Source organism: Geoalkalibacter subterraneus (genome assembly GCF_000827125.1).
GTDB lineage: Bacteria > Desulfobacterota > Desulfuromonadia > Desulfuromonadales > Geoalkalibacteraceae > Geoalkalibacter_A > Geoalkalibacter_A subterraneus.
On record NZ_CP010311.1, the window covers coordinates 2,970,197 to 3,085,539 of the forward strand.

At 58.1% G+C, this 115,343-nt stretch carries 104 protein-coding genes, 4 tRNA genes and 2 pseudogenes (2 of these 110 running past the window's edge); 28 read left to right on the forward strand and 82 right to left on the reverse strand.

Going from position 1 to position 115,343, the window contains the following annotated elements:
* The 4 genes from GSUB_RS13840 to GSUB_RS13855 form a co-directional block, all read right to left on the reverse strand.
* Positions 1-732 carry the 5' portion of a Na(+)-translocating NADH-quinone reductase subunit C gene (locus GSUB_RS13840; RefSeq protein WP_040201334.1) on the reverse strand. The gene continues 48 nt to the left of window position 1, outside the view, so only the first 732 of its 780 coding nucleotides appear in the window; it begins with the start codon at positions 730-732; its stop codon lies beyond the left edge, outside the window.
* Positions 722-1,888 (reverse strand): NADH:ubiquinone reductase (Na(+)-transporting) subunit B, encoded by a 1,167-nt coding sequence (locus tag GSUB_RS13845; protein WP_052464940.1) that lies wholly within the window; start codon positions 1,886-1,888, stop codon positions 722-724. Before GSUB_RS13845 ends, GSUB_RS13840 begins: the two co-directional genes overlap by 11 nt.
* On the reverse strand, positions 1,888-3,231 hold the full coding sequence (locus GSUB_RS13850; RefSeq protein WP_040201335.1) for a Na(+)-translocating NADH-quinone reductase subunit A: 1,344 nt from the start codon (positions 3,229-3,231) through the stop codon (positions 1,888-1,890). Before GSUB_RS13850 ends, GSUB_RS13845 begins: the two co-directional genes overlap by 1 nt.
* Positions 3,232-3,303: 72 nt before the next feature.
* Positions 3,304-3,762, reverse strand: a complete 459-nt coding sequence (locus GSUB_RS13855; RefSeq protein ID WP_040201336.1) for a ferritin family protein — start codon at positions 3,760-3,762, stop codon at positions 3,304-3,306.
* A 269-nt stretch (positions 3,763-4,031) separates the two neighbouring features.
* Here GSUB_RS13855 and cobC point away from each other — a divergent pair, with 269 nt between their 5' ends.
* Entirely contained in the window at positions 4,032-4,634 is a 603-nt protein-coding gene (gene cobC / locus GSUB_RS13860) for an alpha-ribazole phosphatase (RefSeq protein ID WP_040201338.1), read from the forward strand.
* Between the two features lie 54 nt (positions 4,635-4,688).
* On the forward strand, positions 4,689-5,072 hold the full coding sequence (locus GSUB_RS13865; RefSeq protein WP_040201340.1) for a sirohydrochlorin chelatase: 384 nt from the start codon (positions 4,689-4,691) through the stop codon (positions 5,070-5,072).
* 33 nt (positions 5,073-5,105) lie between these two features.
* On the opposite strand, the gene rnhA is transcribed toward GSUB_RS13865, so the two are convergent.
* The 8 genes from rnhA to GSUB_RS13905 form a co-directional block, all read right to left on the reverse strand.
* The gene (gene rnhA / locus GSUB_RS13870) at positions 5,106-5,558 is read right to left on the reverse strand and encodes a ribonuclease HI (protein ID WP_040201341.1); all 453 of its coding nucleotides are present in this window, start codon (positions 5,556-5,558) and stop codon (positions 5,106-5,108) included.
* Positions 5,559-5,657: 99 nt separating this feature from the next.
* Positions 5,658-5,735, reverse strand: a tRNA-Glu gene (locus GSUB_RS13875).
* 109 nt (positions 5,736-5,844) lie between these two features.
* Positions 5,845-5,922: transfer RNA gene (locus tag GSUB_RS13880), tRNA-Glu, on the reverse strand.
* 5 nt (positions 5,923-5,927) lie between these two features.
* Positions 5,928-6,003 (reverse strand) — tRNA-Lys (locus GSUB_RS13885).
* A 106-nt stretch (positions 6,004-6,109) separates the two neighbouring features.
* The gene (locus GSUB_RS13890) at positions 6,110-7,405 is read right to left on the reverse strand and encodes an adenylosuccinate synthase (protein ID WP_040201342.1); all 1,296 of its coding nucleotides are present in this window, start codon (positions 7,403-7,405) and stop codon (positions 6,110-6,112) included.
* Positions 7,406-7,423: 18 nt separating this feature from the next.
* Positions 7,424-8,719 carry an ATP phosphoribosyltransferase regulatory subunit gene (gene hisZ / locus GSUB_RS13895; protein ID WP_040201343.1) on the reverse strand — a complete coding sequence of 432 codons (1,296 nt, stop codon included), beginning with the start codon at positions 8,717-8,719 and terminating at the stop codon, positions 7,424-7,426.
* Between the two features lie 117 nt (positions 8,720-8,836).
* A complete protein-coding gene (serA, locus tag GSUB_RS13900; RefSeq protein ID WP_040201344.1) occupies positions 8,837-10,441 on the reverse strand; it encodes a phosphoglycerate dehydrogenase in 1,605 nt (534 codons plus the stop codon).
* A gap of 593 nt (positions 10,442-11,034) precedes the next feature.
* Complete coding sequence (locus GSUB_RS13905; RefSeq protein ID WP_040201345.1) at positions 11,035-12,540, reverse strand: leucyl aminopeptidase; 1,506 nt, start codon at positions 12,538-12,540, stop codon at positions 11,035-11,037.
* A gap of 292 nt (positions 12,541-12,832) precedes the next feature.
* On the opposite strand from GSUB_RS13905, the gene GSUB_RS13910 reads away from it, so the two are divergent.
* The 3 genes from GSUB_RS13910 (at position 12,833) to GSUB_RS13920 (ending at position 16,456) form a co-directional block, all read left to right on the forward strand.
* The gene (locus GSUB_RS13910; protein ID WP_040201346.1) at positions 12,833-13,690 is read left to right on the forward strand and encodes an MSCRAMM family protein; all 858 of its coding nucleotides are present in this window, start codon (positions 12,833-12,835) and stop codon (positions 13,688-13,690) included.
* A 211-nt stretch (positions 13,691-13,901) separates the two neighbouring features.
* Positions 13,902-14,762: an HDOD domain-containing protein gene (locus tag GSUB_RS13915; RefSeq protein WP_052464941.1), complete on the forward strand. Its 861-nt coding sequence runs from the start codon at positions 13,902-13,904 to the stop codon at positions 14,760-14,762.
* 161 nt (positions 14,763-14,923) lie between these two features.
* Complete coding sequence (locus GSUB_RS13920; RefSeq protein WP_040201347.1) at positions 14,924-16,456, forward strand: flagellar assembly protein A; 1,533 nt, start codon at positions 14,924-14,926, stop codon at positions 16,454-16,456.
* A 35-nt stretch (positions 16,457-16,491) separates the two neighbouring features.
* Here the strand turns inward: GSUB_RS13920 and GSUB_RS13925 are convergent, their stop codons facing one another.
* Positions 16,492-16,869, reverse strand: a complete 378-nt coding sequence (locus tag GSUB_RS13925; RefSeq protein ID WP_052464942.1) for an Hpt domain-containing protein — start codon at positions 16,867-16,869, stop codon at positions 16,492-16,494.
* A gap of 33 nt (positions 16,870-16,902) precedes the next feature.
* Entirely contained in the window at positions 16,903-19,026 is a 2,124-nt protein-coding gene (locus GSUB_RS13930) for a putative bifunctional diguanylate cyclase/phosphodiesterase (RefSeq protein WP_052464943.1), read from the reverse strand.
* Between the two features lie 250 nt (positions 19,027-19,276).
* Between GSUB_RS13930 and GSUB_RS13935 the strand changes: the two genes are divergently transcribed.
* Positions 19,277-20,260, forward strand: a complete 984-nt coding sequence (locus GSUB_RS13935) for a hypothetical protein (RefSeq protein WP_040201348.1) — start codon at positions 19,277-19,279, stop codon at positions 20,258-20,260.
* Positions 20,261-20,287: 27 nt separating this feature from the next.
* On the opposite strand, the gene mnmH is transcribed toward GSUB_RS13935, so the two are convergent.
* Complete coding sequence (gene mnmH, locus GSUB_RS13940; protein WP_052464944.1) at positions 20,288-21,349, reverse strand: tRNA 2-selenouridine(34) synthase MnmH; 1,062 nt, start codon at positions 21,347-21,349, stop codon at positions 20,288-20,290.
* A gap of 151 nt (positions 21,350-21,500) precedes the next feature.
* Between mnmH and GSUB_RS13945 the strand changes: the two genes are divergently transcribed.
* A tRNA-Met gene (locus tag GSUB_RS13945) sits at positions 21,501-21,577 on the forward strand.
* Between the two features lie 191 nt (positions 21,578-21,768).
* Here the strand turns inward: GSUB_RS13945 and GSUB_RS13950 are convergent.
* The 8 genes from GSUB_RS13950 to GSUB_RS19150 all read right to left on the reverse strand — a co-directional run bounded on the left by GSUB_RS13950 (position 21,769) and on the right by GSUB_RS19150 (position 32,319).
* Positions 21,769-23,877 carry a sensor domain-containing protein gene (locus GSUB_RS13950; RefSeq protein WP_052464945.1) on the reverse strand — a complete coding sequence of 703 codons (2,109 nt, stop codon included), beginning with the start codon at positions 23,875-23,877 and terminating at the stop codon, positions 21,769-21,771.
* 251 nt (positions 23,878-24,128) lie between these two features.
* Complete coding sequence (locus GSUB_RS13955) at positions 24,129-24,974, reverse strand: DUF169 domain-containing protein (protein ID WP_040201349.1); 846 nt, start codon at positions 24,972-24,974, stop codon at positions 24,129-24,131.
* Positions 24,975-25,017: 43 nt separating this feature from the next.
* Positions 25,018-25,395, reverse strand: a complete 378-nt coding sequence (locus GSUB_RS13960; RefSeq protein ID WP_040201350.1) for a hypothetical protein — start codon at positions 25,393-25,395, stop codon at positions 25,018-25,020.
* Between the two features lie 264 nt (positions 25,396-25,659).
* Positions 25,660-27,090, reverse strand: coding sequence for a sigma-54-dependent transcriptional regulator (locus GSUB_RS13965; RefSeq protein WP_040201351.1), 1,431 nt, complete (start codon positions 27,088-27,090; stop codon positions 25,660-25,662).
* Positions 27,080-29,530 (reverse strand): PAS domain S-box protein, encoded by a 2,451-nt coding sequence (locus tag GSUB_RS18170; protein ID WP_052464946.1) that lies wholly within the window; start codon positions 29,528-29,530, stop codon positions 27,080-27,082. The genes GSUB_RS13965 and GSUB_RS18170 overlap by 11 nt, the downstream gene beginning before the upstream one ends.
* 26 nt (positions 29,531-29,556) lie before the next feature.
* On the reverse strand, positions 29,557-30,138 hold the full coding sequence (gene cobO / locus GSUB_RS13975) for a cob(I)yrinic acid a,c-diamide adenosyltransferase (RefSeq protein WP_052464947.1): 582 nt from the start codon (positions 30,136-30,138) through the stop codon (positions 29,557-29,559).
* Positions 30,139-30,227: 89 nt separating this feature from the next.
* Positions 30,228-31,589 carry a radical SAM protein gene (locus tag GSUB_RS13980; protein ID WP_040201352.1) on the reverse strand — a complete coding sequence of 454 codons (1,362 nt, stop codon included), beginning with the start codon at positions 31,587-31,589 and terminating at the stop codon, positions 30,228-30,230.
* A gap of 205 nt (positions 31,590-31,794) precedes the next feature.
* Positions 31,795-32,319, reverse strand: a complete 525-nt coding sequence (locus GSUB_RS19150) for an energy transducer TonB (RefSeq protein ID WP_158414096.1) — start codon at positions 32,317-32,319, stop codon at positions 31,795-31,797.
* Positions 32,320-32,391: 72 nt separating this feature from the next.
* On the opposite strand from GSUB_RS19150, the gene GSUB_RS19420 reads away from it, so the two are divergent.
* Complete coding sequence (locus GSUB_RS19420) at positions 32,392-32,577, forward strand: hypothetical protein (RefSeq protein WP_052464949.1); 186 nt, start codon at positions 32,392-32,394, stop codon at positions 32,575-32,577.
* Positions 32,578-32,609: 32 nt separating this feature from the next.
* Here GSUB_RS19420 and GSUB_RS13990 read toward each other — a convergent pair whose 3' ends face one another.
* On the reverse strand, positions 32,610-33,170 hold the full coding sequence (locus GSUB_RS13990; RefSeq protein ID WP_040201353.1) for an ANTAR domain-containing response regulator: 561 nt from the start codon (positions 33,168-33,170) through the stop codon (positions 32,610-32,612).
* Positions 33,171-33,207: 37 nt separating this feature from the next.
* On the reverse strand, positions 33,208-33,549 hold the full coding sequence (locus tag GSUB_RS13995) for a hypothetical protein (RefSeq protein ID WP_040201354.1): 342 nt from the start codon (positions 33,547-33,549) through the stop codon (positions 33,208-33,210).
* 370 nt (positions 33,550-33,919) lie between these two features.
* Here GSUB_RS13995 and GSUB_RS14000 point away from each other — a divergent pair, with 370 nt between their 5' ends.
* From GSUB_RS14000 to GSUB_RS14010, 3 genes are read left to right on the forward strand one after another with little or no spacing between them, the layout of a single operon-like run.
* Entirely contained in the window at positions 33,920-35,347 is a 1,428-nt protein-coding gene (locus GSUB_RS14000) for an efflux transporter outer membrane subunit (RefSeq protein WP_040201355.1), read from the forward strand.
* Complete coding sequence (locus GSUB_RS14005; RefSeq protein WP_084212076.1) at positions 35,307-36,512, forward strand: efflux RND transporter periplasmic adaptor subunit; 1,206 nt, start codon at positions 35,307-35,309, stop codon at positions 36,510-36,512. Before GSUB_RS14000 ends, GSUB_RS14005 begins: the two co-directional genes overlap by 41 nt.
* Positions 36,509-39,700 carry an efflux RND transporter permease subunit gene (locus GSUB_RS14010; protein WP_052464951.1) on the forward strand — a complete coding sequence of 1,064 codons (3,192 nt, stop codon included), beginning with the start codon at positions 36,509-36,511 and terminating at the stop codon, positions 39,698-39,700. The genes GSUB_RS14005 and GSUB_RS14010 overlap by 4 nt, the downstream gene beginning before the upstream one ends.
* 30 nt (positions 39,701-39,730) lie before the next feature.
* Here GSUB_RS14010 and GSUB_RS14015 read toward each other — a convergent pair whose 3' ends face one another.
* Positions 39,731-40,198, reverse strand: coding sequence for an FKBP-type peptidyl-prolyl cis-trans isomerase (locus GSUB_RS14015; RefSeq protein ID WP_040201356.1), 468 nt, complete (start codon positions 40,196-40,198; stop codon positions 39,731-39,733).
* A gap of 241 nt (positions 40,199-40,439) precedes the next feature.
* Between GSUB_RS14015 and ttcA the strand changes: the two genes are divergently transcribed.
* A complete protein-coding gene (gene ttcA / locus GSUB_RS14020) occupies positions 40,440-41,201 on the forward strand; it encodes a tRNA 2-thiocytidine(32) synthetase TtcA (RefSeq protein WP_040201357.1) in 762 nt (253 codons plus the stop codon).
* Positions 41,202-41,306: 105 nt separating this feature from the next.
* Entirely contained in the window at positions 41,307-42,122 is an 816-nt protein-coding gene (locus tag GSUB_RS14025; RefSeq protein ID WP_052464952.1) for a PP2C family protein-serine/threonine phosphatase, read from the forward strand.
* 44 nt (positions 42,123-42,166) lie between these two features.
* Here the strand turns inward: GSUB_RS14025 and GSUB_RS14030 are convergent, their stop codons facing one another.
* From GSUB_RS14030 to GSUB_RS14150, 24 genes are all read right to left on the reverse strand, one after another.
* Entirely contained in the window at positions 42,167-42,442 is a 276-nt protein-coding gene (locus GSUB_RS14030; RefSeq protein ID WP_040202605.1) for a thioredoxin family protein, read from the reverse strand.
* Positions 42,443-42,584: 142 nt separating this feature from the next.
* Complete coding sequence (locus GSUB_RS14035; protein WP_040201358.1) at positions 42,585-43,436, reverse strand: response regulator; 852 nt, start codon at positions 43,434-43,436, stop codon at positions 42,585-42,587.
* Positions 43,437-43,597: 161 nt separating this feature from the next.
* On the reverse strand, positions 43,598-46,234 hold the full coding sequence (clpB, locus tag GSUB_RS14040; RefSeq protein ID WP_040201359.1) for an ATP-dependent chaperone ClpB: 2,637 nt from the start codon (positions 46,232-46,234) through the stop codon (positions 43,598-43,600).
* 193 nt (positions 46,235-46,427) lie between these two features.
* Positions 46,428-47,918 carry a sigma-54 interaction domain-containing protein gene (locus tag GSUB_RS14045; protein ID WP_040201360.1) on the reverse strand — a complete coding sequence of 497 codons (1,491 nt, stop codon included), beginning with the start codon at positions 47,916-47,918 and terminating at the stop codon, positions 46,428-46,430.
* 210 nt (positions 47,919-48,128) lie between these two features.
* Entirely contained in the window at positions 48,129-48,410 is a 282-nt protein-coding gene (locus GSUB_RS14050; RefSeq protein WP_040201361.1) for a hypothetical protein, read from the reverse strand.
* A gap of 190 nt (positions 48,411-48,600) precedes the next feature.
* Entirely contained in the window at positions 48,601-49,581 is a 981-nt protein-coding gene (locus GSUB_RS14055; RefSeq protein ID WP_040201362.1) for a lytic murein transglycosylase, read from the reverse strand.
* Between the two features lie 128 nt (positions 49,582-49,709).
* Positions 49,710-51,785 carry a DUF4388 domain-containing protein gene (locus GSUB_RS19160; RefSeq protein ID WP_144402035.1) on the reverse strand — a complete coding sequence of 692 codons (2,076 nt, stop codon included), beginning with the start codon at positions 51,783-51,785 and terminating at the stop codon, positions 49,710-49,712.
* Between the two features lie 177 nt (positions 51,786-51,962).
* Positions 51,963-52,628 carry a phosphate signaling complex protein PhoU gene (gene phoU, locus GSUB_RS14065; RefSeq protein WP_040201363.1) on the reverse strand — a complete coding sequence of 222 codons (666 nt, stop codon included), beginning with the start codon at positions 52,626-52,628 and terminating at the stop codon, positions 51,963-51,965.
* Positions 52,629-52,669: 41 nt separating this feature from the next.
* Positions 52,670-53,449 carry a phosphate ABC transporter ATP-binding protein PstB gene (gene pstB, locus GSUB_RS14070; RefSeq protein WP_040201364.1) on the reverse strand — a complete coding sequence of 260 codons (780 nt, stop codon included), beginning with the start codon at positions 53,447-53,449 and terminating at the stop codon, positions 52,670-52,672.
* A 58-nt stretch (positions 53,450-53,507) separates the two neighbouring features.
* A complete protein-coding gene (pstA, locus tag GSUB_RS14075; protein ID WP_040202609.1) occupies positions 53,508-55,106 on the reverse strand; it encodes a phosphate ABC transporter permease PstA in 1,599 nt (532 codons plus the stop codon).
* Positions 55,107-55,148: 42 nt separating this feature from the next.
* A complete protein-coding gene (locus GSUB_RS14080) occupies positions 55,149-57,377 on the reverse strand; it encodes an ABC transporter permease subunit (protein WP_040201365.1) in 2,229 nt (742 codons plus the stop codon).
* Positions 57,378-57,559: 182 nt separating this feature from the next.
* Positions 57,560-58,558 (reverse strand): PstS family phosphate ABC transporter substrate-binding protein, encoded by a 999-nt coding sequence (locus tag GSUB_RS14085; protein WP_084212082.1) that lies wholly within the window; start codon positions 58,556-58,558, stop codon positions 57,560-57,562.
* 144 nt (positions 58,559-58,702) lie between these two features.
* Positions 58,703-60,505 (reverse strand): two-component system histidine kinase PnpS, encoded by a 1,803-nt coding sequence (gene pnpS, locus GSUB_RS14090; protein WP_052464955.1) that lies wholly within the window; start codon positions 60,503-60,505, stop codon positions 58,703-58,705.
* The gene (locus GSUB_RS14095; protein ID WP_040201366.1) at positions 60,502-61,206 is read right to left on the reverse strand and encodes a response regulator; all 705 of its coding nucleotides are present in this window, start codon (positions 61,204-61,206) and stop codon (positions 60,502-60,504) included. The genes pnpS and GSUB_RS14095 overlap by 4 nt, the downstream gene beginning before the upstream one ends.
* 152 nt (positions 61,207-61,358) lie before the next feature.
* A complete protein-coding gene (locus GSUB_RS14100) occupies positions 61,359-61,640 on the reverse strand; it encodes an SDR family oxidoreductase (RefSeq protein ID WP_040201367.1) in 282 nt (93 codons plus the stop codon).
* 185 nt (positions 61,641-61,825) lie between these two features.
* A complete protein-coding gene (locus GSUB_RS19165; RefSeq protein ID WP_052464956.1) occupies positions 61,826-64,258 on the reverse strand; it encodes a methyl-accepting chemotaxis protein in 2,433 nt (810 codons plus the stop codon).
* 71 nt (positions 64,259-64,329) lie between these two features.
* Entirely contained in the window at positions 64,330-65,922 is a 1,593-nt protein-coding gene (locus tag GSUB_RS18195) for a methyl-accepting chemotaxis protein (RefSeq protein ID WP_052464957.1), read from the reverse strand.
* 123 nt (positions 65,923-66,045) lie between these two features.
* A complete protein-coding gene (locus GSUB_RS19795) occupies positions 66,046-68,163 on the reverse strand; it encodes a methyl-accepting chemotaxis protein (RefSeq protein WP_052464958.1) in 2,118 nt (705 codons plus the stop codon).
* Between the two features lie 299 nt (positions 68,164-68,462).
* Positions 68,463-69,647, reverse strand: a complete 1,185-nt coding sequence (nrfD, locus tag GSUB_RS14125; protein ID WP_040201368.1) for an NrfD/PsrC family molybdoenzyme membrane anchor subunit — start codon at positions 69,645-69,647, stop codon at positions 68,463-68,465.
* Entirely contained in the window at positions 69,637-70,566 is a 930-nt protein-coding gene (gene hybA, locus GSUB_RS14130; RefSeq protein ID WP_040201369.1) for a hydrogenase 2 operon protein HybA, read from the reverse strand. Before hybA ends, nrfD begins: the two co-directional genes overlap by 11 nt.
* 3 nt (positions 70,567-70,569) lie before the next feature.
* A complete protein-coding gene (locus GSUB_RS14135) occupies positions 70,570-71,670 on the reverse strand; it encodes a hydrogenase small subunit (RefSeq protein ID WP_084212098.1) in 1,101 nt (366 codons plus the stop codon).
* 22 nt (positions 71,671-71,692) lie between these two features.
* Positions 71,693-72,178, reverse strand: coding sequence for a HyaD/HybD family hydrogenase maturation endopeptidase (locus GSUB_RS14140; protein ID WP_052464960.1), 486 nt, complete (start codon positions 72,176-72,178; stop codon positions 71,693-71,695).
* Positions 72,175-73,734, reverse strand: coding sequence for a nickel-dependent hydrogenase large subunit (locus tag GSUB_RS14145; protein WP_040201370.1), 1,560 nt, complete (start codon positions 73,732-73,734; stop codon positions 72,175-72,177). Before GSUB_RS14145 ends, GSUB_RS14140 begins: the two co-directional genes overlap by 4 nt.
* Positions 73,735-74,048: 314 nt before the next feature.
* Complete coding sequence (locus tag GSUB_RS14150) at positions 74,049-75,413, reverse strand: sigma-54-dependent transcriptional regulator (RefSeq protein WP_040201371.1); 1,365 nt, start codon at positions 75,411-75,413, stop codon at positions 74,049-74,051.
* A 237-nt stretch (positions 75,414-75,650) separates the two neighbouring features.
* On the opposite strand from GSUB_RS14150, the gene hypA reads away from it, so the two are divergent.
* The 8 genes from hypA to GSUB_RS14190 all read left to right on the forward strand — a co-directional run bounded on the left by hypA (position 75,651) and on the right by GSUB_RS14190 (position 82,314).
* On the forward strand, positions 75,651-75,992 hold the full coding sequence (gene hypA, locus GSUB_RS14155; RefSeq protein ID WP_040201372.1) for a hydrogenase maturation nickel metallochaperone HypA: 342 nt from the start codon (positions 75,651-75,653) through the stop codon (positions 75,990-75,992).
* A gap of 2 nt (positions 75,993-75,994) precedes the next feature.
* Positions 75,995-76,741: a hydrogenase nickel incorporation protein HypB gene (gene hypB, locus GSUB_RS14160; protein ID WP_040201373.1), complete on the forward strand. Its 747-nt coding sequence runs from the start codon at positions 75,995-75,997 to the stop codon at positions 76,739-76,741.
* A 122-nt stretch (positions 76,742-76,863) separates the two neighbouring features.
* The gene (locus GSUB_RS14165) at positions 76,864-77,097 is read left to right on the forward strand and encodes a HypC/HybG/HupF family hydrogenase formation chaperone (RefSeq protein WP_040201374.1); all 234 of its coding nucleotides are present in this window, start codon (positions 76,864-76,866) and stop codon (positions 77,095-77,097) included.
* Positions 77,094-78,185: a hydrogenase formation protein HypD gene (hypD, locus tag GSUB_RS14170; protein WP_040201375.1), complete on the forward strand. Its 1,092-nt coding sequence runs from the start codon at positions 77,094-77,096 to the stop codon at positions 78,183-78,185. The genes GSUB_RS14165 and hypD overlap by 4 nt, the downstream gene beginning before the upstream one ends.
* 154 nt (positions 78,186-78,339) lie before the next feature.
* Positions 78,340-79,353 (forward strand): hydrogenase expression/formation protein HypE, encoded by a 1,014-nt coding sequence (gene hypE, locus GSUB_RS14175; protein ID WP_040201376.1) that lies wholly within the window; start codon positions 78,340-78,342, stop codon positions 79,351-79,353.
* Positions 79,354-79,566: 213 nt separating this feature from the next.
* Positions 79,567-80,940: an MBL fold metallo-hydrolase gene (locus GSUB_RS14180; RefSeq protein ID WP_200890147.1), complete on the forward strand. Its 1,374-nt coding sequence runs from the start codon at positions 79,567-79,569 to the stop codon at positions 80,938-80,940.
* 174 nt (positions 80,941-81,114) lie between these two features.
* Positions 81,115-81,741, forward strand: a complete 627-nt coding sequence (locus tag GSUB_RS14185; RefSeq protein WP_084212100.1) for a YeeE/YedE thiosulfate transporter family protein — start codon at positions 81,115-81,117, stop codon at positions 81,739-81,741.
* Positions 81,742-81,756: 15 nt separating this feature from the next.
* Positions 81,757-82,314, forward strand: a complete 558-nt coding sequence (locus tag GSUB_RS14190; RefSeq protein WP_040201378.1) for a DUF6691 family protein — start codon at positions 81,757-81,759, stop codon at positions 82,312-82,314.
* A gap of 45 nt (positions 82,315-82,359) precedes the next feature.
* Here the strand turns inward: GSUB_RS14190 and GSUB_RS14195 are convergent, their stop codons facing one another.
* From GSUB_RS14195 to GSUB_RS14235, 9 genes are all read right to left on the reverse strand, one after another.
* Positions 82,360-83,361 (reverse strand): arsenic resistance protein, encoded by a 1,002-nt coding sequence (locus tag GSUB_RS14195; RefSeq protein ID WP_040201379.1) that lies wholly within the window; start codon positions 83,359-83,361, stop codon positions 82,360-82,362.
* Positions 83,362-83,577: 216 nt separating this feature from the next.
* Entirely contained in the window at positions 83,578-83,814 is a 237-nt protein-coding gene (locus GSUB_RS14200) for a DUF5320 domain-containing protein (protein ID WP_084212102.1), read from the reverse strand.
* 61 nt (positions 83,815-83,875) lie between these two features.
* Positions 83,876-84,772 carry an ATP-binding protein gene (locus GSUB_RS14205; RefSeq protein WP_040201381.1) on the reverse strand — a complete coding sequence of 299 codons (897 nt, stop codon included), beginning with the start codon at positions 84,770-84,772 and terminating at the stop codon, positions 83,876-83,878.
* Positions 84,769-85,635, reverse strand: a complete 867-nt coding sequence (locus GSUB_RS14210) for a P-loop NTPase (protein WP_040201382.1) — start codon at positions 85,633-85,635, stop codon at positions 84,769-84,771. The genes GSUB_RS14205 and GSUB_RS14210 overlap by 4 nt, the downstream gene beginning before the upstream one ends.
* Positions 85,636-85,667: 32 nt before the next feature.
* Positions 85,668-86,045, reverse strand: coding sequence for a NifB/NifX family molybdenum-iron cluster-binding protein (locus GSUB_RS14215; RefSeq protein ID WP_040201383.1), 378 nt, complete (start codon positions 86,043-86,045; stop codon positions 85,668-85,670).
* A 62-nt stretch (positions 86,046-86,107) separates the two neighbouring features.
* Positions 86,108-86,443 (reverse strand): NifB/NifX family molybdenum-iron cluster-binding protein, encoded by a 336-nt coding sequence (locus tag GSUB_RS14220; RefSeq protein ID WP_040201384.1) that lies wholly within the window; start codon positions 86,441-86,443, stop codon positions 86,108-86,110.
* The gene (locus tag GSUB_RS14225) at positions 86,440-86,874 is read right to left on the reverse strand and encodes a NifB/NifX family molybdenum-iron cluster-binding protein (protein WP_040201385.1); all 435 of its coding nucleotides are present in this window, start codon (positions 86,872-86,874) and stop codon (positions 86,440-86,442) included. Before GSUB_RS14225 ends, GSUB_RS14220 begins: the two co-directional genes overlap by 4 nt.
* A gap of 182 nt (positions 86,875-87,056) precedes the next feature.
* A complete protein-coding gene (locus GSUB_RS14230; protein ID WP_040201386.1) occupies positions 87,057-87,458 on the reverse strand; it encodes an iron-sulfur cluster assembly scaffold protein in 402 nt (133 codons plus the stop codon).
* Between the two features lie 274 nt (positions 87,459-87,732).
* Positions 87,733-89,073 (reverse strand): sigma-54 interaction domain-containing protein, encoded by a 1,341-nt coding sequence (locus GSUB_RS14235; RefSeq protein WP_052465087.1) that lies wholly within the window; start codon positions 89,071-89,073, stop codon positions 87,733-87,735.
* A gap of 238 nt (positions 89,074-89,311) precedes the next feature.
* Between GSUB_RS14235 and GSUB_RS14240 the strand changes: the two genes are divergently transcribed.
* Together GSUB_RS14240 and GSUB_RS14245 are read left to right on the forward strand one after the other, a co-directional pair.
* Positions 89,312-91,660 (forward strand): hypothetical protein, encoded by a 2,349-nt coding sequence (locus GSUB_RS14240; RefSeq protein ID WP_040201387.1) that lies wholly within the window; start codon positions 89,312-89,314, stop codon positions 91,658-91,660.
* Positions 91,661-91,773: 113 nt separating this feature from the next.
* Positions 91,774-92,475: a hypothetical protein gene (locus GSUB_RS14245; RefSeq protein WP_040201388.1), complete on the forward strand. Its 702-nt coding sequence runs from the start codon at positions 91,774-91,776 to the stop codon at positions 92,473-92,475.
* 166 nt (positions 92,476-92,641) lie between these two features.
* Here GSUB_RS14245 and GSUB_RS14250 read toward each other — a convergent pair.
* The 22 genes and pseudogenes from GSUB_RS14250 to GSUB_RS18225 form a co-directional block, all read right to left on the reverse strand.
* A pseudogene (locus tag GSUB_RS14250) lies at positions 92,642-93,136 on the reverse strand (DUF3373 family protein); the annotation flags it as partial.
* A 67-nt stretch (positions 93,137-93,203) separates the two neighbouring features.
* A complete protein-coding gene (locus GSUB_RS14255) occupies positions 93,204-94,481 on the reverse strand; it encodes a Ni/Fe hydrogenase subunit alpha (RefSeq protein WP_040201390.1) in 1,278 nt (425 codons plus the stop codon).
* Between the two features lie 95 nt (positions 94,482-94,576).
* Entirely contained in the window at positions 94,577-95,311 is a 735-nt protein-coding gene (locus tag GSUB_RS14260; RefSeq protein WP_040201391.1) for an NADH-quinone oxidoreductase subunit B family protein, read from the reverse strand.
* On the reverse strand, positions 95,308-97,203 hold the full coding sequence (locus GSUB_RS18205) for a 4Fe-4S dicluster domain-containing protein (protein WP_052464961.1): 1,896 nt from the start codon (positions 97,201-97,203) through the stop codon (positions 95,308-95,310). The genes GSUB_RS14260 and GSUB_RS18205 overlap by 4 nt, the downstream gene beginning before the upstream one ends.
* Positions 97,204-97,332: 129 nt before the next feature.
* Entirely contained in the window at positions 97,333-98,400 is a 1,068-nt protein-coding gene (locus GSUB_RS14270; protein WP_040202630.1) for a protein-glutamate methylesterase/protein-glutamine glutaminase, read from the reverse strand.
* Between the two features lie 55 nt (positions 98,401-98,455).
* Complete coding sequence (locus GSUB_RS14275; protein ID WP_040201392.1) at positions 98,456-98,854, reverse strand: response regulator; 399 nt, start codon at positions 98,852-98,854, stop codon at positions 98,456-98,458.
* 18 nt (positions 98,855-98,872) lie between these two features.
* On the reverse strand, positions 98,873-99,703 hold the full coding sequence (locus tag GSUB_RS14280) for a response regulator (RefSeq protein WP_040201393.1): 831 nt from the start codon (positions 99,701-99,703) through the stop codon (positions 98,873-98,875).
* Positions 99,704-99,801: 98 nt separating this feature from the next.
* Complete coding sequence (locus GSUB_RS18755; protein WP_084212114.1) at positions 99,802-100,158, reverse strand: CheR family methyltransferase; 357 nt, start codon at positions 100,156-100,158, stop codon at positions 99,802-99,804.
* Positions 100,159-100,265: 107 nt separating this feature from the next.
* Positions 100,266-100,466 (reverse strand): annotated as a pseudogene (locus GSUB_RS19800) (chemotaxis protein CheW); the annotation flags it as partial.
* Positions 100,381-100,818, reverse strand: coding sequence for an Hpt domain-containing protein (locus tag GSUB_RS18220; RefSeq protein ID WP_052464964.1), 438 nt, complete (start codon positions 100,816-100,818; stop codon positions 100,381-100,383). The gene GSUB_RS18220 and the pseudogene GSUB_RS19800, both read right to left, overlap by 86 nt.
* A 41-nt stretch (positions 100,819-100,859) precedes the next feature.
* Entirely contained in the window at positions 100,860-101,183 is a 324-nt protein-coding gene (locus GSUB_RS14295; RefSeq protein ID WP_040201394.1) for a hypothetical protein, read from the reverse strand.
* Between the two features lie 268 nt (positions 101,184-101,451).
* Positions 101,452-101,799, reverse strand: a complete 348-nt coding sequence (locus GSUB_RS14300; protein ID WP_040201395.1) for a sensor histidine kinase — start codon at positions 101,797-101,799, stop codon at positions 101,452-101,454.
* A gap of 161 nt (positions 101,800-101,960) precedes the next feature.
* Complete coding sequence (locus GSUB_RS14305; RefSeq protein ID WP_040201396.1) at positions 101,961-102,629, reverse strand: cytochrome b/b6 domain-containing protein; 669 nt, start codon at positions 102,627-102,629, stop codon at positions 101,961-101,963.
* A 4-nt stretch (positions 102,630-102,633) separates the two neighbouring features.
* Complete coding sequence (locus tag GSUB_RS14310; RefSeq protein ID WP_144402036.1) at positions 102,634-103,599, reverse strand: multiheme c-type cytochrome; 966 nt, start codon at positions 103,597-103,599, stop codon at positions 102,634-102,636.
* 124 nt (positions 103,600-103,723) lie between these two features.
* Complete coding sequence (locus GSUB_RS14315) at positions 103,724-103,960, reverse strand: hypothetical protein (protein ID WP_040201397.1); 237 nt, start codon at positions 103,958-103,960, stop codon at positions 103,724-103,726.
* A 156-nt stretch (positions 103,961-104,116) separates the two neighbouring features.
* Positions 104,117-104,359: a hypothetical protein gene (locus GSUB_RS14320; RefSeq protein ID WP_318025923.1), complete on the reverse strand. Its 243-nt coding sequence runs from the start codon at positions 104,357-104,359 to the stop codon at positions 104,117-104,119.
* A 28-nt stretch (positions 104,360-104,387) separates the two neighbouring features.
* Positions 104,388-104,798 carry a response regulator gene (locus GSUB_RS14325; protein ID WP_052464965.1) on the reverse strand — a complete coding sequence of 137 codons (411 nt, stop codon included), beginning with the start codon at positions 104,796-104,798 and terminating at the stop codon, positions 104,388-104,390.
* A gap of 49 nt (positions 104,799-104,847) precedes the next feature.
* Positions 104,848-105,078, reverse strand: a complete 231-nt coding sequence (locus GSUB_RS14330; RefSeq protein ID WP_052464966.1) for a hypothetical protein — start codon at positions 105,076-105,078, stop codon at positions 104,848-104,850.
* Positions 105,079-105,421: 343 nt separating this feature from the next.
* A complete protein-coding gene (locus tag GSUB_RS14335; protein WP_235269841.1) occupies positions 105,422-105,706 on the reverse strand; it encodes a hypothetical protein in 285 nt (94 codons plus the stop codon).
* A gap of 268 nt (positions 105,707-105,974) precedes the next feature.
* Complete coding sequence (locus GSUB_RS14340; protein ID WP_052464355.1) at positions 105,975-107,504, reverse strand: transposase family protein; 1,530 nt, start codon at positions 107,502-107,504, stop codon at positions 105,975-105,977.
* Positions 107,505-107,522: 18 nt separating this feature from the next.
* On the reverse strand, positions 107,523-108,407 hold the full coding sequence (locus GSUB_RS14345) for a Druantia anti-phage system protein DruA (protein WP_052464357.1): 885 nt from the start codon (positions 108,405-108,407) through the stop codon (positions 107,523-107,525).
* Between the two features lie 156 nt (positions 108,408-108,563).
* Entirely contained in the window at positions 108,564-110,333 is a 1,770-nt protein-coding gene (locus GSUB_RS18225; RefSeq protein ID WP_052464967.1) for a diguanylate cyclase domain-containing protein, read from the reverse strand.
* A 316-nt stretch (positions 110,334-110,649) separates the two neighbouring features.
* Between GSUB_RS18225 and GSUB_RS14355 the strand changes: the two genes are divergently transcribed.
* The 5 genes from GSUB_RS14355 (at position 110,650) to GSUB_RS14375 (ending at position 114,813) form a co-directional block, all read left to right on the forward strand.
* A complete protein-coding gene (locus GSUB_RS14355; protein WP_040201399.1) occupies positions 110,650-111,126 on the forward strand; it encodes a GspH/FimT family pseudopilin in 477 nt (158 codons plus the stop codon).
* A gap of 35 nt (positions 111,127-111,161) precedes the next feature.
* Positions 111,162-111,815, forward strand: coding sequence for a PilW family protein (locus tag GSUB_RS14360; protein ID WP_158414097.1), 654 nt, complete (start codon positions 111,162-111,164; stop codon positions 111,813-111,815).
* 3 nt (positions 111,816-111,818) lie between these two features.
* Positions 111,819-112,244: a type IV pilus modification PilV family protein gene (locus GSUB_RS18230; protein ID WP_052464968.1), complete on the forward strand. Its 426-nt coding sequence runs from the start codon at positions 111,819-111,821 to the stop codon at positions 112,242-112,244.
* Positions 112,245-112,253: 9 nt separating this feature from the next.
* A complete protein-coding gene (locus tag GSUB_RS14370; RefSeq protein WP_040201402.1) occupies positions 112,254-112,751 on the forward strand; it encodes a pilus assembly PilX family protein in 498 nt (165 codons plus the stop codon).
* Between the two features lie 226 nt (positions 112,752-112,977).
* Entirely contained in the window at positions 112,978-114,813 is a 1,836-nt protein-coding gene (locus tag GSUB_RS14375) for a pilus assembly protein (RefSeq protein WP_040201403.1), read from the forward strand.
* A gap of 94 nt (positions 114,814-114,907) precedes the next feature.
* On the opposite strand, the gene GSUB_RS18235 is transcribed toward GSUB_RS14375, so the two are convergent.
* On the reverse strand, positions 114,908-115,343 hold the 3' end of the coding sequence (locus GSUB_RS18235) for a sensor histidine kinase (protein WP_052464969.1). 1,667 nt of this gene lie beyond the right edge of the window; only the last 436 of its 2,103 coding nucleotides appear in the window; its start codon lies beyond the right edge, outside the window; it ends in the stop codon at positions 114,908-114,910.

Sequence of the window (115,343 nt, forward strand, 5' to 3'; positions counted from 1 at the left end):
ACCGTCTTCGCCCAACCAGTAGCGCAGCAGGTTGGTCACCCCGCGGGATGTGGCCGTCGCCCCCGACAGGCCATCCACCTGATACCGCGCCCTGGGGTTGTCAGGATCAACGCTCCCCTTGATGACCTCGATGCGGGGAACCCCTTCCTCATCCGCAACCTTCTTCCCTTCCCATTTGGCCAGCCACTGGGGGTTGTCCACCTCCCCGCCGAGCCCCGGTGTCTCGCCGTGCTCATAAAAACCGAAACCCGAGACGGTGCGAAGATCGGATTCAAGAGCGATATAACCGTAAAGAGTTGACCACAGTCCCTTGCCGTGGACCGGCAGCACAACCTGTGAAAACCGGTCACCGTCGCGTATAAGGTAGACGGGAGCGTAGCGGGCACGCCGCTTGATATCGGCCAGATCCTTATCGGGAGAAATCGTATGCCCCAGCTCGGAGTCGGAAGCCGCCCGATACTGGTCGAAACCTTCCACATCGACCGCATCGGTATAGCTCCCGTCAGCCAGCTTTACCATGCGCGGCACGACTTTTTCCTCCCACAACTGGGCCACATCGGCATCCCTGGTCATCAGGTCCGCAATGGCCAGCACTTCGCGGTATTGAGAGAGGCGCGCGTCCCGCTCTTTTTTTGCCCGCAGCCCGGCTGCTGTGCCGGACACCAGCAGCGAGCAGACAAAGCAGACCAGAAAGGCAACAAGAAAAGTACGTGCGACGGAATCATTGGCCATGAAGAGAAACCCTCTTGCGGATATGAGCCTTGAGCACAAAACGATCGATAACGGGAGCAAACACATTGCCGAACAAAATGGCCAGCATGGTCCCTTCAGGAAAAGCCGGGTTGACCACCCGCACCAGGATCAGCATAACCCCGATCAGCAAGCCGTAAAACCACTTGCCCGTATCAGTCAATGTCGAGGAAACAGGGTCGGTCGCCATGAATACCAGTCCGAAAGCGAAGCTCCCCAACACCAGGTGCCAGATAAACGGCATGGCGAACATAGGGTTGGTACTGCTGCCGATCCCCTGCAACAGGATAGTCGTGCCCAGCGCACCGATCAGCACTGCCAGCATGGTGCGCCATGAAGCCACTCCGGCAACCAGCAGAATCAATGCCCCGACCAGGCAGGCGGCAAGGGAGGTCTCCCCCATGGAACCGGGGATGGTGCCAAGAAACGCCTGCAGCCAATCGACATTGTCACGGACCGCGGCCATCCCTCCCTCGGCAGCCAGCGCCAGAGGGGTCGCTGTGCTGACACCGTCCACCGGAACATAGACGCTGCCGGAGAACTGCCCGGGGTAGGCAAAAAACAGGAAGGCGTAGCCCGCCAGGGTTGGGTTGAGAAAATTACGGCCGGTCCCGCCGAAGATCTCTTTGCCGAGCACGATGCCGAAGCTGACCCCCAGCGCCACCTGCCACAGGGGGATCGAAGGCGGCAGGATCAGAGCCGTCAGCAGAGCCGTCACCCCCCATCCTTCGTTCATCTGCAGGCCGCGAACCACGGCGAAAAGCGCCTCCCAGAACAGCGCGCACACCGCACTGATCAGCAACACCGGTACAAAGTGCAGAGCGCCGAGCAGCAGATTGTCTCCAACATAGGCCGGATCGTGCCCGACTCCCAATAGCCGGAATACCGATTCGTGCCAGCTGAAGAGCTCCTCCATGCCTTCGCGCTGCATGGCGAGATGCATCTGGTACCCGGTATTCCACATCGCCATGAAAACGCAGGGCAGCAACGCGATGATGACGGTGAGCATGATGCGACGCAGGCTCATAGCGTCGCGTACGGCAACACTGCCGCTTGTATTTTGCGGGTTTTCCCGCCACAGAGAGCGGAACATGATTTTCACCGGCGCCATCCGGTCTTTATGTTGAGGGGTCTGCATCAGCCTTCCTTTTCGATTTGATCAAGCATCTCCCGCAGCATGGGGCCGAAGTCGTTTTTCCCCGGGCAGGCGAAGGTGCAGGTTGCCAGGTCCTCCTCGTCGAGCTCCAGGCAGCCGAGCGCCAGCGCCTCCTCCATGTCACCCACCTCCAATGCCCGCAATAAATAGGTGATCGGCAGATCAAGGGGGAACACCTGCTCATAGGTCCCTATGGGGTAGATCGCCCGGCGCGCCCCGCCCCGGGCAGTCGTCAATCGGCGAGGACGCTGACGGTCAAAAGCACCTTTAAACAGGCAGCGAAGAGAGAAATCGTTCCCCCCCGGACGCAGCCATCCGAGAGCGGAGCCCGGTACGCCTTCCTCCAATGCCGTGATCTGGTTGTGGTAGCGACCGAGAAATGCCAGGGGGCCTCGTGCGGCACGACCATCCAGCACAGAACCTGACAGAACGCGCAGATGCGGGCCTTCAAGTTCGTCGCGAATGAGTTCATCGATGGACGCCCCGATGCGGGTTCTGATCAATCGGGGGCGCTGAACGCCGGGACCGCCCAAAGAAAGAACCCGTTCCGTCGGAATTCGCCCCTGAGTAAATAGGTGACCAACGGCACACACGTCCTGGTAACCCAGGTGCCATACCGCATGCTGCAGCCCTACCGGAGAAAGATAATGAATATGGGTACCGGGCAGTCCAGCCGGATGAGGTCCGGCGAAGGTGACGCGCTGCCCCGCAGAGCAGTCCGGCAGCTTCGCATCGGGCGCGGCACAGAGATAAAGAGGACCGTCGGTCAATGTGGAAAGGACTTTGACGCCGTTATTGAAATCCCCGGCACGCTCCGAGATGGCCACACAGGGGTCGGGTGCCAGAGGATGAGTGTCCATGGCTGTGATAAAGACCGCCTGCGGCGTTTCGCCAGGATTGGGAATGCGGCCAAAGGGGCGGCGGCGCAGCGCGGTCCACAACCCGGACGCCAGCAGGGTTTCGACAACCAGGTCGCGCTCCAGATTAGCAAGATGACTCTCGGGATGGAGGGCAAAAGACTCTTCATCATTGCCGTCGAGTTCGACCTCAACCGACAGAAATACCCGCTTTTCGCCACGGTTTATCGCCCTGATCCGTCCACTGCCAGGGCTGGTATAGACGACGCGCGGATTTTTCTTGTCGCTGAAAAGGACCTGGCCCAGCCGGACCCGGTCCCCCTCTGAAACTTCCATGGTCGGGCGCATGCCGGGGTAATCCGGTCCGACCAGCGCCACCCGGCCGACCTCGGGAGCATCTTCCACCTCCATGCGGGGCGCCCCGGCCAGAGGCAGATCAAGGCCTTTGTTAATAGTAAAAAAATTCATCAGATCACTTCAGGTGTCAGAGGTTGGTCATCGTGCCGAAAACGTACCGTTTAAACCCGCAGGAGCAGCCTGTCATAAATCAAGCAACCCGGCTGCCGCTCTCATCAGCTTCTGCTTCTCCTCCATCTCACGCAGCAGCAGGCTGTTGAACATGTCCTTGACTTCAGGTGATACCGCCTGCGTACTCATATCCTGATAGAGTTCAAGCAGCTTGGAATCAAGGGTCAGGGCCAGGTCGAGAACGTCGTCGAAGTCGTAATCGCGATCGAGGTCAACCTCCTTGAGAGGCGCAAAAATATCTTCGTCGTGGGTGTACTTGAACCAGCTCGACAAGACCTGCGGACGACTTTCGTCACGATATTCACGAATGCTGAGCGCCACCCGGTCTTCATGGCGCGCCATATAGTCGAGCAGCATCTTCACCCGGGGCGACGAGACTCTTTCGGTCAATGCGCGATACAATTCAGCGGTTTTGCGGTGAAAAAGGCCGACATGTTCCAGCACGTCGACAGTCTGCTCGAAACGCATCATCATTCCTCCATGGCCCCGAAAACACTGCCGGGGGGAAAGGTCGGGTTGCCTTGGATCGTTGCTGACATCTTACGGATTACAAGTATAACGGGCAAGTCGCACCTGTCCATAAGGTTGTAAAAATCCACAACGGACGAGCCTGAAACCAAACAGGCCAACCTGAACCACCCTGAACGTCCTTCGTTGACAGCCCCTCACCCCTCTGCTAAAAAAATTCGACATCCTTGGAAAAATTTTCCGCAACCCGTTATTTCCCAGCAAGGTTTTTCATGGGCTCTCGTACCCGCATCTACCTGATCCGCCACGGTCAGGTCGAAGGATTTGACAACAGGCGCTACAATGGCCAATCCGATGTTGCCCTCACCGCCGTCGGCCGCCGCCAGTCCCGGCAGATTACGGAGAGACTGGCCGCGCAGTCACTGACGGCGATTTACAGCAGCGACCTGTCGCGCTGTGCGTTTGCTGCACGCTGCCTCGGCGAACGCCACGGACTTGAGCCGCAGTTTCTCGCCAGCATGCGTGAACTCCATATCGGGGAATGGGAAGGACGTACCTGGCAGGAACTACAGGAAAAGCACCCCGATCAATGGCAGGCGCGTCTGGACGACCTGGTCAATTACCGGGTGCCCGGCGGGGAAAGCCTGCAAGAGATGGCACAGCGTGTACGGCCAACGGTTCAAACTCTCATCGCACGCCACCGCGATGCCGAAATCGCCCTGGTCGGTCACGGCGGCGTCAACCGCGTGATCCTCCTCGACGCCATCGGCGCACCGCTGGACCGCATGTTCGCCATCGAGCAGGATTACGCCTGCCTGAATATCATCGACTATTTCGATGACGGTCGCACGACCGTAAGACTGCTCAACGGTTGAGGAACGGCGGCCTCATACGACACGCCCACCACCGTCCCCGGGGAGACTCCTGCAATGAAAACGGCCCTTCTGCTCATCGGCCACGGCTCACGCATTGACGGCGCCAACGCCACCCTGCATGCTATCGCCGAAATGATCCGCAATCTCGCTGAATTCGACCTGGTCGAAGTCTCCTTCCTGAGTCGGGATACTGCCGAAATTCAGGAGAAAATCGACGCCTGCGTGCAGCAGGGGGCGCAATGCATTCTGCTTTATCCCTATTTTCTTTCGGCCGGCACTCACGTCCTGAACGATCTGCCATCCTTACTGGACGACGCCGCCCGCCGTCACCCTGATGTCAAGCTGACATTGGCAGAGCCCCTGGGGGCGCACCCCAAGCTGGCTGAGATTGTCTGTGAACGGGCGCGGGAAAAAATGGTCAAGGCAGGATGGATCTGAAATCGAGAAATCGGTAAGAAGAGAGGGAAAAAATCAGAGCCCGCGGGCTTTCTGGATGGCTTCACGGGCCAGTTCGTCACAGCGCTCGTTTTCAGGGTGGCCGGTGTGGCCGCGCACCCAGTGCCATTCGACCTCATGGCGACGGCTCAACTCCAGCAGGCGCTCCCACAGATCGCGGTTGGCGACATCCTTTTTCTGGCTGTTTTTCCAGCCGCGACGCACCCAGCCGTCAATCCACTCAGTGATCCCTTTTTTGACATATTGTGAATCAGTCGTCAGGCGCACCCGGCAGGGACGACGCAGGGCCTCAAGCCCGGCGATGGCACCGAGAAGCTCCATGCGGTTGTTGGTCGTCTGCGCTTCATAGCCGGACAGCTCGCGCACGTGGCCATCGTAGCGCAGCAGTGTCCCCCAGCCGCCGGGTCCTGGGTTGCCGGAACAGGCGCCGTCTGAGAAAATTTCAACGACCTTTTTACTTGAGGACATGATGCGAGCTTCCCTTGAGTGTCCTTGCCCGGCCATAAAAAAACAGGCAGAAAAAGTTCAGCCCCGCCGCGTTGCCGACGGCGGGGCCAACTCTTCATTTGGCGTCCCCAGGGGGATTCGAACCCCCGTCGCCGGCGTGAAAGGCCGGTGTCCTGGGCCGGGCTAGACGATAGGGACTTAAAAGATGTAAACAGCTGCCAAGGCTGCCGCTGGGATGACTCAAATTTCTTCGGTTTGCCAAAGTGTAAACAACCCCACTGCCGAAAGGCAGTGGGGTTGTCTTTTCTGGCGTCCCCAGGGGGATTCGAACCCCCGTCGCCGGCGTGAAAGGCCGGTGTCCTGGGCCGGGCTAGACGATAGGGACTTAAATGGTGAGCCGCGAAGGACTCGAACCTTCGACCATCTGATTAAAAGTCAGATGCTCTACCAACTGAGCTAGCGGCTCGCAACGGAGACCTGTTATATATTAACCGACGAAGAGGAGTCAACCCCTTTTTTGGTTTTCCTGCGATTTTTTATGTCGCTTTTTTAGAGCAACAACCAGAGGGCCATCACTCTCCCTGGAAGGGATTTTTGACCTGGATGGTCTGGTCGCGGCGAGGCCCCACCGATACCAGAACGACCGGACAGCCGGCAAGCTCCTCGATCTTGCGCAGATAGGCCTGAGCCTGCGGGGGCAATTCCTCCCAGCGCGTCACGTCGCAGATATCGGTGCACCATCCGTCGATCTCTTCATAAACAGGGCGGCACTGATTGATCACATCGAGATCATGGGGGTAGTCGGTCAGCAGGTCCTGGTGGTACTGATAACCGGTACAGACTTTGATCGATTCCAGGTCGTTGAGAACATCCATCTTGGTGATGGCCAGACCTGTCATGCCGTTGATGCGCACAGCTTCACGCAGAGCCACGGCGTCGAGCCACCCGGTGCGGCGCGGCCGGCCTGTGGTGGAACCAAATTCCTGCCCGGCCTGGCGCAGTCGATCGCCCATTTCGTCGTCAAGCTCCGAAGGAAAGGGCCCCTCTCCGACACGGGTCACATAGGCTTTGGAAATGCCGATCACCTCATGGATCAAGCGCGGCCCGATGCCGGCGCCGGTGCAGGCCCCGCCGGCGACAGTGGAGGAGCTGGTGACATAGGGGTAGGTGCCGTGGTCGATATCGAGCAGGCTGCCCTGTGCGCCTTCGAACAGCACGCTCTTGCCTTCTTCGATGGTGCGGTTAAGGAGTACCGAGGCACTGCCCAGGTATTGCTTGAGGCGCTCGGCATAGCCGCCGTACTCGGAGATGATCTCCTGCTCGTCAAGGGGAGCCTGGCCGAGGTATTTCTCCAGCAGGAAATTCTTTTCCGGCAGGAATTCTCGCACCTTGCGAGCGAACACCTCGGGCTGCACCAAATCGGCAAAACGAATGCCGCGCCGACCGATTTTGTCTTCATAGGTCGGGCCGATGCCGCGTCCGGTCGTGCCGATTTTGCGCCCGGCGCCGCTTTCGCGCGCCTTGTCGATGGCCACGTGGTAGGGCATGATGATATGCGTGTTGCCGTCGACCACCAGCTGAGAATCATCCTTGAGATAACCGCGCTTTTTCAGGTTTTCGATCTCCTGCAGAAAGACGCGCGGATCGAGCACCACGCCGTTGGCGATCACGCAGCGCTTGCCTTCGTGCAGAATGCCGGACGGAATCAGATGCAGAATCGTCTTCTCCTCGCCCACCACGAGGGTGTGCCCGGCGTTGTTGCCGCCCTGATAACGGACCACCTCATCGGCATATTCCGTGTAGATATCGACAACTTTTCCCTTGCCTTCGTCACCCCACTGGGCGCCGACAATCACAACATTGGCCATAAAAATAACCTCTCTCTTTTATGCAGTCAGAGAACTGAAATCACCCGCAAGCAGCGCATCCAGTCCGACTTTCCGGGTCGTGCCATCGGTGACACCGATGACCGTCACACCCTCCCCTGCCGGGCCAAGGGTCATGACATAGCGATAATTCATTTTTCCTGCGTACTGCAGACTTTCTTCCAGGTTGCGTGGATACATATCGCGGGCGGCTGCAAATCCTGCCTGCCGCAGAGCGCGTGCAAGGCGCTGCGCCACCATCTTGTCGGCTCCCGATTGGACGATGAGCACATCGATGGCGCCGGCACTGCGGGGGGCCAGAGTCCCATCGAGGGCAAACAGAAGGTTGAGCAGGTTGAAGGAGAAGCCGGTGGCCGGCGCCGGATAACCATAATGGGCCGTCAGGTTGTCGTAACGCCCTCCATTGCACACGGCGCGTCCCAGTCCGGGCAGAAAACCCTGAAAGGTAATGCCGGTATGATATTCATGGCCGCGAATTTCGCCCAGATCCAGCGTTACATGATCCTGAACCCCGTAGACATCGAGGAAGTCGAGTACACGGGACAGGTTGTCGAGAGCGCGGCGTGAACGCTCATTGCGCACGACTGAGGCGGCCTTCTCCAGCACATCGCGCCCCCCGAACAAACGCGGCAAAGCAAGGACTTCTTCGCGGGCCGCGTCGGAGATATCGGCATCGAAAAGCAATGCACGCAGACCGGAGTTGTCCTTGTGCGCAATCGCCGTCGCCACTTCACGCGACAGAGGGCCCTCCAGGGCGAGATTGTCCATGACGCCCCGGAAAAACTCCACCTGGCCGATATCGACGGTAAATTCCTTAGCTCCCACCGCCTGCAGCCCTTCAACCGCCATGGCGATCATTTCCGCATCCGCCTCGGGGCTGTCAAGGCCCACCAGCTCGACGCCGGCCTGCAGAATTTCGCGGTCCTTGCCGGCCTGCTGCTCGGCGTGGCGCAGGACGCGGCCGCTGTACGACAGACGCAGCGGTAGCGGCATTTCCCGCATGCGGGTCGCAACGATGCGCGCCACCTGGGGTGTCATATCCGGCGGGATCGCCAGCATCTGGTCGCCCTGCCGGTCTTCAAAACGAAAGGTCTTCTCGCGCAGATCGGCGCCGAGAGCCTTCTCCAGTACGGACAGGAACTCCAGCGAGGGCGTGATGACCGGCCGGAACCCCCAACGGGCAAAAACGTCTTTGAGCGTCTGCGTCAAAAACTCAATTTTGGCGGCCTTGGCCGGGAGAAAATCCTTGACCCCCTTGGGGAGCATGGTCTCGGGGGCGACGGTAGGCAACTTCATGACCTGTTCGGGTCCTTTCGGGGAAAAGAGGTCTCACCTCTGAGATGTGATGGCGTCGCAAAAACCTGGCAACTGCTTTGTTGCTGCAATTGCTCTCCTTACCTCAGCGTACTTTGGTCACTCCGATTCGTCAGCAGGAAGACTGACCTGCACAGCCGACAGAAAGCAATCGTGCGCACGCAGTCGCTCCAGCACGGTTTCGGGAATGGGGCTGTCCACGGTAATGAGCGACACAGCCTCTCCGCCCGGTCTGGTGCGTCGTGAAAGATTCAACCGCGCGATGTTGATGTCGGCCTCAGCCAGCATCTGTCCGAGAAAACCGATCACTCCGGGACGGTCACTATTGTGAACGACCAGAAGGTGCCCCGACGGAACCGCTTCAAGCTGGTAATCATCGATACGCACGATCCGCATGTCCGATTTATTGAACAACGCACCCGCCACGCTGCCGCACCGACTTTCCGATTCCACCGTCAGCCGGATGAGGTTGGAGTATCCCTCCGCCGACTGGTTGCGCACTTCCACCACCGGCAGGCCACGGTCGCGCACAAGGTGCGGAGCATTGACATAGTTGACCGTCTTGCCGAGCCGCGGCGCCATCAACCCTTTGAGCAGGGCCATCGTCATGGGCGCAGTCGGAAAATCGGTTACATCGCCGGCATATTCCACGGTCACCTTGTTGATCCCCTTGGAAAACAACTGGGACATAAAAGCCCCCAGCCGCTCCGCGAGATTGAGATAAGGGCGGATCAGCGGCAACAGCTCCGCACTGACGGACGGCACGTTGAGAGCATTGACGATGATCCCCCTGGTGAGAAAATCGACGACCTGATGGGCCACCTGAACGGCAATATTGATCTGGGCGTCGAGCGACAGGGAGCGAATATGAGGGGAGCAGACGACGCGGTCCATGCGTACCAGAGGATTGCTGTCGGCGGGCGGCTCTTTGGCAAAGACATCGAGCGCGGCACCGGCAACACGGCCGTCTTCTACGGCGCGGGCCAGGGCGGCCTCATCAATCAATCCTCCCTGTGCGCAGTTGATGATCCGGCAACCGGGGCGAACCCGTGTCAGGGCCTCCTCGTCAATCAACTGAAAAGTTTCGGAATTGAGCGGCACATGCAGCGTCAGAAAATCGCTGCGGGCCAGCAGGGTCTCAAAATCAACCTGCTCCCCGCCAAGCTGCCCAACCACATCTCCCGCCAGATAGGGGTCATAAACCAGCACGCGCATTTTAAGAGCTGCGGCCCGCTCTATAACCAGCCTGCCGATCTTGCCGGCGCCAATCACGCCCAGCGTTTTGCCGGAGATCTCCACACCGGTCAATCCATCCGCGGCCCAGCGTCCACCCTTCACTGCCCGGTCGGCAGCAGGGATATTTCGCGCCAGCGTCATGAGCATGGCGATCGCGTGCTCAGCCGAGGTGGTCGCGCTGCCGAAAGGGGTATTCATCACAACCACCCCTTTACGGTTAGCTGCCGCAAGATCGATATTCTCGACACCGATGCCGGCGCGACCGACGACCCGCAGCTTCGGGGCGGCGGCAAACAAATCCTCATCGACCTGAGTTCCGGCGCGCACCACCAGAGCCTCGGCGTCCGCCAACTGCTTCAGCAGTTCGCTGCGCTCGGCACCCGGCAGATAGACCACTTCGATCCCCGCAGTTTCCTCAAAAATTCGCAGACCTTCAGCGGAAAGCCTGTCGGTTACAAGAACCTTCATTATCCTGTTCGCCACCCTTTTGAAATTGTCTAAAACCCTTTTAAATCGGGCTTAAACCAAGTCTCGTACACTAGCAACAGGCAGCATCGTTGTCAAGAACAAAGCCCGTGACAACAAGGACTTCCGACACCGCAAAAAAGCCCCGCCATTGCAGAGTGACGGGGCTCTTGATGCATATATTTGAAGAGGATACCCCCGGGAAACCGAATGGCCGGCAAATCTCTCCCATGTCACATCAGTAGGTCCATTGAGACAGAAAATCCCCGACACACCAGGGTGCGCTGTGAATTAGAACCAAAGGCTCGCTTAAAAAATATCAGGTGTGCGATCGAGTCCCGCCCGATTCACGGCCTGCGGAGGCGGACATTCGAGCCATGCAGCGGGGACAGATCGTGGAAGTATCAATCTCGCTGCGATCCCCCCTGACCTGCACCCCAATGCCTGCTTTGGCCCCTTGAAACCGACCGCACCATGCGCAATATCGAAGCAAATGGCTTCTCCCGTCGATTGGAGTTGAATCCCGTGCTGTTGTGCACCGGCAACCGGCCCCAAAATTATTGCTTTTATTTCTAAAAGGTTATCAGAATATACGACTAGTGCAATTCACATTCTCCGCGCAGATAAGCCATCAGCAGGCGCACCCCAAAGCCGGTGGCACCTTTGGAAGCCAGGGGACTGCCTGAATCCTCCCAGGCCGTGCCGGCAATGTCGACATGGGCCCAGCTCTGCCCCTCGGCAAATTTCTGCAGGAAGGCCGCCGCCGTTATGGTGCCGGCAGGGCGGCCGCCGATGTTTTTAAGATCGGCAATCTCACTTTTGAGCTGCGCCGCGTACTCCTCCCACAGGGGCATCTCCCAGACTTTTTCTCCGCTGGCCTGGCCTGCGGCCTGCAGGCGTTGAACCAACGGCGCGTCACTGCCGAGCACCGCCGCCGCATGATGCCCCAACGCGATAACACAGGCGCCGGTCAATGTTGCAAGGTCAATCATCGTCCGTGGCTGATAACGGGCGCAGTAGGTCAGGGCATCGGCCAGGATCAGCCGTCCCTCGGCATCAGTATTGACCACCTCGATGGTCCGGCCGGACAGGGAAGTCAGCACGTCCCCGGGGCGCATGGCTGTTCCTGAAGGCATGTTTTCCACCGCAGGGATGACCCCAACCAGGTTGACCGGCAGCTGAGCGGAGGCGGCCGCTTCAAAGGTGCCGAGAACCGCTGCGGCCCCGGCCATATCCATCTTCATTTCATCCATTTTTTCCGCCGGTTTGAGAGAAATGCCGCCGGCATCGAACATGACCCCTTTACCGATCAGCGCCACCGGCTTTTCGTCCTCGGCCCCGCCGCGATATTCGAGCACAATGAGGCAGGGCTCGCGGCTGCTGCCACGCGCAACTCCCAGCAGAGCGCCAAATCCCTGCCGAGACAGCTCCTCCTCACCGATCACCTCGCAGGTCAACCGGGAATGATGTGTCAGGGCAGCGGCCCGCTCGGCCAGGTACAGGGGAGACTTGACATTGCCGGGCTCATTGACCAGATCACGCGCCAGAAAAACACCCCGGCAGACCGCCTGGGCGAGCTGCGCACCCTGCTCCACCGCCTGGTGATCAGCGCTGTTTTCCACCTGGCAAGCCAGCCGCGCCAGGCCAGGAGGCAGCTTGTCTCGTTTTTCCGTCCGATAACGATCGAAGCGGTAGCCTGCCAGCATCACACCTTCGACCACAGCCTGAGTACGCCTGGCAACAGGCTCGTTCTGCGGCCCGAGAATAAACATATCGGTGGCAAGTCGCGACACCCGGCGACCGAGAAGCTCCCGGGTCGCTACCGCAGCCGCCTCACGCAGGCGGTCAAGTGTACAGTCGGAGGACTTGCCCAACCCGATCAGAAAAAGATGGAGAGCCTTGAGCCCGTCCGGCCGGAGTTGCAATGTCTGCCTGAACTCACCGGCAAACTCGCCGCTGGTGCGCGCACTCTCCAAGGGCCTGCCGACGCGGGCCAGTAGGTCCTGCTGCCCGGCATCGTCCCAGCGGTCTTCGAACACCCCCACGACCAACGCCGGCATGTCGCTATTAAAAATTGATCCCTTCTCAACTGATAGATCCATAAGGTTTCGCCGTCCCTTTCTATTCCAGAAATGTTAACGCCGTATTGCAAACACGGCCATGAGAATACATCCTATCAACGACAGGAACAATCAATCGGCTTTGCCCCCCCGACCGCATACATCAAGAGCAAACCTTTTGCTGATGTTATACCAACCGGTTTCGATTTTAAAGTCACGGATCTTCACTCCAGTCGTGGTCCAACTTTGACATTCAGGCAGCAGCAAGTAAAATCCTCTCATAGCCGCCCACATAATAAGACAAAATACAAATCCTTTTCGCTTGGAGTCGGATATGAAGATCGCGCATTTTTGCCGTTCAGCTCTCCGTCTGCTCATCGTTGCCCTCGTGGCCGGCTGTGCATGGCATACGCCACAGCAAACAGGGGATGTCACTGAATATCTGACGCAGGACGGAAAAACAGGCCTGACCGGGCATGTCTACGTCAGCGATACATCCAATCCTCTCGCGGGCGCCTACGTCAATGTTTATCCCGACACCCTCTCGAATCTACTCGGACCTTCTCAATTCATCTCCAGCCCTACCGACGAACAGGGGCGTTATACCATCGAAAATGTGCCGCCGGGAACCTATTACATCGTCGCCCGCAAGCGCCAAAGCGGCCACCCGACCGGCCCTCTGGCCCCTGGAGATTACTACTCGCAGAACGAGCGCATTACCGCCGAGGTGAGGGCGGGCAAGCTGGCCCGCGTGGATATCCCCGTGGTCCCCATGAAAGCTCCCATGTTTTTCAAAAAAGCGGTCACTGATCAACGTTCGGATACCGGCATATGCGGAAGGCTGGTCGACCCGCAGGGGCAACCGGTGCCCGGCAGCTTCGCTATTGCATATCTGGATGATGATCTCAAGCGGGCCCCTGATTTCGCCTCCACTCTCACCGATCAGCAGGGGCGCTTCGTGCTGTACCTGCCTGATGGCGGCGAATACTATCTGGCCGGTCGTGTTCATGCCTGGGATATGCCGCGCCCCGGCGAGCCTTACGGCATTTACGGCAGCACAGAACCTGAACCGCTGAAAGTGGAAAAAGGATCGTTCATTGAAGAAGTGGAGATTTTAATGACGCCGTTTTCCGGGGAATACAAGCCCGGCAAAAGCCGTCGCCCTGCGATCGGCTCAGGGCAGGAAAAGTAGATTATTACAAATCCGACAGCCTCCTGAGGGGCCCTGAATATCTACCGTAAGGATTGTTGGTTGCCGACCTGATCATTGCTATTGCAGCAAAACCAGAACAATTTCATTGAAACGGCCACATAACTAACGTTAAGATGGCGAAGATTCATTCATCCGGTTGGCAAAAAAGCCATTGCAATGTTTTTTTCAACTACGGACCGCTACCTGCCGCATGTATAACGATTATCAGACCATTGTAGAGCACCTCGGGGATCTCCCCCCGATGCCGGCGGTCGCCATCAAGGTGCTCGAACTGCTGAAGAACCCCTATTGCTCGGCCAAGCTGCTCGCCAAAGCCATTTCCCATGACGCAGCCGTGTCCGGACGCATCCTGCGCATCGCCAACTCCCCCATGTACGGTCGCCAGAAACGGGTCACGACCCTTGAGGGCGCCATCGTCGTTCTGGGGGAAAACACGTTGAGAACGCTGGTTCTTGAGACCAGCCTGCGCGGCATCAACAAAAGCTTCGGGCGACTGGAACGCATGCTGTGGGAGGACTCCATCGGCTGTGCAATCGGCGCACGCATCATCGCCCGGCGCCTCGATATCGGCGACCCGGAAGAGTTGTTCATCGCCGGCCTGTTCCGTCATATCGGCAAAGTCGTCATGAGCAACCACGACAAGGACGCCTACCAGCATGTTCTGGATACCGCAAAAACCGCGGGGGAGGGATTGATCGACATTGAGCGGGCCTTCTTCGCCTTTTCCCATGAGATGGTCGGCGCCGCGGTCCTCGACAACTGGAACCTTCCAGCGCCGATGATTCAAAGCGCTCTTCATCATCACGACCTGACCCTTGCGGAATCGGTGGATCCGGACCTGGAAGAACAGGTTGCCGTGATCAACCTGGCCGGACTTTTATGCCGCAGCCTGGGGATCGGCCAGGAAAGCCCCGACGAACAGATTGACATTGAGGACTCGCCGGGCGCCCGAGCCCTTGAACTCGACGAAGACCAGATCGATGATATCCGCCACGATCTGGAGAACCTGTTCGCCAGAGAACGTGACTTTTTCCTGGTCGCCACCCGCTGATTCGGCCTGAAAAGCGGCACCCTCCCGCCAACACGTCCCCACCTAAATCCCCCATCCGTTTAGATTCAGACCGAAAAATCAGGTTGACTTCCCCTTTCAAGATAGGTAATATTTAATAAACTCATTCCCAGAAAAACAAGCATTGGAAAAAAGAGGGCTTCATGAGCGAGAAACAGACCGAGCAGGGGCAGGAAAAAAAACCGGACAACGTTTTACTGGAAGAAGATAACGAGCGGCACAGCCTCGTCCTTGAAGTCGTCAAAAACGCCATGGAATGCCGCCTTTCCGTCACCCCGAAAAGCAAATCCGGACAGCTCGAAAAAGACGAAGTCATCGACCTGCTTGCCGACCAGGGAGTGACCCAGGGGTTGGTGGACAACCAGATCCGGGCAATGTGCCGTGACCTGTCCAAAGGCAAGACGGCCAACAGTTTCCTGGTGGCCGAAGGCAAGGAACCGAAACCCGGGCCGGACGGCTACCTGGAACTGTTCGTCAAGGCTGCCGCCGAGACCCCCGATTACCATGAAGACGAAGAAGGCAATATCGATTTTCGCACTCTGAATTTTTTCACCAACGTCTTTCCGGAGCAGGAGATCGGCGTTATCCGCCCGCCCGAGTACGGCGACGAAGGTTATACGGTCACTGGTGAGCCCCTGCCCCCCCTTCTCGGCAAGCCGTTGAAGCTGACGGTTGGATCAGGCGCGCGGCTTAAGGAAGACGGCAAAACGGTTATTTCGGAAATTGAAGGGCGCGTCCTCTACGACGGCAAGACGGTTTCGGTCACAGAGGAGTACGTCGTGCCGGGAGATGTGGACCTTTCGGTGGGCAACATCGATTTTCGCGGATTCGTCGAAGTGCGCGGCGACGTGCTGGACGACTTTGACATTCACTCCGGCAAGGGGATTCTGGTCAAGGGCAACGTGGGGATCTGCGAGATCTCCTCCGCCGGGGACATTGCCCTCGGCGGCATGGCGGGGCAGGGGCGCGGGCGCATCGTATGTGGCGGCAACCTGGTGACCACCTACCTCAACGACGTCACCGTCGAGTGCGAGGGCGATGTTTTCGTCAAGAACGAAGTCCGCAATGCCCGTATTTACGCCTCGGGGATCGTCAGCCTGCCCAACGGCAACATCTTCGGCGGCGAAACCTACGGCCTCGGCGGCATCGAAGTCAAAAACGCCGGCGCGGCCAGCGGCATCAAAACCCGCCTCTACGCCGGGATCGACTACACCCAGATCAAGCTGGCCCAGCAGCGTGACGAGGCTCAGCTTGAATTTGTCGAAATTAACGACCAGCTCGCCATCCTGAGCCAACTGCTCAAACAGAACAAGATGCTGAGCGCGGACGACAAGAAGAAGGTTATCGAGCTGTCTGCGCGCATAAATGAGATCAACCAGCTTAAGGAAGAGCTTGAGGAAAAAATCGCGCGGGCCCGCGTCCTCGCCAAGAAGAAGGCCAACGGCAAAATCAATATCAAAGGACGAATCGGCGAAGGGGTCATTCTACACATCGGGGACACAACTGAAGAGATCAAGATCGAGCGCCAGAGCGCCGTTTCCATTATTGAAAACCGCAAAGCCCAGGGATTCCACTTCCTGAGCCTGACCCCTCTTTCCACCTCGGCGGAAGAACTCGAAAAAGAGATCGAAGAAGACGCAGAGGACGACGATGTGCCCGCCGAGTGGGGGCAGTAGCCGGCGTCTCGACGCCTCATCGCCGTTTCGCGGGGTTACAGTAATTGCCGGTCACGCAGAAACGTCTGCAATTCATTCCACTGCTTCTCCAGTGAAACAATGCACGCCCGCGCCTTCTCTGAGTCCTCGTTGCGCGCGGCGGCCTCAACCTCAAGGGCGGTCTTCTTCAGGTCCGTCGCTCCGACCACCGCCACCGATCCCTTGATCGTATGCGCCACCACTGAAGTTTTTTTCAGATCGCCGCTATCCAAGGCCGCCCGCATCTCGCCGATGCGCCCGGGCAGATCCTCCGCCAGCAGTACCAGACACTCCTGCAGAAGTTCCTGATCACCCTCCAGCGCCTTAAGTGTTTCATTCAGGTCGATCAAAGCCTGTACCTGTACTTTCCGGCGACTTATTTCGCCTGTGTTCATTTACCCCTTTTGTGGGCGGCCACCGCGGCCTGTTCAGTGAAACATCCCCCCTGCGGTGTCACGCCCGCGGCTGCGCAGATGCGGGAGCAGCTCGATCGCCGGCAGGGGATGCTCCCAGTAAAAGCCCTGCACTTCGTCGCAATGGCGTGACAGCAGAAAATCCACCTGTTCCTGCTCTTCAACTCCTTCCGCCACAACCTGAATGCCAAGACTGTGCGCCATGGCAATCATGGCCTCAATAATCGCCGACTGCCCGAAGGGACAGTCGAAATCAGCAAGAAATGAGCGGTCGATTTTTATCTGGTCGATCGGGAATGAGCGCAGGTGGTTGAGACTGGAATAACCGGTGCCGAAATCGTCGAGAGAAAGCATGACGCCCCTCACCTTGAGATCGGTCAATGTCATGATGGCCATCTCTGTTTTTTCCATCACTGTGCTTTCCGTCATCTCGAGCATCAGGCGGTTGGGAGGCAATCCCGTTTGCGCAAGCATTCGGTCGAGAGAGTCGACGAAGCCGGGGCTGTGGAAAACCCGGGCGGAGATATTCACGGACAAGCGCAGATGATCATAGCCCGCCTCGTGCCACACTTTCATCTGCCGGCAGGCTGTGTGCAGCACCCATTCACTCAGAGGCACGAGCATCCCCGTCTCCTCGGCCAACGGGATAAATCTGTCCGGGGCGACCTCGCCGAGAACCGGACTGTACCAGCGCAACAGCGCCTCCACGCCGACAATCTCTCCGCTGCGAAGCAGCATCTGCGGCTGGTAATGCAGGCTCATCTCGCCGCGCGCCCAGGCCTCGCGCAGATGTTGTTCCAAGGTCAGTTTGGCCTGAATGCGACGGTTCATCTCCGCCGAGAAGAAACGGTAGGTGCGGCGCCCGTCCGCCTTGGCCTGATACATGGCTGCATCGGCATGGCGCAGCAGGCTTTCAATGGAGGTGCCGTCAGCAGGATAGCGGGCAATGCCGATGCTGGTGCCGGTATGGATATCATTTCCGGCCAGCGAAAAAGGCTCATCGAAACTGGCGATAATCTTTTTGGCGACCGTTTCGACCTGTGCGGTCCCATGGGCGGGGTGCAGAATGACGACGAACTCATCTCCTCCCAGGCGCGCTACCGTATCGGCCTGCCGCACGCAGCCGCGCAACCTGCGGCCGACCGCAGCCAGCAGAGCATCACCCCCTTCATGCCCGAGGGTATCGTTGACATCCTTGAAGCGATCGAGATCGAGAAACAGCAGAGCCAGCTGCTGGGATTCGCGCTCACTCTGGGCAATGGCCTGTTCGAGCCGTTCGAGAAACATGCGCCGGTTGGGCAATTCGGTCAGCGGGTCGAAATAAGCCAGCCTGCGGACCTGTTCCAGTGCTTCGCTGCGCTCGGTTCGCGCACGCAGAGCCTCCAGCCCGAAAGCCAGTTGTCTCGCCAGCTCAACCAGAAGCTCGACCTCTTCGGCATCGAAGACTCTGCGCTCATCTGAATAAATCCCCAGCACTCCCAGGCAACGCTCATCGACAATCAGCGGCAGGGAGATACACGAAAGAAGTCCTTCGGCCAGGGCATCTGCACGCAGGCGCGAAAAAATCGGACTGCTGGCGATATCCTGGCAGACTACCGGCCTGCGCTCCCGCACTGCGCGACCGCTCGGCCCCTGGCCATAAGGGTTGTCGCCATAGGACATGGAGTGATTCGTGAGAAAAAGCGCCTCTTTGCCGAAAAAGGCCGCAGGCTGGATGCTGCACGCTTCGTCGGCTGCGACCAGTCCGACCCACGCCAGGCGAAATCGCCCCTGTTCGACAATCAGGCGGCAGACCTCGGTGAGAAGCGCCGCTTCACTGCCGGCCTGCAACAGGGCATGATTGCATGACGCCTGCACCCGATAGGCGCGGGTGATGTGGTCGAGGGTTTCCCGGGAGCGGGTCAGTTCCTGATTGCGCGCCAGCAGTTCCTCGCGCTGCTGATGCATCTCCGCCATCAGGCTTTCCAGATGCCTCTCGAGTTGAAGATGACGCTGATGCTGTCGCTCCATCCGTTCCAATTCAGCCTCAAGGGCACGAACCCGCTCACGCAGGCACGACTCTCCATCGGAGCCATCAATGCTTTGCGCTGCCGGCTGCCGCCGGTTTTTGTCGGACGAATCGACTGTTTTTTGCGACATGCAAATCCTGCCCCGTCAGAGTGTCGGCCCCTTTGTTCATTCAAGGGCCTGAAGGCTGTCCCCACATTTTACCGTATTTTTCAAAATATGCAGGAGCAGTGGCGCTCAGGCTTCTGCATATTTTGAAAAAAAACCGATAAAAACCTTTTTGTCCACCCGCGACTTCCTGCTAAGATCAGATGCCTTCATTCATGGGGCACCCCAATAAAAAGGCATCCGCCAACCTCAGACTCAAGGCAGATTCCTGCATATGCGCGCGCGATTTACGTACCTGTTGATTGCTGTTTCGCTGGCACTCACTGGCGGTTTGACGGAGGCCTCCGGTGCCCTTTCCAGCGACGAAATGGCCGCGGGCTCCGATCTGCCTTACATCTCCGTTCCGAAAAACGGGTTGGAGCAGACATCGCCGCTACCACCGCTTATCTTTCGGACCAAAACGTCCCCGCCGGAGCCGGCCACGGCCGTAAGACGCTACCGGGATTTGGGCGTCATCGTGCGCGACAGCAGTTGGCTGCCGGTCTGGAATCCGGTCGCCACATCGGCCTGGGCGCGGCGTATCAGCAAAAGCCTTCCCTTTGACAGCATTCTGGTTGAATTGCCGCCCGGCAAATTGAAAATGTTGGAAGAGGATGCTGCACTTCGCCGCCGTCTTCACGGGCTGATTCTGGAGCTTGCAGACAATGGTGTCGCAACGGGGCTTGTCATCAACGACCCCGCCCTGTTTCTGGCACCGGAACGCGGGCGGATTCTGGAACTGATCACCGCCCTGGAGAATCTTCCCCTGGCGGCTGTGCTGCTCGAAGTCGACCGGGTTCTGACGCCGCCCGGGCAGGAGGATCTCCCCCTGATCGATGCCCTGGTGAACCTGTCTGTCGGCGTGACGGTGCGCGCTCCCTGGCCGGTAGGTATGATCCTCAGACCATATCAGCTCGACCAGGGGGAGTTGGGAGGGCGACTTGAAAAAAGCGCCATTGATTTCATCGCGCTGCGCCTTGAAGATCTCAGCAGGGGCAGTGTCCGCCGGATCGAACCCTTTCTCGCCATCTATCCTCGGGCGCAGTTCCGTCTCATCCCTTCCCTGAATGCCGCCGTGCAGGAGAACGGCAGAGACATAGAAAAAACCGGTCATCTACTGGCAAGAATGGAACGCTGGCACCGCCACCTCCAGGTCTACCCCAACTTCGGGGGGATTCTGCTGGACGATCTGGAAGCGTTCAGAAATCTGCATCCCTGACGGAAAGGGGGCCGGTGCGCGACAGAATCAGGCCCCCGTGCGGCGAGGTTCCACAAGCACTGTTTGAATGGCTTTTTCAACCGCCGGGAGTGCGGCCTCTTCATCCTCCACCTCGATTTCAATGCGCCTCTGCGGCAGAGTATGGCGGTAAAGAGGGTCGTAATAATAGAGCATCAGCTCGCCGGCCAGATTTTCCCAGTCACCCTCATCAAGCAGCGCCAGCAGGCGCGCGACCCGCTCTCCGCCAAGTCTCCGGCGCAAAGCCTGAATGGGTCCGCGAAACTGATCCCGGCACTGCTCGACGGCAGGATAATCTTCCAGCAGGCGCTTGACCCGCACCTCGGCGGAAGCGTGCAGCCACAGGGATGTTTCCTCCTGCAGAGAGGCATAAACCTCGGCGGGAAGACGGCATTTGCCGATGTGGCGGCTTTCCCCCTCGGCCAGGGCGTACCCCTCAAGGCCGACATGGCGCAACTCGTCCCACAACAAGGCTTCGAACATCTTCTGGCTCGGCTGCGGCGCACACCCCAGTGCCCCGAACGCACTGCCGCGGTGATTGGCCAACCCCTCCAGGTCGATCACGGGGTGGCCGCGATCCCGCAGTTTCAGAAGAAAGCGGGTCTTCCCCACGCCGGTAAGTCCGCGCAAGACCAGCAATCTCCCCCACTGCCCTCGCTCAAAGTATTGCCGGACGTAGGCACGAAACGCCTTATGGCCCCCTTCCAGCTGACGCGCGGAAATGCCGGCCAACCGCAGAAAAGTCGCCACCGCCCGGCTGCGCTCGCCGCCGCGCCAGCAGAAAACAATAACCGACGACCTGTCATCGCCGCAAAGCCCCATCACCTCGCGCACCAGCGCAGGAATACGCGGCGCCACCAGATCCACCGACAACAGGCGCGCAGCCGCCGCCCCTTCGCGGTGATAAACCGTCCCAACCCTGGCGCGCTCCTCGTTGCTGAACAGAGGAACATTGACCGCGCCGGGGATGGTGGCCTCAGCAAACTCTTCCGGTGTTCGGGTATCAATGAGCAGCGCGCCGCGATCACGCTGCTGCAAAGCAGCTTCTACTTTGATTTTGAGTCCGTTCACAGCGCCTCCGTCGGATAAAAATCTATCCAGCAGCTTTCTACCACTATCCGGCAGCAGGCACAATGATGAAGAAAAGATTGCCTTTGGAGAAAGATTCCTCAAATCTGCTGTTGACATGCCATCCATGCCGATATATAGTGCCGGTTCCTGTCGCGGGGTGGAGCAGTACGGTAGCTCGTCGGGCTCATAACCCGAAGGTCGCAGGTTCGAATCCTGCCCCCGCAACCAATAAATCGAAAGGTCACGGCGCATTGCCGTGACCTTTTTTGGTTCGCATCACTGTCGGGCCTTAATCACAGGAGTTCAGGAGCAACCGAGCGATTTGAAGGCTTTTGTCACCACTTCAGTCAAACTCGCCACAACCTCGACTTTTTGAGAGAAATCGGCAACTGCTCAACAGGGACCTGCAGAAGGGGCGCTCAGACAGGAGAACTGGAAGAATCCAACTGTTGCCGCAACAGTTCAGTAAAGGCAGCTTCCGGAAGTGGCCGTCCGCAGTGAAACCCCTGCACTTCATCGCAGCCGTATTCGCGCAACAGGCGAATATGAGCTTCGGTCTCTGCGCCCTCGGCGAGCACCTCCATACCGAGAGTATGGGCCATAGCGATAATGGTCTGCGTGATAACGGCATCATCCGGGTCCGTATCGACATCATGTACGAAAGTGCGGTCAATCTTGACCCGGCTGAAGGGAAAGCCTTTCAGGTAGCTCAAAGAGGAGTAGCCTGTGCCGAAATCATCCACGGCCAGATGAACTCCCATCTCCTTGAGTTGCAGCAGGATGCGGCGCACCCGGTCCGGATTGTCCATGATGCAGCTTTCCGTCAGTTCGATTTCCAGGGCGTTAGGTTCGAGTCCGCACTCTTCAAGAACCCGTGCGACCCTCTGTGCAAAATGCACTTCTTGAAACTGTCTTCCGGATACGTTGACAGCCATTCGCAGTCCGGTGAAGCCCTGCTCCCGCCACAGACGCGCCTGGCGGCAGGCGGTACGCAACACCCATTCCCCGATTTTTAAAATCAGACCGCTTTCTTCCGCCAGACAAATAAACCGATCAGGGGCAATCGGCCCCAGAACCGGGTTGCTCCAGCGCAGCAAGGCCTCCATTCCGACCAGCTTCCCTGTGCCCAGATTGAATTGCGGCTGATAGTGAAGAGTAAATTCCTCCTTCTCCAAGGCTTGGGCGAGATGCCCGTCGAGAAGCTGCCTGTATGCGGCCCGAGCGTGAATATCGCTGGAATAAAAGCGATGCAGATTTCGTCCGGACTCCTTGGCATCGTACATGGCGATTTCGGCATTTTTGAGCAGCGCCTCGACGTCCTGGCCATCATCGGGAACCACGGCAATCCCTACGCTGACGCTGATCAGGCATTCCTCTCCATCACAGATGAAGGGTGTTTCAAATCCCTGGCGCACCTTCTCCGCAATGACGGCCACATCCTCGATCGCATTGATCTCCCGCAACACCACGGCAAACTCATCCCCGCCCAAGCGAGCCACAAGGTCGGAGGGGCCGGTCAACTCTACCAGGCGGCTGCCGGCAAGCCGCAGCAACTGATCGCCTGCGCCGTGCCCCATGGTATCGTTAACTCGTTTGAAATGGTCGAGGTCAAGAAACAAAACCCCCAGCGCGGCACCGCTGTCTTCGAAGCGAGCCAGGTCCTGAAGCAGTGCGTCCTGAAAATGCCTGCGGTTCGGCAATCCCGTCAATGGATCGAAATTGACGAGGCGCTCAATGTCTTTCTGGGCGGCACGCTGATCGGTAGTATCCTGCACCAGCCCGATGCCATATTGAGCGCGTCCCGAATCATCATGAACCCAGGCGACTGTCACCCGCCCGCAAACATGCGAGCCGTCCTTGCGACGATACTCTTTTTCGTAATTGAAACAGAGGGTTCGCTCTTCACGAACCTGTTGGTAATAACGGCGGGTTTCCTCCAGGTTAGCGTCAGCCGTTATCTGCTCAACATTCATCTGCTTCAGTTCATGGGGTTCGTAACCGATAAAGGCGCAGAAAGCGTCATTAGCCTCGAGAAAATCTCCAATAGGGTTGAGAATCGCCATACCGGCTGCAGCATTCTTGAAAAAGGAGCGGAAGCGCTGTTCACTGCGGCGCAGGCGATTTTCAGCATCTTTTCGCGCGGAGATATCACGCACCAGGTAAAAAAGTAATTCTTCCGACTCATCTTCCAGGCGCCCCGCGTTGATCTCCACGGGAATCATCTGGCCGTCACAACGCCGCATGACACACTCGTGAACAGGAGGCTTCGCCTCGAGGCTGCCCTGAAGTACCAGACAACCGCCGGGGTCGCAGGGATAGGCCAGCAGATCGGACCACTTCAGATTCGCAAGCTCCCTGCCGGCATACCCCAGCATCTTGCAGGCCTGGGCATTGAAGTCGAGCAGAGCGCCCCCTTCGCCGACCAGAAAAACCCCGTCGCCCATGCGCGTCAGCAACGCGGGCAGGACGCGTTGGAAACGGTCGCCATGGCAAGTCTCGGCAAATTTTTTCTGCAAATCAGGAGTCATTCGACAGAGTCACCTTGTTGGACAGGTTAGAAACCCGTTTGTAAAATTGCTCAGAACCGAAGAAATAAACTCTTAAACCTCAGAAACCTTAGCAAAAACTAATTCTTTTTTCAACATCAAAACAGATATTTGATTCTGCCGACTCTCATCCATAAAAAAAGCCCGGGACGACTGCCCCGGGCAACTGCATGGAAGGTCCATTCTCTCCCGAAAGTCGGAAGGGAAGAGGACGCGCGTGAAATGAACTGATTCTAGATGACGTGAGAGATGCTCTCCTTGTTGTCGCTGCTGGACAGATCTTTCCAGGTCTGCCCTTCAAGAAAACTCCCCCAGACGTTCTGCTCCAGCTCAGGTAGCATGGAGAAGGGAATGGTAAAGCTCATCTTGTCGCTGCCGAGCAGGCACTGGGCCTGGGAACGGGCATGGATATCGGCGAGCCCCACCACGGCGCGCGGCTTGATGGCCAGGGCCTCGCGGTATGGGAAAATCCCCACCGCCTGACAGCTGGACGCCTGCGGAAAGAGGATGTTGTCGAAACTGGTGCGGCTGTAGCCCACCAGGGTGGTCAGCGCCGCCAGTTGGTTTGGGTTGACCAGAAAAATCACCGATTGCGGCGCGCCCTCGCGGGGATCGACCTTCTTCAATGGCATGAAGGTGACGTAATTTCCGGGAATTTCAGTAGTCGGCAGAGTCGCCAGAAACTTCCGCGCCAGTTCCGGCGTGCGGAAATAGCGGCGTCCTTCCATGAAATCGGAGAAGTATTCCTCCCCCAGGCTCATGCGTACCAGCTCTCCCACCTGCCGGCCGCGCTCCCAGCGCTTGTTGCCGATCGAGAGGTAGTAGCAGTAGCATTCCGGCCCACCGGGAAATTTCTTCAAACGCGATTCGAGGCCAAGCCCGAGACCGGCGCTGAGACACCCCGCTGTCTTCTGGTCGCAGGTCGTCGTCTCCCCGTGCGCTGCGCGGGTGACCAGTTCCATGATGCAGCCGAGCTTGTCCTCAGCGAGTTGATAAGCCCCATCAGGTTTCTGCTCCTGCCACAACAGGGCGACAGGTTCAAGTTCAAGGTCCATGACTTGAGAGATCAAGCACTCCATTAATTTACGTCCTTCCTCTATTTCCGAATCGTTAAATTCCGGATTACTGCAGAACAGGATCCAGCTGCAGAAAACCGGTCAGTGAACCCACAAGATCGCGGGGATGGCAGGTTCTGCCTCCCCATTGCTCGATATCGAAATTCCGAGGAAGATCTTCTCGCTCAACCAGCAGCACGGGCGTTTGAACTCCACGCATTCTGAGCGTTTCAAAAATCTCCTCGACCTCTTCAATTCTCTGAAAGCGATTGACCACCAAGGCGTCGAACGGAATGTCGCTGCTCATTTGACTGAAAAACCAATTGAGCATTTCATGGCCGTCACGCACAACCGTCACCTGACAACCCCGCAGCCGCAGCAGAAAAACTGTTTCCCGACAGGCATCGGTACACCAGTCGAGCATCAGAACCCTGGCATCGCTCAAACGTCTTCCCCCCTTGATATGTGCCGGCACATCTCGCCGCCAAACCTGTCTTTTCTTTGAGCAAGGGACGTTCCATCTGGGGGGAAATGGGCTTTTATGTTTTATTTCAGAGTATTAGGAGAGATTTGAAAAAACCGAAAGGGTGTGACACGTGAAGTGGAGAGACGAAGAAGAGGCGTAATTTCTTCAATCATTTAAAACCCTTGAAGGAAAGTGTGCCATAAAAGATCGATGTTAACTTTTGTCGCACCCTTTGCGGCACTCTTACAACGATTCGTCATTCGTTCTGCGACGGGAAAGGCGCTTGTTCAGAGCCGGTCGGGATATGCCCAGCAGCCCGGCAGCAATTGTCTGATTCCCACCGGTACGTGCCAGAGCTTCATCGATCAGCTGGGAGACTGCCTGATCCAAGGTCGGCAAAATTTCGGGGAAGACAAGCTGTCCGGCACTCCGTCCGCCCGTGAAATCTTCCCCGGAGCCCGTGAACTCCCCCATCGCGCGGCGGAAAATATCCATCGATAGCTTGCGTGACTGGTGCACGCTGACCGCATCGTACACCATCGCCCTGAGTTCCCTGACATTTCCGGGGAAGACATAGTTTGAAAGCAGGACTGAAAGTTCCGGGGGAGCGGTAGGCTTGCGCTTGTCGAGTTCATGAGCGGTTTCAGCGAGAAAATGTTCCAGCAGCAAAGGGATATCCCCGGGACGTTCCCGTAGCGGCGGGAGATGGACATGATGCGTACGCAGGCGGTAATAGAGATCCCTGCGAAATGCTCCCTGGGCCTGAGCGCGCTCCAGATCCCGGTTAGTCGAAACCACCACCCGCGCCTTGAGCCGGCGGGGCCGGTCACTGCCCAGGGGAAAATACTCCCCTTCCTGCAGCAGCCGCAGCAGTTTGACCTGTGAGGGCGGGCTGAGATCACCGATTTCATCGAGGAAAAGAATGCCGCCGCGCGCTTCTTCCACCAGACCTGCGCGGGCGCGGTCCGCCCCGGTGAACGCGCCGCGTTCGTGACCGAACAGAGTATCGGAGAAGACGTTGTCATCCAGCCCCGCAACATTGACGGCGACCCAGGGCTGCTGCGGACGGCTCAACCGGTGCAGCCCGCGGGCGACCAGTTCCTTGCCCGTCCCGCTTTCCCCTGTGATCAATACCGGTTGTGAGGACGGCGCGACCGCTTCGAGATACTGGAACACCGAGCGCATCTTTTTGTCTGCGGTAATCAGGTCGGCAAAAGCCTCGGGATGAGCGACCTCATCATGCAGAAACCGGCGACGCATGTCGGTGTTTTCCCGTTGCAGTTCCGCCATGCGCAAGGCATGGCGCACCACCGTCACCAGGCGCTCCTCTTCGGCGGTCTTCACCAGGTAGTCGAAGGCGCCCAGCTTGATGCAGCGCACCGCGGCTTCCACCCGGTTCATGCCGGTGAGCACAATCACCGGGATATCCGGATAATCACGCACCACCTCTTCAAGAACCTGCTCGCCGGAGATGGCCGGCATCACCAGGTCGAGCAGCATCAGAGCCGCCGGACGCCTCGCCAGCGACTCCAGAGCTTCCCGGGGGTCGCTGCAGCAGATGATATTGTTGATGCCGGCGGAGCGTTCCAGAACCAATCGCAGCGATCGCAGCCAGGCGCGCTCGTCATCGACCAGCACCACGGGCAAAGCGGGGAAAAGAGTGTCAGCTGTCAAGATCAACCTCCTCGCCGGCCAGCGGCAGCGTCAGGACGACTCTGGTCCCCTGTCCCGGACGCGATGAAAATTCAAGTTTCCCCCGGTGCTCACGCACAATTCGCGAAGAAACCGACAACCCCAGACCGGTCCCGCCTTCGCGGCGGCGGGTGGTGAAAAAGGGATCGGTAATGCGCGGCAGATCTTCGGGCGATATGCCCTGCCCTTCATCTTCGACCTCGGCCAGGGCACAGTTATTTTCCACATCCAAGCGGGTGCGAATCCAGAGGCGCCGACGGGAGCCGGTCAAAGACTGGCAGGCATTCAATATCAGGTTGACCAGCACCTGCTCGATGCGCGCCGAGATGCCCCGCACCACCAGCGGGGTACCCGTCAGTTCCACCGTTGCCGCGGCACTGCACTTCTCCAGAGGATTGGCGACCAGGCGCAACGCACGCTGCACCGCGTCATTAAGATCAAAAAGCTCATCCTCGTCGACCTCTTCGCGGCGGGTAAAATTCTTCAGATCCTCCACAATCCTTTTAACACGGCGGGCGCCGTCGGTCATTTCCTCCAGCAAAAGCGGAATTTCCTCGCGCATTGTGCCGTAAGAGACTCCCGCCAGGTCAAAATCACCCTGTTCTGCATGATAGGCATCGAGAAGAGTTCGAACATCGGCAAAGGCCTCACGCAGCGTCGGCAGGCTCATCAGAATGAGACCGTTGGGGTTGTTGATCTCGTGGGCCACCCCGGCGGAGAGTTCGCCGAGAGCGGCCAGGCGCCCGGCCCGCAGGTTTTCTTCGCGCAGGCGTGTTTTTTCCGTAATATCGGCGGCCAACCGGATGACTCCCGTCACGCCGTCGTCGTGCCCCGCAAGAGGAAACGTCCTCACCTCCCAGACCCGACCCTGGAAGTCGTGCTCAATGCGCTCCCACATCCGGCCGGTCTGAAAGGTCTTGCGGACAGGGCAGCCCCTGCACAACTCCCCGGTGCGATGCTGCAATACTTCGGCGCATGAATGACCGAGGAGTGAATCCTCCGTCATTCCCACCACCCGTGAAGCGGCCCTGTTGCCCCAGACCACCCTCATGGCAGGAGAGAACAAAACGATGGAATCGGCGATGGCGTCGAGCAGAACCGAAAACTCCTGCGACAGCTTGCGGTAGCGCTGTTCGCTCTCGCGCAGCGACTGTTCGTTCTGCAGGCGCTCGCGGATATCGCGCGCCAGGGCCAACAGCAAACGACGGCCATGCGCCTCAAAACGCGAGACACTGATTTCAACCGGCAGCAGAGTGCCGTCGCGACGCTTCAATCGGGACCGCGTCACCATCCCTTCCCCCGGCGCCAGTTGCCGCCAGGGCTTGTCAAGCGCGGCAATTTCGGGGCCGAGAATCGACCAGCCTCGTCCCATGAATTCCTCTCGTGAATAGTGCAGGGATTCACAGGCAGAACGGTTCACATCGACAAACCCACGCTGGAGATCGAACAGGAAAAATGCATCCGGCGCCTGCTCCACCAGGAAGCGCAGAAGGTTCTCGCTCTCCTCCCGCCGCTGTCTCATGCGCGCAAGCCGGGCTTGAACAATATAGACCAGCACGCCGAAAGCGAGGCTGAGCACAAGGCTCCAGCGCATGAAGTACCTGATGGTGGCAAGTCCCTGACGGTAGATGTCCCGCGGAATTTCGGCCTGCAGGATTTTCACCGGTCGGCCGAACACATCACTGAGATGGATGCGTCCCAGAAGTGTATCCTCATTGGCGAGTTCAAGGCTGAGGGGACTGCCGGCCAGGGGCAGCAGCGCACCGGGTTCTGTTGATTGCCCCTCGGTCGAATCCACCGGCAGTCCCTGCAGAGAGAGGTGGCTTATTTCGCCGAGCAGATTGACATGCCCCGTCTCGAGGTAGCTCCCCATGATCAGGGCCCCCACGACTTGGGTGGGGCGATCGGGAGCAGCGATGGGGCTTGAGGAGACCAGCATGGCCCCCCCGGGGAAAAGCAGGATTCCCTCAAACCGTTCGGCATGACTGCTATGGCGCCATAAAAAAGGCATCTCCGTCAAACGAAGTTCAATATCCGTCGGCAGCGCGCCGCCCGCACGCTCTCCGGGTTCCATGTAATGTCCATGGTTAAAACGGCCTTCTTGATCGATGAAAGCAATGAGGTGGGTATCGACATGCAGATGGTTGGGGGCGGCGAAGCGATCAAGAAAAGCCCCTTTCTCCTGACCGCTCAGAAACCTGTAAGCCTGCTCGCTATGCGCGATATTGTGGGTCATCAGCCCGAGATGAGAGAGGTCGTCCTGCAGCACCGAGCGCAGGCGCTGCATGTCCTGTAGGGCCTTATCCTGTTCAAGGTCAAGATAACTGTCGAGAATAATCAGGCGGGCATTGAAGTAAAGAAGCAGGTTGACACCGACAATGACGGCGGCCAGAGCAAGTAGAAATTTCCAGCGAATCGACATGCGACTGATCCCACTCCCCTTAAAAATCAGTAGTCGATTCCCGGCTGCGGCTCGATCCCCTTGCGATAGGCGTGCTTGATCTCGCGCACTTCGCTGACGGTATCGGCCGCCTCAATGACCTCCGGACGGGCATCACGGCCGGTCAGCACCAGGTGCATGGCGGCTGGGCGGTTGCGGATCAATTCAACGACCTGTTCCAGATCGACCAGTTTGAGGTGCACGGCATTGTTGATCTCGTCAAGGATCAGCAGATCACAGTCGCCCCGGGCCATCCTGTCACGTACCAGGTTCAGAGCCTGCTGGGCATTGTCCCGATGCTGCTGCCGCGAGCTGGTATTGCCCTGCAGGCCCAAAAAGCCGCGGCCGGTGGCAACAAGCTCCACCGAATCATCAAGTTTGGCAACGGCATCCCACTCGCCGGCGTGCATGTCCCCTTTCATGAACTGCACAATACACACCTTCAGGCCATGCCCCAGGGCACGGAGCGCCATCCCGAGAGCTGCCGTGGTCTTGCCTTTGCCATGACCGGTAATCACGACCGTCAGTCCTCGGGGATGCTGCGGCTGCAGGCGCTCAAGCTCATCGCTGATCAGACGGCGAAAACTCATAGCGACAGGTTCCTTTCCGTAAATACCTGTGATTATCCGAAGTTAACATGAACCAGGCAGCGCCTCAATCCAATTCCGACACCTTCTCATTATCCATATCGGGCCAGACCGGCCGGGACCTTTTCAAAATCGACCCAGGGCGCCTGATCCAGCAACGTCATAATACGATCGCCCCGGGGGTCGTCACCCAGAAGAGTTTCGGCGCATAAGGGACGTCGTTCCACGATAATTTTAGTGCCCGTTTCCAGGCGCACTTCAACAAAAGGATTGCGATAACTCACCCGTTCAAGCTGCTGCGCGGCCGAATAGATGATGCTGATACCCAGCCCTGGCGTATCCTCACGGGGAAGAAATTCCGCCGGCAGGCTCAGGCGATCACCGGCGCGGTTCAGGCTGTAGCGCTGCGGGTCAACGCCGGCATCTCGCAGGCGTTGAAGCTGGCGCGCCACGGCGGGGGCAGCCCCCTGCAGCGTCAGCGTCCGGATGCAGCCAGCCTCGGTCAGATCCTCCCATCCCTTGATGACGAAAGCAGCATTGCGAAGGCGCGCCGCCTGGCGCTGATAGCGGTTTTTGTAGACAAAACTGCAGTAATTAACGGGCAGATCAATCCCCCGGTCGAGAGATTCCCGGATCAGGTCGAGAGCGGCCAGCTCCGATTCGAGCACGGTCACTTTTTCGCCGTGAAGAAACGTATAGCCGCGCCCCTGAAAGCATTGAAAATTGTAAGGAGTCAGGCGCAGTTGATGAAGATTGAGATGATCCACGCCGCAATCGGCCATTTCGACCAGTTTCTTCCTCATGAGAAGTCGCTCTTCCGGCACGGCAGGGACCTCGACGGTGACCGTCGGAATCCGGCCGACCGCCAACCGCACTTTCTCCAGAGAGTACCCGATAGCACCGATATCGAAACGGATCTCATCAAGACCAGCCTCGCGAAGCCGGGCAATGATTTCTGCATCAACCAGGGTGCCGTTGGTGTAGAGCCAGGTATGCACCCCGGCTCCGTGTCTTTTTTTAACAGCCTCAAGGTAGGCCAGGGTCCGCTCAGGAGTCAGTAGAGGTTCTCCGCCGCTGAAGCTCGCGCCGGTAAAACCAAAGGCGCCGATGTACTCGGCGTAATCCGCCGCATTGCGGAAGGTCAACGCGTTAGTGGTCGGCTCACCGGTATCCTCTTGGCTTGACGGACAGTAAAAACAGCGCGCGTTGCAGCGGCCGTTGATAAACAGGCATGACCAGCGCCCCGCAACGCAGATGGCGCAGCCCGGCGACAGGCGACGGACATCGATCTTGGTGCCGCCGCATCCCAGGCTCGCGCGAGTGCCGATGGCCGCCAGCAACTCACGGCGGTGTGCTTCAGCCTCTTCGGCCTGCTGCGGAGTCGGAAACTTCAGCAGCGGATAACGTTCGCCATATTCGGCGCGATTAAGAGAAACATGATGATCAGTTGTCATAGGGCTCCGTCGGATGAAGAATCCGATAAGGTAATGGTGGCGAAATGCGCGCCGTCCATGTCGCAGGATGGGCGATTATACTCCAGAAGGAAAAAAACGAGGGCGTTTTTTTCGTGAGGGGTGAGGGGTGAGGGGTGAGGGGTGAGGGGTGAGGGGTGAGGGGTGAGGGGTGAGGGGTGAGGGGTGAGGGGTGAGGGGTGAGGGGTCAGCGGCTGAGGGAGAACTCAATGGGGATTTCGCAGGTCAGCGGCTTTTCGCCGAGTTCGGGGGGCGGCGGCGGGAAAGGAGCGGCATTGCGGACCGTAGATAGGGCCGCGCGATCGAGCAGAGGCATGCCTGAGGCGGCAAGCACCTCGCATTCGAGCAGTTCTCCCGAAGGATCGAGGGTAAAGCGCACCACCGCAACCCCCTCCTGTCCGGCCCGGCGCGCAGGGAGGGGATAGCGACGATACTGCGCGATCAGGTTACGCAGGCCCAGCAGATAGTCCTGACGGGCCTGCCGCATCTGCTCCGCCTGGAAGGGGAGCTCTTCCCGTACGGATTCTTCTGCAGCCTGATTCGAGACGGATGCCGATGGCTCCGGCAAAGGCTCCGGCAAAGGCTCCGGCAAAGGCTCCGGCAAAGGCTCCGGCAAAGGCTCCGGCAAAGGCTCCGGCAAAGGCTCCGGCTTAGGCTCCGGCTTAGGCTCCGGCTTAGGCTCCGGCTTAGGCTCTGGCTTGGGCTCTGGCATGGGCTCCGGCATGGGCTCCGGCTTGGGCTCCGGTGTTGGCTCAAACGGATATTCCGGCGGAGCAGAAGGCGCTTGCGCGACCACTTCAATCCTCACGGGTTCTGCCGGCTTCCGACTGGACAAGAGGTTCAACTCAAGTCCGAGCCAAAGCAGCAAACCATGGGCAAGACCCGAAATCAGCAGGAAAAGAAAAATGGCGGAATTGGAGTGATGATTGCGCATGCGGCCCAGATTAAGGCAATTACCGCAGAAAAGTAAATGATGAGCCGCACCGCAGAGAACGGATAGATTCAACCAACCATCAGGATGGCGTCGGCCACTTCCCGCAGGGATTTGCGCTTGTCCATGGCCATTTTCTGCATTTTGCGATACGCCTCGGACTCACTCATCCCCTTCTGGATCAGGAGACCTTTGGCCTTTTCGATATTTTTGCGGATCTCCAGGGTTTCGCGCAGCGACTCGACCTCCTGTCGCAAGGACGAGATTTCCATGAAATGGTGGATCGCCAGGTCGGCAGCAGGAAATAGCTGCTCGCCGCGAAAGGGCTTGACCAGATAGCTCATCACTCCCGCAAGGCGTGCGCGCTCTACTGTTTCGGCATCGGCGGTGCCTGTCAGAAGAACTATCGGTGCCGGCGCCTGACTGCCTATTTTTTCAGCAGCCCTGATGCCGTCAAGCACAGGCATGGAGACATCCATGACCACCAGCAGCGGCCGGTTCGCCACGGCCAGGTTCACCGCTTCTTCACCGTTGCCGGCTTCAACGACCCGTTCAAAACCGTACTGATCAAGGGTTTCGGCCACCTGTCTTCGAATCAGGGGCTCATCATCCACCACAAGAGCGGTCTTCATGGTCCACCTCCAGTCATTATCGTGCGATCTTAAATTTTCAAGCTTGCACAACAGATGCCGAAAAGGTCAATGGGTTGAGCGGTCCCGGTCGGATCCGCCCTGATGACGAAAGGTCCAGTGAAAAAAAGGCTCGCCGTAACCAGAGTTGCGGCGGAGCCAGCGTGGTGGAAACCGCTTTGGCGAGCGAGGATTGAATAAAGCTGAAGCCCGTGTAACATATCACCAGTGCGAGGGAGAACAGGCGCGGGCCGCGCCCGACAACGGCGGCCATAATGATAAATCCCGCCGCCAGCAGCCCCAGCCCCGTATGGACCATGGCCACGCTGCCGCGGCGATCGGCCAGCCGCCCACCGAGAAAACCGAGCAACGCGGCGCTCAAAGCGCGGATCGCCCGCGCAGGATTGGGAAGAGGTTTTACTCATCAAAGATTTCCCTGGCGCAGAGGATCGGTCACAGGAACGGATAACAGCCTCCATTCACCGGCGGCATCCCCCGCCCGGCTTCTTTTGTCAATTCAACGCCTCGACCTCTGGGCCCATGCGGAACAATTGAAAAGAGTTTATATTGGTCTGTCTCATATAAATTTTGACTTGACCGGAGGTTGCCGGGTTCGTTTAAATCAATCTGATGTCCTTTCAACAAAATTCTGCCTCCGGTTTTCCTTTGCGAAGACACTCTTTCCATCCCGTTAAGGCGAGATGTTCAGAAACGCAAATTTCCGTTTTTCCCCTGTCCGGGGAGGATAAGCCATGACCATCCGCTTTCTTTCAGCGCTGACGGCTCTGCTGGTCTTTGTCGGCTGCTCTCCGCACCAGATGCGGACCGTTACCCCGCCCGCGCCACTCCCACCGTCATTCAGCCAGTTCCACGAAGGGGAATTGGAAGAACGCTGGTGGCTGGCCTTCAATGACCCGCAGCTCACGCAACTCATTGAGGTGGCCTTCAAGCACAACCGCGACCTGGCCCAGGCAATGGCGCGCCTGGAACAGGCCGAGGCACTTGTCGACATCAACCAGGCCGCGCGGATGCCTTCTCTCGACCTGCAGGGGCAGGCAAAGCGGGAGAAAATGCCAGGCATTCTTGGCGACCATACCGGCAACAGCTCAATGCTGTCGCTGTCTGCCGCTTTTGAACCCGATATCTGGCAGAAACTGGGCAGCCAGGTACACAGCGCAGAACTATCGCGCGATGCCGCCCGGGAAGATGTCAAAACTTTCTTTCTGACACTGGCGGCCCGGGTGGGTGATTTTTACTACCTCGCCGCAGAGCAGAAGGCCCAGCTTGAATTGACCGACCAGACCATTGAATCTTTTGCCGAAACCCTGTCGCGGGTTGAGCAGCGCTACCGCCAGGGGCTGGTTCCTGCGCTCGATGTCTACCAGTCTCGCCAGAATCTTGCCACGGCAAAAGCACGCCGTCCCCAGTACGAACAAGGCCTGGCCGAGGCGCGTCATGCCCTGGCGGTGCTGCTCGGCCGCTACCCGGGCGATCTTCCCGCAGGCAGCATCGTCTCCCTGCCGGCAGCGCCTGAATCCTTTCCCTCCGGGCTGCCGTCCCAACTGCTGACCCGCCGCCCCGACATCCGTGCGGCCCTGGCCCGGGTCGAGGCATCCGATGCGGATGTGGCAAGTGCGGTGGCGGACCGTTTTCCTTCCCTGAACCTGCTGGCCGATTACGGCCGATCCCGCTCATCCACCAGCAGCGGGATTATCACGGGGGATTTCTGGAGTCTGATCCTTAACGCCGCCATGCCGCTATTCGACGCGGGACGCCGCAAGGCCGAAGTCGCCCGCAATGAAGCCCGGTTTCGCGAGCAGCTGGCAGGCTATCACAACTCTGTCCTGATTGCGTTTCAGGAAGTGGAAGACGCTTTGAGCGCCAACCATACCACGGAGCGACGCATCTCACGCCTGCAGGAACAGGTGGACGCTACAGAAGCCTCGCTCAGGGTCGCTCTCGACCGCTACACGTTCGGACTGTCCGATTATCTGCCGGTGCTGACTGCTCAGACCGCTCAATTCACCGCCCAGAGCGAACTTTTGAGCGCTCGCCGCCAGTTGCTGAGCGATCGTATCACGCTCGCCCGGTCTCTTGGCGGTCAATGGCCGCAGGAGACCCTGGCCAGGCTGAAAAACAATGACGAACTACAAAAAATGGACGCCCGCTATGCGCCTTAAAGCTTTTTTCCTGAAAATCGCGCTTCCGCTGATCATTCTCACCCTCGGCGGCTTCGCCATGGTTGCCCTGATCGGCAGCCGGGAAGCCCCTCAACGCGAACAAACCGCGGTGGCAGGTGCATTAGTCGAAACAATGAAAGCACGCCGCAGCACACACCGCGTGACCATCATCGCCACCGGCACCGTCCAGACCAGAAACGAGGCCGCCCTCGCCCCACAGGTCAGCGGCCGCATCGTGAAGACCTCGCCCGACCTGCTGGTGGGAGGTCTGTTTGAAGAGGGCGATTTACTGTTCGCCATCGAGAATGCTGATTATCGCCTCGCCGTGCAGAGGGCGCAGGCCGCTCTTACCCGTGCACAGCTTGACCTGCGGACGATGCAGGGGCAGGCGCGCATTGCCCGCCGGGAGTGGGAACGCCTCGGGCTGGACGGCGATCCCGATCCGCTGGTCCTCTATGAGCCGCAGTTGGAAAGCGCCCGTGCGGATGTCAATTCGGCGCAGGCCCAGCTGGACCAGGCTCTGCTCGACCTGGAAAGAACCCGCATCAATGCCCCTTTCAACGGCCGCATCGCGCGCAAGGAAGTAGACCGTGGGCAATATATCAATGCCGGCAGCACAGCAGTGCTGTTCGCCGGGACCGACCGGGCCGAAGTGATCGTCCCCCTGCCCATTGAGGATCTCGCCCGTCTGGACATCCCCCGCCCCGGTACCGAACGCGCCGGCTCGGAAGCCCTGGTTCGTCTGCGCATGGGAAATGTCTCTTTTGAATGGAACGGCCGTATTGAACGCTCGCTGGGGGAAGTCGATCCCCAGGGACGCATGGCACGAGTTGTGGCGGATATCACTGACCCTTACAACCTCAAGCAGACCTGGCCTGCGGAAAATCCATCCCTGGAGCCCGGCATGTTCGTAACCGTCCATTTAAAAGGCCAGCACCTCGACGACGTCGTCCCTCTTCCCCGCAAGGCGCTGCGCTCCAATGACAGCGTCTGGATCGCGTCAGAACAAAGCACTCTGGAGATCCGTCCGGTCGAGGTGGTTCACCGCGAAGAACAGACTGTTTATGTGCGCGGAGAAATCGAAGAGGGCGACCGGATTATCCTGACGCCCCTGCCTGGCGCGGCCGCAGGGATGAAACTGCGACAAAGGGATGAAAGCCGATGAAAAACGCCATTCGCTGGATGGCTGTCAATCATGTGGCGGCCAATCTTCTCATGCTGGTCTTCATCATCGGCGGACTGATCCTGGCGGGGTCGATCAAGCAGGAAGTTTTCCCGGAGGTCTCCCTCGACATCATTCAGGTCAGCGTCGCCTACCCCGGCGCCGGCCCGGAAGAGATCGAGGACGGCATCATTCTTCAGATTGAAGATGTGCTCACCGAACTCGACGGCATCCGCGAAATCCGCGCCACCGCCAGCGAAGGGGTGGGCACGGTCAGTGCTGAACTGAGCAGCGGCGAAAATCCCGACCTTCTCCTTCAGGACGTCAAAAGCGTGGTCGATCGCATCACCACCTTCCCGGAGGATTCGGAAAAGCCGGTCATCATCAAACTTCTCAACCGACGCGAGGTCATCTCGCTTGTGATCTACGGCGATCTGTCCGAGCGCAGCCTGCGCGAGCGTGCGGAACAACTGCGCGACGAACTGCTCGAGTACGAGGACATCACCCAGGTCAGTTTCGGCGGTGTGCGCCCCTACGAAATCTCCATCGAGATTCCAGAAGAAAACCTGCGTCGCTACAATCTGACTCTCGATGAAGTGGCGGCGCGCATCCGCCGCGCCTCTCTCGACCTGCCTGCCGGCTCTATCAAGACCGAAGGGGGCGAAATTCTTCTGCGCACCAAAGAGCGCAGATATTTCGGCCCCGGTTACGCCGATATTGTGATCCTCAGCGATGCGGACGGCACCCTGGTGCGGCTGGAAGACATCGCCCAGGTGAAGGACACCTTTCGTGAAACCGACGAGTTCGCCCACTTCGACGGGCAGCCCGCCGCCATGATCAAAGTCTACCGCGTCGGCGACCAGAAACCGACGGAGATCTCCGAGACGGTCAAGACGTTCGTGGAGGAGAAACAGTCTCAAATGCCACCCTCCGTGCATCTCGCCACCTGGAACGATAGCTCCGAGATGCTTGAGAGCCGCATGAACCTGCTGATCAAAAACGCCATGATCGGGCTGGTGCTGGTTTCGCTGATTCTTGGTCTCTTTCTCGAAATCAGGCTGGCATTGTGGGCCATGCTGGGCATCCCCATCTCGTTTCTCGGTGCCATGCTTTTCATGCCGGCGATGGGCCTCTCCATCAACATGATCTCTCTATTCGCCTTCATCATGGCGCTGGGTGTGGTGGTCGATGATGCGATTGTGGTGGGCGAAAACATCTACGATCATCGAAAACGCGATAAACCCTATCTGCGGGCGGCGATCGACGGTGCCCAGGAAGTGGCCCAACCCGTCATTTTTTCTATTCTGACCACGGTGACCGCCTTTCTTCCGCTGGTTTTCGTCTCCGGCATGATGGGCAAATTCATCAACGAGATCCCCCTGGTGGTCATCACCATCCTGCTGATTTCGCTGGTCGAATGCCTCTTCGTTCTGCCGGCGCACCTCGGCCTCGGCGGGCCGCGCCCCGTCGAAAGAGGGATCTTCGGATGGATCGATCGAAGGCGGCGCGCTTTCGGCAACAGGCTCGACCGCTTTGTTAATGGACCATTCAAAAGGTTTCTGACTCTTTGCCTCAAAAGTCGTCAGATCACCCTCGCTGCGGCCCTCGCCATTCTGATGCTAAGTATGGGGCTGGTCGGCGGCGGCTTTGTAAAATTTCTGTTCATGCCCACCGTCGACTCGGACGTCATTCTGGTCAATCTTGAAATGCCGGAAGGCACAACGGTGGAGCACACGACACGGGTTCAGGATCTGATCGTGTCAAAAGGGCTCGAAACCGTCGAACAAATCGACCGCGAGCATGCCGGAGAATCCGGAGTTCTTCGCAGCATCTACGCAGTGGTGGGTGGCACCATGGACCAGGGCGGCCCCAACCCGGCCGAGGGTGCGAGCGGTGCCCATCTGTCGGATATCGCCATGTTTCTGCAGCCCAGTGAAAAACGCGACATTCGCGCCGTTGAAATCGGCAATCGCTGGCGTGATGCGGTGGGAGAAATTCCAGGGATCGAGCAGCTGACCTTCAAATCAAACCTGGTGATGCTCGGTGCCAATATCGATATTCAGCTGGCGCATCAGAGTCTGCAGGTCCTGGAAGAGGCGGCGGAGAAGCTCAAGCAGGATCTGTCCTCGTATCCCGGAGTGGCGGACATCGTCGACAACTACAGCGAAGGCAAGCGGGAATTGAAGCTGACCCTGACGCCAGAGGCCCGCTCTCTCGGCATTGCCGAGGAGGATCTGGGGAGGCAGGTCCGCGCGGCCTTTTACGGCGCTGAAGCCCTGCGCCTGCAGCGCGGACGCAATGAGGTTAAGGTCATGGTGCGCTACCCTGAGGAGGATCGCCGCAGCCTCCAGGGGCTTGAGGATCTGCGCATCCGCGTTCCGGGCGGCGGCGAAATGCCGCTGAACCAGGCCGCCTTCATCGAACAGGGCAGAGGTTACAGCCAGATTCATCGCACCGATCGCAAGCGGGTGCTCAACGTCAGCGCCGATGTGAATGAAAATATCGGCAATTCCAATGAAATCCTGGCCGACTTGCGTGCAACTACCATGCAGCGGCTGCAGAGTGATTATCCGGGCCTGACCTATGACCTGGCGGGAGAGGAGAAAGAACGGCGTGAATCGGTGGAAAGCATGAAAACGGGATTCATGCTGGCGCTGATGGGCATCTACGCCCTACTGGCAGTAGCCTTCCGCAGCTACAGCCAACCGCTGCTGATCATGGCGGCCATCCCTTTTGGTGTGGTCGGTGCCATTCTCGGTCATCTGATCATGGGCTTTGATTTAACCATCCTGAGCATGTTCGGCATCGTCGCCCTGTCGGGAGTCGTGGTCAACGACTCACTGCTGCTGATCGACCGGATCAACAACAATCGACGTGAAGGCACCGACCTGCTTCAGGCAGTCGTCGACGGCGGCACGCGGCGTTTTCGTCCGATCCTTCTCACCTCGCTTACCACTTTTTTCGGTCTGGCGCCGATGATTCTGGAGAAAAGCATGCAGGCCCAGTTCCTGATCCCCATGGCCATCAGCCTGGGGTTCGGCATCCTGTTCGCTACCGGTATCACCCTGTTGCTGATCCCGGCGCTGTACCTGGCGCTTGAGGACGTTCGCCGCCTGTTCAACCTGCCTGAAGTCCATGCCGATCATGCTGCGAGTGTCGCGAGGAATGAGGAGGAGGAGGCAGTGGGGTGATCCTCCCCACTGCCCGGTGTGGTACAGCTTTCAGTTCATGGTGGGGGGAGCCGGCTTGTCTTTGGGGTCTTTTTTAACTTCAAGCAGTTCGATCTCGAAGGTCAGGTTGCGCCCCGCCAGTGGGTGATTGCCGTCAAGAGTCACGGTTTCATCGTCCACGCCTGTGACCATGACCGTGAATTTGGGCCCTTCAGCCGGGGTCACTTCAAGCTGGCGGCCGACCTGCAGCGGCACATCGTCGGGCAGCATGCTGCGCTCGACCTTCTCAATCAGATCCTCTCGACGGGGGCCGTAGGCTTTGTCCGGACTGACTGAAGCGGTCTTTCTGCCCCCCTGGTACATGCCGATCACCGCTTCCTCGAAACCGGGGATGACTTCCCCGCGGCCGACGATGAATTTAAGCGGCCGATCCTCCGGCGACGCATCGAAAACAGTGCCGTCATCAAGACGCCCGGTATATTTGACCTTAATGGTATCTCCCTGGTCCGCACGAATCATGTTTGCCTCCCGCTATGAGTAAAATTGCTCTGTTGATAACCCGGACGGTACTGGATTGTCAAATTCTCAGAACTCCCATGAGAACACCTATCCGCAAAGCTGTCGGCCAAAAAACTTGCAATTTTCAGCCAGATCCCGAAAATTACTTCTTTGATTACTGCCGCCATCACAGACAACGACCAGGATCGGATCCCCACATACCGGGTGTCGGTCTCATTGCCGTTTCTCCAGGAGCCGTAGAGTGTTTTTCAGCAACGATCCTCTTTTTCGCCGCATCAAGCGTTCGACCGGACGCGCCATTGGAGATTTCAATCTGATCGAAGAAGGCGACCGCATCGCTATCGGCATTTCGGGGGGCAAGGATTCCTACACCCTGCTGCACGCTCTGGAGGCCTTGCGCCGCAAGGCCCCCATTCGCTATGAGTTGATTCCGGTGACCATCGATGCGGGCTTCCCCGGGTTCCGATCCGACGTGATCAAGGGCCACCTGCAGGAGCACAACCTGGACCTGCAGGTGGAAATGACGGATTGTCACGGCATCATTGAGCAAAAGTTGCGCCCCGGCACCTCTTTCTGTGCTTTCTGCGCCCGATTGAGACGCGGAGCACTCTATTCACTGGCCGACAGGCTCAATTGCAACAAGCTCGCCCTGGGCCATCATCTCGATGATTTCATTGAAACCCTGCTGCTCAATCAGTTCTACATCGGGCGCCTGGCCGCCATGAGCCCCAAGCTGCTCGCCGACAATGGCCGTCACACGGTCATCCGCCCGATGGTCTATGTTGAGGAAAGTGATATTTCGTCCTTTTCCCAACGCTATGAGCTGCCGGTGGTGGACTGCTCCTGCCCCATGGCGGGACAGGGGGACCTCAAGCGCCAGCGGATGAAAGAACTGGTCAACGAATTGGCCGCGGAAAATCCTCACCTGCGCGGCAGCATCCTGCATGCCATGGGCCGGGTCGAACCGCGCCATCTTCTGGACCGGACATTGAAGCAATTCTGACGAGACCCTTCTCCGGCCCGAAGAATTTTTCTCCCCCAGTGGACATTTCACAACTTGTTCTTACAATTAGGGGGATGAAAGTCACTTCTTCCACTCAGAGGACGCATGAACTGTGAATGCGGCGGAAACCTGGAAATCACCCTGGCCCGCAATGTCCAGCAACTTCTTTTCCCTAAAAGCTCGCCGATCTGCGACTGGTGCTGCCTTGGGGTCAAGAACCGCATGGCGCGCGGCCTTGGGGGCGACTTCTTTGATTTCCTGACCATGCCAGACGGCTGCCAGGCGGTGATTCTGGGCGATGTCACCGGACACGGACTACACGCATCGGTGGTCATGTCCCTGCTCTACGGTTATCTGCACCGCTGCAGTCTCAATAATTTTTCACCTCTGGAAACGGTGCTGGAAACCAATCATTTTCTCCAATCTTTTGCCGAGCGCTCACAGAAATACGACCACTTTTTCTCCGCAACCCTTTTCTTCGGAAGCATTCACCCCAAAAACCTGGAGATGCAGTATATCAACTGCGGCAATCTGCCTCCCCTGGTAAAACGCGGAGAACATCTGTTCACCCTGAACTCCACCGGCCCGCCCATCGGTTTTTTCGACCAGCCGGAGATCGAGCTGCGCACCTTCGATTTTGAGAAAAACGATCGCCTGCTGCTCTACACCGACGGCATCGCCGAGGCGGTCAACTGTGAAAAGACCCCCTTCGGCCTGCGGCGCCTGAGTCAGATCCTGATGAACACCGACCTGAACTACCTCGACTTCCTGGAACACATTTTCGAGGAGATGAATCGCTTCGGAACCCCCGACCCGCCGGAAGACGACTGTACCGCCATCGTGATGGATTTTCATGAATTCATGCCGCCGGTCAGAAGCGAACCCGGCGGCGTCCCACAAAAAAAAGCCTCCACCGCATAAACGGGGAGGCTCGGTTCAGAAAACTTCAAATATTTTTTTCAGGCTCAGGCTACATTCTGCATTCTTTTGAGATAACGGGGACGTTCACGCAGAATGCGCTCGACTTCATCGACACTCGGCACGCGTCCCGCAACACGCAGCACATCATCCACCAGCAACGCAGGCGACACATACACCCGGTTGTCGATCATCTTGCGACGGTCACGAAACAGATGTACTTCGGCTTCCATGCCGAGATTGTCCAGGGCTTCACGAACCACGGCCAGAGCGCGTTCGCACTTCTTGCCGCCTTCGGGCTTGCATAGAACATCAATTCTCATGGTGTCCTCCCTTCCGGCCATTAATGACCTCTTTGGTCATATTACACACCAAACTGGGAGCAGGCAAGAAAAAACGCAACGTTTCGGCCTCACTACGGGGGGCACTTACAAACGCAGTCACAGAATTGGATATTGGAAAGAATCAGCTACGGGCAGGCGGCGTCTCGCCGTAAGTCATTTTCAGGGCACGGCGCACCCGGGCCGTCAGACGCACCGGGTTGACCGGCTTAGCGATAAAGTCAAAGTAGCCCATATCAAGCAGTTGGGCTTCTTCTTCAGCCGTGGATTTGGAGGACATGGCCATCACGGGAATTCGGGCAGTGGTCGATTGATTTTTGAGGGCCCGGAACATTTCATACCCGTCCATGCGGGGCATGATCGTGTCGCTGATAATGAGATGAGGCTTATTCTGATGCGCCATCTTGAGACCTTCGGCGCCGTTTTCAGCCTGCAGGACGGTATACCCCTGCTTGCGCAACGCGGCGGCAGTGGCCGCCCGGGCCAGTTCCTGGTCCTCGACCACCAGAATCACCCACCAGTCCGAGCTGTCTTCTTCTTCCGAGGAAAAATAAAACTTTTCGACTGCCGCCTGAATCTCCGACGGCGTGGTCACACAGGGAATGATCTTGAGCCCCGAACCGAAAGTCAGGTTGTCGATGGTCGTCATATCCAGGGGGTTGACCATAGCGAGATAGAGATTTTTATCCTGGCGCTTAATGGGAAAAATCATCTTTTCCAGCGCCGTAGCGCCATCGATCTGGGCCAGCAGATCTTCAGAAAATGAATGGCGGGTCAGCCCGCTGACCGTCTTATATCCGAACTGGCGCGCCAGTACAACGGCGATGTCTTTTTCCGATACGACGCCGAGTTCTTCAAGAATCTGCCCCAACCGTTTGCGGGATCCTTTCTGCATCTCCAGCGCCTGCGCCAACTGATCCTCTTTGACGGCGCCAGCCTCAACCAGAATTTCTCCAAAACGTTTGCGACGACTCATATCAACAACTCCTGAACGTGCACGACTCTCGATATAAAATAAATTTAATCATATTGCTGTTTAAATTGAAATGCAAAACATTATTTGCATTGTTCCAAAAAAAAGCCCCTGCTTCGCAGTCTGGCGAAACAGGGGGCTCTTTGATTGGTGCCGGCCTGACATCAGGCTTCCTCGGGGGCGTCCTCCTCCGGGTTTTCGTGCTCAACCCTCAGCTGACCGTCGGCTGCGTCGATCGTAATAACTGCGCCGTCCCGAATATCTCCGCCGATAATGGCCCTGCCGATGCGCGTCTCCAGACCGTGCTGAAGATAACGCTTGAGAGGGCGGGCGCCGTAAACCGGATCATAGGCGGTTTCGGCAATGAAGGTCCGGGCGGCATCGGTCAGATTCAGTTGCAGGTGACGGCTCGCCAACCGCTTGCGCAGATCCTCGACCTGGAGATCGACAATCTGCTTGATCTCCTCGACGGTCAGGGGCGAGAAGAGCACCACGTCATCCACCCGGTTGAGAAATTCAGGGCGGAAATGCGCCCGCAGCTCTTTCATCACCAGATCCCGGGACTGATCCCTGATATGCCCCTGGTCGTCGACGCCTTCCAGCAGGTACTGACTGCCGATATTGCTGGTCATGATGATCACGGTATTTTTAAAGTCGACCGTACGCCCCTGGGCGTCGGTGACCCTGCCGTCGTCAAGAATCTGCAGCAGCACGTTGAATACATCGTTATGGGCCTTTTCGATCTCGTCGAAGAGAATGACGCTGTAGGGTTTGCGCCGTACCGCTTCGGTGAGCTGCCCCCCCTCTTCGTAGCCGACATAGCCGGGCGGTGCACCGACAAGGCGACTGACGGTATGCTTCTCCATGTACTCGGACATGTCGATACGCACCATATTGTCCTCGCTGTCGAACAGTGCCTCTGCCAGGGTACGGGCCAGTTCGGTCTTGCCCACCCCGGTGGGACCGAGAAAGATAAAGGAGCCGATAGGACGGCGAGGATCTTTGATGCCGGCCCGCGCACGAATGACCGCATCAGCCACCAGTTGCACCGCCTCATCCTGCCCGATGACGCGGCGATGGAGAACTTTATCGAGCTTCAACAGCTTCTCGCGCTCTCCTTCCACCAGGCGGGTCACGGGGATGCCGGTCCAGCGGGAGATAATTTCGGCGATTTCCTCCTCCGTGACCTCTTCACGCAGTAGCCGGGGACCTCCTTTATCGGCACTGATGGCCGCTTCCTGTTCATGCAGCTGCCTCTCCAGCTCGGGCAGTCGCCCATGCTTGAGTTCCGCAGCCCGATTGAGGTTGTATTCACGCTCCGCAACCTCGATCTCCTGACGCACCTTTTCGATCTGCTCCCGCAGGGATTGAACCTTCTTGATCCCCTCCTTTTCCGCGTCCCATTGGGCGCGCAGAGTGTCGGCCTGATGCTTGAGTTCGGCCAGCTCCTTGCGCAGGGCTTCCAGCCGGTCCTGGCTGGCGCGGTCCTTCTCCTTTTTAAGGGCCGCCTCCTCGATCTCGAGCTGCATTACGCGGCGCGTGACCTCGTCAAGTTCCTGGGGCATGGAATCAATTTCCGTGCGGATCATAGCGCAGGCTTCGTCGACCAGGTCGATGGCCTTGTCCGGCAGGAAGCGATCGGAAATATAGCGGTGACTCAGGGACGAAGCCGCAACCAAGGCATTATCATGAATGGCAACGCCGTGATGAACCTCGAAACGATCCTTGAGCCCGCGCAGAATGGAAACCGTGTCCTCCACCGTCGGCTGGTCGACCACTACCGGCTGGAAACGCCTCTCGAGAGCCGCATCTTTTTCAATGTATTTGCGATATTCATCGAGAGTGGTAGCCCCGATGCAGTGTAGCTCGCCTCGCGCCAGCATGGGTTTGAGCATGTTGCCCGCGTCCATGGAGCCTTCGGCCTTGCCGGCGCCGACGATGGTATGCAGCTCGTCGATGAAAAGCAGGATACGCCCTTCACTCTCGCGGATTTCATTGAGAACCGCCTTGAGGCGCTCTTCGAACTCGCCGCGATATTTTGCGCCGGCGACCAGAGAACCCATATCGAGGGCAAAGATGGTCTTCTCCTTGAGTCCTTCAGGGACGTCTCCACGCACGATGCGCTGAGCAAGTCCTTCGACGATGGCGGTCTTGCCGACGCCGGGTTCGCCGATCAGCACCGGGTTGTTCTTGGTCTTGCGGGACAGAATGCGGATCACCCGGCGGATCTCTCCGTCGCGTCCGATGACCGGATCGAGTTTGCCCTTCTGGACCTCTTCCACCAGATCGCGTCCGTATTTCTGCAACGCCTCATAGGTTCCTTCGGGATCGGCGCTGGAGACACGCTGATGGCCGCGAATCGAGGTCAAAGCCTGCAGAAGGCCATCACGCGTGACATTGAACTGCTTGAAGATCTTCCCCGCGGGGGTGGAGCCCCCCTCTTCCACCATAGCCAGCGCGATGTGCTCGACGCTGACATAATCATCCTTGAGGCGTTTGGCTTCTTCCTCGGCCTTGATCAGGATGCGGTTGAAACGCTGGGTCACATAGATCTTGCCGGCTTCAACGCCCGGACCTGAAACGCTGGGTCGGCGCTCAAGCTCCTTTTTCAGTTCGGCGGCAAAGCTTGCAACCGGCACATCCATTTTAGTCAACAGGCGCGGAACAAGCCCGCCTTCCTGCTCCAAAAGCGCCGCCAGCAGATGCTCGCCGTCCACTTCGATGTGGCCATGAGTGAGCGCCTTATTCTGCGCCTGCTGCAGCGCTTCCTGGGTTTTACTGGTCAATTTGTTGAAATCCATATGGAATCCCCTTTCAAAATTCTGACTTCAAGGTTTTCAATTCCTGTGCCACAAAAAAACTCCAAGCATATCAAGGTATTAACCAGATCTCCATCCTGCACACAGCGCTTTTGCGACAGGTGCGACATTGCCCTGCAACGGTTTTGCGACGTTGCGCCGGGTCTCGTTGCACCCATTCCCTGAAATCGAACCCTTACGTCAAATCTTCGCGCCGCAGACCGAGGCGTCGCATGTAGCGGTAAAGGGTGGCGCGATGCACACCAAGCAGTCGCGCCGCCGCGGCCAGGTTGCCATTCGCCGCCTGGTAGGCGTGACGGATCTCCTCTTCGTCCAGCTCCGCAGACTGCGTTCGACGCCTGGTGAAATTCATCCCGCTCTCCCCACCCGTCGGGACCAGCTCGGCATCAAAGACCCGGCCTCCTCCTGCAGGCAGCGAACGCGTCCCACGCCCGGCAGTCCATGGGGTCAGTACCGCCGGCTGGTTGCGGCGTCGCTCAACGCCGGCGTCAAGATCCCAGCTGCCGGGCGCAAAACTCTGCCGCTCCTCAATCCAGTCTCGAAAGGCGCGCGCCCCGATTACATCGGCGCGGGTTTCGACATAAACCCGTTCCAGCACATTGCGCAGCTCCCGGATGTTGCCTGGCCACAGGTAGGCCTGCAGCACCTGCAGAGCTTCCGGCGTCAGGCGATGAATCACGCGACCGTATTTGCGATTGAACATTTCGAGGAAATGATCGACCAGGAAGGGGATGTCCTCGATTCTTTCGCGCAGCGGCGGTATCTGGATGCGCAGGATGGCAATGCGGTGGTAGAGGTCCGCGCGAAAGCGCCCCTCGCTTACCGCGCGTTCCAGTGCGACGTTGGTGGCACACAGAACCCGCACATCAATCTCCTGCTCCTGCTCGCCGCCGACCCGTTCGATGCGCCGCTCTTCAAGCACCCGCAACAGCTTCGACTGGGTGTGCAGAGGCATATCGCCAATCTCATCCAGAAACAGACTGCCGCCATGAGCCCGTTCGAAACGGCCTCGGTGAGTGCGCAACGCTCCGGTAAACGCACCTTTTTCATGGCCGAACAGCTCAGATTCCATCAACTCCTCAGCAATAGCAGCACAGTTCATCACGACATAGGGGCCCGATCTGCGATCGCTTTCCAGGTGCAGCGCACGCGCGACCAGCTCTTTTCCGGTCCCGGTCTCGCCGGTGATGACTGCGGAGGCGTCCGACTCGGCATAGAGCTTTACTTTCCGAATCACCTCCGATACGGCAGAGCTGATGCCGACAATGCCGTGGAATTGATACGGCGCGCGGTCCTCCCCGGGCACAAGCGCCCGAAAAGAGAAAAAGACCTGCTGTCCCTTGTAATCCTCGGTGAGGCCGCCTGGATAAATAGTTGCCATAAGGTGAGTCTCCCCCCCTGGCGTCGCCATCCGCACGCGCACATCTTCCACCGCTTCTCCTGCCGACGCCACATCCCGCGCCAGTTCACCCAAATCGGGGAGAGTCTGCCTGAAAACGGTGTTCAATGTACGGCCACGAGCCTGTCCCGCCGTGGTCCCCTGCAATTGTGCGAGATGGTCGGTAATCCGTTCCACACGCCAATGGCCTCCCTGACCGGAAACCACCAGATCGGGAACGGGTGCGGGAAGATTGGTTTGTTCAGTGAAAGGCTGGGTGAATGTCATGAAAACTCCCTGTCACGTATTTTCTTTTTTATTTAACCATCCGTGGGTCCAATCGCAAGTCGGATTGAAAGGAAAATTCAAGGAATTTCGAAGAATTAGAAGAGAAGTGAGGTTCTTAGCGGAGAGGGGGAGCAGACAATAAAACACCCCGGCCGGATCGATCTCCGAGCGGGGTGAATAAATTGCGGGAATTCAAGTATCATGCAAGGTTCAATGGGTGACCTGCACAAGCGCGCCGGCGGAGCGCGCCCGGGCGGTCAGGGCGGCACGGCACATGGCCTGAGCCGAAGTGACCCCCCGGCCCGAAGCGACCACTTCACCCGAAGCCGGATTGAGGACCAGATACTCGACCTGGCCGTCAATGGTACGGCCGCCGAAGCGATAAGGCACACCAAGGCGCGCCAGAACCGACCAGGCCCCGTTGAAGTCTACTTCCGGGTTACGAGCGTCATTTTCTTCCCACAACTGTACCGCGATCAGTTTGTTCCTCATGGCTGCCTCCATCATGGTCTTACCCATAAAGGGTAGAAAATATCCCACATCTAATAACCAATGCAGTATTTTTTTCTACTTATGGTTCACCATTATACTCCGGTTCGGAGAAATGCCAAGCGGAAAATGAAGAAAAAAAGACGTGAAATCAGAAGAGTCGACTTAGTTTCAACAGAGATGGCTTCTTGACTCAGCGGCGGTTCGCGATTTGGTCCGAAAGCTCTCCGACCGCCAATGCAAAGGAAATCGAGCGGTTCCACTTCATCAGTACCCTGAAATTCTCGTACACCAAGTAAGCCGGCCCCTGCTCGCCATCCGGAAGGATCAGGGAAGACTCAAGGTTGCGCCAGGGCAGCGCGGAGCCATCGGCGCGGCGCACCCCCAAAGCCTCCCATTGGCGCATGGTCCGGCGTTGTTCCAGTCCAACTAGAGACGGATCGAAGTCTTCCGGCAGGCGCACCTGCCGCCCCCAGGTCTGATCGTCCTGCCAACCGGAACGTGCCAGGTAGTTGGCCGCCGAGGCCAGCACGTCGGGGATGCTGTGCCAGATATCGATACGACCGTCACCTTCGGCATCCACGGCAAAACGCGCGAACGATGAAGGCATGAACTGACACTGCCCCATGGCCCCGGCCCAGGAGCCGGTCATGTTTTCCAGACGGACATGCCCTTCGTCGGCGATGCGCAGGGCGGTGAGCAGCTCGCTGCGAAAATAGTCTCCGCGACGCCCGTCATAGGCCAGTGTCGCAAGCGCAGGAATCACCTTGAAACCACCGGTGTAGGCTCCATAGTGGGTTTCAATCCCCCACAGCGCCACCAGAAAACGCCTCTGCACGCCAAAGCGCGATTCCACCCGCCCCAGCCAGGTCGGGTACCGCTTCAACATCAGACGCCCTCGTTTGATGCGTTCTGCGCTGACCCGAGCGGCCAAGTATTCGCTGAATGTCTGAGTAAATTCGGGCTGCTTGCGGTCAAGCTCAACGACACGCGGCAGGGGCTCTTCTATTTCGGCAAAGGCCGAATCAAGGGTCCTTTCGGAAATCCCCGCGGCACGGGCCTCTGTTCGCAGGTCCTGCAGCCAGCTTGAAAAGTCGTTCGCCCATGCGACTCCCGGCGCGCAAAGCGCTACAAGAATCGAGAGCATCATCGCGTGGAAAAAAGAGTGCCGCATATATCTCCATTGTAGGATTAATGTAACTGTTCAGCAGGGGCCGAAGAGCACGACGGCCCAGTCGAGCATGTCTGCCGAATTGATTACGGGTGGCTTAAAATATCCAGGAAAGGGTCCGGGAACCGGCGTCAGCCGATACGAACCGGCTTCAGAATGCGGGCTCGCACCATCAGGTAAACAAACTTGTAGACCTCGAAGTCGAGCATGGTGGCCTCCCGACAAATGGTCTTGAGATCGCGACGCCCGTCGATCAGATCCAGCACCGCCTGCTGATGCTCCGTCATGCGGGCCCCGGCGAGCTTCTCCCGCCCCTGCTCGTCGAAATCGAGAACCGTCTCCAGCGATGGGATCGCTTTGCGCAACCCGGCCCACTCCTCTTCATGCCGCGCTGCCTCATCGAGCAGGTCATTGACCCGCAGTTCCAAATCATCGACCGGGTCGACACCGGAATCTTCATTCAGCATTTTGAACCGGCCCTGGGGAAACAGGAACAGCGAGAAAACGACCCCTTCAGCCTGTGTGCGCAAAGCCTGCTTGAGATCGCCCGGTGCAAGGGCGTTCATCTCAACTAGCGTTTCCCCCAATCGGCGCTGCGGATTTGTGGCACACAGCTCCAGGGCCTGATCCCGCTGCTCCTCGCTGATCAGTCCCATGCGCACCAGCAGGTAGCCGAGCTTATTCATGAGGAAACCGCTGCGCGCGCCGCTTTCATAATTTACCGAATAAGCGGCGGCGATTTTTCCCAGCCGGAAATGGATACGCTTCTCATCATGGGAGCCACGCACGATGAGCGTTCCAGGCCTGGAGCAGCTCCCGATCATCCGCAGCAGGGATGAAACCTGAAAAAGGTCGAGCGTCCCAGCCAGTTCAGAGGGAGGATCAGAATCACCCTTCAATTTTTCCCCAGTCGAAGCCGTGTTTTCACGGGGGGAAACGGCTGGTGCGGGCTCAGTGGGGCGTGCCGATTTTGCTGATCGAGCCTGCATCCGCTGTGCACGGGCCTCGGCATAGAGCCCTTCGCCGTCAGGGGCATCGGCGGGGATATGGATATAACCATCTTCGTCCCGGTTATCGGATGGTTTTTGTTCCATTTGCGCCAAAACCTGCCGGGCACGCCGGCGGCGGAAAAACAACAACGTGAAGGTCAGCGCAGACAGCACGATCACAGCGTCGATCAGTTTGCGCCCGAGAGGAATACTGTCCCGTTCGCTGTTATCGGCGGCGGGAGAGAGGCGAGGTTGACTCTCCGGCGTGGAAGACGGTTCAGCAGCAGGCTCCCGGGGCACTTCTACCTGGGGAGAGGAAATCTCAGAAAACACTTCCTGCGACGGCTTCGACTCTTCCTTTTCGGCTTGGGGCAACCAGATGCGCGGCGCGGATTCCGACGGCGCCTGCCGGTCAGTTGTTTCGACTCCATCGGAGCCTGGTGCGGCTTCCGGCTTGGCTTCCGGCTTGGCTTCCGGCTTGGCTTCCGGCTTGGCTTCCGGCTTGGCTTCCGGCTTGGCTTCCGGCTTGGCTTCCGGCTTGGCTTCCGGCTTGGCTTCCGGCTTGGCTTCCGGCTTGGGCTCCGGCTTGGGCTCCGGCTTGGGCTCCGGCTTGGGCTCCGGCTTGGGCTCCGGCTTGGGCTCCGGCGTGGGCTCCGGCTTGGGCTCCGGCTTGGGCTCCGGCTTGGGCTCCGCCCTTGCGGGCGCAATAAATTCAGTTGCTCTCGGCAGTCCCGAACCGACCGCCACAAAGCTCTCCAGTTCGAAACGCTGCAGCAGCCGGCGCCCGGCGGGTTCGTCATCCATCGACATCAGGGCCTGATGGATGGCATCCAGGCTTCGGGAGGTAAGCCCCTGGCGGGCGATTCCAAGGAGAGGAGACAACTGCCTTCGGCCCAGGATCTGGAGATCCACCAGATGGAGGAATTCGCCGGCAGGTCGCTGACGCACAAAGTCCATGTGAACAAAGGCTATATCGACTTCGCGATGGCGGTTCATCCAGGTGTACAGAGTTTCGGGTTCGCGAAACATGTGCACCTGAACCGGCTGGTCCAGCTTTTGCGCCAGGTATTCGCTCAAAGCCTTCATGTTCTGCGCGTTGCCGGAAAAACCTTCACTGCCCTCGATGCCCCCAACAGCCAGACGTGCATAGGCACCGGTCGCGGCAAACAGCAGAAGGGATAAGATCAGAACAATGCGCGCGCAGAAATTTCCGCTCACAAAAACACCCGCCAGGAAAATCCGCCCCTTCATCACGAATATCGATGCGCTTAGTGGACGGAGTGAGAAATCAGACTTTATGTGGTGAGGCCACCTCCCCACTGTAATTATTAAAGCCTAATTTATCAAGCGTGTTTTGCGGCAGAGCGCTAAAAAAGTACCATTTCTCAACGTGATTTAACGCGACAGCCCCGTGTGACGCACAATATCCCCCTCAATCATGTAAATTACGTCTTCGGCCAGGTTGGTGGCCAGATCGGCAATGCGCTCCAGGTGGCGCGAAATCGTCAGGTAATGCAGAAGACTGTCGAGCTGATCGGGGTGGCTGCGGACCTCCTGTTTCACCAGAGAATAGGTCTGGGCATGCAGTTTATCAATTTGGTCGTCCATGCGGCAGACCTGCGCAGCCAGTCGCAGATCGAGATTAACGAGGGCATCGAGGCTTTTCTTGAGCATCTCCTCGACACCCGCCACCATGGCGGGGAAGTGTGTCGGGGCAACGATTCTTTCTTTTTCATCGGCCAGGGCTATGGTCCGCTCAGCGATATTTCCCGCCAGGTCCCCGATGCGCTCCAGGTCGTTGTTGATTTTGAGAACCGCAATGATGAAACGCAGATCGTTGGCGACCGGCTGGTGCAGCGCAAGAATTTTGAGGCATTCCTCTTCCAGGTCGACCTCAAGGTCGTCAATTTGATCATCACTCTCCATCACTTTGCGCGCCAGCTCCACATCCAGGTTCTCAACCGCCAGGACGGCTTTCTGAACACTTTCCTCCACGATAGCGCTGAGGCTCAGGATGCTTTTTTTCAGGCGGTCCATCTCCCTCTGTATGTGCAGAGTCATATCTGGATTTCCTTTTTCCTTGTAAGTTCAGGTGACAGCAATTACCCGAAACGACCGGTAATGTAATCTTCCGTCTGCTTGTTGCGCGGTTTCATGAAAAGCTGGTTCGTCAATCCGAATTCCACAAGCAGTCCTTCGAAGAAAAAGGCAGTGTAGTCGGAAACGCGCGCCGCCTGCTGCATGTTGTGGGTCACGATGATGATGGTGTAGTTCTCGCGCAGCTCGCCAATCAGTTCCTCCACCCGAGCGGTGGACTTGGGATCAAGGGCGCTGCACGGCTCATCCATCAGGATGACCTCCGGATTGACGGCGATGGCGCGGGCGATACAGAGGCGCTGCATCTGCCCGCCGGAGAGCCCGAGAGCCGACTGGTTGAGACGGTCCTTGACCTCATCCCACAGGCCGGCCCCGCGCAAGGCTTTTTCGCAGGTCTCGGCCAGCACGGTACGGTCTCTGATGCCGGCGATGCGCATTCCATAGACGACATTCTCAAAGATCGTTTTCGGGAAAGGGTTCGATTTCTGAAACACCATGCCGACCCGCCGCCTGAGCTCGATAACGTCCAGGTTGGCGGCATTGATTTCCATGCCGTTGAGCCGCAGGCTGCCTTCGACACGGGTGCCGTCGATCATGTCGTTCATCCGGTTGAGACAGCGCAGAAACGTTGATTTTCCGCAGCCGGAGGGACCGATCAGTGCCGTGACCTGACGCCGGGGGAACTGCAGGTCGATGTTATGCAGAGCCTCCGTTGAGCCATAGTAGAAATTGAGTTTTTCGACTTCGATCACCGGATCGGTGATCTGGGTTTCCGTCGACTTCATTGTCATGTCTATCCTTTAGAGATAATTTTTATTCTTCGGATTGTGTATGAAGAAAAAATCAAAAAGCACTGTAAGTGTAGCGTTTCTTCATCTTATTGCGCAGGTAGATGGCAAAACTGCTCATCACCAGCACAATCAGCACCAGCAGCAGCGTCGTAACAAACACCATTGGTTTGGCGGCCTCGACATTGGGCGACTGAAAACCGATGTCGTAGATGTGAAAGCCCAGGTGCATGAACTTGCGGTCCAGGTGCAGGAAAGGAAAGTCTCCATCCAGAGGCAGCGAGGGAGCGAGCTTGACCACTCCGGTAATCATCAGCGGCGCTACCTCTCCGGCGGCGCGTGCCATGGCGAGGATCAACCCGGTCATGATGCCCGGAGAAGCCAGGGGAATCAGAATGCGCACCAGGGTCTGGAATTTGGTTGCCCCCAGGGCCAGGGAACCGTCGCGCACACCTGCGGGGATGGCGCCAAGCGCCTCGTCGGTCGCGACGATCACTACCGGCACGGTGAGCAGCGCCAGCGTCAGGCTGGCCCACAGAATACCGCCGGTACCGAAGGTCGGCGTGGGCAGGCGCTCGGGGAAAAAGAGTTGGTCGATGGCCCCGCCGATGCCGTAGACAAAAAATCCCAGCCCGAAAATCCCGTAGACGATGGACGGGATACCCGCCAGGTTGTTGACCGCGATGCGCACCAGTCTCACGACCACACCGTCTTTAGCGTATTCGCGCAGGTAAATGGCGGCAACAACCCCCAGGGGGAAAGAAAAAAGACTCATGACGAAGACCAGCATGACGGTCCCGAAGATGGCCGGAAACAGCCCCCCTTCAGTATTGGATTCACGCGGGTCTTCCACCAGCAGTTCCTTGATCTTACTCATGTAGAAAAGGATCTTGCTGCCGATCGACATGTCGTTGGGTTGATAGAGGCGCACGATTTCGACCAGCGGCATGGTTTTCTCGCGACCGGAAACATCCGCGAAAGTGGCCTGAAAACGATTCATGGCGGCGATGACACGACGTTGTTTCTCCACCAACTCCTCGAAATCCTCTCTCAGCACCATCTGTCGGCGAGTCAGATCCATATATTCCGGGTTTTCCGGCCCCACGCCCTGGTATTCAAGTTTTCGCATTTCAAGGCGGGTCTGGTTGAGGCGACCGCTGATCGTTGAGATGCGCTCCGCGATTTCATCGACCTCTTCCAATTGATCGGACATGTTCTCGCGAACCAGGCGAAAATAGTCTACTTGGCCGATCTCTTTCGGTTTTTCGATGCCGGGAGCCTCGATGGAGCTTAAATATCCATAGAAATTGCCGTACTCCTGGCGTTCCAGGACCACAAGGTCACTCGGGTTTTTCATCTCCGCTACCTGATCGAGATCGATCCAGCGGAAATCCATGCCGTACAGATCGCGGTTGCCGACCTTGAGCTGGATGCGTTCACCATCGCCCAGCGCTGTTGCTTCACGTTTGACAATCTCACCGGCAACCTGTCGGCCGTCTGTCAGTTGCAGCGACACCACCTGCGACGGCCAGAACACCCCGAGGCCATTGACCATCACGACAATGATCAAGGTCGCGCAGATCAGAAGCGTGGTGGAGAGGGCGGCACCGGTGACCCATACCCAGGGCTCGCCGATGCGCCAGAATTTCTTCATGGATTTTCCCTGCAATGTCTTCTCGCTCATAGAGCACTTCCCCTAAAACCGGCCGTATTTTCGGCGCAGGCGTTGTCGTACGATCTCCGCCACCGTATTAAGAACAAAAGTCATCAGAAACAGAATCACGGCGGAAAGAAACAGGACCCGGTAAAGGGTTCCGGCTACCGGCGCCTCCGGTATCTCCACCGCAATGTTGGCGGACAGAGGGCGCATGCCGTTGAACAGGCTCCAGTCCATGATCGCCGTGTTGCCGGTCGCCATGAGGACAATCATGGTCTCGCCGATGGCACGGCCGAAACCGATCATCGTTCCCGCGAATATGCCGGGGCTGGCCGAAGGCAGCACCACCCGCCAGGCGGTCTGCCAGCGGCTGGCCCCCATGGCGAGAGAGGCCGCCCTCAGACTGCTCGGCACATTGGAGAGGGAATCCTCGGCAATGGTGAAAATGATGGGAATAACGGCAAATCCCAGAGCAAAAGCAATGACGATGCTGTTGCGCGGGTCGTAACGCACGCCCGCTTCCTGAAACATCCAGAGGGTGAAATTGCCGTCGAACAGGGTCAGCTCCAGGTAAGGACCCAGCCGCAGCGCAATATAGACAGCCAGAACCAGCACGGGGATCAGGGTCAGAAACTCCCATCCGCGTTCAATGCGCTTGAGGACTGAAATCTTGCGCAGGGCTTGCCAGGCAAGGACCCCCACCAGCAGGAAGGTCGGCAGCAGGGCGGCACTTAGAAAAAATCCGACGATGCTGCGCTCGAGAAGCGGCGCAAACCACAGCGCAGCGAGAAAACCGATAATGACCGTGGGGATCGCCGCCATGATTTCCACTGTCGGCTTGATAAAAGCCCGGAAAGCGGGGCGGGCGAAATTGCTCGTGTAGATGGCGCCGAGCAGCGCCAGGGGGACGGCAAACAGCATGGCATAGGCCGTCCCCTTGATTGTGCCGAAGATCAGAGGGGTGAGGCTCATCTTCGGCTCGAAATCGTCGGAGCCGGATGAAGACTGCCAGACGTATTCCGGCTTGTCGTAGCTTTCATACCAGACCTTGCCGAACAGCGTCTGGACACTGATTTCCGGGTGGGGGTTGTCCACCCTCCAGACGATGGCTTCGCCGCGTTCGTCGATTCCCACCACCCCGTTGTTGCGGGAACTGAGCCCGACCAGCCGCACCGGATGCATCCCCGAAAGGGTCAGCAGATGTCTTTCGCTCGTCATATGATCGTAATGCACCGTCCCGTCGGCACCAATGCTGAGCAGCGACTTGTCGCGCCGCGAAGGGACCAGTTCCGTAACCGCTTCAACGTGCGACCTGAGCTTGTGAATGAGGCGCAGGCGGCGCTCGCCCTCTTCCGTCTCACGCACTCCGAACCAGGTGCTGACGCCGCCTTTCTCATCACCGACCGCCAGCGATATATCCCCGTAAACAAGAGCCAGCGCCGTAATGGCGCGCCGGTCGGAAAAAGCCTCGACCGTCTCCACCAGCTGCGCGTCCTGGTCCTCCGACACATTCCAGTGCAGAAGCCGTCCATCGGCAGTCCCGGCGTAAATATTCGAACCATGGGAATCCACGGTCAGGGCGGTTATGGCGGAATCAGCGGCGTCATCGAGGACATGGCTGATCTCTTCCGTGCTTTCATTGCCGAAAAGATCGCTGACCGTCAACCTGCGCAGTACCTGGACCCGGTTGTCCTGCAGCAGATCTACCCGTACAGCGCGGCCCTCCCCGGTTCGCGCCAGGGAACGCTGCGGAACAGGCTCCAGGGCGGGGAAAACAGCTTCCTGGGTCACCTCATAGCGCAGCGTGCGCACCCCGGCGTCGTCAAAATGGGTCTTGAAGTGAATGCGATCCAGCGATAGCGCCCCATCGCTCCACAGCGTGGCAAAACGCGATCCGTCTCCGCCCCACTCGATACGCCGTGGCAACGCTGTCGGGCTCCCGGGAGAAGCCAGCTCTACCTCCGCGCGCAACTCCGCTGTATTATTGTCGAAGATGCGCACCTTGCCCGCCGAGGTGATCACAAAGGCATTCTCAAGGTACTCGTCGATCCCCGTCGCCAGAATCTGCTCGTCTTCAGCCAGCGGATCGGTCACCCTGTATTTGGCGAAAATCTCCGCCTCGGGGTCCTTGAACAGGGGCAGACTGACCTCGGCGATCAGCACCAGAATAAAGATGACGCAGAAAATAACGGAAAACCCTCCGGCGGTAATCAACCAGCGTGCCAGACGGTCCCTGCGTTTGATTCGTTTCAGCAGGTTTTGATCCATGCAATTCGTTCCCGCGGACTCAATGCCCTGTACTGATTGTACAGGGCACTGAGTCCCTCAAATAAGCGCGCGGGTTCCGCCCCTCCTCCTGTGAGGCGAGGGGCGGAACCCGTGCTTGAGTTGTTCAAACCAGATCGACTCGCTTCTTCTGCTGCAGAGCCGCTTCAGCGCTACAGCGCTCTTCAGTCCAGCAGCGCGCGCTGCTGCTGAGCGATGTTTGCCGGAAGGGGAAGGTAGCCGTCCTTGACCACGATCTCCTGACCTTCTTTCGAGAGAATGAATTTGACGAATTCCCTGACCAGCGGTGAAAGCTCCTCGCCCGGCTTTTTGACAATATTGATGTAAAGAAGGCGCCCCAGGGGGTACTTGCCTTGAAGTACATTCTCATAGCTCGGCTCGTAAGCGGTCTCACCCTCGCTTTTGCTCAGGGCCACGGCCTTGACGCCGGACGTCTTGTAACCGATCCCGGAATAACCTATGCCGGCCTTATCTTCAGTCACGGCCAGCACGACCGAGGCTGAACCGGGCTGCTCCTTGACGGTGTCCTTGTAGTCACCCTTGAACAGCGCCTTTTTCTTGAAGTAGCCGTAGGTGCCGGATGCGCTGTTGCGGCCATAGATGCTGATCGGCATGCCGGCCAGCTCACCCTCGACGCCCACCTGCCCCCAGGTCTGGATATCGCGAGGGTAGCCGCCTTTGCGGTTCTTGGAAAAAATCGCATCCACCTCGGGCAGAGAGAGTTGCTCGACCGGATTGTCCTTGTTGATATAGACGGCGAGCGAATCAAGGGCCACCCCGATGGTGGTGGGCTTGAAGCCGTACTTGCTTTCGAACTTCTCGATTTCCTCGTTTTTCATGGCGCGCGACATGGGGCCGATCTGGGCGGTCCCTTCGATCAGCGCCGGCGGTGCGGTACTCGACCCCTTGCCCTCGATCTGAATGTTGACGTTGGGGTAGTGCTTGCGGAAACTCTCCGCCCAGAAGGTCATCAGGTTGTTGAGGGTATCGGAGCCGACACTGTTGAGGTTGCCGGATACGCCCTGCACCTTCTGGTAGGACGGCAGATTGGGGTCGACCTCCAGAGTGGCTGCGGCAGCCGGGTTCGTCACAAACAGGGTAAGGGTCAGGGCCACAGCGGCCAGAGGACTGGATTTCAAAATTTTTTTCAGGGGATGCAACATGCCTTCTTCTCCTTGATGGGAATGAGAGCAGCCTTCAGCGGGAACTCCGTCCGCTTCGGCCAACCTTGTTGCTAACGCATTATCGACAGTTCTGTTAGCCTCGTGTTAGCAGAAGGTGAGAACTCAGCAAGAGAGATTTGGCGATCATTTTTTCTGTGGCAGATGAAGGCGGAAGGTACTGCCGGTGCCGGGTTCACTTTCCACCGTGACCCGCCCTCCGTGGGCCTGGGCGATGTGCTTGACAATGGCCAGCCCCAGACCGGTCCCCCCCTGCTTGCGGCTGCGCGCCTTGTCGACCCGATAAAACCGCTCAAACACCCGGGGCAGATGCTCGCGGGCGATGCCACGCCCCTGATCGCGCACCTCGATCACCACCTGATCGCCGCGCGACATCGCCTGCACAAGAACGACGCTGTTTTCGGGGCTGTATTTAACGGCGTTGTCGATCAGGTTCACCACCGCCTGCTCCAGCAGGGGCGCATTCAGACGCGATCGCAGCGCCTCGTCACAAACCAGTTGCAATTCCACGGATTTCTGCTGTGCAGTCGGTTCGCAGGCCTGGATCGCGGACAGCAGCACCGCCCGCACCGGGCCCTCCTGCAGTTCGATCCCGCCTTTTTCGCTCTCCTGCTCGATGCGTGACAGGGAAAGAAGATCCTCGATAATGGACTGCAAACGCTCTGACTGACGAATAATGATTTCGAGAAAGCGGCGGGCATCCTCTTTCGAGTCAAGGGCGCCGTCGAGCAGGGTCTCGACAAAGCCCCGAATGGCAGTGATCGGCGTTTTCAGTTCATGAGAGACGTTGGCCACAAAATCGCGCCGCACGTTCTCCAACCGCCGCAACCGGGTCACATCGTTGAGCACCACCAGCGCACCGATGCTCTCCCCCTGGCTGTCGAGCAGGCGCGAACCATGGGCCTGCAGATAGAGTTCCCCCTTTTCGCCACGCAGAATGACGTCCCCTTCGACCGGTCGATTGCCCGCCAGGGCCCGCGCGACGAAGCGCTGCAGATCGGCCTTGCGCGCCACTTCGTGAATCATGCGCCCTTCGGCCGCGCGCGGATCGACGCCCAGAAGTTCTCCGGCCGCGCTGTTGATGCGCAGAATACGCTCATCCGCATCGACAGCGAGCACCCCTTCGACCATGCTGCGCAGCACGGCTTCCTGTTCATTGCGCTGACGCAGAACCGTCTGGATGCGTTCATCGAGTTGAGCGGCCATCTGATTGAGGGCTTCGGCCAACCCTGCAATCTCTTCCGTTCCCACCACCGGCAGACGTCGGTCGAGTTCCCCCTGGGCGAAACGTTCCGCCCCTTCTTTCATTCTCACCAAAGGGCGACTGATTCGCCGCGAAATGCTCAAGCTGATCAGGCCCGCCAGCACTGCGACCCCAAGTCCGCCAAAAATCAGGCGTGAACGAACCCCGGCCAGAGTTTCTTCGATGGAACGGGCGGAATAAGAGGTACGCACACTGCCCACAAGAACACCGTCGTGTCGGATGGGGACGGCGACGTAGACCATATTGCGGTTCAGGGTATGACTGTAACGCACGGCATTACCGACACCTCCGTCGAGAGCCGTGCGAATCTCCGGTCGACTGCTGTGATTATCCATTCGGCGCGGATCCTCGTCAGAGTCACCCAGCACCCTGCCCTCGGTGTCCACAACCGTGATGCGAGTCTCCGTCTCGCGCCCGAGGCGGTTCACCAGGTTCTGGATAGCGGCAAAATCTTCACGCACCAGCAAAGGCTCAATCGCATCCTCCAGCAGAATGCTGCGGGCACTGAGATTGCCGACCGTCTCCTGAAGATAGAACTTCTGCAGAACCTGGGAGAAATAGATTCCGGCCGCGCCGAGGGAGAGAAGAATCATCAGCAGGAAAGCGGGAAAGATCTGCCAGATCAGCTTGCGGCGCCGGCCGTGGAATATTCCTTTTTTATTCACGCGCCACCCTGATCCTTGAAACGGTAGCCGACACCACGCACCGTCTCGATGCATTCGCCATGGCGGCCGAGTTTCTTGCGCAAACCGACGATCTGCACATCAACCGCCCGATCGGTCACCGCATAGTCGTCGCCACGCACGGCATTGACGATCTGGTAGCGTGTGAAGACCCAGCCGGGGCGGCTGGCAAGAAAGTGCAACACACGAAATTCGGTGAAGGTGAGATCGACCGGGTTGCCATCCACCAGCACCTCGTTGCGGCCGGGGTGGATGACGATACCGTGGATGGAGATACTGTCGTCGTTCGGGGAAAGACCGGAATCACGCTCGCGGCGCCGCAGCACGTTCTTGACGCGGGCAAGCAGCACCTTGGTGGAAAACGGCTTGACCACGTAATCGTCCGCCCCCATCTCCAACCCCGCCACCACGTCGGACTCTTCCCCCCGCGCCGTCACCATGATAATGGGGATAGCTGCCGTGCCTGAATCCTTCTTCATGCGGCGGCAGAACTCAAGGCCGTCGATCCCCGGCAGCATCAGGTCGAGAAGAATCAGGTCCGGATGTTTCCCCGCCACCGCCCTGAGTCCTTCCTCGCCGCTGGTGACGGGCGTCACGGTGTATCCCTCTTTGGCCAGGTTGTAGTGCACCAGGGCCAGGATATCTTCCTCATCCTCAACCACCAGGATGTTTTCTTTCGCCATTTTTCAGATCCTCTTCAGGGGTGAGACAGCGACATATTCTCTTCAGTTCCAAATCATGGAGGCTTTCACTTATCTACCGCCGCATTGTTAGGTTTTTGTGAGCGTGAGCAGAGAGTAAGAACATGCACTGCCAAGCCACCCTCAGAAACTATTCAGACGTAGAGCATCTTGCGCGTCATACCGCCATCGATAACCAGGTTTTCACCGGTGATGAAATCATTGGCCGGATCGGCCAGAAAAAGTGCGGCGCGCGCAACATCCTCTTTTAAAGAAAGGACTTCGCCCAGGTGCATACAGCGCTGCTTCGCCTGCTCCAACGCCTCGCCGTCACAATCCACCATCGCAACCCGCATTCCTGCCCGCAGAAACGCCTCGCTAATGGCGCGCCCGATCCCCTGCGCGCCGCCGGTGACAAGAGCCACTCTTTTCGCCATTTAAATCCTCCACAGAAGGTTGAGACTGTTAAAGCCATACCAATATATCGTAATGCCCATCGCATGCCAGCCTGAGAAATGCCCTGGCCAAGCCGACGGCACTGAAAACGCAGAAAGGGCCCAGCGATCTACAGCGCTGCGCCCTTTCTGCGTTTAGTTCATTTTTTCTATTTTCGACTTATTCTTCAGTACCGCCCGAACTCGTCGTCATCGAGATCGATTTTGGGAGCCCCTTTGTCAGTGGTGTTTTGCGGGCGGTCTTTCCTGTCGGGCTGAGGCGCGGGGATAGCCCTGGATGGAGATTTTTTTTGACTCTGAACCCCGCTACTCTCCTGATTGTCGAGACGGAACTGCTGCAGCAGGCGGCGCAGTTCTTCAGCCTGGCTGGAAAGCTCTTCCGCTGCCGCGGCGGACTCTTCGGCGTTGGCGGTGTTCTGCTGGGTGACCTGGTCGATCTGACCCAGCCCGGTGTTGACCTGCCCGATTCCCTCGGCCTGCTCCTTGCCCGCCGCGCTGATCTCGGCCACCAGGTCGGAGACCTTGCCGATGCCGCTGACGATCTCGTTCAGAGCGGTGGCCGTCTCGCCGGCGATCTCCACCCCGTTGCGGGTCTTGGCCACCGAACCTTCGATCAGGTCTGCCGTCTCGCGCGCCGCCTTGGCGCTGCGGGCGGCGAGGTTGCGCACCTCTTCGGCCACCACCGCAAAACCCTTGCCGTGCTGTCCGGCGCGCGCCGCTTCCACCGCCGCATTCAAGGCCAACAGGTTGGTCTGGAAGGCGATCTCGTCGATGGTCTTGATGATCTTGGAGATATCGCTGCCGGCGCGGCTGATTTCGTCCATCGCCTCGGTCATGGCGCTCATGCGCTGCTGGCCCCGCTCGGCGGCGGTGCGTGCCTGGCCGGCCACCTGGTCGGCCAGGCCGGCGTTGTCGGCGCTTTGCTTGGTCTGCGCCGCCATCTCGTTCATGGAGGCGGAAATCTCCTCCAGGGAGCTGGCCTGCTCGGTGGCTCCCTGCGACAACGACTGGCTTGAATCGGCCACCTGGGAAGCCCCGGAAGCGATCTGGTCGCCAGCCGTTTTGACCTGGCCGATAATGTTTCGCAGGTTGTCCACCATGCGGGTCAGAGCCCTGCCCATGCCGTCTGAATCCGAAACCACGACCACCTGCTGATTCAGGTCGCCTTCAGCAATTGCCAGGGCCACTTTTTCGCGATCTTCGACCACCTGGGCCAGGGCGTTTGTCATGGAGCCAAGCTCCTCAAGCTCATCCCGTGCAGCGAAGGCCTTGCAGTTGCGGCAATCTTCACCACGCTGGGCCCGTGGGCAGTGCTTGACTGCTGCAAAAGATCCCGATTCGACCCAACAGACACTCTCCTTGCCGTAACTGGGGCAATCGGGTTCGCTGCAGTTCATAATCTGAGAGCAGTTCACAGCCTTACCGGCCGGAAGGCGCTCAGACACATCGCCCTTTGATATTTTTTCGATGACGCGCACCGTATTGCGCAGCAGACGGGTGATGTGCCCGGTCACCAGGAAAATGACCCCGCACACGACAATTACCAACCCAGCTCCCCCTGCGGCTGTCCCATAGGTGAGATTCTTCAGGGTCGCCTCGCCCTGCGAGACGATGTTCGCCAGCATTGCCTGCCCTTCGGTCACATCCTGGGCCATGACCATGACACCGACAACCTCTCCTGCGTAATCGCGTACCGGAAAGGATGCCACATAATATTGCCCCTGCTCCTGGAAGAAAGGGCCCTGGGTACCACGGCGCAGCAGATCAAGATCGATCAGCGGGTCAGTCACTGCTGGATCGGTCGCTGCTGCGAAGACAAACTCACCTCCGACACGCGGATACTTTGTTTCATCCTTCATGCGGGTCGCTACCGAAAGCAGGTCCTGGTTCATATAAAGCGCATAATACTGGTTTTCATCGGTGCGGGAAACTTCAAGAAATGAATCCATGGATAACAGAAATTCATTGGAACCCAGATGTCTGCCGTCCGGCGCAGTAATAGGCATCAATCCACGCACCACGAAACCGGCTCGCCCGACTTCGATTCCGCTCAGCGGCTGGTGAGGAGCGCGATTAATGCGTACCACTGTTTCGCGAAATGGCGAGATATCATCGGAGATATCGATCCGACTGCCGTTGCGTGTGGTCTGCCAGCCATCACGCCACAACCGGACCAGGCTGCGGCCGTTAGGCAGATGGAAATGCAGTTGATAGCCCCCTTTGCCGAGAGCGTCGTAGCCTTCAATCATCGGTTTGAAGACTTCCCGCAGCATTTCGCGTGCAGCCTGACTCTGCGGTGAGGCTTCGTCGTCCATATTGCCGGAATGGGCAAACTCGTAAGCTTCGACCACTTGCGGCATGCGACTGACCGGAGCAGCCTGCTCGAGAGCCTTCTGCCCCATGCGTTCAATATTGGCATAAATCTCTTCGATCTTGGACTCCGCGGCGCTCTGTACCGAACGGTCTAGTATCTGTTCGGCATTCTCGACCTGGCGGGTGACCAGGTTGCGCAAACTCCACTGCAGTGCAAAGTACCCGGCCAGACAGGTCAGAACCAACGTCAGGGTTACGGGAACCAGAAATTTGTTTCTGATTTTCATACGCTCACCTCTGTGCAAAAAATTAAACGAAACTTAACATTTTCTCTATAAAAATTCAATAAATTTAATTTTTATAGTTTAACCCACAGAAAAGGGCACCTGAAAATCTCAGGTGCCCAGAGGATTACCTCGGCCTGCTCTTTGCCCGCCGCGCTGATCTCGGCCACCAGGTCGGAGACCTTGGCAATGCCGCTGACGATCTCGTCCAGGGCTGTCGCCGTCTCGCCGGCGATCTCCACCCCGTTGCGGGTCTTGGCGACCGAACCTTCAATCAGATCCGCCGTCTCGCGGGCCGCCTTGGCGCTGCGTGCGGCGAGGTTGCGGACCTCTTCAGCAACCACCGCAAAACCCTTGCCGTGCTGTCCGGCGCGCGCCGCTTCCACCGCGGCGTTGAGAGCCAGCAGGTTGGTCTGGAAGGCGATCTCGTCGATGGTCTTGATGATCTTGGAGATATCACTGCCGGCGCGACTGATTTCGTCCATCGCCTCGGTCATGGCACTCATGCGCTGCTGGCCCCGCTCGGCGGCGCTGCGCGCCTGTCCGGCCACCTGGTCGGCCATACCGGCATTGTCGGCGCTCTGCTTGGTCTGCGAGGCCATCTCGTTCATGGAAGCCGAAATCTCCTCCAGGGAGCTGGCCTGCTCGGTGGCCCCCTGTGACAGCGACTGGCTCGAATCGGACACCTGGGAGGCCCCGGAAGCGATCTGGTCGCCGGCTTCCTGAACCCGCCCCAGCACCTGGTTGAGATCTTCGCTGACTTTTTTAAGAGAGTTCCGAATAACGTCTCTTTCATCATGAGGCGTCACCTCGAAATCGAGATCCCCATGGGCCAGTTTTTCAAGATTGACGACGATCTCGTTCTGCAGGGTATCCGCGAAGCTGTCAACGGCCTGACCCATCTGGGCGATTTCATCATTGCCGTTCATATTCAGGCGTTCGCTGATATGGCCATGGCCCAGTTCACGCATGATCTCCACTAACCGCTCCAGGGGACGGCGGATCCAGCGGCCCAACAGCCAGTAAACGCCAAAGGAGGCAATCAGCAATCCCCCGAGACCGGTCATGACGCCGGTCGTAATACTCTCGGAGCGTGCCGACTGCAATGCGGCGGCTATCTCGTCCTGACTCTCGAGAAACTTGTCAAGACTGTAACGCACGAACAACACCCCGGCGACGCTGCCTTCTTCCACGTCAAAGTGACACTCGAGGCAGCGCTCTTCCATGATGTGAGTGCGCGACAACAAAATCGCTTTACCTTCGTCGAGCTCCTCCACCGGCTGGTTTTGACCCCGAACAGGCTTAAACGGCAGACGGGAACCGAGAAATTCCTCATGGCTGGCGTAATTGACCTTGCCGGAGGGGTCAGTCAGACCAACTTCTATCACGCCAGGGACTTCTCCCAAGCCATGGAGAAGCTCGGCGAAAATATCCATTTCACCGCGTTCCAGCGACCCCTCGGTGCCGACCTCAAGGCTGGTAAAAACGCTGTGAGCCTGGTCAAAAGCGGCTTCGCGCAGCTCCTCCAGAGAATGCTCGCCGTTTTTCTCAAGCAATGCGGTACTGCGCACCGTGCTGATGGTGGTGGCAACGCCGAAAACCACCGCGAGAACCAAAGCCAGAAAACAACCGACCCTGACCTGAATACTGTTCAGCTTACTCCCCATGGGAAATCTCCGTTGATTCTGTCATGAATTAGTGGCGGACACCCTCCAAAATTAGTTACTTTTAGTTTAAAACAAAAAATAATCAAATTCAAACATTTTTATGAAGAATCAGGTTTTTGTTGCTTACGAGATCAATCGTACCGAAACATCATCCTTCAGCCTGAACCGCTGCAGGAGTTGTCGCAGATAAGCCGCCTGGCTGGAAAGCTCTTCGGCCGCCGCCGCAGACTGTTCGGCGCTGGCGGTATTCTGCTGGGTGACCTGGTCGATCTGACCAAGCCCTGTATTGACCTGTCCGATTCCTTCGGCCTGTTCTTTGGCTGCGGCGGAAATCTCCGCCACCAGGTCGGATACCTTGTCCACCCCGAGAACAATCTCCTTCAGGGCGGATTCGGTCTGTTCCGCGATTTCGGTGCCGCGCGCGGTTTTGCTGACCGTTCCTTCGATCAGGTCAGCCGTTTCAGATGCCGCCCGGGCGCTGCGTGCCGCCAGATTGCGCACCTCCTCCGCGACAACTGCGAAACCTTTGCCGTGCTGTCCGGCGCGCGCCGCTTCCACCGCCGCATTGAGGGCCAACAGATTGGTCTGAAAAGCGATTTCGTCAATGGTCTTCAAAATTTTGCCGATATCGCTGCCGGCCTGGCTGATTTCCCCCATGGCGGCAACCATAGCCGCCATCTGGTGAGAACCTTTTTCCGCGGCCTTGCGCGCTTCGCCGGCAAGCGCATCCGCCTGGCCGGCATTTTCTGCACTCTGCTGGGTCTGTCCCGCCATCTGGTTGACCGAAGCGGAAATCTCCTCCAGGCTGCTGGCCTGCTCGGTCGCGCCCTGTGACAACGCCTGGCTTGAGTCGGCCACTTCGCCGGCGCCGGTTGCGATCTGATCTCCCGCGCTCTGAACCTGCCGCACCAGATCGTTGAGATCCGTCCCCAGCTTTTTAAGAGCGCCCCGAATCACATCTTCATCGTCACGGGGAACGGCTTCAAAATCCAGATTGCCCTCCGCAAGCTTGTTGAGCGGCTCGACAATTTCATGTTGCAGGTTGTCAGCCAGCTCATCCATGATCCGCCCCATCTCGCCCAGCTCGTCCTTGCGCGAGAGATTGAGACGTTGCTTGAGGTGGCCGCGCTCGATGTCGCGCACCATATCCATGACCTGCTCGATGGGCGCCACGGTGCGGCGGGCAGACCACCAGGCAAAAAGTCCACCCAGCAGCATCAGCACAGCAGCACCCGCGGCAATAAACGTATTCATGCGGTTGAAGGAGCCGGCGATCATCGTGCTTGCCATCTGAATCTGAGAGAACGGCACGCTGACACCAATCACCCAGTCCAGCGGTTCGAAGTAGAGCGCGTGTACCATCATCTGCTCCGCCTCGCCGGTGCGCGTATTGTCGAAACGAAAACTCAGGTCGACAGGTTCTTTTCCAGCTGCTTTTCCCTTCTCGACAATTTCCTGGATATACGCCACTCCATCGGCATCTCGCAGCCCCCAGCCATTGACACCCGTTTTGCTGCCCCCGGGAGAGATCATGTACTTTCCGCGGTTCTCTCCAGCCGCACTCAGGGCCCAGAAATATCCGCCGTCACCAATCGAGATCGACTCCATGCGTTCAACGAGCCTGTTCCATTCCCGAGCTTCACCCACTTTGTCATAAAGGGCTTCGAGTTCATCGACGAACACCCCGGGTGCGATGATCAGGTCAAGAGGTTCGAAATAGCGGTAATAGACGGCTTTGTCCCTTTTGGCGGTCACCGCATGGTAGGTAATAAAGCCCTCTTTGAGCTCACGCATGGTGTCGATATGAGCAGAACCGGAAAGGTCCTTTCCTTCGCTTTGGGGATGAATGGTGAGCACCCCGTCGCTGTTCATGCCGAAGGCATAGCCGCTTTCGGCAATTTGCGGAGCCAGCACCACCTCCCGCAACGCCTCTTCGACCTCATCGGCCGGCAGCGCGTCGTATGTCTGTGCCACGCGGTGGTGGAGATCATCGGCGATGGCCCGCAGATAGCTTTTCACCGCGGTGTTGCGCTGCTCCTTCTTGGCAGTGAGGTAAAGATCGAGCAGATCGATGGTTCCCTCCAGCAGATGATCCAGATCCGCATCGACCAGCCTTTCTGCCTGTACGTCCGCAATTTCCTGAGTCTGCCGGCTGAAAAAGCTGGTCAGCGCCAATGCCACCAGAAGCGGCAGTGCAACACTGGTCACGATGATCAATAGCTGTTTGTATTTGATAGACACGACAACCTCCTGAAAAATTTTTAACATTAAGTATATTTATTGATCATTGATGTCAACTAAATTCGCTATAAAACCGTTTGTTTTACAACAGAATGGGAGCTAAGACCCTGGACTGAAAGACAAGAAAGAGATCGAAGGAATTCGAAGAAGGGAGAAGTGAGAAGTGAGAAGTGAGAATCATGCCCGGTTCTTCAAAAGCCCACAAAGAAAAGGCCGGTCACAACAACCGGCCTTATATCATAGAATGATCGAGGAGAACCGTTCACTCCTCCAAAACGAGTGCGACAGGTTGAAACATCTCAGTGCTGCTCCTCCAGAATCGGCAGATAGTTGACGCCGATCTTGTAAAGCAGAACTCCGAAAGCCACGAAAGCGAAAGTCACTCCGAATTCGCCCACCGAGGGGAAGTAGTTCCATTCCGGGCCCATATCCATCCCGATAATAAAGACATTGAAGCGATTGAGCACCACCGCACTGATCACCGAGAGAGAGCAGAGAAAGAGCAGACGGGCATTTTTGCGGACCCTTCGCTGCTTGAGCATGAAATAGGGCACGGCAAACAGCGCGAATTCAAGCAGAAAAGCATTGCCTTCAAGGCTGCCGTCGAAGGCGCTGGGCAGCACGCCACGGTAGGCCAGGTCACCGACCCGCAGCAGCAGGTAGGTACCCAGGAACAACGGGATGTAGCGTGCGAAACGCGACAGCAGTTCCGTCTCCGGCTTGCGATTGAAGAATTTGGTGGCAAGCGTCCCCTCGAAAATGACCATGGGGATGCCGACGCTGACCGCTGAGGTGAGAAACAGCAGCGGCGACATGGGCGTGTACCAGAGTTCATGCAGCTTGTAGGGAGCGATAAGCATCATGGTGCCCAGCGACGACTGGTGGCCGAAGGAGAGAACCACCCCGGCGATGACGAAAAAGACCAGAGTGCGGTTGCAGAACCAGTCGGCGCGGTGCAGAAACCAGTTCACCACGCCGTTGAGACGGGCCAGCGGACCCGGCAGGTTGACGTTGTCCTTGTACTGCTCAACTACAACGGGGACGTTTTCAATGCCGAGCACGGTCAAATAAAGCATAACGCACCAGGCCACCTCGAACATGACTGAGGTGCCGTTCCAGTAAACCAGTGCATGCCAGATGTTCCAATACTTGCCGAGATCGAAAAAAACCGCCAGACCGACCAGAAAGTAGCCGATAAAAGCCGTCAGGATCGCAGGGCGCACCAGCGAATGGTACTGGTCGCGACCGAAAATCTCGACGATGGCGGCGGTCGTGAACCCCCCGGCTGCCAGGGCGACGCCGCAGGCGACGTCAAAACCGATCCAGAGACCGAAGGGATAGGCCGGGTTGAGATTAGTCACCGACTCAAAACCTTCGAAAAAGCGGAAATAGGCGAAAAACACTCCGAAAGCCATGAAAGAAATCAGGACAAAGACATTGAACGTAAAAAATTTATGATGCAAGGGTGCGGCTTCAGAACTCATTATCGCCTCCTTCAGTCCCGGCATTCTTCTTCTTGCGCTGGTTGTAGTACATGATACCGCCGAGAATCCCATAGACTGCGATGGGCGGGATAAAGTACTGGAAAATACGGTGTTGAATACTCTCGGTCAGATCGGACACCGGTCGATAGCCGAAATCGGGCAGTCCCAGAGCAGAGAAATTCACGGATTTGCGCGTGAGATAATAGACCCCGGTACCGCCGACCTCATATTCGCCGTAGACGTTTTCATCATAGCGCTCAGGTTCTTTCGCAATGCGCTCCTTGGCGATACGCAGCAGATCATTCCGTTTGCCGAATGTGATCGCCCCTGCCGGACAGGCCTCGGAACAGGCGGTCTGCTTGCCCTTTTTGAGGCGCGTTTCACTGCACAGGGTGCACTTGGTGATCGAGGGAAGCGCCCGGTCCCATTCGAACTGGGGCACACTGAAGGGGCAGGCCACCATGCAGTAACGACAGCCCATGCAGATGTCTTTGTAGTATTTGACCGAACCGTCGGCCTGCTTCTTCATGGCGCCAACGAGGCAGGACGATGCACAGGCCGGGTCCGCGCAGTGCAGACACTGATGTTTGACGAAGGTCGACTGCCCTGACACCTTATCCTGGTGTAGTTTGATCACGGTGTAGGTGTCAGCAGAAAGGCCACGCGGCGAGTCATAGATTTCGTGGCCCAGCTCTCTTTTTTCGCCCAAGGTGGATTCCGCCTCGAGCTTGTTCTCTTTTTTACAGGCCACCTGGCAGGCTTTGCAGCCGATGCAGCGCGTCGAATCATTCAGCATTCCGTACCAGTTGGGGTCGGGCGCCTTGGGCCCTTTCGCCGCTGCCGGAGAAGCCATGCTGCAGGCGGCTGTTCCTCCGGCCGCCGCGGAGAGTTTGAGGAACTTTCTCCGATCGATTTTCATGACCTACTCCTTTTTATCCTGATCCCGTTCAGAATCGTCCTTCCCCTTGCCCAGCGCCTTCATCCCGACGGCCCCCGCGGCGAGACCGGCCAGCGCCGTATAGCCCGGGGTCCAGTCAAGATCCTGTTTTCGATCCGTATAGATCGGCGGATAGGTGGCCGGAGGAGTCGCCTCGTGAATCGGCTCCGGCGCCCACATGCTGTCATCGAAGGGATAGCCGGGTTCGGCGCAGCCATTACAGGGATGGTTGTTGCCGATGCACCAGTTGGTGCCGGAATTGAACGGCTTTTCCGGGCAATTGGCACGCGTGATCGGCCCTTTGCAGCCGAGTTTGTACACGCAGCCCGGGTCACCGAACTTCTCCGCGAAACGGCCGGCGTCGAAATGCCCGCGCAGCGGACAATTGTCGTGAATCAGCTTGCTGTAGATCGCCTTCGGCCGCCCGTGAGTATCGACTTCGATCGCTTCGGGGCCTGCCAGCAGGTAGGTGGCCAGGGTGGAGATGAACCAGTCGGGATGGATCGCACAGCCCGGCAGGTTGATGACCGGCGTGGCAACGCCCTTCTTCTTGAAGAATTCGGCCACGCCCATGGATCCGCTGGGATTGGATCCACCCGCGGGAACACCGCCGAAAGCAGCACAGGAGCCGACCGCAATGACGGCCTGCGCTTTGTTCCCCAGCCGCTCGATGTGGGTGGTGCCTTCGATGCCGTGACCGTGGCTCTCGCCCACCTCGCACATGCGAGGGTCTTCGGTAATCACCGAGCCCTCCACCACCAGGATGAAGGATTTTTCCTCTGCCTCGTACATGGCGTTCATGGCCTGGTCGCCGGCAGCGGCCATGACCGTCGGATGAAAAGCCAGGTTGACGTGATGCCCGGGCACCACCTGGTCGAGCAGCACATCCTGAATGCGGGGCGACAATGCATTGAGCAGCGACACGGAACACCCCGAACAGGCGCCGGAGGCGAACCAGATCACCGGCGTTTCCTTGATGGCGCTGGCGAAGGCTTTGCTCAGAAGCGGGTTGTCGAAGATATTGACTCCCAGCGCCGCGGCAGTGCCGGCGGAGAACTTCAAAAATCTACGTCGCGAAATAGCCATGATTGATCTCTCCTGTGGAATATTAAAATGACAGAGCGATTTCTTTTCTGATCAGCTCGACCGCTTTGGGGACCGCATCGATCAGTTCGGGACTCAGCCCGATACCGAGTCCGAGCTCCCTGGGCTGGACACCGATGACCACCGCCTCGCCGGGAGTACAGTCGATCAGCTCGCCGAGCTTGAGTGTTTCAAGCAGGCCGACCTGATGAATGTCATGCAGAGCCACGGCCTCGGAGTCGACCTCCTGCGGGCTGAAGCGGTAAAGAGTGCCGGGGCTGCCGCCACCGTCGATGGCATCAATCACGATCAGCTTGTCTCGATCCTGAAAAACGTCCATCAACTCGATAATGGAGGTGCCGGCATCGAACAACTCAACGCCAGCCGGCAGATCTTCGCCTTCAAGCGCCTTGAGAACAGCGTCGGCGAAGCCATCATCGCGGCGCAGGATATTGCCCACCGCCATCACCAGCACGGGGGCTCGGCCCGTTGCAGCGACGGCGGCGCTCATTCGGGCCCCACCACGAAGCGGCCGAGGTCGCGCCCCTTGGGAGAAACCACGTGGACCGCGCAGGACAGGCAGGGGTCGTAGGAGCGCACGATCCGCACCAGCTCAAAGGGGTTCTCTTCGTCGCGCACCTTGGTGCCGATCAGAGCCTGCTCCATCGGCCCCGGAACGCCCTTGCCGTCCATGGGGCCGGCATTCCAGGTGGTGGGAACCACGGCCTGGTAGTTGCGGGTGCGGCCCCCCTCCACATCGATCCAGTGCCCCAGCGCTCCACGGGGCGCTTCGTGCAGCCCCATGCCGCGATTGGTCACTTCGAGGGGATAATCGGCACAGACCGGCTGGCCGGGCTGCAGTTCGAGCACCCATTGCTTGAGTTTCTCCGCCACCAGCTTGCATTCGATGGCGCGTGCCGCATGACGTCCAAGGACCGAATACAGAGCCTGCGGACCGGCATTGAATTTACCAAGCACGCCGTCGACCAGCTCCCGCACTTCGCGGTCGCCGCCGGCATAGCTTGCCAGCATACGGGCCAGCGGACCGACCTCCATCACGTCACCCGCGTAACGCGGTGACTTGCACCAGCTGTAGGCGCCAGCCTTGTCGCGATCGGCCACGGTGCTGCCGTCGTAGGGATGCACCGGCCCGGTGTCGCGGTACCAGCTGTTCTCCACCTCTTCGGTGATCCTGCCGGGATCGAGATGCTCGAGTTTGAGATCGGAGCGGACAATGCCCTGCGGAATCCAGCGGCGCCGCTGAGTGAGGTCCGATTTGCTGTCCAGATCGAACACACCGAAAGACATCATGTTGGTGGTTCCGCCGCCGATGGTGAAGTAATCGGGATAGCGCTCCGCCACCATCAGGACGTCGGGCAGATAGCGGGTGTCGATGAAATCAAGCAGCTGTTCGATCTTCCACATGAAGTTGGCCACTTTGTCGACGCTGGCCTGTGCAGTGACCCCGCCGGGCACAATCGACATGTTGTGCGGCATCTTGCCGCCGAACACCGCGGTCGCTTCGTGGGCCAGGCGGCGCAGGTTGAGAGCTTCCACGTAATGGGCCACCGCCGCGCGGTTTTCTTCCTTGGAGAGGCGGTAGTCCCCCTCGTAACGGGGCATGAACGGCCCGAGATGGCCACGATCGATAAACTCACGGACTTTCTTGAGGGTCGGATCTGAGCCGTTATAGTCCGCCACCGCGGTGACATCGACATAGTCCAGCGCCGCCAGTTGGTAGAAATGCAGGATGTGAGACTGAACGAAATTGGCGCCCTGGATCAGGTTGCGCATCACGCGTCCGTTCAGAGGGATGCTGCCGTTGACGCCGTAGGCTTCATCCAGCGCGAAGCAGGCCGTCAGCCCGTGCGAGGTGGGGCACACCCCGCAGATACGCTGCATGATGCGGGCGGCGTCGCGGGGATCACGGCCGGTCAGAACATTTTCCAGCCCGCGATACAGCATGCCCGAGCTTTTGGCTTCCTTGACGACTCCGCCCTCCAGCACCGCCTCAACCTTGAGATGGCCCTCGATTCGGGTCAACGGATCGATGACGATTTTACCCATAGTGCTCTCTCCTCAATCGATGTGATGGACATTTTGTCCATATGCGCGAAATTTCGCGACGGGAAACAGGTGAAATTGGACTGCCGCCGGAGAAAGGCAAGGGATATGCCACAAAAATGGCCCTGTCATTAAAAAACAAATCAAATCAGAGGATTAGGGATGTTTTCGTATACATTCGCACCGAACGCTGCCGAGGAGCAGAATGTGGCAAAATGACACTCGATGTTTCATTTTGTCCATCTGTGGCTGGGCGTGAAGCGTAAAACCTGAGGAGAAAGTGTTGAAGTGTTGGCGTTCAAGAGGCGGGACGGAAATCACTCACTGTCCGGCAGGTCGATCCCGTACTGGCGCAGTTTGCGATCGAGGGTCTTGCGGGCGATGCCGAGAATTTCCGAAGTTTTGAGTTTATGGCCGCCGGTCTGGCGGTAGACCTGGGCAATATAGAGCCGCTCCACATCTTCGAGAGACACGGGCGCGTCGGGAGGAACAAATTCCGTGGCCTGCGCGTTGGAGATTTTAGACGGCAGGCAGTCGGCCTCGACCCGCCCCCCTTCGGCCAGAATGACCGCCATCTCGATGGTGTTTTCCAGCTCGCGCACGTTGCCCGGCCAATGATAGCCCTGCAGCATCCGCGCAGCCTCTGCCGACAGCTTCTGCTGCCCTTCCGGGGCATACTTGCGGACAAAATGTTCGGCCAGCGGCAGAATGTCGTCGCGCCGTTCACGCAGAGGCGGCACCTCCAGCGTCACGACATTGAGGCGATAGAACAGATCCTCGCGGAAATTGCCCCGCGCCACCTCTTTTTCCAGGTCCTTGTTGGTGGCGGCGACAAACCGCACATCGGCATGACGCACGCGGGTCGCACCCACCGGCATGAACTCTTTCTCCTGCAGCAGTCGCAGCAGCTTGGCCTGCAGAGCCGGGCTCAGGTCGCCGATTTCGTCGAGAAACAGCGTGCCCTTATCAGCCTCCTCCACCAGACCGCGGTGATTGGCCACCGCGCCGGTAAAAGCCCCCTTGACATGGCCGAACAGCTGACTCTCCAGCAGGGTGTCGGTGATAGCGGCGCAGTTGATGGTGAGAAAACGCTGATCGCGCCGCTCGCTTGAATAATGAATCGTCGAAGCGATCAGTTCCTTGCCGGTGCCGCTTTCGCCGAGAATCAGCACACCGGCCCCGCTGGAAGCCACCTTTCTGGCCAATGCGAACACGCGGCTGAACCCCTCGCTTTTAAAGATAATCTGTTCCGGGTTGAACCGCCGGCGGATCTCGGCCTTGAGGGAGCGATTCTCACTGACCAGGCGATTGCGCTCGATGACGGAATCGACCAGGCTGTGCACCTCGTCGGTGGAGAAAGGCTTGATCAGGTAATCCAGAGCGCCGAGTTTCATGGCGTCCACCGCGTTGCGCACCGTAGCAAAGGCGCTCATCATGACCACCGGCAGCTCGGCATGAGCCGCTTTCAGGCGTCGCAGCACCTCGAGCCCGTCGAGGCCCGGCATCTTGGCGTCGAGAATCACCAGGTCGGGGAGCGCGCCTTCCATCTCCTCAAGTCCCTTGAGCAGCGCCGCCCCCTGCCCGAAACACTCGACCCCGTGCCCGCGCGCTTCCAGCAGGCGACGCAGCAGATTCTGAACATCCACCTCGTCATCGCAGACGAGAATTTTTCCTTTCTCCATGATTCACCATCCCTGTCATCACCGGAACATCATAGTTCATTGGAAGCAGTTCACAGGAGTTGAGGCTAACAGAAGAGCGTGAAAATCGGCAATCCTTTTTGCCGTGCCGCCGGACGGGGACACGTATACGTTTCACAACGTCCTCCAAGGGTTGATTTTTGCCTGAACCCCACCCTATAGTGGGCCTTTCAAAACGGAGACGGTACGTGCGCACAGTCATTCCGGAGGGCCCCTTTCATGCATGAACTCGGCATCACCCGCAATATCGTCGACATCGCCGAACAGCATGCGCGCCAGCAGGGCGTGACGCGGGTGACCTCGGTTCGAATCGAAATCGGCGCCCTGTCCGGGGTCATCCCCGAAGCGGTGGAATTCGCTTTCGAGGCCTGCACACAGGGCACGCTTCTGGAAGATGCGCAACTGATCATCGATCGGATCGCCGGGCGCGGTCGCTGCGACGACTGCGGCCGGGAAAGTGAAATGGATCGCTACACTTTCGCCTGCCCCTACTGCGAGTCTTTCGGCATGCGCACCGTGCAGGGCGAAGAATTACGAATCATCGAAATGGAGGTCGACTGACCATGTGCATCGATTGTGGCTGCGGCACGAACACCGCTCACCATCACCATCATCATGATCACACACACGATCATAACCACGAGGGGGACCGGCGCACTATCCGCGTGGAAGAGGACATCCTCTCCAAGAACAACCGCCTGGCCGGCAACAACCGCCTGCTGTTCGCCGCGCGCAAGATGCTGGTTCTCAACCTGGTCAGCTCTCCCGGCTCCGGCAAGACCACCCTGCTCGAACGCACCCTGCGCGAACTCGGCGACCGCCTGCGCTTCGCCGTTCTCGAGGGCGACCAGCAGACTGCCAACGACGCCGACCGCATCGCCGCCGCCGGCGCCCCCGTGCACCAGATCAACACCGGCGCCGGCTGCCATCTCGACGCCCACATGGTCGGCCACGGTGTTGAACATTTCGACCTCGACGCCACCGACCTCCTGATGATCGAAAACGTCGGCAACCTGGTCTGCCCGGCCGCCTTCGACCTGGGTGAGGATCACAAGGTCGCGGTGCTGTCCGTCACCGAGGGGGAGGACAAGCCGGTCAAATACCCCAACATGTTTCACGCCGCAGACCTGATGATCATCAACAAAACGGATCTGCTGCCCTACCTCGACTTCGACGTGGAAAAGTGCAAAACCTACGCCCGCCAGGTCAACCCGAACATCGAGATTCTGGAACTGTCATGCAGAACCGGCGAGGGGATGCAGGCCTGGTATGAGTGGTTGATGGCTGGGGTTGAGAAGAAAAGATCATAATCTACAGTCTTCACCGCGGAGATCGCGGAGAACGCTGAGAGAATCTAAGGTCTCCGTGTTCTCCGCGATCTCGAGCGAGCCTTGGCGAGCGGGCGGTAAAATGCTTTTTATGGAGTCTCAAAATGTGCCTCGGCATTCCCATGCAGATCCGTTCCATCGACGGCGACCTGGCTCAGTGTGAAATTGACGGCGTGACGCGCGAGGCGAGCCTGATGCTGCTTGCCGATCCGGTGTCGGAGGGCGATTTCGTGTTGATTCATGCGGGTTTTGCCATCAGCAAACTCGACCAGCAGGAAGCCGAGGAAACCATCGCCCTGTTCCGTCAGATCCTCGCTGACGGCGGAGGGGTGGAATGAAATACCTCGATGCCTTTCGCGACCGCGAAGTGGCAATCCGACTGCTCGAGCGCATCGGCTGGCTGGCGACTGAAGCCTCTTCCCCCATGACGTTCATGGAGGTGTGCGGCACCCACACCATGGCGATCCACCAGCACGGCATCCGCGGCCTGCTCCCCACAGGCATCCGGCTGATCTCCGGTCCCGGCTGCCCGGTGTGCGTGACCCCGGTGGGCTATGTCGATCATGCGGTGGCGCTGGCGCGCCGCGAGGACGTCATCATCGCCACTTTCGGCGACATGGTGCGCGTGCCTGGCTCAAGCAGCAGCCTGCACAACGAGAAGGCGCGCGGCGCCGATGTGCGCATCGTCTATTCGCCTCTCGACGCGGTGGCACTGGCGCGAAAGATTCCTGAAAAGAAGGTTGTTTTTCTCGGTGTCGGCTTCGAGACCACCACCCCGACGGTCGCAGGTGCCGTGCTGGCCGCGCAGAGCGCGGGGCTGGACAACTTCCTCATCCTTAGCGCCCACAAGACCATTCCCGGCCCCATGGCGGTGCTGGCGTCCGATCCTGAGCTGCAGGTCAGCGGCTATATCTGCCCGGCCCATGTCAGCGCTATCATCGGCCCCGCCGCCTATCAGCCGCTGGTTGACGAACTCAATGTCCCCTGCGTTATCACCGGCTTTGAGCCCCTCGACATGCTGCAGGGGATCGAGATGCTGGCGCGCCAGGTCATCGAAAACAGGCCGCGTGTCGAAAACCAGTACAGCCGCATTGTGCGTGCCGACGGCAACCCCCGTGCGCGGGCCATCATGGCGCAGGTGTTCGAGCCCTGCGACGCGACCTGGCGCGGCATCGGAGAAATCCCGGCCAGCGGCCTGCGCTTGCGCGACGCATTCCGCGCTTTCGACGCCGCCCGGCAGATCACTGTCGATATCGAGCCGCCGGTGGAACACCCCGGCTGCCTGTGCGGCGAAATCCTCAAAGGCAAAACCACCCCCCGCAGCTGCCCCCTGTTTGGCACCATCTGCACCCCGGAAGACCCGGTCGGCGCGTGCATGGTATCGAGTGAAGGGACTTGTGCGGCGGAGTATAAGTACGGGGTTTGAAAGCTTTTTACCGCGGAGGGCGCGGAGAACGCAGAGGAAAATCTGAGAAAATCTTTTTATTGGCTTAAAACAAAAAAGCGTTTTTCGGGTTTTCTCGGACCTTTTCTCCGCGCTCTCCGCGCCCTCCGCGGTTCAATCTTCCCAGGAGTCTTTCATGAAATCCGACATCATCCTCCTCGGCCACGGCAGCGGCGGCAAGCTCAGCCATCAGCTTCTCGACGACGTCATCATTCCCCGCCTGTCCGGCGTGGCGCAGAAGGATCAGAACGATGCGGCGGTGCTGACTTCGCCGGGGGGGCGGTTGGCATTTACCACCGACTCCTATGTGGTCGATCCGATCTTCTTTGCTGGCGGTAACATCGGCGATCTGGCGGTAAACGGCACCGTCAACGACCTGGCCATGGCGGGGGCCCGCCCGCTCTATCTCAGCGTCGGGTTGATTCTCGAGGAGGGATTGCCGATCTCAGAGCTGGAGCAGGTGCTTGACAGTATGAAGGCCGCGGCAGCGGCGGCGGATGTGCGCATCGTCACCGGCGACACAAAAGTGGTGCCGCGCGGCAAGGGGGACAGGATCTTTATCAACACCGCCGGCATCGGCACCTTCGAGCACGACCGGGAGATTCTCGGCAGCGGCGCGCGCCCCGGCGACCGGATCCTGGTAAGCGGCACCCTGGGAGATCACGGCATGGCGGTCCTCGCCGGGCGCGAAGGGCTGGAGCTTCAATCGCCCATCGAGAGCGATTCGGCACCTCTCAACTTCATGGTCGCCGACCTGCTGAGCGAGCTGGGTGATGCGCTGCATGTGCTGCGGGACCCGACCCGCGGCGGCGTGGCCACCACCCTCAAAGAGATCGCGCTGCAATCCGATGTCGATCTGACCCTGGAAGAGACCCAACTGCCGGTCTCCGACGCCGTGCGCGGCGCCTGCGCCATTCTCGGCCTCGATCCCCTGTTTGTCGCCAACGAAGGCAAACTGCTGGCGTTTGTCGCGCCCCAGCAGTCCGAAGCGGCACTACAAATCATGCGCCGCCATCCCGCCGGTCGGCAGGCGGCCATTATCGGCGAGGTCACCGGCCAATCCGCCGGCAAGGTCTTTCTGCGCACCGCCATCGGCGGCCTGCGCTCCATCGAGATGCTGGCCGGCGAACAGCTGCCGCGCATCTGCTGAACCGTTCCCGCGCCTCTTCGACCTCTGAGTTTCCATAATTGTTCAGCATGGGAGTGACGACCCCGCCCTGGTTCCCTGATGACCGGGGAGGGGCTCCTCTCCTCCCCTCCTGCCTCCGCCTCCTTGCAGTCCTCCGTTTTTGTTTTATCCTTCAAACAAGCCGCACCCCTGCATTGATCCCTGAATGAATTCAGACATTCGACCAACGGGAGGATGATGATGTTTCTGGAGAAGATCAAATCCGAAGGCCTCGCACAGCTCTCCTACATTCTCGGCGACAACGGCCGTGCCGCAGTCATCGACCCGCGTCGCGACTGCCAGGTCTATGTGGATCTCGCTTATCGCGAAGGATGCAAAATTACCCATATTTTTGAAACGCATCGCAACGAAGATTTTGTCATCGGTTCCTGCGAACTGGCCGAATTGACGGGTGCGGCGATCTACCATGGCGCAGAGCTGCCGTTCGAGTATGGCCAGACGGCCCGTGAAGGGGATGTCTTTAAGTTCGGGAGCCTCGAACTCAGGGTTCTTTCCACTCCCGGACATACCTTTGAAAGCCTCTCTTTCGTACTCAGCGACAAGGACTTCAGCGACGAACCTCTCGGCGTTTTTACCGGCGATGCACTTTTCATCGGCGATGTCGGCCGCACTGATTTTTTCCCTGACCAGGCCGAAAAAGTCGCCGGACTGCTCTATGACAGCCTGTTTGACAAGATCCTGCCCCTCGGTGATGAAGTGCTGCTCTATCCGGCACACGGGGCCGGCTCGGTGTGCGGCTCGGGAATGGCCTCCCGTGAGTTCTCGACGCTGGGATACGAGCGCAGGCATAACCCCGCTCTCCAGGTGCAAAGCCGGGAGCAGTTCATCGAGAGAAAATTGAAGGAGAAACACACCCTGCCCCCGTACTTCAAAAAAATGGAGGGCTACAACCTCAATGGCGCGCCGCTGCTTAATGGCCTGCCTCGGCCAAAGCCCTGTGACGCGGACGAGTTCGACCGGGCGATGAAAGACGGTATGCTGGTCATTGACACACGTTCTCCCGAAGCCTTTGCCGGCGCCTACATCCCGGGGAGCCTGGCTATTCCCCTCGACATGCTGCCGGCCTATGCGGGCTGGTTCGTCCCCTATGATCAGGATATCGGCCTCGTGCTGCCGCGCGGCAGCGATTGGGAAGCCGCGACACGCCACCTGGTGCGTCTGGGATATGACCGCGTGGTCGCCTTTCTCGATCAGGGAATGCACGAGTGGGAGACCAGCGGCCGACAGTATGACCGCATTCCGGCCATCTACGCCGGGGAGCTTAAAAAGCGCATCGATGAACAGGCCGACTTCACACTGCTCGACGTGCGCAAACCCGAAGAGATCGAACAGGGCACCCTGCCCGGTTCAACGTCCATCTTTTTAGGGGACCTTCCCAACAGTCTTGAAAAGATTCCCGACGCCCGACCCATCACCGCGTTCTGCGGCAGCGGCAGACGGGCCATCATTGCGGCATCGATCCTTAAAAGAAACGGCTTCGACCAGGTCGAAGACTGCCTCGGCTCGATGGCGGCCTGCCACGCGGTGGGATGCAGAATATCAACGTAACTGTTCCGCGCTGGGTCACGTCTCTACTGTCAAGCGTGTTTGGCGCCAGAGAGGGCGCCGATCAAAAGGCCAGGGATGGCGAAAAGTGTCCCTTGTCATAGGCGTTGCGACCCCGCACCGGCAAAACAAACAGACCCTTTTGACGTCCTCATTACCTCGAAAAAGGAGTGCGCGATGATTTTTAGAGCAGGTCTTTGCGTGAGCGCATTCGCTGTTTTGCTGCTCACAGCAGCATCACTCGCACTGGCACAAGGAGAGGTTGAAGCACAGGCTTTGAATGCCGGACACGGGATATTCGGTTTTCTCTACCTCAAATCCTGGTCCCCTTACGCCGCAGGGGTCGGCATCGGAATCCTGAGCTGGTTTGCTTTTCTGCTGTCCGACCACCCCCTCGGCGTCTCAACGGCTTATGCTCGCAGCAGCGGCATGATTGAAACGGCGATTCGGGGCGAAAAAGCCAGGCGCCGTCCCTACTACCAGAAGTTCGCACCTGAAATCGACTGGGAATGGATGCTTGTCATCGGACTGATCGCCGGCGCCGCCCTATCGGCGATCCTGTCCGGCGATTTCGCCTGGCGATTTGTGCCCGGGGTATGGGCTTCCCACTTCGGTGACGGCTGGCTGCTGCGCTGGTTCACAGCTTTTATCGGCGGCGCAATCATGGGCGTTGGTGCCCGCTGGGCCAACGGCTGTACCAGCGGACATGCGCTGAGCGGAACCATGCAGCTGGTGCTCAGCAGCTGGGTTGCGGCTATCGGCATCTTTGTGGGCGGCATCATTACCGCCCTGCTGATTTTCTAAGAAAGGGGGGAAGCCATGCTGGAGAAAATCCACCGAAACCGGGCGGTGCAGTTGTTTCTCGGATTCGTGATGGGCCTTTTGTTTGGTTTTTTTCTACAGAAAGGTCAGGTCACCAAGTACGAAATCATCATGAACCAGCTTTTTCTTGAAGATTTCACCGTGGTCAAAGTGATTCTCACGGCGGTAGTGACCGGCATGGTCGGCATCTTTTTTCTCAAGCGCAAAGGGCTGGCTCGCCTGCATCCCAAGGCGGGCTCAATCGGCTCCACGGTGATCGGGAGCCTGATCTTCGGCGTAGGCTTTGCGCTGCTGGGCTACTGCCCCGGGACGGCAGCCGGCGCTGTCGGCCAGGGTTCGCTGGATGCACTGTTCGGCGGGGTTTTCGGGATCCTGGCCGGCTGCGCCCTGTATGCCGTGATCTACCCCTGGCTGGAGCGACACATTCTGAATCTCGGCTCCTTCGGCGAAATCACTTTGCCGGAACTTTTCAAAGCCGACCCGCTTAAAGTCAATGCAATTGTGGCGGGCGCAATCCTCGTCGTACTTGTTGCGCTGGAATTTTCCGGTTATTAAATACGCGGCGCAGTTCCCACCTGATCTCTCTGTGATGGATGTGGTTCACTTCTGCACAGCTGCGGCCATCTGCCCCTGCCCCTCTGGCACAGGACCAAAAACCCGATCGGTCAGGCGCACGAACCAGGCCGCCGACTGGACCTGGATGATATAGGCCGCCGCGATCACCAGCGCTGCATCGGAACCGGCCGGGCCGAAGGCGGTCATGGCGATGGCCAGAGCGATGGAGAGGTTGCGCATCACCGAACCGTAGAGCAGTGCGATAGCGTCTGCGCGGGGCAGAAACCATTTGCCCACCAGCGTGCTGAGTAAAAAATTAACAAAATAGAAACCCAGCAGCGGCAGCAGGATCAGCAGCAGTGTTACCGGCTCTGCGGCAATCGCCCTGGCCTTGAGCGCCATGGCGATGAACACAATGCCCAGCACTCCCAGGGTCGAAAGGGGCGGGAATTTTTTTGAAAGCTCCTGCTGGAACACCTGCTGGCCGTAGCGCCGCACCAGAAACTGCTGGGTCGCAAACCCTGCCGCCATGGGGAGAAAAACAATCAGCGCGATATTGACCATGATAGCACCCATATCCACCGCGATCTGCGCGCCGAGCAGCCACTGCACATAAAAAGGCGTCGCCAGCGAACCCAGGGTCAGGCCGATGACCGTCATCTTGACCGCCGCTTCGAGGTTGCCCCTGGCAAAGCCGGTCCAGGAGATGGTCATGCCGCTGGTCGGCACCAGCGAAGCCAGCACCAGCCCCAGCGCCATGTAGGGGCGGTCGGGAAAGGCCAGCATGGCAATGCCGTAGCCCAGAAAAGGCACCACGCCGAAGTTCAGCGCCTGGGTCAGCCACTGGGCCTTGAAATCCCCCCCCTGAAACACCTTCTTGATCTTGAGGTTGACCATCATGGGATAGACCATGAGAAAGGTCAGGGGGATGATCATGGAACGCATCCCCTGAACTTCGAACAGAACCCCGACCGCAAACCCGGCCAGCATCATGACAGGGATCGCCAGGGTCAGATTCTGATTCACCCGCGCCAGCAAACGCCACATAGATATAAACTCCTTGTAGTGATTCGTATGATCTTTTATTTTCTGGCCAGAATATATTCATATTTTTGAATATATCAAGCAAAAAAAGGCGGTGCCGCATGGAGGAACGGCACCACCTTGAGGCCACGGGCCGCAAAAATCCCCCCTGTTCCCGCCGGCCTCTGTCATTCAAGTCCCCTCCCCCCGCTGGGGGGAGTAGTTATAAATCAGGATGATTCATTCTCCATCTTGTTCCAGATTGTTGGGCCTCCCCCGCAGTGCCGCACCGCGTCCGCGGCGCAGTGCCTGCCCCGGGCCCATTCCCTGGCCGGGACCGGGGCCACGGCCCAACCCGCAGCCGCGGCCGCGGCCGGCGACGGGTGCGTCGGGAGAAGTTTGACTGTTGCAGCGTCCCGCACCACGTCCGGTACGGGGTCCCTGCCCTTGCGGGCCTTGTCCATTGAATCCAGGCATAGTCTGCCTCCTTTCACTGATGTGTGTGATAAAGGCGATCAGCACGCCGGCGTCTTAACACTTATTCGGCGACACTTCTCTCGCCCGGTTCGTTGTCCTGAAACGAGAGCTGGTCCAGATGGCGAGCCAGGCGTCGCAAGGCATGGGCTGCCGCCGATTCAGGCCATTTGACCACCGGCAACCCGCGGCGTGCGCCTTCCACCACCGCCGGATCGTAAGGGATGGTGCCGACAACCGGCACTCCCCGCTGATCGCACAGGGAGCGGATCTTCAATGCCATCTCGGTATTGAGATCCTCTTTGTTAATGCAAACGTAAGCTTTAACTCTGAAATTCTGCGCAAGATTCAGCAACCGCTCCAGATCGTGCAACCCGGAAGGACTCGGCTCCGCCACCGCCAGCATGGCGTCATTTCCGGTCAGCGCCGCCATGGTCGGACAGCCAGTGCCGGGCGGTCCGTCAATCAGGATCCAGTCACTGTCATTGCGCAGGGCAAATTCACGTGCTTTTTCTCTCAGCTTTCCGACCAGCTTCCCGGAGTTGCCCTCCCCGGCCCCCAGGCGGGCGTAAAAAAGCGGCCCTGCGCTCGATTGTGCCTCAAACCAGTTGCCGTTGACGCGGTCTGTCAATCGCAGTGCTTTCTGCGGGCAGGCCAGTACGCACAGTCCGCAGCCTTCACAGGCCAGGCGGTTGACATGCCCGTATGTGATCGCATCGAACCGACACAGCTCTCCGCACTGATTGCAGGCGGTGCAGGACTCGGGGTCGCACACCGCGGTTTTGCCACCGATAAAGGCTTCCCGCAGGCGGTTTTCGGGGTGCAGCAGAATATGCAGATTGGCGGCATCCACATCAGCATCGACGCACACCCCCGGCGTCTTCCACAAAGAGGCCAGCGCCGCAGTCACCGAAGTCTTGCCCGTCCCGCCTTTGCCGCTTAACACCACCCACTGTTTCATGCCGTAACCTTTCCCTGCCGTGCCATCTGCTGCAATCCATTCCATAGCTGTGCAAGCAGAGCATTGAATTCGGGAGCGAAGCGATGCAGGATACCCTGCTGCGCTGAACAGGCGGCGAGATCGCGCCGGAAAGGGATCTCCAGTAACACCGGCACGTTATGCCGATCGCAGCAGGAACGCACCCCTGCGTCACCAAAAAGACTCTTGTTGATGACCACCGCACAGGGCACCTCCAGGGCCCGCAGCGCATCAAGGGCTAACTCCAGGTCATGACGACCGAACAGGGTCGGTTCAGTCACCACCAACGCCAGGTCGACGCCGGAAGCCGCCGCCACCATGCCGCAGGAGGTTCCCGGCGGACCGTCGATAATGACAGTTCCCGCCCCCGCCTGCCGCCGTACGGCCTCGATCACAGGGGTCGAGCGTGGCTCACCCACATTGAGATCACCCCAGATCAGATCAACCCCGTCCACCTGTCCGCGCAGGGTACGACCCACTGCATGATGATGCTCCGGCAGCGCCTGATGCGGGCAGACATAAGAGCACACGCCGCAGTTATGGCAGTGATCGGAAAAGATCTCGATGCGGTCTCCAAGAACCGCGAAGGCTCCGAACTGACAGACCTTGCCGCACCGCCCGCAGTGGGTGCACAATTCTTTCTGCCACCGCGGCACCAGCACGCTCACAGGATCCTGCGTCACCTGCGGCGGTGTCAGATACAGATGCGCGTTCGGTTCCTCCACGTCGCAATCGAGCAGCATGACCTGTTTGTCGTCCAGGTTTTCTGCCAGCCAGGCCGCCAACGACACACTCAACGTGGTCTTACCGGTGCCGCCCTTGCCGCTCACAATGCACAGATTCACGTCGGACTCCTTAGCCAGGAGAGTAACCTGGTCTAGCCATGCGCGCCGCAAACATCCTGTTCGGAGATGTTCCGCAGCTGGTTGTTCAGATAAGCCTCCACCACCTGGGCCACGGTTTCGCCAGGCCCCACCAGAACGTCAATGCCGGCCTGGGCGAAACCGATGCGCGGACGCATGCCGATCCCCTGCACCACCAGGGAGGTAGCTCCGGCCTGCTGCAGAATTCTGACCGGCACCAGGCACCCCCCCTCGCTATGCTCGGCATTGGCCACCACCCGGGCCTCTTCTACTCTGCCCTGGCGGACTTCCACCAGAGTAAAAACGTCGCAGCGCCCGAAATGGCCTGAACGTACAGCCTCCAGGCCGCCGGGATGCATTGAAGGAACAGCAATGGTTTGATCAATCGACATTTTTCAAACTCCTCTCGGTAAAAAATTAAGTCATCGTCCTAAGTAAAAAGAGAGGTGCAACATCACGCAGCCTGCTCCAGCCGCCCCTTTTTATAGTCATCTAACGCAGCGGCCACAGAGCCCTTCGCTCCATGATATATTTTGATGCCGGCGGTTTTGAGCGCCTGCTGCGCCTTGGGTCCTGTTGTCCCGGTAATCAACACCGCGACTCCGCGGCTTGCCATCTGCTGCGCCGCCTGAATTCCGGCCCCCTGAAGCGCCTCCTGACCCTGGGAATTTTCCAGAGGTTCCCAGCTCTGCGCCTGATCATCGTAAAGCAGAAACCAGGCTGCCCGCCCGAAACGCGCATCGACGGGACTGCCCGAATCATTTCCAAGGGATGTCACTGCAATGATCATGATTTTCCTCCCGATCCCAAATGTTGGTGCCCACGTCCCGGCGTTGTCCGCCGTCGACAGCAAGGGGAAGATGCGGCTGGCGCTCTGCCTTCGACCGCACCTTGCAGCAGCCACAGCTTCAGCACCTCCTCCACCTCTCCCATAAAGCCCCACACCACCCAAAGCCCTTCGTCTTGCAACGCCTGCTGGAGGCGCGGATGAATCCCGCTGCACAACACACCGACAGCTCCTTGCGCCTTCAGCCACTCCGGCACCGAAGGCCAGCGCCAGGAGGGCCACTCACAGCGCTCCACCCCCAGAATGACATCACCTTCGCAGTCCAGATCGGCCAGGGCGAATTCCCGTGCCAGACCGAAGCGCGGCAACACCCGATTGCCGTATAGCGGCAGCGCGACGCGAATCCGTTTGACTGTGAGCTGATTTGTTTCCATGGGCTTTCCTACTCCAAAGAACGTGCCAGGTAACCGTAAAACTTTTTATTAGAATATTTCCAACTAGTTACACAAACATCTAATAGCCGACCCTTCATATTTCCAGAGAAAATCGTTGCAAATTGCAACAAAAAAACAACGATCACCGCAACGATCACCGCCCGTGCTGCCGATCAAAAACCTCATGCGTTCTCAGCCGCCTGTTTCTGTGCTGCCTGAGCAAGAAATTCGCGATAGCGGCTTATGGCGCTATGCAGGGCTCCCGCCGCCAGATTGGAACAGTGCATCTTTTCCTCTGGCAGGCCATCCAGCGCATCGGCAATATCCTGATCTGTTACACGCAACACCTCATCAAGAGGCATCCCCTTCACCATTTCGCTGGCGATGGACGAGGTGGCGATTGCCGCACCGCAACCGTGAATCTTGTATTTGATGTCTGCGATCCGATCGTTTTCGATCCGCAGGAAAATCACCAGAAAATCGCCACAATCGGGGTCGCCGATTTTAGCGATGACGGTCGGGTTTTCCAGCACACCAACGTTGCGGGGGTTGGCGAAATGGTCCATGACTTTTTCGGTATACATTTTTGGACTCCCTTGAGTTGAAGGCGCAAGTGGACGAATTGAACATCTACAGTAGTTTCCAAAACATATGCCGAAAAAAATAAACAATTTTTTCGTTAGATTACGGCAACTTACGGATGCGTCAGGATTTAAGATACCGGCAGGGATCCTTCAAGCTGTTGCAGTTGCAACGGCAGAGAGAGTACGGACAAAAAAAGAGGCGGAGAAGTAAGGATTTAGCAAAAGAGAGGTACGTTGCGGCAGCGGGCATCGAAATGCAACGCTGCAACGAGATTTAGGGGCTGTCTTCTTTAAGCCAACGCCACAGGGTGGTGCGGTTGATGCCGAGTTCACGCGCCACGGCGGTTTTATTGCCGCGGTGACGGCGCAGCAGTTGCTGCAACTGCTCTACGGTGGGGCGCCGCCCAACCAGAGCGGGCTCGGTTGAATCCTGCGGCCTCTCCCGTCGCGACGGCAGAGACTCAGCACCGATGGTGGTATCACGGCACAGGATCACGGCGCGCTCCACCAGATTGAACAGTTCGCGGACGTTGCCTGAATAATCGTGGTTGAGAAGAAATTCGAGAGCTTCCGGGGAGAAGCCGCCGATGCGCTTGCCGTAGGCGCGATTGAAACGGTCCAGCGCCACGTCCAGCAGCAGAGGGATATCCTCGGGCCGTTCCCGCAAAGGCGGAATTTTCAGGTTGACCACGTTGATGCGGAAAAAGAGGTCGCGTCGGAAGCTGCCATCGGCCACCATCTCTTCCAGATCGCGGTGTGTCGCCGCGACAAAGCGCACATCGGCCCTGCGCGGCCGCCTTGCGCCCAGGGGCTGGTACTCGCGGTTTTCCAGCACACGCAGCAGCTTGACCTGAAGCGCCAGAGGCAGATCGCCGATCTCATCCAGAAACAGCGTCCCCCCTTCGGCCTGCTCCAATCTCCCGGAACGATCTTCCACCGATCCGGTATAGGCACCGCGCTTGGCGCCAAAGATCTCGGCTTCCAGCAGCGGTTCGGGGAGCGCGCCGCAGTTGACTACCACCAGCGGCCCTTCCCGCCGGGGACTCAAATCATGCAGCGCCCGCGCAAACAGCTCCTTGCCGGTGCCGCTTTCACCCTGCAACAGCACCGTTGCATCACTGACGGCCACATCGGGCAGGATGTCGAACAGCTGTCGCATGCGCGGATCGCGACTGACCATATCCTGGAAGGTGTACCGCCCCTCGACCTCGCGCTTGAGGGCTTCAATCTGCGACAGGTCGCGAAAGGTCTCCACCCCGCCGACCGGATTGCCTTCCGCGTCGCGCAGCACCGAGGCGCTCACCGAGATGGGGATTTCGCGATTGTCCCGGTCGAGGATATCCACCTGCCGGTTGACCACATCCTCGCCGCTCGCCAGCGCCTCGCGCACCGGGCAATGGGTAAAGCAGATGTTGCTGCGAAAGATTTCACAGCAGCTCTGCCCCAGCGCCTCCTCGCGGGAAAAGCCGGTGATCTCCTCCGCCGCCCGGTTGAACCAGGTAATGCGCATCTGCTGATCGACGGTGAAGACACCATCGGCGACACTGTCGAGAATCGTGGCCAGATGTTCCAGGTGGCGGCAGGGACCGCCAGCAACGGGGTGTTGATCATCCATGATCATTGAATCCTTCCACAGCATCCGATCCGATTCACAGACAACAGGATAGCACGCGCACTCCTAAATCTGTAACAAAGAGATTATCAACCGCCCTGTTGCAGTCCAAAGTGAATAAGATTTTCAAAACATTTTTTTATTGACAACAAAAAAAGAATAGCAGATAAATTAAACTTCACAAATAACAGTGCATGGCGTGACATCAATGTCTATGCACAACCACACAGGAGGGAAAAAAATGAGTTTTGTTCGAACAAGTCTGGTGGCTCTTCTTGCCACAATGTTTTTGGCCGCCTGCGGCGGCAGTGGCGGCAGTGGCGGCAGCAGTGGCAGTGATACTCCCCCGGTAAGCGGAAGTGGTATTGCTGTTGACCCCTATATCGTTGGCGCCGTATTTAACGAAGTATTGATTGATCCTGAAACAGGCGATGAAGAAATCCTCCAGAGATCCACACCTTCAGATGAACACGGTTATTTCAGTTTTGATGAACCCTTTTCTGAAGATTCCGTTATTGTCATCTCCGACACCCGAGGCTTACACAACGGTATTCCCTTCAATGGAAGGCTGAAGAGGAAAGTGGATGATAACGGCACTCTAGTGACTTCTCCAATCACCACCCTTCTTGCTGAGGGCATGGATGAAAAGGAGGCCGCTATATTATTAGCAGGGGAAAATGCTTCTGAAGAAGAAATTGAAGCCTTTCGCGCCAAACTCAAACTGAATCCCATGACGGAACCTGACCACAAACTGCTTGTGGCCGCCATGGCGATCAACACCGCGTTGACTGCCACCAACAACAATATCAATGACCAAAAACTAGAAGAAGTTTTTAAGGCAGTTTCCAAAATCCTGGATGAAAAGATTTTCAATCCTGAAAATGAGGATAAGCCCCTCAATACCCGCATCGGTACATCCGTCGGCCTCACGGACTTCATTGCCAAAAAAATTCAGAGCGATGACAGCTTTGACATTGAAACAGGCGTATCGGACATATTGATTCGAGACGCCATGGAAAAAGCTGGCGAAGATGGAAAAGTTGCCATCGACGATGATGGCACCGTCGACAAACCAAGCGAAAAGGTTGCCGACTCGCTGAAAAAAGGCTTTGCAGCTCTTGACGCCGCAGCACAAAACAACAAAACCGATGACCTGCTGGCGGCCACGCGGCATTTCAAAATGGCGGCGGCACTCACAGCCACAGATGCCGAGGCCACCCGCAACGATAAAGACGCCGCCCTGTTCTTCGGCAGCATGGCCCAGGTCATGAGCCTGGCAAATCCATATTCCAGCACCGTTAGCAGTGGCTACAACCGGCTGGGCGACATTCTGGACGCTTTTGGTTTCTACGACGAGCGTGATGACATCTCGCTGATATCCTATCCAGAAGAGTGCACCACAGTTACAACGGCTTATGGTTGGACTTACGAAGAATGTGTCAGCGACCCTCTGCCTCAGACAACCCCCACCAGCGGTGAACTGCAGCAGTTCCTGTTCAATCGCCTCGGCAGTGAATTGACCGGCGCCGCCAACACCCTGAGCCAGGTCAGTTCCCAGTTCAGCTACCAGTGGACCGACCCGGTCGATGCTTCGACCGTTCAGTTCGATTATGCCGACGCCTTGTTTCTCAGCTCGGTTGCCCACGGCATGCTGGGGCAACTGAATATTCAGCAAGCTTACAATCTGGATATCGATATTTCTGAAGTTGAAAACAAACTCCGCACAGAAAATTCTCTCGATCAAAGAACTTACACCGCAGAAGACTTCCTGCAGGCCCATCCTGAACTGGGCACATTGAAAGCCGATTACACTACCCGTCTGGATGAAAGCAAAAAGCAGTTCAATAAAGCTGCGGATCAATTGCTTGCCGCCTTCACGGCCATGGAAGAAGAGACGGATGATCAGAGAAACAATTTCATCAACTTCTATACAGAAGACTGCGCATGGATCGGCTCAGCATATGAGTGTACCGAGAATCCTGAAAAAATGGCGGCCGACATTGAGGAGGCCAAAGCAAATATCGCTCAATTCAAGGATGCACTAGACCAACCAGTCATTTTCGAAAATGACCCGGCAGATTCTAGCGACAACGAAACAATTGATTTCAGCCGCCTCTTCGAGGGCATCGATCTGCGGGAGCAGATTCCGCCTGTGAAGGGCAATGTTCCTGGGATGTTCGAAGACCCCACCCTCGATAACCTTTTGATAGACACACATTTTGATCTCAACCAGGACCTCGATGAGGACGGCTCCCCCGATCTGCTGGTTGGCTTTTCTCAGTTCGGTGCGCCACTGGTCAGCGGCAGAACATTCGACATTCTCTGGTCTTACTGCGGGGTCAGCGGGACTTTACAGATCAATGAAGACTCCACCTATAACTACACTTGGTCTGACTGGTACACAAATGACGGTCCTCAACAAAGTTCCGGCACCTGGAGTATCGAGGAAGGACGATTAAACTTAACCGGCGACAGCTTTGATATGACAGCAGAGATGGACAAAGGGAACGGCTTAGAGGGCGAATCCCTCGATCTCGACATCTGGTGGTCTCAATCTGACAACCAAGGCTGTTTCGGCTATTGGAACTAATGTCTGAACAGTTCTAAAACTGATCCCGCAACGGGGTCATCCACAACGGATGACCCCGTTCCTTGTGAGGCCAGAGATTGAACCGAAACCCGCTCCTAGCAGAAACCAGCAAGATGGTTCGCATCTTACTGATTTTAATGATCTCGATTACATCGTCTGCGTGTGAGCGAGATGGAGAAAAACACAATCAAAACCCTATCAGAATCGAAAATTCCTCAAATGTTATCGATATCCGAGGGATCACCCACACAAGTTATTCACACGAGGGGAAAGTTACTCAACGCATTGCCGCTGACCAGTTCCTCGTTCGCCCTCGACAGTTCGGCGGGCTGCGAGTTAAATCGATCAATGAAGCCTATCTTGTCAATACTTCGATCGATCTGCACAAAAGACCTGACTCTGACGCCAACACAGAAGAAGATCTTGCCAACACCTCTACATCCTCCGGTTCCGGAGTAAATCTCTCCTCGGTCATTCAAAATCTCGCACAAGCCCGCGGGGTGGGCCGTCTGACACGCGTAATCATCACCGACCTTGAGCTGAACATCTTCCTCAATGGAAACCTTCGCTATAAAATGCTTTCGAACAAAGCGGTGATTGATTTCAACAAGGGACAGTCATCCTTTAATGGTTTTGAATATTTCCATCAAGACGATGTTTTTTTAATCCGCGCGTCAGAAGCTTATCACGACCACGGGAATAATCGGTTTGTCATTCCCGGGGCTTTTTCCTTCTCAAGCCGCACCATAAATCGGCACGGGGAAGGGCTGATAATTAACGATAAAGGAAGCCTTACTTTCCTGGATTCTGAATAAAAACATTTTGTTGCCCTCCGTATTTCTCTTTCCCACACTTTGATGGCACAAAAAAAGCCGGCCACAAGGACCGGCAAAAAATATCTGCGGCGGTTTCGCCGCCGGAGGAGGTGGAGCGTGCGCGGCCGGCATGTAAGTCCGGCCGCGCTTTTGGTTCTCTCGAAAATCAGAATTTAACGGTCAGTGATGCGTTGATGTCCCAGGCGGTGTCGATGACAGGGAACATGGAGAATTCCTTGCCGTCCTGCACGTCCTCGACTTTTTTCGGCTTGCCCACCGGAGAACCGCTGCCGGTGTACTCATAGTCGTAATACAGGGCACCCACCTTGATGAACATGTTGGGGTTGACATCAAAGATGTAGTAAGCCTCGCCCACATGACCGCGGGTGGCCAGCTTGCTGCCGACGATATCGTCCTGGGCCTGGGTGAACGGTGTCCAGTACTTGGAGCCCCAGTTGTACTCAACGCCGAATTTACCCATCGGCGCCGGGGTCTGGAAACCGACATAGACGGAATAGCCGTCGTGATCCTCATCGAGGCCGTCGGTTACGAACTCGCCGGTGGACTCGAGAACGGGATTGCCGTTTTCATCGATGGCAGTCACTTCGAACACAGGCGTAGCGTCGGCCAGCAGGCCGCCGAGGCCGGAGGGATTATAGTTGTCGTTGCCGAGGTGATCGACTGAATAGGCGAGAAATGCGGATTAGAGATGCTGATAATGTGCGTGATCAGACAAAATCGATTTTCATCAGGTGGGTGGAGCAACTGATACACGGATCATAGGCACGGACCAGCATTTCGAGGTGGCGAGCCATCTCCGTGCGCGGCAGATGCAGAAGCGAAGGAGCGAGGTGATGCAGGTCGGCCTCGATGTTTCCGAGGTTCTGTGCGGTGGGGATAACACAATCGGCAGACTCGATGCGCCCTTTCTCATCATAGGCATAAGAATGAAACAAGAGACCGCGCGGCGCCTCTACGGCAGCAGCCCCCTTGCCCCCCACCGGCGGCACCCACACGGATTCGGGCTTCAGCCCCTTGAGCAGCAGACCGTCGATCAGGTGGACCGAAGATTCGAGGAAGTGGACCACTTCCACCAGGCGCGCGTAATTGGCCTCGAAAGGATTGACGGTCGTGCGATTGAGACCCAGCGCCTCGGCGACCTTCTTCGCCATGGAGGACAGATGCTCCCCGGCATTTTTATACCGTGCCAGGGGGCCGACCATGAAGTTTTCGCGTGTTGCGCGCGCAAATTTGGCGTTGGAGTGGGGTTGATGATATTCGCTGATCATTGTTTCAAAACGCGCCACAGGGCAGCTTACGCCCTCACTGGAGAACAGGTCGCCGTCAAGCCCGGGGTAACCCTGCTCTGTCCGCAGGCAGATATATTCCGTCTCGCGCGCCATCCAGGGGATCTCGAAATCAGCGAACAGGGCCACGGTCTCTTCCAGGTCAGCGAGCGCCGCCACCAGATTGCGCCTGACCTCCTGCAGTTCGGCGACCCCGGGCAGAACGGAAAAACCGCCGACGCAGGTTGTCGCCGGGTGCACAGCTCGGCCGCCCACCACACGCACCAGATCATTCGCGGTTTTTTTCAGGCGCAACGCACGGCTCACCAGTTCACGGCGGTCGCGGGCCAGTTCGGTAAGACTGGAAACACCAAGGTAGTCAGGCGCCGCCATGAAAAACAGGTGCAGCAAGTGACTCTGCATGTTCTCGCCATGGCTCAGCAACCGCCTCAGTCCACGGGTCTGGTCGGAGACAACCACACCCAGCGCCTGCTCGGTCGCTGCCAGAGAAACAAGAGTGTGCGACACGGAGCACACCCCGCAGATGCGCGCCGCAATGGGCGCCACATCACTGTAATGACGCCCTTTGAGTATCTCCTCGAAAAACCGCGGCGATTCCACCACATCCAGGCGGCACTCTTTGATGGCGCCATCCACGGCATCCACCACCAGGTTGGCGTGCCCTTCCATACGGGCGAGATGATTGAGCTCGATTTTCATATGATCCTAAAGTCAAAAGCTTTAACGGAGAGACGGAGAAAAAACAAGGCGAACTCTCCATCTATTCTCACTCTCTGCGCCTCTCCGTTGGGATTTCAAGATTTTTCCGGCGGCAGATTAAAGATCCGGAATTCCGACAGGATATCCTCCACCGTCAGGCCATGTTCTTCGAGGATCTGCCGGTAGGGGTGGGAGCGCGGGTTGTCCACCAGGCCGCGGCAGCCGCGGCAGCGATCGCCGCCGGCGATGCACAGGGCGTGACAGCCCGCACGGGTGACCGGACCGAGACAGACGGTGCCCTGGTCGAAGGTGCAGGGGTATTCCCCCAGCTTGCACTCTACGCAGACCGAATAGGTCGGCAGTTCCGGAGTGCGCCCCACCAGCAGCGCCTGCAGCAGCTGCAGAAACTCCTCTCCATCCACCGGGCAGCCGGGAAGGCGGGCATCGACCTTGACGAAGCAGGATAGGGGGCGGGGCAAGGTCTTTTCTATCCCCTCCACCTCACGGCCATAAGCGCTGTAAGCCAGCCGCTGCGGCTCGCAGAAATGGCTCAGGGCATTGATGCCTGCATTGTCGGCGCAGGACCCCAGCGCTACCAAAACTTCACAGCGCGAACGGGTCTCCTCCAACCGCCTGACCTCCTGAGGATGTCCGACGCTGCCCTCGACAAAGGCAATATCGAGAGCTTCGCCCGTATCCGCCAAAATCTCGCGAAACGCAGCCACTTCCACCAGCTCGATCAGCTCAAGCCATTGCTCTTCAAGATTGAGCACCGTAAGTTGGCAGCCTTCGCAGCCGGTGAAATCGAAAAAGCCGATCCGTTTCTTCATCGCTCGATCGCTTCTTTCAGGTGTTTGACCTGTGCATAGGGGAAGATCGGTCCGCTCTCGCACACGCAGATGTCGTTGATGCGGCACTTGCCGCATTTACCCAGTCCGCATTTCATGTGGCGTTCGAGGTTGAGATAGAGTTGATCTTCACCGACTCCCCAGCGGAAAAGCAGGGGATTGACTGCGCGGTACATCCGGGCCGGACCGGAAACCACGGTGGTGACACGGTCGGGATCGAGATCGAGATCCTTGAACAGGTGTGCCACATCGCCGCGGGTCACCCCCCAACTGTTGTCCCCCTGGGTCACGGCGAAGCGGCAGTCCATGCTCCCCTCGCGATGCCAGGAGAGCAATTCGTCCCGGAACAGGTAATGATCCACCGTGCGCGCCCCGTACAGAAGCATGATCCGGCCATAGTCATCACGGCGTGCCAGCAGGCCGAGCACCAGGGAGCGCAGCGTAATCATCCCCATGCCGCCGGCGACCACCAGCAGATCGCGGCCGTTGAATCGTTCCAGCGGAAACCCGCAGCCGAAAGGGCCTCGCACCCCGACAGTATCCCCGGGCCGCAGGCGGTGCATGGCCTGGGTCAAAGCTCCCGCAGCACGAACCACTACTTCGATTTCGTCGCTCTGAACCGGCGCCGAAGCGATGGTAAAGGGAGCTTCCCCCTGGCCGAAAACGGATATTTCAAGAAACTCGCCCGGTTCGAATTCCAGCGGATGCGGCATGCGCAGCCGAAAGAGCTTTTCGCTCTCCGTGAGCGACTCGACGTACAGGATTTCAGCCAGCTCCGGACGATACTCTGCCGCGGGAGAGGCCTTCGGAGCCGGGAGGGACTGCTCCTGGTGGAGGCGGTTGAGTACGGCTACAGGGTCAATGCGGCTGAGACACTCCCGGCTGCAGCGGCCGCAGCCGACGCAGGCGGTGCGCTGGTATTTATCCCACAGGTATTTGTATTTACGAAAAAACCGGTGCCGCTGCCGATCCGCCTGGTTGCCGCGGAATTCGTCGCCGCCGGCCACCTTGGTGAACTGGTCGAACTGGCAGGAATCCCAGGTGCGCACCCGCTCGCCGCCCACCAGATCGAGGTCGAGGCGATCCTCGACATTGAAACAGTAGCAACTCGGACACAGCATGGTGCAGGCCCCGCACCCCAGACAGCGACTGCCCAGCTCCTCCCATACCGGATGGTCATAGACGCGCTCCATCAGCGGTGCCAGATCCTCAGAAACAAAATCAAGGCGATGGGAAATCGGTTTGGCCTGCAACGGCAGGGGCGGCTCCGAGGGGCGCTGCGCCACCGTCGGCGCGTAGAGATAAAGCAGGCGCTCGCCGCGGCGGCTGCCGGTCTGCACCAGGTAGCCGCCGGCGACACGGTGGAAAAACAGGTCGAATCCATCCGCGGCCCGGTCCGTTCCCATACTGGTGCAGAAGCAGTGTTCATCGGGCACGCAATCCACCCCGATCAGGATGGTCACTTCACGTTTGGCGCGATAGGCGCTGTCGGCCTCACCGTCGAACAGGCAGTCATCAAGCACCCGCACGGCATGCAGGTCGCAGGGATGCATACCGAAAATAACCCGGGGACTCGCCGCACGTTCCGGCTCCAGCAGAACCCTGCCGCCGAGACGGAAGCGAAACAGTTTTTCCCAGTTGGGAAAGAGAAATTTTTTCGGTGAATGGACCTGGGGAGAATATTCGAGGATCATTTCAGCCGGGTCCTCGATACGGTCGAGCACCCGGCGGTTGCCTTTGGCTTTGACCGCAACCACCTCGAACGCGCTTTGCAGCGCGCGGGCGAACATGTCGATCTCTTCCCGGCTGATGGGGCGCCAGGATGAAGAATCGGGGGGCAGCCCGCCTTGAGGGTCGGTCAGAATATCATTCATGGAAAAAGCATGGACCTTGGCTTGGGGAAGTGTGAATCATGATCGATAGAAGTCAGTGTAAGCGAGGGCATTTGCCGGCGTCAAGGCGGGCAAGTGAGACGGCGAAAGGAAGTTAGATAAAAAGCTTCCTCAGTGCGCCAGTCGCAGCACTTCGCGCGCAATGCGCTCCAGAGAAACGACCTGCTCCACTCCGCCATGTTTGACGGCTTCATTGGGCATGCCGAACACCACGCAGCTGGCTTCGTCCTGGGCGAGGGTGTGGGCACCGGCATCCTTCATCTCCCGCATGCCGCGGGCACCATCGTCGCCCATGCCGGTCATGATCACTCCGACCGCGTTGGCGCCGGCATAACGAGCGGTGGAGCGGAACAGCACATCAACCGAAGGCCGGTGACGAGACACCAGGGGGCCGTCCTTGATTTCCACATAATAGCGCGCACCGCTGCGCTTGAGAAGGCAGTGCCGGTTGCCGGGGGCGATCAGGGCGCGTCCGCGCAACACAGTATCTCCGTCACGGGCTTCCTGAACCGAGATGCGGCACAAACCATCCAGCCGCTGGGCGAAGGAAGCGGTAAACTGCTCGGGCATATGCTGCACAATGACGATACCGGGCACATCGGAGGGGAGTGCTTCCAGAAAAACCCGCAGCGCCTCGGTGCCTCCGGTGGAGGCGCCGACCACCACCACCTTTTCAGTGGTCTGGATCATGGCGCGGTTTTTTGCGGCCGGCAGGACGGCATCGGCGGTCAGTTTGGCGGACACTTCGAGGGTACGCGGCGAAAACTTGCGCAGCCGCGCCCCGGCGGCCGCCTTGACCGTGTCGCAGATGCGTACTTTGGCTTCCTCCAGAAACTGTTTTGTGCCCAGGCGGGGCTTGGTGATGATATCGACGGCGCCGTATTCGAGAGCCTTGAGCGCGGTGTCCGAGCCGTCGTCCGTCAGGCTCGAGCACATGACCACCGGTATGGGGTGCTGGCTCATGATTTTGCGCAGAAACGTCAACCCGTCCATACGCGGCATTTCGACATCGAGGGTGATGACGTCGGGCACCTGCTCTTTGAGGCGCCGCGCGGCCACGTAAGGATCTGAGGCCGTGGCGGTGACCTCGATGTCCGGGTCCGAAGTGAGGATATCGACCATGGTCTGGCGCACGACCGCGGAATCATCGACCACCATGACTTTGATTTTTTTTGCCATGCGCATATCCCCGAAATGTCCGCCGGCCCACGCCTTTGACCGACAGCACTTCAGCCTAGTCGAGCAGTTTGCATTCCCTGAGTTTCAGCAGCAGATTTTTTTTCTCGATCGGCTTGACCAGGTAATCGGTGCACCCCCCGTGATAGAAAGCCTCCACCACATCATGGGGCTGATCCAGCGCCGTTGTCATCAGGACCTTGACCTCATCACGCGGCGCCACCCCCAGCTCTTTTTCGTGCCGCCGGATGATCTTCAATACCTGTTGGCCGTCCATTTCCGGCATCATGATATCGAGACAGATCAGTTGATAAGGACGGCCCTCTTTCTGTGCAGCCTCGAAGGCCGTCACAGCCTCTTCGCCATTGACGGCAACATCACTGGAGCCGAAGGGTTCGAGCATCTTCTGCAACAGGCGACGGCTGGTGAAATCATCTTCAGCAATGAGTATGCGCATAAATTCCGTTCCTTCTCTTCAGCCCTCCTCGGGGCCGATATTTTCGACGATTGCCAGCAGATCCGGCACCTGAAACGGTTTGGCCAGAAAGTCATCAACACCCGCCTCCATAAAACCGTGCCGGTCCTGGGGGTCGACATGGGCGGTCAACGCCACAATCGGTACGGCCGGATCGCATGCGGGGCAGGCGCCGGCGCGGATCATGCGGGTCGCGGTGGTCCCGTCCATTTCGGGCATGACAATATCCATCAGAATCAGGTCAAAACACTGGTCGGCCAGAATTCGAAGCGCCTGAAGACCATTCTCCGCAGTCACCACCTGGTGCCCCCGCTTCTCCAGCACCGTGCGTGTCGCACGGGCATTGATGGGGTTGTCCTCCACCAGTAGGATGCGCCGCGGTCTGTGCGCAAGCCCGGTGGGGGGATGCTGTTTTGCACGTCGCGGGAAACGGGCGTCACCGCCACAGAGTGCCTGCGCAATGGCCTCCTGCAGATCCACCACTTTCAAGGGCTTTTCAACACAGAAAGCGCGCCCCTGCCGGCCCGCTTCGGCAGAGGGGCAGGGTTCACCGTTGAGAAACAGAATGTGCGCATCCGCCAGATCCCCTTCTGCCGCCAGCTTGCGCGCGGCCGCCAGCCCCTGCGCTCCGTAGGCGTTGAGATCGATCAGGACCAGGTCAAGCCCTCCCGGCTGCGCGGCCAATTCCCGCGCGCGCTCCAGCGCCCGGGCCACATTTTCCGCCTCATGGCATTCCCCGCCCCACAAAACGACTGTTTCATAAAGCAGGTCGCGGCATTCGGGGTGATCGCCAACGATCAGAATACGCTTTCCGGTCAGATCCGGCAGCATTTCCCACCCTTTACAGGAAGGAGATGTATTTTGTTTTCGGGTCGCATTGTTCATCGGAACCAGGCACCTCGAGAAAGGAAAACATTCGGCCATCCGGTTCAATCCCGCTGATATACCGTCGGCGCAACCTGTCGCAGAGGCAGGTGAAATCCGTGCAGAGACTCGGAATGCCCCAGAAAAAGGTAACCGCCCGCCACGAGGTGGCGACAGAATTTATGCATCAGCCGCTCCTGGGTCGGCTTGTCGAAATAAATAATGACGTTACGGCAGAAGATCACGTGAAAACATTCCCGCAGGCCGAAATCTTCGTCCATGAAATTGAGCCGTCCAAAGCGCAGCATCCGTCGCAGGTCAGAATCGATGCGCACCAGCCCGGAACTGCGGTCACGGCTGCGCAGCAGGTATTTGCGGCGCAGGGGTTCTGGGATGGGGTGAATGCGTTCTTCGGCGTAAATCGCTTTGCGTGCATGCCCATCCCCTGATTGAACTCGGTCCGCAGCCGGGTACCGATCCTGGGGGCGGCCTCAATGCTCTGAGGCGCGATTTCGAGAACTTCTTCCACCTGGTCGGCCAGTACGCCGAGTACGGTCGTGTCCTGCTCCAGCTCGACTTCGACGATGATGATGCAGGTATTGACGGTGCGCGGCGTCGGCGCCATACCGAATTTGACCCGCAGATCAACCACCGGCGCCGGCTTCGACCTCAGAATCCCCGCCCTGAGAAGAATCGGCCGGCTGTTGCGGCAGGAACTCGCGAAATGCATGGATCAGCTGCTCGGTTCTGGCCGCATCAACCCGGGCCTCGCCGACCGAGGCATCCTGCATCGCCTTGATCTGGTCGCGAGCCAACAGGCACAGGTCCACCATCTCCTTGGTGACTGCGATTTCGCCGTTGCGCACCAGGTCGAAAACGGTCTCAATTTCGCGAGTGAATGCGGAAATCTCATCAAAACCGAACATGGCGCCCGACCCCTTGATGGTGTGCATGGCGCGAAAGACCCGGCTGATGAGTTCCATATCATCAGGGCATTCCTCCAGCATCAGCAGGGCGGTTTCCAGCTCGGTCAGCAGTTCGTAGGCTTCTTCGCGAAAGGCGTCGTTGGGTTGTTCGCTCATTTCAGGAATCCCATTTCATGAAGAAAGAGTCCCGATGCCGGCTATGAACACCAGAGACACGTTGTTTTATCGGTGGCGTGCACACAGCCTTCGTGCCGGGGAAAACCGGCGCCCCAGACCAGGGCGACGGCCGCCATCAATCCCAGCGCTCTGCTTCCAACATTCATACCGGCGGCGGCAGCCAGGAAACCCAGGGTCGCCAGACCGGCAAGCAGCGGCACCAGCAGCGTACTTTTTTCAACTCGTTTTAAAGACTCTCCCATAGCCCCCTCTTTGCAGGTTCGATAAACGGCGCGGCGGCGGAAGCCGGCGAAGCACATAAACAGGACCGGGCAAACCTGGTTGCCAACCCTGTCGCACTTCATATTCTTAGCCTAGTTTAATTGTTTTTGCAACATTTATTTGCTTCCATTAACAGATTTTCTGGGCTGAGAAGAGGATCGAAATGTTTCAGTTGCGGGATCTATTCACCTCGCGGGGTCGCAGCTTCCATGACAAGGGTGTTTGGTGCCAGGGAGGGCGCCAATCAAACGGCCATGGATGGCGTAAAGTGCCCCTTTCATGGGAGTTGCGACCCCATGCTGAACATTTACGAGTTGCGCAAGGTGCTTGCAGGGAAGGGGAGGGAGGAGATTATCTGGGGAGAGTGAAATAAACGGAGGTGCCGGTCCCTGTTGCGCTGTCGATCCAGATGCGGCCGCCGTGGGAGGCAACAATGTGTTTGACGATGGAGAGCCCGAGACCGGTGCCGGATACTGCGATATTGGAGTGGTCGGCGCGATAGAATTTGTCGAAAGCCTGCGCCGACTGCTCCCGGGTCATGCCGATCCCCCAGTCGCGAACGCTCACCTGGTATTCACTGCCTTCACAGCGCCCGCTCACCTCGATGATGCGTGAGTCGGGGGAATACTTGACGGCATTGGACAGAAGATTCTCCATAACTTTTACTGAATAGCACAGATCAATGAAAATGGCGACCATCAACACTCATGGAAAACCTGAAATTCAAGCACCGGTTCACCTCTGGCAGAGCTTCATAAAAAATCGGGCGGCTCACCCCCGTTGGTGAACCGCCCCATGGCATGCAGCGGAAAAAATCATTTAAAGCAAGGATGTCGAAGCGTCCTCGATCAGCTCAGCACTCAATGGCCGCTCTGAGGGGATTGCGCATGATGCTCGTCCTCATGCACCTCTTCCCAGCCGGTCCACATGGGTTTGAAATATGCGAGGGGCGTCGCGCCGAGCGTGGCCAGATAGACATGGGTGAAGAGAAAAGCCACCAGGGCGCAGGCCAGCAGGAAGTGCGCACCGACCACAACCTTGAGTCCGCCCAGCAGCATGACAAGGTGCTGCATTGGCCCGAGGTTGAGCAACAGCAGCCCGGAAAGAATCACCAGCGGTACCAGGACCATCATGATCACCAGATAGGCCGATTTCTGCATGGGGTTGAACTTGGCCTCGGGCGTCGCATGATGCGGGTTGGGCTTGCCACGAAAGTAGTTGAAGAAGTAGAACAGCACCTGGCGTACCAGACCGCCGGAAAGATCATCCTTGGTCGGCACGTACAGCTTCACGAGCTTGCGTGAAATGACCAGGTAATAGATCAGCCACAGGCAGAAAGAGATACTCACCACGATGCCGGCCGTATTGTGCAGTTCGATCGCGGCCCGGTAGCTGCCGAAGATATTGACCTTGTCGGGGAAGCGAATCTGGATGCCGGACAAAATGAGGGCGATAAAGCCGAATGCGTTAAGCCAGTGCCAGATTCGAACCGGCGTCGGTTGCAGGTAGATGTATTGTTTGCGTGCCATGACTTTAATGTCCTCCTCCCTGACGATTCTTGCGGGTCAGAAACCGCATGGTGCCGTGGCCGATGGGCATCACCAGACCGCCGGCGATAATCAGCGCACCGATAATATTCATGGTTTTATTGCGGGTCGCGCCCATCATGTAGAAGTTGGGTGTGCCATAAAGGGCATCAAGCACCGCTCCTTTTTCCACGTCAATCCTTTCCATGGAACCGTCGGGGCGCGGGAAGGCAACGAAACTGACCTGCATTGCCTCCGGACCCGAAGCGTGACAGAAAGTGCAGTCCCAGCGATTGTCCAGAATCTGAAAATCATGGCTGACCTTCTCGGGGGTCATCATTCCCACCATGTGCAGGTCACGATAGTCGCGATTGCGATTGAACGCCTTAAGCTCATCAAGGGTCACCACCCCGTCGCCATCGGCATCGATCAGTCTGGTCACATCTTCTTCACCCGCCAGCTTGTTAAGTTCCTCGGGGGGAACCAGCACAAAATCCCCGTAGGCTTTTTTCTGTTTGACGAGGTACCAGGTGATCACCACATCTTCCGATCCGGTATGGCAGGTAATACAGGGGACGGCCTCAATGTGCAGACCGGCCTGAGGCAGCCAACGTTCATGACTGTCAATGGTATTGGAGATCATGTGGCAGTCGGCGCACATGGCATTCATGTCGTACCCGGAGACTTCCGTCGGCGCCAGGGCGGCATGAGGGTCATGACAATCATTGCAGCCGGCCATGCCAGCGTGAACGCCGGAATTATATTCCTGCTCCACATCGAAATGACATTCGCTGCAATTGACCTTGCTGAGCGCGATACCATCGTCGGGATGCGAATCGGAAACGCCACTGTGGCAGGAAGTGCAGCCCATATAGGCATGCAGAGTGGCTTCGAACTTGGCCCCATCGATAGCCAGAGCTTCACCGACCATATCGGCATCACCATGGCACATCAGGCAATCCTCGGTCTCCATGGCCTGTACGCCTGACACAAGAAACAGTGACAGGGACGCAGTCAGCGTCAAAAGCCTAATGATTAGGTTTCTTATGTTGCGATACACGTTTATCCTCCCTCTGAAAGAGTCTCTCAGCGCCGGGCTATCGTAACTCGACGCGCCTGGATACCTGTCTCTTTTCAAAATACCCCTCAATAATCTTCTGTACTGCGAACAGCGCCGAAAAAAGCTGCGCAACAACAATAATCGCGCAGTAGACCAGGAAGATCGCGATCACTATTCCGCCGAATCCTTCCATGATTCCCGGCACCGCAGCTGCGGCGGTTACTGACCCCAGGAAAAGCGTGACGATGATAAATGTCCAGGTTCCCCGTTCCATGACAACCTCCCTCTTAAGAATGCATGGTTAATGCAATACCCGGCTTTGCTCTTCACTCTCGTTCTTCCCCTGCCCCTTTTGATATTGCAGAGCGGGCCAGGAACGATGTGTAAAGAATTTCTCCCAGCAATCGACATCGCCACGAAAACGCCGCCACTACTTTGATTTTTGTTGTGCCTTTTGCGGGGTAAATTCCTTATCGCGCGCGGCGCTTTTGACAACGCCAAGCATCATCAGCACCGCAGGCATCAATTGCGCGATTACGATCAGGGCACAAAACCCCAAAAACATCCATACGACAATGCCACTGCTGTCTTCGCGCGCTCCGGCGGCCAGGGCCGGGGCGGCACCTCCGAGAACCGCCATCAACATTGTCAATCCTGCTGCGTGTTTCATCATTTTTCTCCTTTTCCCTGTGATTTGAGTGTTACATCTTCTTGTGTCCCGCGCCCCCCGCCACCGTAGCTCCGGCGTTGGCAAAGGCACACTGGACGGCCAGTTTCAGTTCTTCCTGGTCCTCCGCGCTGCTCGGTTTGAGGGCATGATAAAAAATCCCCTCTTTCCTGACTTTGCGGATCAACGGCAGTGACTGCTCGTTGGAGACCAGAATAATCGTCATGTTCTTATTGCATTTTTTGATGATCGATATCAGCTCGGCGGAAGGAATTTCTTCCAGATCGCCGCTCAAAAGAACAACCTGCGCATCTTTTTTGAAGATATCGAGCAGTACGCCGGCCGCCGAATCCGTTTCCACGACCTGATAACCCGCCGTGGAAAAGATGTTGGCCAGCTGCCTGCGTCCTTGCGGATCCTTATCGGCAATCATCAGCACGCCCATGTCTCTCCCACCTTTCTGTCCCTTTACCGAATCAACAGTGAATGGACGGTCAATTATGCGTTCCTTTGCCTTGTGTGGCATCACGCGGTTTGCTGAACATGCTTTTAACCAGAGAGCCCAGCAGGATCAGGCCGGGAATCAACTGGGTAGCGACAATCAGCGCGAAGAAGCCGAGAAAGATCTTGGTGATCAGGCTTGTTTCATCCCCGTCGGTCCCCGCCGCGGCCCACACGTTAGCTGCTCCGAACATCAGCAATGTCGTCAGTAATTTTATTTTCATGGCCAACCTCCTTCGGCACTTGGTGCGCATACGGTTTGTGATAATCCTATAGAGCATCAGACGTACCAATTTTTACAAAATGACGAACATTGCCGCTAAGTCATTGCTTTTACTTGATTTATTTTTTAATCGAGTCGGACTGGAAGAAAAAAACAGGTGCCGGCGTATGTAAAAATCATACTCCGGCACCTGTTTACAGTTCCCTCTCAGCAAACAGGGAGAGACGTAAATCTTTGATTTAAAACGATTTTAGAAGAGTTTTTGAGCGATGTATGAAGAAAATATACAGGGAATGACAGGAAAAGTATGCAAGCCGGGAAAGGTCGGGAGGAGGCAGGAAAAATCAGCCGTGATTGCGGAACAGGCGCATGAGCAGAACACCGAAAATGGTCATGATGAGACCGACACAGATGCCAAGATACCCGAAGGCCTCCCCGGTGCCGATCCCCCAGAGTGTTGCGTCCCGGTAGAAGACCCAGAGAACGATCCCGGCAAAAGTAGCCACTCCGCCAATAATGTAGACGGCAATCGCCACCATGCCAAGCCCCATATTGGGAAGTTTGGGGGGAGTATCCTGCTGTTGAGAATCCGTTTTCTGCGGTTGTTCCTTTTTATCGGTGCGGGCCATGCTGTCACTCCTGTGCGGGAAGAATGGCGGGAGTCTAGCACCATCGTCGCCAGACCGCAAGAGCCCGGAGAACTCAGCAGTGCTGACGCATGAAGCGATGACCCGCGCCTGTGCTCAACGCCTCGGCGGGAAATTTGAGGCGTAATGCTGTCCGAATGACCCCAGAGACATCTGCCCCAGGGTGGGCGGAGCTTCTCACGTGCTGTTTCCCCTGATTCAGGGCGTACCTACCCCTTCGCCTGCGGCGATAGGTGTGGTTGACCCTCTTTTATGTCAGCCGTAACTGGAAAGGGGCAGCAATCTGCTCGCGGATCCACGCCTGATTGAGCCACGGACTCGCTATCGTTTCGCGTACCAAGCGGATCAATCCCCGCACCCCGGTCTCCCGAATGATTCTGGCGATCTTTTCCGAATACCTCGCCATGATGTTGAACATGTGCCCCAATTGCATCAGATAATGGAAACCCTTCATCGCGTTCCAATCATGGCTAAAACAGTGCTCGTATTGGTAGCCGTGGTGCTTCTCTACCAGGAAGCCTGTTTCGACCCCCCAGCGCGAGCGTGCGCCCAGATTGCACCGCTCGTGGAGGTTCCATCGGTCGAGGGGCTCACTCGATAGCCAGAGGTGCCGGCTGGTCTTTTCCACCACGTCGCACCCCTGGTTGCCAATCTCTTGCCAGCTCTCCAGACATTCGACGACGTTTACGATCTCCCGCTTCCTGCCGTTCGCCCCGAAGCTGTACTCTATCCTGTTTGCCCATCTGAAACGCTGCTGCCTGCCGCCCCAGGTTTGAAAATGCCGGTTCTTCGGCTCAAGCCGTGCCAGGGCCTGAAATTCCTTCACCGTGCTCGGCAAGGCGTCGTCCTTCAGCACGATCATGTACTGCCATTTGTTCCGGCGGCACAGCTCCATGACTGGCCCGTTCGCATAGAGCCCGTCCAGCAACAACATGATCCGCAGCGCCGGAAACGCCTCTTTGAGCCTCGCAGCCAATCGATAAAAAGCTTTCAGCTCGCAGTCCTGCTTGCTCCTGTGCGAATCTCCTTGCGTATGGCACAGGAACTCGCTCATCAAGGGAATGCTCATCCCGCCGGAAAAGGCGAGATTCGCCTGCAGGACATAGACGTAGTACTGCGTCTGCTCCGCGCTCTGCCCTCTATTGAACGTGCGTTGCAGGCATTCTTCGTCCCAAAGCCAGCCGCGCGCCATCTTCTGCGTACCGTCTACCGCAACGGGATAGCAATTATTGACCAAGTATCGGGAAAACTTCTTGTTTCGTATCCACTTCCGGATCAATTCCAGCTGTACCGACGCGATCTGGTCCACCTCGATTTGTGACAATACCCTCTTGAGGGTGTCATGGTGGGGGGTCTCTTCGAGTTCGGGAAACAGGGCCTTCAGGTTCTCCCAGAGCATCGGACGGCTCATTTCCCTGGTCACCTCCCGCGAGGATGCCATCTGCAGCACGAACGACAGAATTCCCAACATCAGCAGCACGGATAGCTTGTGCTTGGTCTTCTTCGCGGTTCTCGGATCCGGTATCGCCGACAATCGCCTCAAAAGCACCGGCAACTGGCCGCGAAACACCTTGAGCTGCTCCCAGGCCGCCTCGTTGCGGGCAAGACCCTCCTCCTCCACGCTTTTATAGCCGCTCTTGCGGTTGGCGATCGTGGCGTGGGAGGCCCTCTTCAACCCCTCTTCTTCCTGCTTGCGTCCGAGTTCCTTCTGCGCGCGTTTTCTCTGCCTTGCCTTCGCCTTGATCTCTTCGCGGTTCGCACGGCGGCTCGCTTTGCCCATGGCGCCACCCCCTGCCTGCTACGAGCAAAGCGCGCCGCGGAAATCTCCCGCAAGCGGCTTCACGAAGATCTTCTTGGGGGTCGTGCTGTAGCTCTTTCCCCTGCGCGCCAGACCTTGGCCGGTCGTCATCCCCAGGTACTGCCAGTTCGCTGCCAGATAACAGGTCCCTGCATAAAGCTCAGGGTCCACGAACGTTTCCAACAGCAGCGGCCGATATCCCCAACGTTTGTGCCAATCGTCCCCGATGCGCCTTGCCGCCTTCCCTAAGGTGTGGCTTGCCAGGTTTTTCACCTGTACCCAGGGAAACACCAGAAAACGGCTGTTGTTGATGACGAACCCCAGGTTCCTCAGTCGCTCATCCTTGCTCCAGCCGATAAAGCGATCCCGCTCCTGCAACGACTTCGCCGCGCCGCAAAACAGCAGACACCCCAAAAGCCCCCTCTCGCTCTCGATGAAGTAGCGTTGGAAACAGCCGATGGGAGGCGTGTACCCCAGGTAGTGATAGCGGCTCACATACTCGTTCCATAGATCGGCCGCATCCTTGCTGTCCGCCCCTGCCAGCCGAACCGGTCCGATCTCTGCGACGCTGCCTTTTACCGCCGTGGTCGCCTCCGTTCTGCGCGTCGGCTTCGGCTGCTTCTTCAGCCCCGCTCCCGGGGCGATGGTCCGCTTCCGCGGAAGCTTCAGCAATCCCTGCTGTTCGAGCTTCTCCAGTAGCTTCAGGCAGGCATCCCTCTTCAAACTCCCCGAAGCGGTGCGCCAATCCAGGTGCTCACAAATGGTAAATGCCAGTTCGAATCGGCTCAATCCTGAACATGTCGAAACCGTTTCCTGAATCGCCTCCACTTCTTCAGGACCGATGGTTCTCCCGCAGTGAACCAGTTGCTTCCTCTCGTCTCTCATGGCGCAGCCTCCTGGGTGAAATCACAGTCATGCCACGCTACCTTAGCGAAAAGCCGAAGCGTTGTCTAGGGTTGTTTTGCGACAAAATATTTTAGAGTCCCCCCGGAGTAGCGCTGTTTATCGGCGTAGGGAATTTCATGCGTCAGCACTGAGAACTCAGGAATAAAACTTGAATGTGTCCCGGCCGCAATCTTTGGCTCCATACATGGCGGTATCGGCATGAATCATCAAAGTCTCTGCCGTCTGCCCGTCGGTCGGATATACCGCGATGCCGATACTGGTGGTGATATGCAGCTCGGCGTCATCTTCTGCATCGCCCAAGACCACGGGCGGCAGAAGACTCTTCTGGATCTTTGCGGCCACCGCCCGAGCCTCGTCGCTGTCATGCATCTCTTCAAGGATTATGACAAATTCGTCGCCGCCGATGCGCGCAACGGTATCGGCTTCCCGCACACTGGCGTTGAGCCTTTCGGCGACCTCGCGCAGGATCCGATCACCCGCCTCATGGCCGAGGGAGTCATTGAAATGCTTGAAGCAGTCCAGGTCAAGGAACATCAAAGCCAAAGAACGGCCTGAACGGCGTGCCCGCTCCAGTGCGTGCTCCAGGCGGTCCTTGAACAGCAACCGGTTAGGCAGTCCCGTCAGAGGGTCATGATGAGCCAGATGCTTCAAGCGGCGCTCGCTCTCTCGGACCTTGGCTTCCGCCTCCACCCGCGCGGTAATATCCCGGGAAGCCTCGATAATCCCAAGCAGTGAACCATCCCCCCTCCACAGGGGTGAAGCCACCAGTTCCACGATGCGCTCCTCGCCCTGATGATGATGGCGATGAACGACAGTAACCGAACGGCCTGTGCGCAGCACCTCCCGAAGCGGGCAGGGATGATCTTCTCCGGTGCAGGGTGCATCGCTGTGATGAGAGAAACGGTGACAGAGCCGTTCTTCCTCTGTCATAAGGTCTGCCGAATCGCGTCCGGCAGCGGCATTCATCAACAAGACCCGGAATTCAGTATCGATCACCATGATCGGATCGGCAATCCCATCAATGACGCTTTGCAGAAAGCCTCGCTCTCGCAGAACGCTCTCTTCACGGTCGGCCACGGCGCGGGCCATGGTATCGAACGCCTGGGAGATATCGGCCATCTCATCTTTTCCTGCAATGGCCGCCCGTACCGAATAATCGCCCCCTTCCCAGGCCGTGGTGGCACTTTTAAGGTGCTCCATGGGTCGCAGCACAAAACGCTTGAGAAAAAAGGAAATAGAGAGAAAGGTGAGAGCAAAAAGCCCCAGATGGGTAAAAAAGTTCTGCTTCATCTGCCTTGCCACGCGCTGTTCCAGAATGGACGCAGGCAGCTTGATGCTTAGAATTCCAGCAAGATCCTCCATCTCATAATCGAGGTCGGTGTCGTAATAATCCCTGAGAGTCGGTGAAGCTTCCCCCTCCCGGCTGTGGCAGTTAAGGCAGTAGGAGTCGATCCACAAAGGGGTGGAATACTGGAAAAAACGCTGGCCCTCCTCGCTGTGGTAGGTGTCCATCCACTCTTCGGCCGTAGGGTTTTCCTTGAAGAAGCGGATCGCCTCTTTCTCGATACCGTCAGCCCGATTGACCGGGTTGCGGGGTCGGTCCGACACATTGTTGAAGGTCAGGCCGCTGTTATTCCATTGTTCAAAATGCCGGACAATGCGCGGCAGGGCATGCCCCGGCAGAAATCCCAATGTATTTTCATCCAGTTCCAACCCGCTTTCGAGAAACTGCCTCTGGTAGACAAAGCGGGTCGCCATGATGAAATCATGCAGAACCTTGGCTTCAGCATACATGTCACGCTGCACATCACGGCGGATCTGGCGGTAGTCGAAAAACTCCACCACGGCAAAAGAAAGAAAAAAGATCATGCCGATGGCCGCCATCAGCTTTGTCTGAAGCCTCATATAAGAACACCTATGAATTAAACGTCGAAACAGTAAAAATAATTAACTATGATAAATCATTTTCGCAAAAAGGTTAAGCAAGGTCAAGAATTTGCCCTTAATCAGGCTTGTCTTGATATGTGAATTGCTTCAGCAAGAAGTAAAACTCCTGTCGAGCAGAAGGATTAAAATAAGAACTATCTGAGCTTTATCAGAACATTAGCTGTTTTTTTGTTGCGCTGACTGTTTTCCTGAGACATAATCCCCTCGCTCTATCATGTTATTTATTCGGACACCGTTGTTCGAGACTGGATTGTTTGTTTCAGGGGGACCCGCCATGCAAGCTCTATTGCGATCTCAAGTAGGGATTACTCTTCTTGAGACTCTCATCGTTCTCGCCCTTATCTTCACGCTCTGCTCTCTGACCGGCCCCGCTCTTGGCAGGTGGCAGGCACGTTTCCAGGAAAAAACAGAACTTCGCGTTTTGGTGGAAGCCTTTCAACGGGCTCGCTCCGAGGCTGCGCGCCGCAATTGTGACGTTCTGCTGGCCTTGACCCTCGCCGATGAACACAGCGGCGGTGGCTTCCAGATTCTGGCGCGGGATTCGGAGGGACGGTCTGATCCAATCCGCGACCTTCGCCGGCTGAAAGCTCTGTCCCTCGTCGGGACAACCTTCAGCGGTGCTCCGCACGCCGGATTCAACAATCGCGGACTGCCGCTTGGGCTGGGCGGGTCGATTCAACTTGAAGGACGCCACACCCAGCGCAGCTACCGTATCAGTCAGAATGCGGGAGGAAGGGTTCGGGTCCAGTGAATTCTCGCCATAGAAGATTCGCAAGCAGGGTGTTTTTGAACAGAAGGACAGGCTTCAGCCTGCTTGAGGTGCTTATGGCGATGACGCTGACCTCGGTGGCCGCCATCAGTATGCTGACCCTGTATCAGAGCCATCTGCGGGCTTACCAGCATGGAAAAGCGCAGATCGAAACACAGGACAAGCTGCGCGTGGCGCTGGCCCGCATAAGCCACGAACTGCGAAGCGCCGGCTATGACCCCAGCGCAACCAGCGGAGCGGGGGTAGTCGTCGCGCAAAGGGATTTTCTCTATTTAACCCGCGATCTGGTGCCCTCCACCCCGTCCGCCCTGGATGGGGCCGACGAACATCTGGCCTTCTGCCTCTACCGCGATGATACGCTCGGCATCCACCGCGGACGCCAGGGCGGCGGCAGCTGCTCCGGCACCGGACGCGATGCCACGGATTGTCCCGGAAGGGGCTACCATCAACCGCTGGCCGAGAAGATCACCCGCCTTGAATTTCGTTATTTCGGCAGAAATGAAGCGGGGGAGGAAGAGGTTCTGCCTTTTGACGGGGCAAATGAATCACTTTCGGAGCCCGGCGCGATTCGGCGCATCGAGGTCGTTCTCGGAGCGGAGTTTTCCTTTCGAGGGCAGAGCCGCACCGTCGAGCGGCGCGAATCGGTCTATGTCCGCAACATGGGGTTGTAAAAAATGCCTGGCAACCGGCAAGGGTTCACACTCCTCGAAGTCCTCTTCGCGATGACGGTTTTCACCATCGGTGTCCTGGCTATCGCAGCTCTGCAGGGAACCGGCCTGCGAGCAGCGGCACAGGCAAAAGCATTGAATGAGGGGCAGAGCGCGGCACGCACCATGGTCGAACAGTTGATGGCGCTCCCCGGCGATCATCCCCGCCTCAGCGATCGCGACGGTGACGGCGCAGCAGGATTGATGGATGCAGGCGAGGAGGCGGATCACGTCCTTATCCCACCGGGTCAGGAGAGAATGAAGCTGTCCTGGAATATCGCCACAGGCTGGCCGCGCCCCGGAGTCACAACCATACGGGTCATCGCTCATTGGTCCGAGCGCGGCCGGGAACGGCGCACGGCTCTCGAATTCGAAAGAAACAGTTTATTTTAGGAGAGAGAAATGCAAACGCCACCCTCTCAGATATTCAACCAGAAAGGTGCCGCGTTGCTGACGGCGATTATGATCCTGGCGTCTCTGACCCTTCTGGGGCTCGCCTCCGTCTCTGGCGGGCTGGTGGAACTGGCCATAGCCCGCAACAATGCAGCACATAACCAGGCTTTTTATCAGGCGGAAAATGGCTGGCGCCATGCTGCCGCCTGGCTTGCAGAACATCCCGATGCACCACGGGAAGACCTGGGCAGCCGCACCGTCACAGATCCCTGGGACCAGGCTTTTGTCCCAGAACTTGCAGAGGAGCCCGAGCCTGTTCTTTCCGAAGAAGGCCGCCCGCTCTTCAGCGCCGCTATAGTTTATGACGGCATGTCTCGCCCGCCCCTTTTCAGTGACAACGTTCGCGCGCTGCGTTACAGGATTCAGGCGAAGGGAATGGGGCCGGCCCAGGCGGTGGCCGGGATCGAAGTCCAGCTGCACCGCCTGATTCCGGCGCCCGGGTACTGATATGATCCGAAAATTCCCACGTCTATTGAAGGTCGCTGGACTCCTGGGTTTATTGAGTTTTTTACTGCTCCCGAGTCCAGCCTGTGCGGCTTCACCATCGACCTCGCAGCCAAACCGCCCGATGGCTGGGGTTTTCACTCCATCCGGCACTTTCACCTCTTGCGGTGAAGGCGACTTTTCTCATACCGGATCTCCGAGTGCCCCCTTGCACCCCGGATCAACCCTTGTGACCGAAGATGGGATCTGGCTGCGCACTTTTTTTGATCCCCGTCAGAAAAAAGGAGACCTTCAGGCCTTCCCTCTCCCTGTGCCCGACCCTGTGCCGCAGAACCTCTCTGCATTGTGGAGCGCGCAGGAAAAGCTGGCTTCGCAAGATCTGACCACCCGCCGCATTTTCACCGTTCGGCAAGACTCCGGCCGCAAGACGTATCTGTCCGACAACAACCTGGTGGCGGGACAACTGGCGACGCTCTGGCAGACGGACCCGCAGACCGCGACAGAACTGCTGGAGAGCTTCGGCCGGCTTCCTCTGGGCACCATCATCCACAGCGACCCGGTACTTGTGGGAGCGCCGCCACTGCTTCACTCCCGCTTAGGTTACGACTCTTTCAGGCATCGCTATCAGCAGAGAGTGCCCCTGATCTATATTGCCGCCAACGACGGCATGCTGCATGCGGTTCGTGCTTCCGACTCAGCCTCCCACCCGGCAGGAAGCCAGGTCTGGGCCTACCTGCCAGGGCGACTGCTGGCGGCGATCCCTGATATTCTTCAAGAGGAACACCGCTATCGCCTCGATCTGAGTCCGGTCGTACACGATGTCTGGTATCCGCAATGGGATGCCGCCCGAGACGATGACAGCCGCGGGGATGGCGACGGCTGGCGCACCGTCCTGATCGGAGGCGCCGGACTGGGCGGAGATTTCTACTTCGCCCTCGATATCACGCGACCCGACTCCGACCGGGTTGTGCCGCTGTGGGAGAACTCCCCTTTCCCCGAAGCCCGTGCCTCCACCCGCCCTGCGGTCGGCCCACTGGCGCCGGACGGGCGCTGGGTGGCTTTTATGACCTCAGGTTACCGTGAGGATTCTGCCCCGGGCGCTGTCGCCGCACTCGATATCGCAAGCGGGGAGAATCTGCCACTGTGGCTCGATGGAACGGAGGGAAGCACCCGGATCACCACCAATTCACGTTCGCCCTCCTCTGCCTATTATTCGATGACCGACCCCGTCGCCTATGACAGCAACCAGGACGGTCTGCTTGACCTGGCCTACGCCGGCGACAGCGAAGGAATTCTGTGGAAATTCCACTTTGACCCGCAGCAGCGGCTCTGGCGCGCCGGCAAACGTTTTGACACCGGCGGCCGCGGCATTTCAGCGACGCCGACCCTGATTACCGATCATGCCGGCAATCTGCGGATTTATTTCGGCACCGGTCTTTTCCTGCATGAGGAAGATCGCCAGGACGACACAACGCATGCCTTTTATTGCTTGATCGAACAACCGAACCCCTTTGCCCGCCCTGCCGAAGAAAGATTCAACGGAGCGCCTTTTACACCGCAAACCGCTGCAGACCTGCTGGATGTCACAACCGTCAACAGCAGGGCGGCAATCGAATCCCTGGGGGAAAGAGCAGAAGCCGCCCTGCAGCAACACGGCTGGTGGATTCAATTGGACAGATCGCAGCAAGGGATATCGGAGCGGGTGCTCAATCAGGCAATCGTTATCGCGGGCAAGGTCTTTTTCACCAGCTACACTCCGAGCCGCGCACCCTGTGGAGGCAACGACTTCAGTCGCCTTTACGCGCTTGATTACGACACGGGGCTTCAGGCGCGCGTCGCTTCCAGCACAGTCCTGCGAACGTCCAGCGGCGGAGATCTCCCGGCAGGCCGCCGTCACGGCTACCGCGCCAGGGGGCGTGCCTTCCCGCTGAAATGGATTTTCAGCAAGGGGGAACAATCATCGAAACTGATTTTCCAAACCGACGATGGAACGCTTCACCAGGTGGAGCCTGCTTTGAACCTTGAGGCGCTGACCCTGCGCGCCTGGCGGGAAATCGGGTTCTGAAAAATGGAGGTTTCCTGGTTTGAAGTCGATTTCCTCTCTCCTGCCGGGTCACTCTCATAACTTTGGGTGATATAGTTGAAAAGAGAAGAAGTGATCAAACACGGAAAGGAGGAGACCAGGCATCGGAGTTATCGAGCAGCGGAATTTTGACATGAAAACTCGTCCCCTGCCCGGGCTGGCTGTCGACCCATATTTTTCCGCCGTGAGCGTCGACCATTTCCTTGACGATGGCCAGGCCCAGGCCGGTGCCGCTGAAAGCCGGGTTGCTCGTATGACCGCGATAGAAGACTTCGAACATCCGCTGGACCTGCTCCGGCGCCATGCCGATTCCTTCGTCCGAGATGCTCAATTCGAACCCGTCGCCCAACCTCTTGCAGAGCAGGCGGACCTTTCCCCCTTCCGGAGAAAATTTCACGGCATTAGAGAGCAGGCCCTCGAGCACCTTTTTCAGCTTCTGCGGATCCACCCGATAAAGAAGGGATTCCGGCGGAAAATCCAGGACAAAATCGTGCTTGATGAATTTGCTGCGG

Bases quoted from the DNA above. Each gene is read 5' to 3' on its own strand.
- pstA (WP_040202609.1), bottom strand. From the start codon at position 55,106: ATGAAGAAATTCTGGCGCATCGGCGAGCCCTGGGTATGGGTCACCGGT.
- GSUB_RS14190 (WP_040201378.1), top strand. From the start codon at position 81,757: ATGCTGGAGAAAATCCACCGAAACCGGGCGGTGCAGTTGTTTCTCGGA.
- GSUB_RS14025 (WP_052464952.1), top strand. From the start codon at position 41,307: ATGAACTGTGAATGCGGCGGAAACCTGGAAATCACCCTGGCCCGCAAT.
- GSUB_RS13845 (WP_052464940.1), bottom strand. From the start codon at position 1,888: ATGCAGACCCCTCAACATAAAGACCGGATGGCGCCGGTGAAAATCATG.
- GSUB_RS14310 (WP_144402036.1), bottom strand. From the start codon at position 103,599: ATGGAGACCGAGGATTGCCTGATGTGCCATGGTGATGCCGATATGGTC.
- GSUB_RS14050 (WP_040201361.1), bottom strand. From the start codon at position 48,410: ATGAGGAACAAACTGATCGCGGTACAGTTGTGGGAAGAAAATGACGCT.
- GSUB_RS14280 (WP_040201393.1), bottom strand. From the start codon at position 99,703: ATGCTGCCGGATCTGACCGGAAAGCGTATTCTGATCGTTGGCGATCAC.
- GSUB_RS14220 (WP_040201384.1), bottom strand. From the start codon at position 86,443: ATGATCATTGCAGTGACATCCCTTGGAAATGATTCGGGCAGTCCCGTC.
- GSUB_RS14215 (WP_040201383.1), bottom strand. From the start codon at position 86,045: ATGTCGATTGATCAAACCATTGCTGTTCCTTCAATGCATCCCGGCGGC.
- GSUB_RS13990 (WP_040201353.1), bottom strand. From the start codon at position 33,170: ATGAAGACCGCTCTTGTGGTGGATGATGAGCCCCTGATTCGAAGACAG.
- GSUB_RS14295 (WP_040201394.1), bottom strand. From the start codon at position 101,183: ATGAAGTGCGACAGGGTTGGCAACCAGGTTTGCCCGGTCCTGTTTATG.
- GSUB_RS13930 (WP_052464943.1), bottom strand. From the start codon at position 19,026: ATGTCGCAAAAAACAGTCGATTCGTCCGACAAAAACCGGCGGCAGCCG.
- GSUB_RS18195 (WP_052464957.1), bottom strand. From the start codon at position 65,922: ATGGGGAGTAAGCTGAACAGTATTCAGGTCAGGGTCGGTTGTTTTCTG.
- GSUB_RS14010 (WP_052464951.1), top strand. From the start codon at position 36,509: ATGAAAAACGCCATTCGCTGGATGGCTGTCAATCATGTGGCGGCCAAT.
- cobC (WP_040201338.1), top strand. From the start codon at position 4,032: ATGGGCTCTCGTACCCGCATCTACCTGATCCGCCACGGTCAGGTCGAA.
- GSUB_RS18170 (WP_052464946.1), bottom strand. From the start codon at position 29,530: ATGTCGATTCGCTGGAAATTTCTACTTGCTCTGGCCGCCGTCATTGTC.
- GSUB_RS14150 (WP_040201371.1), bottom strand. From the start codon at position 75,413: ATGGAGAAAGGAAAAATTCTCGTCTGCGATGACGAGGTGGATGTTCAG.
- GSUB_RS14080 (WP_040201365.1), bottom strand. From the start codon at position 57,377: ATGGATCAAAACCTGCTGAAACGAATCAAACGCAGGGACCGTCTGGCA.
- GSUB_RS14145 (WP_040201370.1), bottom strand. From the start codon at position 73,734: ATGGGTAAAATCGTCATCGATCCGTTGACCCGAATCGAGGGCCATCTC.
- hypD (WP_040201375.1), top strand. From the start codon at position 77,094: ATGAAATACCTCGATGCCTTTCGCGACCGCGAAGTGGCAATCCGACTG.
- GSUB_RS14245 (WP_040201388.1), top strand. From the start codon at position 91,774: ATGGTTCGCATCTTACTGATTTTAATGATCTCGATTACATCGTCTGCG.
- GSUB_RS14045 (WP_040201360.1), bottom strand. From the start codon at position 47,918: ATGACATTCACCCAGCCTTTCACTGAACAAACCAATCTTCCCGCACCC.
- GSUB_RS14095 (WP_040201366.1), bottom strand. From the start codon at position 61,206: ATGGCGAAAGAAAACATCCTGGTGGTTGAGGATGAGGAAGATATCCTG.
- GSUB_RS14055 (WP_040201362.1), bottom strand. From the start codon at position 49,581: ATGCGGCACTCTTTTTTCCACGCGATGATGCTCTCGATTCTTGTAGCG.
- GSUB_RS19165 (WP_052464956.1), bottom strand. From the start codon at position 64,258: ATGAAAATCAGAAACAAATTTCTGGTTCCCGTAACCCTGACGTTGGTT.
- GSUB_RS13915 (WP_052464941.1), top strand. From the start codon at position 13,902: ATGTATAACGATTATCAGACCATTGTAGAGCACCTCGGGGATCTCCCC.
- hypB (WP_040201373.1), top strand. From the start codon at position 75,995: ATGTGCATCGATTGTGGCTGCGGCACGAACACCGCTCACCATCACCAT.
- GSUB_RS13890 (WP_040201342.1), bottom strand. From the start codon at position 7,405: ATGGCCAATGTTGTGATTGTCGGCGCCCAGTGGGGTGACGAAGGCAAG.
- GSUB_RS19150 (WP_158414096.1), bottom strand. From the start codon at position 32,319: ATGCCAGAGCCCAAGCCAGAGCCTAAGCCGGAGCCTAAGCCGGAGCCT.
- GSUB_RS14015 (WP_040201356.1), bottom strand. From the start codon at position 40,198: ATGATTCGTGCGGACCAGGGAGATACCATTAAGGTCAAATATACCGGG.
- GSUB_RS14205 (WP_040201381.1), bottom strand. From the start codon at position 84,772: ATGAAACAGTGGGTGGTGTTAAGCGGCAAAGGCGGGACGGGCAAGACT.
- GSUB_RS14195 (WP_040201379.1), bottom strand. From the start codon at position 83,361: ATGTGGCGTTTGCTGGCGCGGGTGAATCAGAATCTGACCCTGGCGATC.
- GSUB_RS14275 (WP_040201392.1), bottom strand. From the start codon at position 98,854: ATGCGCATACTCATTGCTGAAGATGATTTCACCAGCCGTCGCCTGTTG.
- GSUB_RS14140 (WP_052464960.1), bottom strand. From the start codon at position 72,178: ATGAGCGCCGCCGTCGCTGCAACGGGCCGAGCCCCCGTGCTGGTGATG.
- GSUB_RS13980 (WP_040201352.1), bottom strand. From the start codon at position 31,589: ATGACAACTGATCATCATGTTTCTCTTAATCGCGCCGAATATGGCGAA.
- GSUB_RS13950 (WP_052464945.1), bottom strand. From the start codon at position 23,877: ATGACTCCTGATTTGCAGAAAAAATTTGCCGAGACTTGCCATGGCGAC.
- hybA (WP_040201369.1), bottom strand. From the start codon at position 70,566: ATGAAAATCGATCGGAGAAAGTTCCTCAAACTCTCCGCGGCGGCCGGA.
- GSUB_RS14165 (WP_040201374.1), top strand. From the start codon at position 76,864: ATGTGCCTCGGCATTCCCATGCAGATCCGTTCCATCGACGGCGACCTG.
- GSUB_RS14005 (WP_084212076.1), top strand. From the start codon at position 35,307: ATGACGAACTACAAAAAATGGACGCCCGCTATGCGCCTTAAAGCTTTT.
- hisZ (WP_040201343.1), bottom strand. From the start codon at position 8,719: ATGAAGTTGCCTACCGTCGCCCCCGAGACCATGCTCCCCAAGGGGGTC.
- GSUB_RS14085 (WP_084212082.1), bottom strand. From the start codon at position 58,558: ATGTTGCATCCCCTGAAAAAAATTTTGAAATCCAGTCCTCTGGCCGCT.
- GSUB_RS14230 (WP_040201386.1), bottom strand. From the start codon at position 87,458: ATGTATACCGAAAAAGTCATGGACCATTTCGCCAACCCCCGCAACGTT.
- phoU (WP_040201363.1), bottom strand. From the start codon at position 52,628: ATGACTCTGCACATACAGAGGGAGATGGACCGCCTGAAAAAAAGCATC.
- GSUB_RS14035 (WP_040201358.1), bottom strand. From the start codon at position 43,436: ATGAGTCGTCGCAAACGTTTTGGAGAAATTCTGGTTGAGGCTGGCGCC.
- GSUB_RS14270 (WP_040202630.1), bottom strand. From the start codon at position 98,400: ATGGCAAAAAAAATCAAAGTCATGGTGGTCGATGATTCCGCGGTCGTG.
- GSUB_RS14235 (WP_052465087.1), bottom strand. From the start codon at position 89,073: ATGGATGATCAACACCCCGTTGCTGGCGGTCCCTGCCGCCACCTGGAA.
- GSUB_RS14320 (WP_318025923.1), bottom strand. From the start codon at position 104,359: ATGATGAAACACGCAGCAGGATTGACAATGTTGATGGCGGTTCTCGGA.
- cobO (WP_052464947.1), bottom strand. From the start codon at position 30,138: ATGAGTTTTCGCCGTCTGATCAGCGATGAGCTTGAGCGCCTGCAGCCG.
- GSUB_RS18230 (WP_052464968.1), top strand. From the start codon at position 111,819: ATGCCTGGCAACCGGCAAGGGTTCACACTCCTCGAAGTCCTCTTCGCG.
- nrfD (WP_040201368.1), bottom strand. From the start codon at position 69,647: ATGAGTTCTGAAGCCGCACCCTTGCATCATAAATTTTTTACGTTCAAT.
- GSUB_RS14225 (WP_040201385.1), bottom strand. From the start codon at position 86,874: ATGGAAACAAATCAGCTCACAGTCAAACGGATTCGCGTCGCGCTGCCG.
- GSUB_RS14030 (WP_040202605.1), bottom strand. From the start codon at position 42,442: ATGAGAATTGATGTTCTATGCAAGCCCGAAGGCGGCAAGAAGTGCGAA.
- GSUB_RS14340 (WP_052464355.1), bottom strand. From the start codon at position 107,504: ATGGGCAAAGCGAGCCGCCGTGCGAACCGCGAAGAGATCAAGGCGAAG.
- pstB (WP_040201364.1), bottom strand. From the start codon at position 53,449: ATGAAGTCGACGGAAACCCAGATCACCGATCCGGTGATCGAAGTCGAA.
- GSUB_RS18220 (WP_052464964.1), bottom strand. From the start codon at position 100,818: ATGAGCGAACAACCCAACGACGCCTTTCGCGAAGAAGCCTACGAACTG.
- GSUB_RS14185 (WP_084212100.1), top strand. From the start codon at position 81,115: ATGATTTTTAGAGCAGGTCTTTGCGTGAGCGCATTCGCTGTTTTGCTG.
- GSUB_RS14000 (WP_040201355.1), top strand. From the start codon at position 33,920: ATGACCATCCGCTTTCTTTCAGCGCTGACGGCTCTGCTGGTCTTTGTC.
- GSUB_RS14100 (WP_040201367.1), bottom strand. From the start codon at position 61,640: ATGGCGAAAAGAGTGGCTCTTGTCACCGGCGGCGCGCAGGGGATCGGG.
- GSUB_RS14325 (WP_052464965.1), bottom strand. From the start codon at position 104,798: ATGGGCGTGCTGATGATTGCCGATAAGGATCCGCAAGGACGCAGGCAG.
- GSUB_RS13855 (WP_040201336.1), bottom strand. From the start codon at position 3,762: ATGATGCGTTTCGAGCAGACTGTCGACGTGCTGGAACATGTCGGCCTT.
- GSUB_RS13920 (WP_040201347.1), top strand. From the start codon at position 14,924: ATGAGCGAGAAACAGACCGAGCAGGGGCAGGAAAAAAAACCGGACAAC.
- GSUB_RS14180 (WP_200890147.1), top strand. From the start codon at position 79,567: ATGATGATGTTTCTGGAGAAGATCAAATCCGAAGGCCTCGCACAGCTC.
- GSUB_RS13910 (WP_040201346.1), top strand. From the start codon at position 12,833: ATGAAGATCGCGCATTTTTGCCGTTCAGCTCTCCGTCTGCTCATCGTT.
- GSUB_RS14255 (WP_040201390.1), bottom strand. From the start codon at position 94,481: ATGAAAATCGAGCTCAATCATCTCGCCCGTATGGAAGGGCACGCCAAC.
- GSUB_RS14315 (WP_040201397.1), bottom strand. From the start codon at position 103,960: ATGGAACGGGGAACCTGGACATTTATCATCGTCACGCTTTTCCTGGGG.
- GSUB_RS13925 (WP_052464942.1), bottom strand. From the start codon at position 16,869: ATGAACACAGGCGAAATAAGTCGCCGGAAAGTACAGGTACAGGCTTTG.
- GSUB_RS14305 (WP_040201396.1), bottom strand. From the start codon at position 102,629: ATGGCACGCAAACAATACATCTACCTGCAACCGACGCCGGTTCGAATC.
- GSUB_RS14300 (WP_040201395.1), bottom strand. From the start codon at position 101,799: ATGGTCGCCATTTTCATTGATCTGTGCTATTCAGTAAAAGTTATGGAG.
- GSUB_RS13865 (WP_040201340.1), top strand. From the start codon at position 4,689: ATGAAAACGGCCCTTCTGCTCATCGGCCACGGCTCACGCATTGACGGC.
- GSUB_RS18205 (WP_052464961.1), bottom strand. From the start codon at position 97,203: ATGAATGATATTCTGACCGACCCTCAAGGCGGGCTGCCCCCCGATTCT.
- GSUB_RS13955 (WP_040201349.1), bottom strand. From the start codon at position 24,974: ATGGAGTGCTTGATCTCTCAAGTCATGGACCTTGAACTTGAACCTGTC.
- GSUB_RS13850 (WP_040201335.1), bottom strand. From the start codon at position 3,231: ATGAATTTTTTTACTATTAACAAAGGCCTTGATCTGCCTCTGGCCGGG.
- GSUB_RS14330 (WP_052464966.1), bottom strand. From the start codon at position 105,078: ATGAAAATAAAATTACTGACGACATTGCTGATGTTCGGAGCAGCTAAC.
- GSUB_RS14335 (WP_235269841.1), bottom strand. From the start codon at position 105,706: ATGGCCCGCACCGATAAAAAGGAACAACCGCAGAAAACGGATTCTCAA.
- GSUB_RS14355 (WP_040201399.1), top strand. From the start codon at position 110,650: ATGCAAGCTCTATTGCGATCTCAAGTAGGGATTACTCTTCTTGAGACT.
- GSUB_RS14240 (WP_040201387.1), top strand. From the start codon at position 89,312: ATGAGTTTTGTTCGAACAAGTCTGGTGGCTCTTCTTGCCACAATGTTT.
- hypE (WP_040201376.1), top strand. From the start codon at position 78,340: ATGAAATCCGACATCATCCTCCTCGGCCACGGCAGCGGCGGCAAGCTC.
- hypA (WP_040201372.1), top strand. From the start codon at position 75,651: ATGCATGAACTCGGCATCACCCGCAATATCGTCGACATCGCCGAACAG.
- GSUB_RS14135 (WP_084212098.1), bottom strand. From the start codon at position 71,670: ATGGCTATTTCGCGACGTAGATTTTTGAAGTTCTCCGCCGGCACTGCC.
- GSUB_RS18225 (WP_052464967.1), bottom strand. From the start codon at position 110,333: ATGAGGCTTCAGACAAAGCTGATGGCGGCCATCGGCATGATCTTTTTT.
- GSUB_RS14260 (WP_040201391.1), bottom strand. From the start codon at position 95,311: ATGAAGAAACGGATCGGCTTTTTCGATTTCACCGGCTGCGAAGGCTGC.
- GSUB_RS14200 (WP_084212102.1), bottom strand. From the start codon at position 83,814: ATGCCTGGATTCAATGGACAAGGCCCGCAAGGGCAGGGACCCCGTACC.
- GSUB_RS13935 (WP_040201348.1), top strand. From the start codon at position 19,277: ATGCGCGCGCGATTTACGTACCTGTTGATTGCTGTTTCGCTGGCACTC.
- clpB (WP_040201359.1), bottom strand. From the start codon at position 46,234: ATGGATTTCAACAAATTGACCAGTAAAACCCAGGAAGCGCTGCAGCAG.
- serA (WP_040201344.1), bottom strand. From the start codon at position 10,441: ATGAAGGTTCTTGTAACCGACAGGCTTTCCGCTGAAGGTCTGCGAATT.
- rnhA (WP_040201341.1), bottom strand. From the start codon at position 5,558: ATGTCCTCAAGTAAAAAGGTCGTTGAAATTTTCTCAGACGGCGCCTGT.
- GSUB_RS14345 (WP_052464357.1), bottom strand. From the start codon at position 108,407: ATGAGAGACGAGAGGAAGCAACTGGTTCACTGCGGGAGAACCATCGGT.
- GSUB_RS13905 (WP_040201345.1), bottom strand. From the start codon at position 12,540: ATGGATCTATCAGTTGAGAAGGGATCAATTTTTAATAGCGACATGCCG.
- GSUB_RS14370 (WP_040201402.1), top strand. From the start codon at position 112,254: ATGCAAACGCCACCCTCTCAGATATTCAACCAGAAAGGTGCCGCGTTG.